This is a genomic window from Chitinolyticbacter meiyuanensis, assembly GCF_008033135.1.
GTDB lineage: Bacteria > Pseudomonadota > Gammaproteobacteria > Burkholderiales > Chitinibacteraceae > Chitinolyticbacter > Chitinolyticbacter meiyuanensis.
On record NZ_CP041335.1, the window covers coordinates 4,114,349 to 4,224,852 of the forward strand.

At 65.1% G+C, this 110,504-nt stretch carries 119 protein-coding genes, 1 tRNA gene and 1 riboswitch (2 of these 121 running past the window's edge); of the genes, 86 read left to right on the top strand and 34 right to left on the bottom strand.

Features of this window, described 5'->3' with window-relative positions; all coding sequences use genetic code 11:
* Positions 1–145: the 3' end of a Do family serine endopeptidase gene (locus FLM21_RS19625; protein ID WP_148717195.1), read on the top strand. 1,013 nt of this gene lie to the left of the window's left edge; only the last 145 of its 1,158 coding nucleotides appear in the window; the start codon falls outside the window, past its left edge; its stop codon occupies positions 143–145.
* Between the two features lie 76 nt (positions 146–221).
* Here FLM21_RS19625 and FLM21_RS19630 read toward each other — a convergent pair whose 3' ends face one another.
* Positions 222–2,192, bottom strand: coding sequence for a monovalent cation:proton antiporter family protein (locus tag FLM21_RS19630; protein WP_148717196.1), 1,971 nt, complete (start codon positions 2,190–2,192; stop codon positions 222–224).
* A 129-nt stretch (positions 2,193–2,321) separates the two neighbouring features.
* Here FLM21_RS19630 and FLM21_RS19635 point away from each other — a divergent pair, with 129 nt between their 5' ends.
* The 13 genes from FLM21_RS19635 to FLM21_RS19695 all read left to right on the top strand — a co-directional run bounded on the left by FLM21_RS19635 (position 2,322) and on the right by FLM21_RS19695 (position 11,323).
* Positions 2,322–3,308, top strand: coding sequence for a KpsF/GutQ family sugar-phosphate isomerase (locus FLM21_RS19635; protein ID WP_148717197.1), 987 nt, complete (start codon positions 2,322–2,324; stop codon positions 3,306–3,308).
* A 14-nt stretch (positions 3,309–3,322) separates the two neighbouring features.
* A complete protein-coding gene (locus FLM21_RS19640) occupies positions 3,323–3,838 on the top strand; it encodes a KdsC family phosphatase (protein WP_148717198.1) in 516 nt (171 codons plus the stop codon).
* Positions 3,838–4,413 carry an LPS export ABC transporter periplasmic protein LptC gene (lptC, locus tag FLM21_RS19645; RefSeq protein ID WP_148717199.1) on the top strand — a complete coding sequence of 192 codons (576 nt, stop codon included), beginning with the start codon at positions 3,838–3,840 and terminating at the stop codon, positions 4,411–4,413. Before FLM21_RS19640 ends, lptC begins: the two co-directional genes overlap by 1 nt.
* Complete coding sequence (gene lptA / locus FLM21_RS19650; protein ID WP_148717200.1) at positions 4,394–4,906, top strand: lipopolysaccharide transport periplasmic protein LptA; 513 nt, start codon at positions 4,394–4,396, stop codon at positions 4,904–4,906. Before lptC ends, lptA begins: the two co-directional genes overlap by 20 nt.
* Positions 4,903–5,631, top strand: coding sequence for an LPS export ABC transporter ATP-binding protein (gene lptB / locus FLM21_RS19655; protein ID WP_148717201.1), 729 nt, complete (start codon positions 4,903–4,905; stop codon positions 5,629–5,631). The genes lptA and lptB overlap by 4 nt, the downstream gene beginning before the upstream one ends.
* A 6-nt stretch (positions 5,632–5,637) precedes the next feature.
* Positions 5,638–7,032 (top strand): RNA polymerase factor sigma-54, encoded by a 1,395-nt coding sequence (locus tag FLM21_RS19660; protein ID WP_148717202.1) that lies wholly within the window; start codon positions 5,638–5,640, stop codon positions 7,030–7,032.
* A 59-nt stretch (positions 7,033–7,091) separates the two neighbouring features.
* On the top strand, positions 7,092–7,418 hold the full coding sequence (hpf, locus tag FLM21_RS19665) for a ribosome hibernation-promoting factor, HPF/YfiA family (protein ID WP_148717203.1): 327 nt from the start codon (positions 7,092–7,094) through the stop codon (positions 7,416–7,418).
* Positions 7,419–7,577: 159 nt separating this feature from the next.
* On the top strand, positions 7,578–8,042 hold the full coding sequence (gene ptsN / locus FLM21_RS19670) for a PTS IIA-like nitrogen regulatory protein PtsN (RefSeq protein WP_148717204.1): 465 nt from the start codon (positions 7,578–7,580) through the stop codon (positions 8,040–8,042).
* Positions 8,043–8,047: 5 nt separating this feature from the next.
* The gene (hprK, locus tag FLM21_RS19675; RefSeq protein WP_148717205.1) at positions 8,048–8,992 is read left to right on the top strand and encodes an HPr(Ser) kinase/phosphatase; all 945 of its coding nucleotides are present in this window, start codon (positions 8,048–8,050) and stop codon (positions 8,990–8,992) included.
* Between the two features lie 19 nt (positions 8,993–9,011).
* The gene (gene rapZ, locus FLM21_RS19680) at positions 9,012–9,878 is read left to right on the top strand and encodes an RNase adapter RapZ (RefSeq protein ID WP_148717206.1); all 867 of its coding nucleotides are present in this window, start codon (positions 9,012–9,014) and stop codon (positions 9,876–9,878) included.
* A gap of 47 nt (positions 9,879–9,925) precedes the next feature.
* Positions 9,926–10,234 carry a NusG domain II-containing protein gene (locus FLM21_RS19685; protein WP_246120764.1) on the top strand — a complete coding sequence of 103 codons (309 nt, stop codon included), beginning with the start codon at positions 9,926–9,928 and terminating at the stop codon, positions 10,232–10,234.
* Positions 10,215–10,724: a Gx transporter family protein gene (locus FLM21_RS19690; protein ID WP_148717208.1), complete on the top strand. Its 510-nt coding sequence runs from the start codon at positions 10,215–10,217 to the stop codon at positions 10,722–10,724. Before FLM21_RS19685 ends, FLM21_RS19690 begins: the two co-directional genes overlap by 20 nt.
* Positions 10,721–11,323 (top strand): flavin prenyltransferase UbiX, encoded by a 603-nt coding sequence (locus tag FLM21_RS19695; protein ID WP_148717209.1) that lies wholly within the window; start codon positions 10,721–10,723, stop codon positions 11,321–11,323. The genes FLM21_RS19690 and FLM21_RS19695 overlap by 4 nt, the downstream gene beginning before the upstream one ends.
* Before the next feature lie 6 nt (positions 11,324–11,329).
* Here FLM21_RS19695 and FLM21_RS19700 read toward each other — a convergent pair whose 3' ends face one another.
* From FLM21_RS19700 to FLM21_RS19710, 4 genes are all read right to left on the bottom strand, one after another.
* Positions 11,330–12,688: an MATE family efflux transporter gene (locus FLM21_RS19700; protein ID WP_187360005.1), complete on the bottom strand. Its 1,359-nt coding sequence runs from the start codon at positions 12,686–12,688 to the stop codon at positions 11,330–11,332.
* Entirely contained in the window at positions 12,655–12,957 is a 303-nt protein-coding gene (locus tag FLM21_RS20990; protein WP_187360006.1) for a hypothetical protein, read from the bottom strand. Before FLM21_RS20990 ends, FLM21_RS19700 begins: the two co-directional genes overlap by 34 nt.
* Positions 12,958–13,236: 279 nt before the next feature.
* Positions 13,237–13,689 (bottom strand): D-aminoacyl-tRNA deacylase, encoded by a 453-nt coding sequence (dtd, locus tag FLM21_RS19705; protein WP_148717211.1) that lies wholly within the window; start codon positions 13,687–13,689, stop codon positions 13,237–13,239.
* A gap of 58 nt (positions 13,690–13,747) precedes the next feature.
* Positions 13,748–14,185, bottom strand: a complete 438-nt coding sequence (locus FLM21_RS19710; RefSeq protein ID WP_148717212.1) for a hypothetical protein — start codon at positions 14,183–14,185, stop codon at positions 13,748–13,750.
* 144 nt (positions 14,186–14,329) lie between these two features.
* Between FLM21_RS19710 and asd the strand changes: the two genes are divergently transcribed.
* Together asd and FLM21_RS19720 are read left to right on the top strand one after the other, a co-directional pair.
* Positions 14,330–15,436 carry an aspartate-semialdehyde dehydrogenase gene (gene asd, locus FLM21_RS19715; protein WP_187360201.1) on the top strand — a complete coding sequence of 369 codons (1,107 nt, stop codon included), beginning with the start codon at positions 14,330–14,332 and terminating at the stop codon, positions 15,434–15,436.
* 58 nt (positions 15,437–15,494) lie between these two features.
* Positions 15,495–15,890, top strand: coding sequence for a hypothetical protein (locus tag FLM21_RS19720; protein ID WP_148717214.1), 396 nt, complete (start codon positions 15,495–15,497; stop codon positions 15,888–15,890).
* On the opposite strand, the gene FLM21_RS19725 is transcribed toward FLM21_RS19720, so the two are convergent.
* A complete protein-coding gene (locus FLM21_RS19725; RefSeq protein ID WP_148717215.1) occupies positions 15,887–16,408 on the bottom strand; it encodes a hemerythrin domain-containing protein in 522 nt (173 codons plus the stop codon). The genes FLM21_RS19720 and FLM21_RS19725 overlap by 4 nt on opposite strands.
* A 179-nt stretch (positions 16,409–16,587) precedes the next feature.
* Here FLM21_RS19725 and gshA point away from each other — a divergent pair, with 179 nt between their 5' ends.
* The 8 genes from gshA (at position 16,588) to FLM21_RS19765 (ending at position 25,321) form a co-directional block, all read left to right on the top strand.
* Positions 16,588–17,886 carry a glutamate--cysteine ligase gene (gene gshA / locus FLM21_RS19730; RefSeq protein WP_148717216.1) on the top strand — a complete coding sequence of 433 codons (1,299 nt, stop codon included), beginning with the start codon at positions 16,588–16,590 and terminating at the stop codon, positions 17,884–17,886.
* Positions 17,887–17,931: 45 nt separating this feature from the next.
* Positions 17,932–18,906: a glutathione synthase gene (gene gshB, locus FLM21_RS19735; RefSeq protein ID WP_148717217.1), complete on the top strand. Its 975-nt coding sequence runs from the start codon at positions 17,932–17,934 to the stop codon at positions 18,904–18,906.
* Positions 18,907–18,923: 17 nt separating this feature from the next.
* Positions 18,924–19,970 (top strand): FAD:protein FMN transferase, encoded by a 1,047-nt coding sequence (locus FLM21_RS19740; RefSeq protein WP_148717218.1) that lies wholly within the window; start codon positions 18,924–18,926, stop codon positions 19,968–19,970.
* 86 nt (positions 19,971–20,056) lie between these two features.
* A complete protein-coding gene (locus tag FLM21_RS19745) occupies positions 20,057–20,452 on the top strand; it encodes a PTS sugar transporter subunit IIA (protein ID WP_148717219.1) in 396 nt (131 codons plus the stop codon).
* A gap of 37 nt (positions 20,453–20,489) precedes the next feature.
* On the top strand, positions 20,490–20,762 hold the full coding sequence (locus FLM21_RS19750) for an HPr family phosphocarrier protein (protein WP_148717220.1): 273 nt from the start codon (positions 20,490–20,492) through the stop codon (positions 20,760–20,762).
* A 36-nt stretch (positions 20,763–20,798) separates the two neighbouring features.
* Positions 20,799–22,523 (top strand): phosphoenolpyruvate--protein phosphotransferase, encoded by a 1,725-nt coding sequence (gene ptsP, locus FLM21_RS19755; protein WP_148717221.1) that lies wholly within the window; start codon positions 20,799–20,801, stop codon positions 22,521–22,523.
* 10 nt (positions 22,524–22,533) lie between these two features.
* Positions 22,534–24,168 (top strand): diguanylate cyclase, encoded by a 1,635-nt coding sequence (locus FLM21_RS19760; protein ID WP_148717222.1) that lies wholly within the window; start codon positions 22,534–22,536, stop codon positions 24,166–24,168.
* Positions 24,161–25,321, top strand: a complete 1,161-nt coding sequence (locus FLM21_RS19765) for a tetratricopeptide repeat protein (protein ID WP_148717223.1) — start codon at positions 24,161–24,163, stop codon at positions 25,319–25,321. Before FLM21_RS19760 ends, FLM21_RS19765 begins: the two co-directional genes overlap by 8 nt.
* On the opposite strand, the gene FLM21_RS19770 is transcribed toward FLM21_RS19765, so the two are convergent.
* The 3 genes from FLM21_RS19770 to FLM21_RS19780 form a co-directional block, all read right to left on the bottom strand.
* A complete protein-coding gene (locus FLM21_RS19770; RefSeq protein ID WP_148717224.1) occupies positions 25,246–26,370 on the bottom strand; it encodes a patatin-like phospholipase family protein in 1,125 nt (374 codons plus the stop codon). The genes FLM21_RS19765 and FLM21_RS19770 overlap by 76 nt on opposite strands.
* A gap of 87 nt (positions 26,371–26,457) precedes the next feature.
* Entirely contained in the window at positions 26,458–27,354 is an 897-nt protein-coding gene (locus FLM21_RS19775) for an LpxL/LpxP family acyltransferase (protein WP_148717225.1), read from the bottom strand.
* Entirely contained in the window at positions 27,351–28,217 is an 867-nt protein-coding gene (locus FLM21_RS19780; RefSeq protein WP_148717226.1) for a lysophospholipid acyltransferase family protein, read from the bottom strand. The genes FLM21_RS19775 and FLM21_RS19780 overlap by 4 nt, the downstream gene beginning before the upstream one ends.
* A 79-nt stretch (positions 28,218–28,296) precedes the next feature.
* On the opposite strand from FLM21_RS19780, the gene metK reads away from it, so the two are divergent.
* From metK to FLM21_RS19795, 3 genes are all read left to right on the top strand, one after another.
* The gene (gene metK / locus FLM21_RS19785; protein ID WP_148717227.1) at positions 28,297–29,463 is read left to right on the top strand and encodes a methionine adenosyltransferase; all 1,167 of its coding nucleotides are present in this window, start codon (positions 28,297–28,299) and stop codon (positions 29,461–29,463) included.
* Positions 29,464–29,528: 65 nt separating this feature from the next.
* A complete protein-coding gene (locus FLM21_RS19790) occupies positions 29,529–29,852 on the top strand; it encodes a rhodanese-like domain-containing protein (RefSeq protein ID WP_148717228.1) in 324 nt (107 codons plus the stop codon).
* Between the two features lie 143 nt (positions 29,853–29,995).
* Positions 29,996–30,496 (top strand): GNAT family N-acetyltransferase, encoded by a 501-nt coding sequence (locus FLM21_RS19795; protein ID WP_148717229.1) that lies wholly within the window; start codon positions 29,996–29,998, stop codon positions 30,494–30,496.
* A gap of 7 nt (positions 30,497–30,503) precedes the next feature.
* Here FLM21_RS19795 and FLM21_RS19800 read toward each other — a convergent pair whose 3' ends face one another.
* From FLM21_RS19800 to FLM21_RS19810, 3 genes are all read right to left on the bottom strand, one after another.
* Positions 30,504–30,908 (bottom strand): hypothetical protein, encoded by a 405-nt coding sequence (locus FLM21_RS19800; RefSeq protein WP_148717230.1) that lies wholly within the window; start codon positions 30,906–30,908, stop codon positions 30,504–30,506.
* Between the two features lie 221 nt (positions 30,909–31,129).
* On the bottom strand, positions 31,130–31,438 hold the full coding sequence (locus FLM21_RS19805) for a DUF6916 family protein (protein WP_148717231.1): 309 nt from the start codon (positions 31,436–31,438) through the stop codon (positions 31,130–31,132).
* A gap of 110 nt (positions 31,439–31,548) precedes the next feature.
* Positions 31,549–32,202 (bottom strand): phage tail protein, encoded by a 654-nt coding sequence (locus tag FLM21_RS19810; RefSeq protein WP_246120766.1) that lies wholly within the window; start codon positions 32,200–32,202, stop codon positions 31,549–31,551.
* A 154-nt stretch (positions 32,203–32,356) separates the two neighbouring features.
* On the opposite strand from FLM21_RS19810, the gene FLM21_RS19815 reads away from it, so the two are divergent.
* The 6 genes from FLM21_RS19815 (at position 32,357) to FLM21_RS19840 (ending at position 46,559) form a co-directional block, all read left to right on the top strand.
* A complete protein-coding gene (locus tag FLM21_RS19815; protein ID WP_148717232.1) occupies positions 32,357–33,202 on the top strand; it encodes a sulfotransferase family protein in 846 nt (281 codons plus the stop codon).
* 384 nt (positions 33,203–33,586) lie between these two features.
* Positions 33,587–40,861: a DUF4347 domain-containing protein gene (locus FLM21_RS19820; RefSeq protein WP_246120767.1), complete on the top strand. Its 7,275-nt coding sequence runs from the start codon at positions 33,587–33,589 to the stop codon at positions 40,859–40,861.
* 37 nt (positions 40,862–40,898) lie between these two features.
* On the top strand, positions 40,899–42,395 hold the full coding sequence (locus FLM21_RS19825; RefSeq protein WP_148717234.1) for a TolC family protein: 1,497 nt from the start codon (positions 40,899–40,901) through the stop codon (positions 42,393–42,395).
* Positions 42,395–43,141 (top strand): efflux RND transporter periplasmic adaptor subunit, encoded by a 747-nt coding sequence (locus FLM21_RS19830; RefSeq protein WP_148717235.1) that lies wholly within the window; start codon positions 42,395–42,397, stop codon positions 43,139–43,141. The genes FLM21_RS19825 and FLM21_RS19830 overlap by 1 nt, the downstream gene beginning before the upstream one ends.
* Positions 43,138–44,463, top strand: coding sequence for an efflux RND transporter periplasmic adaptor subunit (locus tag FLM21_RS19835; protein ID WP_148717236.1), 1,326 nt, complete (start codon positions 43,138–43,140; stop codon positions 44,461–44,463). The genes FLM21_RS19830 and FLM21_RS19835 overlap by 4 nt, the downstream gene beginning before the upstream one ends.
* On the top strand, positions 44,463–46,559 hold the full coding sequence (locus FLM21_RS19840; protein ID WP_148717616.1) for a site-2 protease family protein: 2,097 nt from the start codon (positions 44,463–44,465) through the stop codon (positions 46,557–46,559). The genes FLM21_RS19835 and FLM21_RS19840 overlap by 1 nt, the downstream gene beginning before the upstream one ends.
* A 50-nt stretch (positions 46,560–46,609) precedes the next feature.
* Here the strand turns inward: FLM21_RS19840 and FLM21_RS19845 are convergent, their stop codons facing one another.
* Positions 46,610–47,236: a YSC84-related protein gene (locus FLM21_RS19845; RefSeq protein ID WP_148717237.1), complete on the bottom strand. Its 627-nt coding sequence runs from the start codon at positions 47,234–47,236 to the stop codon at positions 46,610–46,612.
* A gap of 166 nt (positions 47,237–47,402) precedes the next feature.
* Here FLM21_RS19845 and paeA point away from each other — a divergent pair, with 166 nt between their 5' ends.
* From paeA to metF, 3 genes are all read left to right on the top strand, one after another.
* Positions 47,403–48,719, top strand: a complete 1,317-nt coding sequence (gene paeA / locus FLM21_RS19850) for a polyamine export protein PaeA (protein ID WP_148717238.1) — start codon at positions 47,403–47,405, stop codon at positions 48,717–48,719.
* A 16-nt stretch (positions 48,720–48,735) separates the two neighbouring features.
* A riboswitch (S-adenosyl-L-homocysteine riboswitch) is annotated at positions 48,736–48,807 on the top strand.
* A gap of 65 nt (positions 48,808–48,872) precedes the next feature.
* Positions 48,873–50,273 (top strand): adenosylhomocysteinase, encoded by a 1,401-nt coding sequence (ahcY, locus tag FLM21_RS19855; protein WP_148717239.1) that lies wholly within the window; start codon positions 48,873–48,875, stop codon positions 50,271–50,273.
* A 52-nt stretch (positions 50,274–50,325) separates the two neighbouring features.
* Positions 50,326–51,162 carry a methylenetetrahydrofolate reductase [NAD(P)H] gene (gene metF, locus FLM21_RS19860; RefSeq protein WP_148717240.1) on the top strand — a complete coding sequence of 279 codons (837 nt, stop codon included), beginning with the start codon at positions 50,326–50,328 and terminating at the stop codon, positions 51,160–51,162.
* 223 nt (positions 51,163–51,385) lie between these two features.
* Here the strand turns inward: metF and yihA are convergent, their stop codons facing one another.
* Positions 51,386–52,000: a ribosome biogenesis GTP-binding protein YihA/YsxC gene (yihA, locus tag FLM21_RS19865; protein ID WP_148717241.1), complete on the bottom strand. Its 615-nt coding sequence runs from the start codon at positions 51,998–52,000 to the stop codon at positions 51,386–51,388.
* Positions 52,001–52,153: 153 nt separating this feature from the next.
* Here yihA and FLM21_RS19870 point away from each other — a divergent pair, with 153 nt between their 5' ends.
* The 4 genes from FLM21_RS19870 to FLM21_RS19885 all read left to right on the top strand — a co-directional run bounded on the left by FLM21_RS19870 (position 52,154) and on the right by FLM21_RS19885 (position 56,761).
* Positions 52,154–52,720, top strand: a complete 567-nt coding sequence (locus FLM21_RS19870; RefSeq protein WP_246120768.1) for a c-type cytochrome — start codon at positions 52,154–52,156, stop codon at positions 52,718–52,720.
* A 72-nt stretch (positions 52,721–52,792) separates the two neighbouring features.
* Complete coding sequence (locus tag FLM21_RS19875; protein ID WP_148717243.1) at positions 52,793–54,829, top strand: cytochrome c biogenesis protein ResB; 2,037 nt, start codon at positions 52,793–52,795, stop codon at positions 54,827–54,829.
* Positions 54,826–56,133 carry a c-type cytochrome biogenesis protein CcsB gene (gene ccsB / locus FLM21_RS19880; RefSeq protein WP_148717244.1) on the top strand — a complete coding sequence of 436 codons (1,308 nt, stop codon included), beginning with the start codon at positions 54,826–54,828 and terminating at the stop codon, positions 56,131–56,133. The genes FLM21_RS19875 and ccsB overlap by 4 nt, the downstream gene beginning before the upstream one ends.
* Before the next feature lie 151 nt (positions 56,134–56,284).
* Positions 56,285–56,761, top strand: a complete 477-nt coding sequence (locus tag FLM21_RS19885; RefSeq protein WP_148717245.1) for a hypothetical protein — start codon at positions 56,285–56,287, stop codon at positions 56,759–56,761.
* A 72-nt stretch (positions 56,762–56,833) separates the two neighbouring features.
* On the opposite strand, the gene FLM21_RS19890 is transcribed toward FLM21_RS19885, so the two are convergent.
* The 6 genes from FLM21_RS19890 to FLM21_RS19915 all read right to left on the bottom strand — a co-directional run bounded on the left by FLM21_RS19890 (position 56,834) and on the right by FLM21_RS19915 (position 61,770).
* Positions 56,834–57,415: a 50S ribosomal protein L25/general stress protein Ctc gene (locus FLM21_RS19890; RefSeq protein ID WP_148717246.1), complete on the bottom strand. Its 582-nt coding sequence runs from the start codon at positions 57,413–57,415 to the stop codon at positions 56,834–56,836.
* A 114-nt stretch (positions 57,416–57,529) separates the two neighbouring features.
* Positions 57,530–58,480 carry a ribose-phosphate pyrophosphokinase gene (locus FLM21_RS19895; protein ID WP_148717247.1) on the bottom strand — a complete coding sequence of 317 codons (951 nt, stop codon included), beginning with the start codon at positions 58,478–58,480 and terminating at the stop codon, positions 57,530–57,532.
* A 62-nt stretch (positions 58,481–58,542) separates the two neighbouring features.
* Positions 58,543–58,619 (bottom strand) — tRNA-Gln (locus tag FLM21_RS19900).
* A gap of 18 nt (positions 58,620–58,637) precedes the next feature.
* Positions 58,638–59,486, bottom strand: coding sequence for a 4-(cytidine 5'-diphospho)-2-C-methyl-D-erythritol kinase (gene ispE / locus FLM21_RS19905; protein WP_148717248.1), 849 nt, complete (start codon positions 59,484–59,486; stop codon positions 58,638–58,640).
* A complete protein-coding gene (lolB, locus tag FLM21_RS19910) occupies positions 59,483–60,025 on the bottom strand; it encodes a lipoprotein insertase outer membrane protein LolB (RefSeq protein WP_148717249.1) in 543 nt (180 codons plus the stop codon). The genes ispE and lolB overlap by 4 nt, the downstream gene beginning before the upstream one ends.
* Entirely contained in the window at positions 60,022–61,770 is a 1,749-nt protein-coding gene (locus FLM21_RS19915) for a tetratricopeptide repeat protein (RefSeq protein WP_187360007.1), read from the bottom strand. The genes lolB and FLM21_RS19915 overlap by 4 nt, the downstream gene beginning before the upstream one ends.
* An 82-nt stretch (positions 61,771–61,852) precedes the next feature.
* Here FLM21_RS19915 and mutM point away from each other — a divergent pair, with 82 nt between their 5' ends.
* The gene (mutM, locus tag FLM21_RS19920; protein WP_148717251.1) at positions 61,853–62,668 is read left to right on the top strand and encodes a bifunctional DNA-formamidopyrimidine glycosylase/DNA-(apurinic or apyrimidinic site) lyase; all 816 of its coding nucleotides are present in this window, start codon (positions 61,853–61,855) and stop codon (positions 62,666–62,668) included.
* A 44-nt stretch (positions 62,669–62,712) separates the two neighbouring features.
* Positions 62,713–64,713: a dynamin family protein gene (locus FLM21_RS19925; RefSeq protein WP_187360008.1), complete on the top strand. Its 2,001-nt coding sequence runs from the start codon at positions 62,713–62,715 to the stop codon at positions 64,711–64,713.
* Positions 64,714–64,758: 45 nt separating this feature from the next.
* On the opposite strand, the gene FLM21_RS19930 is transcribed toward FLM21_RS19925, so the two are convergent.
* The gene (locus tag FLM21_RS19930; RefSeq protein ID WP_246120769.1) at positions 64,759–65,988 is read right to left on the bottom strand and encodes a class I SAM-dependent methyltransferase; all 1,230 of its coding nucleotides are present in this window, start codon (positions 65,986–65,988) and stop codon (positions 64,759–64,761) included.
* Between the two features lie 184 nt (positions 65,989–66,172).
* Here FLM21_RS19930 and ada point away from each other — a divergent pair, with 184 nt between their 5' ends.
* From ada to FLM21_RS19955, 6 genes are all read left to right on the top strand, one after another.
* Entirely contained in the window at positions 66,173–67,264 is a 1,092-nt protein-coding gene (gene ada, locus FLM21_RS19935) for a bifunctional DNA-binding transcriptional regulator/O6-methylguanine-DNA methyltransferase Ada (RefSeq protein ID WP_246120770.1), read from the top strand.
* Positions 67,261–67,908 carry a DNA oxidative demethylase AlkB gene (alkB, locus tag FLM21_RS19940; RefSeq protein WP_148717252.1) on the top strand — a complete coding sequence of 216 codons (648 nt, stop codon included), beginning with the start codon at positions 67,261–67,263 and terminating at the stop codon, positions 67,906–67,908. Before ada ends, alkB begins: the two co-directional genes overlap by 4 nt.
* Before the next feature lie 128 nt (positions 67,909–68,036).
* Complete coding sequence (locus FLM21_RS20995; protein ID WP_187360009.1) at positions 68,037–68,210, top strand: hypothetical protein; 174 nt, start codon at positions 68,037–68,039, stop codon at positions 68,208–68,210.
* Positions 68,211–68,297: 87 nt separating this feature from the next.
* Positions 68,298–68,489: a hypothetical protein gene (locus FLM21_RS19945; protein WP_148717253.1), complete on the top strand. Its 192-nt coding sequence runs from the start codon at positions 68,298–68,300 to the stop codon at positions 68,487–68,489.
* Positions 68,490–68,714: 225 nt separating this feature from the next.
* Positions 68,715–69,395 (top strand): response regulator transcription factor, encoded by a 681-nt coding sequence (locus FLM21_RS19950; RefSeq protein ID WP_148717254.1) that lies wholly within the window; start codon positions 68,715–68,717, stop codon positions 69,393–69,395.
* Positions 69,392–70,774, top strand: a complete 1,383-nt coding sequence (locus FLM21_RS19955; RefSeq protein WP_148717255.1) for a sensor histidine kinase — start codon at positions 69,392–69,394, stop codon at positions 70,772–70,774. The genes FLM21_RS19950 and FLM21_RS19955 overlap by 4 nt, the downstream gene beginning before the upstream one ends.
* Positions 70,775–70,892: 118 nt before the next feature.
* Here FLM21_RS19955 and FLM21_RS19960 read toward each other — a convergent pair whose 3' ends face one another.
* Positions 70,893–71,603 carry a riboflavin synthase subunit alpha gene (locus FLM21_RS19960; RefSeq protein ID WP_148717256.1) on the bottom strand — a complete coding sequence of 237 codons (711 nt, stop codon included), beginning with the start codon at positions 71,601–71,603 and terminating at the stop codon, positions 70,893–70,895.
* A 274-nt stretch (positions 71,604–71,877) separates the two neighbouring features.
* Here FLM21_RS19960 and FLM21_RS19965 point away from each other — a divergent pair, with 274 nt between their 5' ends.
* The 8 genes from FLM21_RS19965 to nudC are packed head-to-tail and all read left to right on the top strand — an operon-like array spanning position 71,878 to position 76,248.
* The gene (locus FLM21_RS19965; protein ID WP_148717257.1) at positions 71,878–72,294 is read left to right on the top strand and encodes a VOC family protein; all 417 of its coding nucleotides are present in this window, start codon (positions 71,878–71,880) and stop codon (positions 72,292–72,294) included.
* Positions 72,291–72,821: a GNAT family N-acetyltransferase gene (locus FLM21_RS19970; RefSeq protein ID WP_148717258.1), complete on the top strand. Its 531-nt coding sequence runs from the start codon at positions 72,291–72,293 to the stop codon at positions 72,819–72,821. Before FLM21_RS19965 ends, FLM21_RS19970 begins: the two co-directional genes overlap by 4 nt.
* The gene (locus FLM21_RS19975; RefSeq protein WP_148717259.1) at positions 72,818–73,204 is read left to right on the top strand and encodes a hypothetical protein; all 387 of its coding nucleotides are present in this window, start codon (positions 72,818–72,820) and stop codon (positions 73,202–73,204) included. Before FLM21_RS19970 ends, FLM21_RS19975 begins: the two co-directional genes overlap by 4 nt.
* Before the next feature lie 4 nt (positions 73,205–73,208).
* A complete protein-coding gene (locus FLM21_RS19980; protein WP_148717260.1) occupies positions 73,209–73,658 on the top strand; it encodes a GNAT family N-acetyltransferase in 450 nt (149 codons plus the stop codon).
* On the top strand, positions 73,655–74,020 hold the full coding sequence (locus FLM21_RS19985; RefSeq protein WP_148717261.1) for a VOC family protein: 366 nt from the start codon (positions 73,655–73,657) through the stop codon (positions 74,018–74,020). Before FLM21_RS19980 ends, FLM21_RS19985 begins: the two co-directional genes overlap by 4 nt.
* A complete protein-coding gene (locus FLM21_RS19990; RefSeq protein WP_148717262.1) occupies positions 74,017–74,631 on the top strand; it encodes a glutathione S-transferase in 615 nt (204 codons plus the stop codon). The genes FLM21_RS19985 and FLM21_RS19990 overlap by 4 nt, the downstream gene beginning before the upstream one ends.
* Positions 74,632–74,689: 58 nt before the next feature.
* Positions 74,690–75,448: a sulfite exporter TauE/SafE family protein gene (locus tag FLM21_RS19995; RefSeq protein ID WP_148717263.1), complete on the top strand. Its 759-nt coding sequence runs from the start codon at positions 74,690–74,692 to the stop codon at positions 75,446–75,448.
* A complete protein-coding gene (gene nudC / locus FLM21_RS20000; protein WP_148717264.1) occupies positions 75,448–76,248 on the top strand; it encodes an NAD(+) diphosphatase in 801 nt (266 codons plus the stop codon). Before FLM21_RS19995 ends, nudC begins: the two co-directional genes overlap by 1 nt.
* Positions 76,249–76,260: 12 nt before the next feature.
* On the opposite strand, the gene FLM21_RS20005 is transcribed toward nudC, so the two are convergent.
* Positions 76,261–76,620, bottom strand: coding sequence for a hypothetical protein (locus tag FLM21_RS20005; protein WP_148717265.1), 360 nt, complete (start codon positions 76,618–76,620; stop codon positions 76,261–76,263).
* Positions 76,621–76,805: 185 nt separating this feature from the next.
* Between FLM21_RS20005 and FLM21_RS20010 the strand changes: the two genes are divergently transcribed.
* The 5 genes from FLM21_RS20010 to FLM21_RS20030 all read left to right on the top strand — a co-directional run bounded on the left by FLM21_RS20010 (position 76,806) and on the right by FLM21_RS20030 (position 81,700).
* Positions 76,806–78,218: an MltF family protein gene (locus tag FLM21_RS20010; protein ID WP_148717266.1), complete on the top strand. Its 1,413-nt coding sequence runs from the start codon at positions 76,806–76,808 to the stop codon at positions 78,216–78,218.
* A gap of 59 nt (positions 78,219–78,277) precedes the next feature.
* Positions 78,278–79,069 (top strand): sulfite exporter TauE/SafE family protein, encoded by a 792-nt coding sequence (locus tag FLM21_RS20015; protein ID WP_148717267.1) that lies wholly within the window; start codon positions 78,278–78,280, stop codon positions 79,067–79,069.
* A 318-nt stretch (positions 79,070–79,387) separates the two neighbouring features.
* Positions 79,388–79,840: an EVE domain-containing protein gene (locus FLM21_RS20020; protein ID WP_148717268.1), complete on the top strand. Its 453-nt coding sequence runs from the start codon at positions 79,388–79,390 to the stop codon at positions 79,838–79,840.
* A gap of 70 nt (positions 79,841–79,910) precedes the next feature.
* The gene (locus tag FLM21_RS20025; protein ID WP_148717269.1) at positions 79,911–80,888 is read left to right on the top strand and encodes a bile acid:sodium symporter family protein; all 978 of its coding nucleotides are present in this window, start codon (positions 79,911–79,913) and stop codon (positions 80,886–80,888) included.
* Positions 80,885–81,700, top strand: coding sequence for a sulfite exporter TauE/SafE family protein (locus FLM21_RS20030; protein WP_148717270.1), 816 nt, complete (start codon positions 80,885–80,887; stop codon positions 81,698–81,700). Before FLM21_RS20025 ends, FLM21_RS20030 begins: the two co-directional genes overlap by 4 nt.
* A 61-nt stretch (positions 81,701–81,761) precedes the next feature.
* Here FLM21_RS20030 and FLM21_RS20035 read toward each other — a convergent pair whose 3' ends face one another.
* Both FLM21_RS20035 and FLM21_RS20040 read right to left on the bottom strand, forming a co-directional pair.
* On the bottom strand, positions 81,762–82,235 hold the full coding sequence (locus FLM21_RS20035; protein ID WP_148717271.1) for a DUF5063 domain-containing protein: 474 nt from the start codon (positions 82,233–82,235) through the stop codon (positions 81,762–81,764).
* Positions 82,232–83,098 (bottom strand): YicC/YloC family endoribonuclease, encoded by an 867-nt coding sequence (locus tag FLM21_RS20040; protein ID WP_148717272.1) that lies wholly within the window; start codon positions 83,096–83,098, stop codon positions 82,232–82,234. The genes FLM21_RS20035 and FLM21_RS20040 overlap by 4 nt, the downstream gene beginning before the upstream one ends.
* Positions 83,099–83,214: 116 nt before the next feature.
* Here FLM21_RS20040 and FLM21_RS20045 point away from each other — a divergent pair, with 116 nt between their 5' ends.
* The 20 genes from FLM21_RS20045 (at position 83,215) to FLM21_RS20135 (ending at position 101,613) form a co-directional block, all read left to right on the top strand.
* Positions 83,215–84,183: a serine/threonine protein kinase gene (locus FLM21_RS20045; protein ID WP_148717273.1), complete on the top strand. Its 969-nt coding sequence runs from the start codon at positions 83,215–83,217 to the stop codon at positions 84,181–84,183.
* Entirely contained in the window at positions 84,180–85,088 is a 909-nt protein-coding gene (locus FLM21_RS20050; protein WP_148717274.1) for a PP2C family protein-serine/threonine phosphatase, read from the top strand. Before FLM21_RS20045 ends, FLM21_RS20050 begins: the two co-directional genes overlap by 4 nt.
* 80 nt (positions 85,089–85,168) lie before the next feature.
* The gene (locus FLM21_RS20055; protein ID WP_148717275.1) at positions 85,169–85,831 is read left to right on the top strand and encodes a hypothetical protein; all 663 of its coding nucleotides are present in this window, start codon (positions 85,169–85,171) and stop codon (positions 85,829–85,831) included.
* A 101-nt stretch (positions 85,832–85,932) separates the two neighbouring features.
* On the top strand, positions 85,933–86,649 hold the full coding sequence (gene rph / locus FLM21_RS20060; RefSeq protein WP_148717276.1) for a ribonuclease PH: 717 nt from the start codon (positions 85,933–85,935) through the stop codon (positions 86,647–86,649).
* Between the two features lie 93 nt (positions 86,650–86,742).
* Positions 86,743–88,269, top strand: a complete 1,527-nt coding sequence (locus FLM21_RS20065; protein ID WP_148717277.1) for an aryl-sulfate sulfotransferase — start codon at positions 86,743–86,745, stop codon at positions 88,267–88,269.
* A 112-nt stretch (positions 88,270–88,381) separates the two neighbouring features.
* On the top strand, positions 88,382–89,377 hold the full coding sequence (gene dusA, locus FLM21_RS20070) for a tRNA dihydrouridine(20/20a) synthase DusA (protein ID WP_281284957.1): 996 nt from the start codon (positions 88,382–88,384) through the stop codon (positions 89,375–89,377).
* Entirely contained in the window at positions 89,374–90,015 is a 642-nt protein-coding gene (locus tag FLM21_RS20075) for a retropepsin-like aspartic protease family protein (protein WP_148717278.1), read from the top strand. Before dusA ends, FLM21_RS20075 begins: the two co-directional genes overlap by 4 nt.
* A 4-nt stretch (positions 90,016–90,019) precedes the next feature.
* Positions 90,020–90,616 carry an RdgB/HAM1 family non-canonical purine NTP pyrophosphatase gene (gene rdgB, locus FLM21_RS20080; protein WP_148717279.1) on the top strand — a complete coding sequence of 199 codons (597 nt, stop codon included), beginning with the start codon at positions 90,020–90,022 and terminating at the stop codon, positions 90,614–90,616.
* Complete coding sequence (locus tag FLM21_RS20085) at positions 90,613–90,840, top strand: hypothetical protein (protein WP_148717280.1); 228 nt, start codon at positions 90,613–90,615, stop codon at positions 90,838–90,840. The genes rdgB and FLM21_RS20085 overlap by 4 nt, the downstream gene beginning before the upstream one ends.
* Before the next feature lie 40 nt (positions 90,841–90,880).
* Positions 90,881–92,074, top strand: a complete 1,194-nt coding sequence (gene hemW / locus FLM21_RS20090) for a radical SAM family heme chaperone HemW (protein ID WP_148717281.1) — start codon at positions 90,881–90,883, stop codon at positions 92,072–92,074.
* An 85-nt stretch (positions 92,075–92,159) separates the two neighbouring features.
* Positions 92,160–92,507, top strand: coding sequence for a response regulator (locus tag FLM21_RS20095; RefSeq protein ID WP_148717282.1), 348 nt, complete (start codon positions 92,160–92,162; stop codon positions 92,505–92,507).
* Between the two features lie 99 nt (positions 92,508–92,606).
* Positions 92,607–92,960 carry a response regulator gene (locus FLM21_RS20100; protein WP_148717283.1) on the top strand — a complete coding sequence of 118 codons (354 nt, stop codon included), beginning with the start codon at positions 92,607–92,609 and terminating at the stop codon, positions 92,958–92,960.
* Complete coding sequence (locus FLM21_RS21150) at positions 92,957–93,961, top strand: CHASE3 domain-containing protein (protein WP_222846731.1); 1,005 nt, start codon at positions 92,957–92,959, stop codon at positions 93,959–93,961. Before FLM21_RS20100 ends, FLM21_RS21150 begins: the two co-directional genes overlap by 4 nt.
* Positions 93,904–96,420, top strand: a complete 2,517-nt coding sequence (locus FLM21_RS20105; RefSeq protein ID WP_373281834.1) for a response regulator — start codon at positions 93,904–93,906, stop codon at positions 96,418–96,420. Before FLM21_RS21150 ends, FLM21_RS20105 begins: the two co-directional genes overlap by 58 nt.
* Complete coding sequence (locus tag FLM21_RS20110) at positions 96,417–97,256, top strand: CheR family methyltransferase (protein WP_148717284.1); 840 nt, start codon at positions 96,417–96,419, stop codon at positions 97,254–97,256. The genes FLM21_RS20105 and FLM21_RS20110 overlap by 4 nt, the downstream gene beginning before the upstream one ends.
* Positions 97,253–97,843, top strand: a complete 591-nt coding sequence (locus FLM21_RS20115; protein ID WP_148717285.1) for a chemotaxis protein CheB — start codon at positions 97,253–97,255, stop codon at positions 97,841–97,843. Before FLM21_RS20110 ends, FLM21_RS20115 begins: the two co-directional genes overlap by 4 nt.
* Positions 97,840–99,021, top strand: a complete 1,182-nt coding sequence (locus FLM21_RS20120; protein WP_148717286.1) for a hybrid sensor histidine kinase/response regulator — start codon at positions 97,840–97,842, stop codon at positions 99,019–99,021. The genes FLM21_RS20115 and FLM21_RS20120 overlap by 4 nt, the downstream gene beginning before the upstream one ends.
* Positions 99,022–99,122: 101 nt before the next feature.
* Entirely contained in the window at positions 99,123–99,413 is a 291-nt protein-coding gene (locus tag FLM21_RS20125; RefSeq protein ID WP_148717287.1) for a hypothetical protein, read from the top strand.
* A 27-nt stretch (positions 99,414–99,440) separates the two neighbouring features.
* Positions 99,441–99,599, top strand: a complete 159-nt coding sequence (locus tag FLM21_RS20130) for a DUF3309 family protein (protein WP_148717288.1) — start codon at positions 99,441–99,443, stop codon at positions 99,597–99,599.
* 7 nt (positions 99,600–99,606) lie between these two features.
* A complete protein-coding gene (locus tag FLM21_RS20135; RefSeq protein ID WP_148717289.1) occupies positions 99,607–101,613 on the top strand; it encodes an AsmA family protein in 2,007 nt (668 codons plus the stop codon).
* On the opposite strand, the gene FLM21_RS20140 is transcribed toward FLM21_RS20135, so the two are convergent.
* Positions 101,614–102,525, bottom strand: a complete 912-nt coding sequence (locus FLM21_RS20140; RefSeq protein WP_148717290.1) for a YihY/virulence factor BrkB family protein — start codon at positions 102,523–102,525, stop codon at positions 101,614–101,616.
* A 158-nt stretch (positions 102,526–102,683) separates the two neighbouring features.
* Between FLM21_RS20140 and FLM21_RS21000 the strand changes: the two genes are divergently transcribed.
* The 3 genes from FLM21_RS21000 to FLM21_RS20150 are packed head-to-tail and all read left to right on the top strand — an operon-like array spanning position 102,684 to position 103,499.
* Positions 102,684–102,857: a hypothetical protein gene (locus FLM21_RS21000; RefSeq protein WP_187360011.1), complete on the top strand. Its 174-nt coding sequence runs from the start codon at positions 102,684–102,686 to the stop codon at positions 102,855–102,857.
* A gap of 24 nt (positions 102,858–102,881) precedes the next feature.
* Positions 102,882–103,304: a BON domain-containing protein gene (locus tag FLM21_RS20145; protein WP_148717291.1), complete on the top strand. Its 423-nt coding sequence runs from the start codon at positions 102,882–102,884 to the stop codon at positions 103,302–103,304.
* 12 nt (positions 103,305–103,316) lie between these two features.
* Entirely contained in the window at positions 103,317–103,499 is a 183-nt protein-coding gene (locus tag FLM21_RS20150) for a hypothetical protein (protein ID WP_148717292.1), read from the top strand.
* A gap of 4 nt (positions 103,500–103,503) precedes the next feature.
* Here the strand turns inward: FLM21_RS20150 and FLM21_RS20155 are convergent, their stop codons facing one another.
* The 4 genes from FLM21_RS20155 to FLM21_RS20170 all read right to left on the bottom strand — a co-directional run bounded on the left by FLM21_RS20155 (position 103,504) and on the right by FLM21_RS20170 (position 106,858).
* Positions 103,504–105,132, bottom strand: coding sequence for a PAS domain-containing sensor histidine kinase (locus tag FLM21_RS20155; protein WP_148717293.1), 1,629 nt, complete (start codon positions 105,130–105,132; stop codon positions 103,504–103,506).
* A gap of 3 nt (positions 105,133–105,135) precedes the next feature.
* A complete protein-coding gene (locus FLM21_RS20160) occupies positions 105,136–105,564 on the bottom strand; it encodes a response regulator (protein WP_148717294.1) in 429 nt (142 codons plus the stop codon).
* Positions 105,565–105,654: 90 nt separating this feature from the next.
* A complete protein-coding gene (locus tag FLM21_RS20165) occupies positions 105,655–106,293 on the bottom strand; it encodes a response regulator (RefSeq protein WP_187360012.1) in 639 nt (212 codons plus the stop codon).
* Positions 106,294–106,327: 34 nt separating this feature from the next.
* A complete protein-coding gene (locus tag FLM21_RS20170; protein ID WP_148717295.1) occupies positions 106,328–106,858 on the bottom strand; it encodes a ferritin-like domain-containing protein in 531 nt (176 codons plus the stop codon).
* A gap of 160 nt (positions 106,859–107,018) precedes the next feature.
* On the opposite strand from FLM21_RS20170, the gene FLM21_RS20175 reads away from it, so the two are divergent.
* On the top strand, positions 107,019–108,455 hold the full coding sequence (locus tag FLM21_RS20175; RefSeq protein ID WP_148717296.1) for a CHASE3 domain-containing protein: 1,437 nt from the start codon (positions 107,019–107,021) through the stop codon (positions 108,453–108,455).
* Between the two features lie 6 nt (positions 108,456–108,461).
* On the opposite strand, the gene FLM21_RS20180 is transcribed toward FLM21_RS20175, so the two are convergent.
* From FLM21_RS20180 to FLM21_RS20195, 4 genes are all read right to left on the bottom strand, one after another.
* Positions 108,462–108,986: a hypothetical protein gene (locus tag FLM21_RS20180; RefSeq protein ID WP_148717297.1), complete on the bottom strand. Its 525-nt coding sequence runs from the start codon at positions 108,984–108,986 to the stop codon at positions 108,462–108,464.
* A 54-nt stretch (positions 108,987–109,040) separates the two neighbouring features.
* Positions 109,041–109,175 carry an entericidin A/B family lipoprotein gene (locus FLM21_RS20185; RefSeq protein WP_148717298.1) on the bottom strand — a complete coding sequence of 45 codons (135 nt, stop codon included), beginning with the start codon at positions 109,173–109,175 and terminating at the stop codon, positions 109,041–109,043.
* Positions 109,176–109,373: 198 nt separating this feature from the next.
* A complete protein-coding gene (locus tag FLM21_RS20190; protein WP_148717299.1) occupies positions 109,374–109,907 on the bottom strand; it encodes an invasion associated locus B family protein in 534 nt (177 codons plus the stop codon).
* A 67-nt stretch (positions 109,908–109,974) separates the two neighbouring features.
* Positions 109,975–110,187 carry a CsbD family protein gene (locus tag FLM21_RS20195; protein WP_148717300.1) on the bottom strand — a complete coding sequence of 71 codons (213 nt, stop codon included), beginning with the start codon at positions 110,185–110,187 and terminating at the stop codon, positions 109,975–109,977.
* Positions 110,188–110,385: 198 nt separating this feature from the next.
* Between FLM21_RS20195 and FLM21_RS20200 the strand changes: the two genes are divergently transcribed.
* Positions 110,386–110,504: the beginning of a Rid family detoxifying hydrolase gene (locus FLM21_RS20200; protein WP_148717301.1), read on the top strand. The gene runs 262 nt beyond the window's last position; 119 of the gene's 381 nt are visible here — the first part of the coding sequence; the start codon lies at positions 110,386–110,388; its stop codon lies beyond the right edge, outside the window.

Below are 110,504 nucleotides of genomic sequence, written 5' to 3' on the forward strand. Positions count from 1 at the left end.
GGTCACCAACACCGAGGCGCTGCTCAATCTGATCGCCGCACTCAAGCCCGAGCAACAGATCGAGCTGCAGCTATACCGCAATGGCAAACCACTGTCGCTGCCGGTGAAGATCGGCAAACGCCCGGCGTTCCAGCCCAAGCAGTAATATGGCGGGCAATGGAAAACGAAAAGGCACCTTCGGGTGCCTTTTCTGTCGCTTCGTCCCAGGTCAGTTCACCCGGTCAATGCCCCTGCAGCAGCAGCATCTCGGCAGCGGCCAGGTTCTCCGGTTCGCCCAACAGCACCAGCACGTCCCCCTCCGACAGCACGAGCTCGGCATCGGGCGTAACTGCCGCCTGGCTCTTGCGACGCAGGCTCTTCACCTCGACATGCAGGCCGACCAGATCGAGCGTACCAAGCGCCCGGCCGATGGCGCTGGCACCCGCCACCAACAATACCGTGTGCAGCCGCGGCATCGGTCGCTCGCCCTCCTCCAGGTCTTCCACCGTGCCGCGGAAGAAGCCGCGGAACATCTGGTAGCGGTCTTCCCGCACCGCGCGGATGCGCTTGAGCACGCGATTGAGCGGCACACCCAGCATCATCAGCGTATGCGAGGCCAGCATCAGGCTGCCTTCCATGATCTCGGCCACCACCTCGACCGCGCCGGCAGCGCGTAGCCGATCAATATCGCTGTCGTCGTAGGTGCGCACGATCACTGGCAGCTCGGGCCGCAGTTGCTGCACCAGCTCCAGAATGCGCAATGCCGAATGGGTATCGGCATAGGTGACAATCAGTGCACGGGCACGCATCAGGCCGGCGGCCATCAGCACTTCCCGCTTGGCCGCATCGCCGAACACCACCGACTCTCCTGCAGCAGCCGCTTCGCGCACCTTTTCCGGATCGAGGTCGAGCGCGAAGAACGGGATCTCCTCATGCGCCAGCAGCCGGGCCAGGCTCTGGCCACTGCGGCCATAGCCGCAGATCACCACATGCCCCTGGCTTTGCATGGTACGCACGGCGATCTGGTGCAGATTGGCCGCCATGCTCATCCATTCGGATGCGGCCAGTCGCAGCACCAGCTTGTCCGAATGCTGCAGCACGAACGGCGTAGCCAGCATCGAGAGCACCACGCTGGCGACAGTCACCTGCGCCAGTTCCGGCGGCATCAGGCCGGCGCTCATCGCCAGCGCCAGCAGCACGAAGGCGAACTCGCCTCCCTGCCCCAGCGCGAAGCCGGTGCGCCAGCTTGCACCCGGCGCATGGCCCAGCCCCCGGGCAATGCCCGCGATCAGCAGGATCTTGCCCGGCAGCAGGAAGGCCAGCATCAGCAGCACCAGCCACCATTGGCTTGCCAGCGTGCCGAAGTTGAGGTTCATGCCGACGGTGACAAAGAACAGGCCCAGCAACAGGTCGCGGAACGGCCGGATATCGTCCTCCACCTGGTAGCGATACTCGGTTTCCGCGATCAGCATGCCGGCGAGGAACGCCCCCAAGGCCAGCGACAACCCGGCGAGCTCGGTCAGCCAGGCAATGCCCAGCGTCACCAGCAACATATTGAGCATGAACAGCTCGCTCGAATGCTGCTTAGCCACGAGGTTGAACCAGGGCCGCATCAGCCGCTGCCCGACGTTGAGCAGCAACACCAGCACGCAGACGATCTTGATCGCCGCCAGCCCCAGCGCCAGCAGCAGCTCCTCGCCCGGCTTGCCGAGCACCGGCAGCATGATCAGCAGCGGCACCACCGCCAGATCCTGGAACAGCAGGATACCGATGGCGTTCTGCCCGTGCGGCGCATTGAGCTCGTTGCGCTCGGACAGCAGCTTCGACACCATCGCGGTCGACGACATGGCCAGCGCGCCGCCGAGCGCCAGGCCGATCTTCCAGTCGTAGCCACCGAGCACGGCAGCCCCGCCTGCCAGCATTGCAGTCGCCACCACCTGCGCCGCCCCCAACCCAAACACCAGCCGGCGCATTGCATTGAGCTTGGCCAGGCTGAATTCCAGGCCCAGCGTAAACATCAGGAACACCACGCCGAACTCGGCGAGATGGGTGGCTTCGTCACTGGACGCGATCAGACCCAGCGCATGGGGGCCGATCAGCATGCCAACGAGCAGGTAGCCCAGCATGGCGGGCAGTTTGACGCTGCGGCACAACACCACGGTGAGCACTGCCGCAGCAAGCAACAACAGCAGGGAAGACAGGTGAACAGGCATGTTGGCGGAATGGAAACAGGGCGAGCCGATTATAAGAGGAGTCTGACACGAACGTCTGCCCGGTATTTCTGCAGGCAGGACCGATTCTTGCTAGCGGCCGCATGCGGCGCTCTTTTATACTGGCGGCCTATGCAACCGCTATCCGATCCGCCGGCAAGCCCGGCCCAGCAGCGTGCCCGCCGGGTTCTCGAGATCGAGGCCCGCACACTGGCTCGGCTGGCCGAGCGCGTCGACGCCGCCTTCGATACAGCAGTGGCACTGGTAATGGCCGCACGCGGCCGCATCGTTGTCACGGGCATGGGCAAGTCCGGCCATATCGCGCGCAAGATCGCCGCGACGCTGGCCTCGACCGGCACGCCGGCATTGTTCGTCCACCCGGGTGAAGCAGCGCATGGCGATCTGGGCATGATCACCGGCGACGACGTGGTGCTGGCGCTGTCCTACTCCGGCGAGAGCGACGAGATCATCGCGCTGCTGCCCAGCCTGAAGCGACTGGGTACCCCCATCATCGCCGTCACCGGCAACCCGGCCTCGACATTGGCGCGCGAGGCCGACGTGGGGCTCGACGGCAGCGTCGAGCAGGAAGCCTGCCCGCACAATCTCGCCCCCACCGCCAGCACCACTGCCGCGCTGGCCGTTGGCGACGCACTCGCAGTTGCCGTACTCGAGGAACGCGGCTTCAAGGCCGAGGATTTCGCGCTGTCGCATCCGGGTGGCACGTTGGGGCGGCGGCTGCTGATCCGCGTGCGTGACCTGATGCACACCGGCGAGGCGGTGCCCGTCGTAGACTCGGGGGTCTCGCTGCGCGATGCCCTGCTGGAAATCAGCCGCAAGGGCCTCGGCATGACTGCGGTGGTCGATGCCGACGGCCAGCTTTCCGGCATCTTCACCGACGGCGACCTGCGCCGCGCGTTGGATCGCGGTATCGATGTGCACGCCACGGCGGTGGCCGACGTGATGACCCGCAACCCAGTCACCATCGGCGCAGACCAGTTGGCGAGCGAAGCGGTCGCCATCATGGAAAAACGCCGCTGCAACGGCTTGCTGGTAACCGAAAAAAGCCGTGTCGCCGGCGCGATCAACATGCATGACCTGCTGCGCGCCCGCGTGCTCTGAACCTGGAATCGACCATGATTGAACAAGCCCGCGCCCTGCGCATGATGATCTTCGATGTCGATGGCATCATGACCGATGGCAGCCTCTACTACACCGATGCCGGCGAGGAGCTGAAGGCCTTCAACTCGCTGGACGGCCACGGTTTGCGCATGCTTGCCAGCACCGGCGTCAAGCTCGCCATCATCACCGGCCGCCAGTCCCGCCTGGTCGAGCACCGCGCCCGCAACCTGCAGATCGATTATCTCTACCAGGGCGCGCACGACAAGCTGGCCACTTTCCAGGAATTGCTGGCTGCGGCCAGCCTCACTGCCGAACAATGCGGCTATATGGGCGACGACGTGATCGATCTGCCGGTGATGCGCCGCGTCGCCTTCTCCGTCACAGTGCCCGAGGCCCCCGCCTTCGTACGGGAGCACGCCCACCATGTCACCCAGGCCGGCGGCGGGCGCGGCGCCGTGCGTGAAGTCTGCGAGCTGGTGATGCGCGCGCAGGGCACGCTCGACGGCGTGCTGGCCCAATACCTGCGCTGATGCCGATGCAGCATACGGGCAAACTGCTTCCGCTGATCCTGCTGGGTGTCCTCGGCCTGCTGGTCTGGGTGCTGAACGAGGCCGCACGCATGCCGGAGCTACCCAAGCCGCAACGCAAGGGCGAGCCTGATCTCGTGATCGAGCACATCGACGCGGTGCGCTTCGGCGAAGACGGCCAACCGCTGATCAAGGTCACTGCGGTGCGCACCCGTCACTACCCGGAAGACAACAGCACTTGGTTCGATACCGCCCGCCTCGACTACACCGCGCCCGATGCGCCTGCCATGCACGCGGTGACCAGCACTGCGCAAGGCCTGCAGGACAGCAAGCGCTTCTGGTTCCCCGAAGCCGTCACCGTGGTGCGCGACGCTGACGCCGAGCATCCGCAATTGGTCATCAACGGCCGCGAGATCTGGATGACCACCGATACCCGGCGCGCCAGCTCCGAAGCCCCGGTCACCGCCGTGAGCGGCCCCTACAACGCCGCGGCAGTCGGCTTTGACGCCGACATGATCGCCGGTACCCTGATCCTGAAATCCAAAGTGAGCACCGTCTATGAACCGCCGCGCCGCTAACTGGCTGCTGGCTTGCGCCTGCATCGCCACGCTGACCGCCCACGCCGAGACAGCCGACCGCGAAAAACCGATGAAGATCGAGGCGGACCGCGCCAACTTCGACCAGAAGCAGATGCTCGGCGTCTACACCGGCAACGTGGTGGTCACCCAGGGCACCATGGTGATGAAATCAGCCGTGCTCAACGTACGCCAGGATGAGGCGGGCAACCAGTACATCACCGGCAACGGTAAGCCCGTCACCTTCCGCCAGCGCCTCGACAGCGGCGAATGGGTCGACGCACAATCGCTGAGCTTCGATTACGACGGCAAGACAGGCCTACTCAAGCTGATCGACAAGGCTTGGGTGCGGCGCGATACCGGCGACGAGGTGATCGGCCAGGTGATCACCTACAACATGAACACCGAGGTCTACGAGGCACAGGGCGGCAAGGACGGTGGCAGCAGCGGTCGCGTCAACATCACTATCCAGCCCAAGAAAAAGGCCGAGCAATGAGCACCAGCCAACTGACGGCTACCGGCCTGATGAAGCGCTACAAGAAGCGCACGGTGGTCAGCGACGTCTCGCTCGAGGTCGCCGCCGGCGAGGTGGTCGGCCTGCTCGGCCCCAATGGCGCCGGCAAAACCACCAGCTTCTACATGATCGTCGGCCTCGTCGCCAAGGACGGCGGCGACATCCGCCTTGATGAGCGCGACATCGGCCACCTGCCGATGCACGAGCGCGCCCGGATGGGGCTTGGCTATCTGCCGCAGGAAGCCTCGATCTTCCGCAAGATGACGGTGGCACAGAACATCCTCGCAGTACTGGAACTGCACGAAAAGGACGAAAGCACGCGCCTTGCGCGGCTGGACGAGCTGCTGCATGAGCTGCATATCTCGCACCTGAAGGAGAGCAACGCGATGGCGCTGTCCGGTGGCGAGCGCCGCCGTGCCGAGATCGCCCGCGCGCTGGCGGCCAATCCGCGCTTCATCCTGCTCGACGAGCCATTCGCTGGCGTCGACCCGATCGCGGTGATGGATATCCAGCGCATCATCGCCTTCCTCAAGTCGCGCGGCATCGGCGTGCTGATCACCGATCACAACGTGCGTGAAACGCTGGGCATCTGCGATCGCGCCTACATCATTTCCGAAGGCCGGGTGATGGCCTCGGGGCACCCGTCCGACATCGTCGAGAACGAGGACGTGCGCAAGGTCTATCTCGGCGAACACTTCCGCATGTAGCCGCCGATGAAGCAATCGCTCCAACTGAAGCTATCGCAGCAGCTCAATCTCACCCCCCAGCTGCAGCAGTCGATCAAGCTGCTGCAACTCTCCACCCTCGATTTCCGCCAGGAGATCGAGCGCTACCTGATCGAGAACCCGCTGCTCGAACCCGGCGAGGATCGCGGCGAAGGCAGCGAGGCCGGCGAGGGCGAGGTTGGCGACCATCCGCTCGAGAGCAGCAACGACTTCGGCGACGACGACTGGAGCTGGGGTAGCGGCGGAGGCGGCAGCGGGGACGACGACGAGGATTTCGATCCGGCCAGCAACACCGCCCGCGAGCTCACGCTGCGCGAACACCTGTTGGAACAGGCCGGGCTGCTGCCGCTGACCGCGCTCGACCGGGCCGTGCTGGCGCTGCTGATCGACGCGCTCGACGACGATGGCTTCCTCACCCAGAGCCTCGACGAGATCTTTGCGCAACTGCCTGAGGAACTCGTCGCCGAAACCGGGCTCGAACTGGATGACCTCGCAGTGGCGCTGGCCCGGCTCAAGCAGCTTGAGCCAGTCGGTGTCGGCGCGAAAGATATGGGTGAGGCGCTGGCATTGCAACTGAAGACACTACCCGTTTCTGAGCCAAATCAACTTGCCCTCGCACTCGTTGAGCGGCATCTCGATTTATTGGCGGCCCGTGACTACACTAGGATCAAGAAGGCGCTGAAATGCGACGACGCGCAGCTCAAGGCCGCCAATGAGCTGATCGTGGGATTGAATCCCCGACCAGCCGCACGGTGGGCGCAGTTGACCCCGCGTTACGTGATTCCGGATGTCATCGTCTACAAGGCGCGCGGCCGCTGGCGGGTGCGACTGAACGAAGCGGCAAGGCCGAAGTTCAGGGTGAACCAGATGTACGCCAACATCCTGCAGCGCAGCGAGGGCGGGGTGATGGCGCGGGAATTGCAAGAGGCGCGCTGGCTGGTGAAAAGTGTGCAACAACGTTTCGACACCATCCTGCGGGTATCCGAGGCCATCGTCGCCCGGCAGCATGCCTTCTTCGAACACGGCGAAGTCGCCATGCGGCCGATGGTGCTGCGCGATATCGCTGAAGAGCTCGACCTGCACGAATCCACGATTTCGCGCGTCACGAGCCAGAAATACATGCACAGTCCAAGGGGGCTCTTCGAGTTCAAATACTTCTTCGGCAGCCACGTCGAAACCGAGGCCGGTGGTGAATGCTCGGCGACGGCGATCAAGGCCCTGCTCAAACAGCTGATCCAGAACGAGGACAAGACCAAACCACTCTCAGACAGTGCGCTTGCCGAGGCGCTGTCGCAGCAAGGGATCGTGGTTGCGCGGCGAACCGTTGCGAAGTACCGGGAAGCGATGCAGATCGCCCCCGTCAATCAGCGCAAAAGCCTGTAGGCCCACGCGGCGCTCCCGTTGCGTGACGCCCACAGTTCAAACGCAGAAGGAGCAGACATATGAACCTCAATATCAGCGGCCATCATCTGGAAGTGACTCCGGCTATCCGTGAGTACGTCACAACCAAGCTGGATCGGATCATCCGCCACTTCGATTCCGTGATCGACGTCGGCGTCATCCTATCCGTACAGAAGCTGCAGCATCACATTGAGGCCACCGTGCACGTGCGCGGTCGTGACATCCATGTCGAAGCAACTGATGAGGATATGTATGCGGCGATCGACCTGCTCGCCGACAAACTCGACCGACAGGTCATCAAGCACAAGGAAAAGCTGATGGACCATCGCGGCGAGAGCATCAAGTACCAGTCGGCCGCCACCGAATAACACCTCCTTTCTGCCACGAACACGGGAACCTGCGGGTTCCCGTTTTTGTTGCCCGCCAGCCCGGCATTGTCGGTTCCGCGCCGGTCGCCGCCCGCTGCGTTTTTGGTTTGACCGGCACAGCGCTACAATGGGCAGGTTTTTCCCCTCGGCCCCCGACGCATGAGCCTGATTTCCAAGATACTGCCGGCCGGCAACGTCTTCCTCGACATGGACGTCGGCAGCAAGAAGCGCGTATTCGAGCAGGTCGGCATCCTGTTCGAAAACAGCCACGGCATCGCCCGTAGCGTGATCTTCGACAGCCTGTTCGCACGCGAGAAACTCGGCTCCACCGGGCTCGGTCAGGGCGTTGCCATCCCGCACGGCCGCATCAAGGGCCTCAAGGAAGCCACCGGCGCCTTCGTCCGCCTGAAGGCTCCCATCCCGTTCGATGCGCCCGACGGCAAGCCGGTCTCGCTGATCTTCGTGCTGCTGGTGCCGGCCAACGCCACCGACCTGCACTTGCAGATCCTCTCGGAGCTCGCCCAACTGTTCTCCGACAAGGCCGTGCGCGACGAACTGGCACAGGCGCCCGACGTCGACGCCGCGTTCAAGCTGATCGCTCACTGGGAACCCTACGCCGGGTAAGCGGAATGCCACAGATCACCGTCCGCCAGCTGTTCATCGACAACGCCGAGAAGCTACGCCTCACCTGGGTGGCCGGGCAGTCCGGTGCCAACAGCCTGCTGACCAATGATGCGAGCGAGCAAAAACCCAAGCTCGCCCTCGTCGGTCACCTGAATTTCATCCACCCCAACCGGGTGCAGGTGCTCGGCATCGCCGAGGTCAGCTATTTCCAGGGCCTGTCGGCCGACGCACAGAAGGAGTCGGTGGAGCGGCTGTTCGCCAACGAGATGGCGGCGATGATCGTCGCCAACAGCCAGCCGGTGCCCGACGCGCTGAAGGAAGCGGCCGAGCGCTATCACGTGCCGCTGCTCACCAGTCCCGAGCAGTCGCCCTACCTGATGGACGTGCTGCGCTATTACCTTGCCAAGGCGCTGGCGGTCTCCACCCATCTGCATGGCGTGTTCCTCGACGTGCTCGAAGTCGGCGTGCTGCTGACCGGCGAATCATCGATGGGCAAGTCCGAGCTCGCGCTGGAGTTGATCTCGCGCGGCCACGGCCTCGTCGCCGACGATGTGGTCGAGGTCTACCGCACCAATCCGGAAACGCTGGAAGGCCGCTGCCCACCCATGTTGCGCGACTTCCTCGAGGTGCGCGGCATCGGCGTGTTGAACATCCGCACCATCTTCGGCGAGACCGCGGTCCGGCCGAAGAAGACGCTCAAGCTCATCATCCATCTGGCCAAGGCCAGCGGCGAGACGCTGGCGCCGATCGACCGGCTGCAGATGCAGGCGGCGACGCAGGAAATCCTCGGCGTGCCAATCCGCAAGCTGGTGATCCCCGTGGCCGCTGGCCGCAACCTCGCCGTGCTGGTCGAGGCGGCAGTGCGCAACTACATCCTGCAGCTGCGCGGCATCGACTCGACGCGCGAATTCATCGAGCGCCACCAGCGCTTCATGGAGATGGGCGAATGATCGTCTTGGGGGCGAGCGCGTGAGTCGTCGGCAGCAGGTCATCCTGCTGTCGGGCGTATCCGGCGCGGGCAAGAGCGTGGCGTTGCGCGCGCTCGAGGATCTCGGCTACTTCTGCATCGACAATCTGCCGGCGCCCTTGCTGCCGCAATCGGTGGCACTGCTCGACGAGGACGGCTATCCCAAGGTCGCCATCGCCATCGATGTGCGCAGTGCGCACAGCATCTCCTCGCTACCCGAACACCTCGATGCGCTGTTCGAGCTCAACCTCGACGTGCGGCTGCTGTTCCTTGAGGCCAAGACCGAGATGCTGGTCAAGCGCTTCTCCGAAACCCGGCGCAGCCACCCGCTGGCCAGCGGCGAGCTCACGGTGTTCGAGGCAATCGCGCTGGAGCGCGAGATGCTGGCGTATTTTTCGGAGCAGGCGCATCGCATCGACACCAGCGAGCTATCGGCCTCGCAATTGCGCAGCTGGATCCGCGAGTTCGTCGCGCTCGATCGCTCGCGGCTCACGCTGATCTTCGAATCATTCGGCTTCAAGCAGGGCATTCCACTCGACGCCGATTTCGTGTTCGATGCACGCTGCCTGCCCAACCCGCATTACGACCCACAGCTGCGCCCGCTCACCGGCCGCGACCAACCAGTGATCGACTTCCTTGAGCGCGAGTCCATGGTCGGCAAATATCTGACTCACGTGCTCGGCTTCATGGAGCGCTGGCTGCCGGAGTTCGAGCGCGACAACCGCAGCTACGTCACCGTCGCCATCGGCTGTACCGGCGGCCAGCACCGCTCGGTCTACCTTGCCGAGCAACTGGGCAAGCATTTCGGCAAGACCCGCCAGACACTGGTGCGCCACCGCGAGCGGCCGGAGCTGGCGCCATTGCGCTGATCCGCGCCGGCGACGGCCTCGTCATCGCGCTTGGCGTTCTCGCCACCGTGATCGTAGCCTGCACCGCTTGGCAACAACAGGAAGCGGCACGAGTCCGGCTCTATCAGGATGGCCGGCTCTATGCCGAAGTCGATCTCGCCGCACACCGCACACTGGCCATTCCCGGCCCGCTCGGGACCACCACGGTCGAGATCGACGGCGGCCGGGCTCGCATCGCCGCCGACCCCAGCCCACGCCAGTATTGCGTGCGCACCGGCTGGTTGCAGCGCGCCGGCGATAGCGCCGTCTGCCTACCCAATCGCACCGCCATCGCCCTCGTCGGCCAACGCCCGGACTATGACAGCCTCGGCTACTGAGCCCAGTGCAAATGATTGGCGCGTCGCGCGCTATGCGGCGCTCGCCATCGCGCTGTCGGTGCTGGAAGCGGCCGTGCCCAGCCCGATCCCCGGCGTGAAGCCCGGCCTCGCCAATATCGTGACCTTGCTGGTGCTATGGCGCCATGGCTGGCAGGATGCAGCCTGGGTCACCGGCTTGCGCGTGTTCGGCGCGGCGCTGGCGCTCGGTGGCTTGCTGTCACCAGGGTTCGCCCTCAGCTGTGCCGGCAGCGTGGCCAGCCTTGCCACGCTGGCACTGGTTCGGCACCTCCCCCGCCACTATTTCGGGCCGGTCAGTCTGTCGGTGCTGGCGGCCTACGCCCATATCGCCGGCCAGCTCGCGTTGGCGCGGGCCTGGCTGATTCCGCACGACGGCATCGTCAAGCTGCTGCCGATCTTCATGCTGACCGCGCTGATCTTCGGTATCGTCAATGGCGTGATCGCCGCTCGCATTCTCGGAAAACCCGCATGAAAACCATCACCCTCGGCTTCACCGGCGCCTCCGGCCTGCCCTACGGCCTGCGCACGCTGGAATGCCTGCTCGCCGCCGGCTGCACCGTTCACGTGCTCTACACCCAGGCAGCGCAGATCGTCGCCAAGCAGGAACTGGGCGAGACCTGGCCGGGGCGCGCCGAGGAACTGGCCAAGTTGTTTCACGCGCGCTTTGGCGTCGATGCGTCCCGGCTCAAGGTCTGGGGGCAGCAGGAATGGTTTGCGCCGATGGCCTCGGGCTCCAACCCGGGCGACGGCATGGTGGTGGTACCCTGCACCATGGGCGCGTTGGCGGCGATTGCCGGTGGCAACAGCGACAACCTGCTCGAACGCGCTGCCGACGTGATGCTCAAGGAGCGCAAGACGCTGGTGCTGGTGCCTCGCGAGGCACCGTTCTCGGCGCTGCACCTGGAAAACATGCTCAAGCTGGCCCGCCTCGGCGTGGTCATCCTGCCGCCCAACCCGGGCTTCTACCATCACCCGCAGTCGATCGCCGATCTGGTCGACTTCGTCGTCGCGCGCATCCTCGATCAGCTGGGCGTACCTCACCAGCTGATGCAGCGCTGGGGCGAAAACTGAAGCGGCTCAGGCCCGCAGTGCCTGTCGTGCCACCCGTCTGAACAGCCATAGCAGCGCAAAGGCCGCAAAGGTCAGCGCCAGCACCAGGGCCAGCCAGTAGCCGGCTGCGCCCATGCCCGGCCAGTCACCGGCGCCAAAGGTCAGCAGGTAGCCGAGCGGCAAGCCCAGTAACCAGAACGCCGACAGGTGAATCCACATCGGCTGGCGGGTCACCTTGTAGCCACGCAGCACGCCGGCAGCGACGACCTGGGTCGCATCGGCCAGCTGGAACACGCCGGCATAGATCAGCAAAGTAGCTGCCAACGCCCGCACCGTCGGCTCGAAGGTGTACCAGCTGGCGATCCAGTGATTGCCCAGCAACATGAATAGCGCCAGCGCCACCGCGATCACGAGGCCCGCCTGCAGCCCCAGCCGACCAAGGAAATGCGCCCTTGCCGTGTCACCCGCGCCCAGCGCCTGCCCCACCCGCACCGTCATCGCGGTGCCGAGCGCCGAGGGAATCATGAAGGTTAGCGAGGCCATGTTGAGCGCGATCTGGTGCGCTCCCACCGTCACTGTCCCGAGCCGCGCCAGCAGCAGCGCGATACCGGAAAACGCACTGACCTCGACGAAGAACATCGCCCCCATCGGCAGGCCCAGCCGGAACAGCTGGCGCTGCATCGCCCAATCGACCCGGCCCCAATCCCGCAGCGGATAGGTATCGCGATAGTGCGGTGAATAGCGCACCCAGCCCAGCATCAGGATCAGCGTGATCCAGATCGAAAACGCCGTCGCCCAGCCACAGCCGACCGCACCCAGCGCCGGCAGACCGAACTTGCCGTAGATCAGCACCCAGTTGGCCGGCACGTTGAGCGCAAGTCCGATCAGCGCGAATACCATCATCGGCTTGGTCGAATTCAGGCTGGCGCTATACGCGTAGAGCACGCGATACAGCGCGAACGCCGGCAGCGCCCAGCTCACGGCGGCGAGAAAGCCCTTGGCCTTGGCAGCGACCAGCGGTGCGAGCCCGACGTGATCGAGCAAGGGCAGCGCCAGCCGCGCCACGCACCAGGCCATCGCGCCCCAGAACACGCCCTGGTACAGCGCCTGCTGGACGATGGCCGGAATGCCGCTGCGTTGGTTTGCACCCACCGCGTGCGCCACCAGCGGACTGGCGGCGAGGTTGAGGCCGATCAGCGTCACCAGCAGCATCACCCAGACCGAAGCCCCGGATGCTACAGCAGCCAGATCGGCAGCCGACACATGGCCGGACATCACATAATCGACAAAAGCCGTGCCGGTGCTGGCCAACTGGCCAACCATCACCGGCCAGCTCAGTTGCCAGATCGATTTCAGCTCGGTGCGAACGGCGTGGTGCTGCGACATGGAGTCTCGTAATGGCCAACCAGCGTGGGCCAGCGTTGTTGCAAATCGAGGGCGGTGAACACGGAGAGGTCGAACACCAACAGGCTGCCGTCGGCCAGCCGCTCCAGCGCGAAGCCGTGCGCGGCAAGCGTCGCCTCGGCCTGGGCCAACGTGGCATAGCCAGCAAGATCGCTCGCGGCAAGGCGCAGCGAGCGGCGGTGGCGCGGCCGCGCGGCCAGCGTGCGCAGTCTGGCGGCGGTCTTGAATTCGGGGGATAGACAATCGTACATGGCAGCCTCCTGGGTCAACGACGGGACGGCCGCCCATGCGGCCGACGCTTTAGCGGTATTTCCGACCGTGGCCGCTGCGCCCCGCAAGTTGTCGATTAAACAGGCGCGTCAAAACAGGTGATGCAAAACGAAAAACCCGCGTGGCCGCGGGTTTCGGGCACGCTTTAGCCGCATTTGTAGAGCGCCCGCAAGCTGGCAAATCAAATCGGCGCTTGACGTCTTTTTACGCCGCAGCATTCAAGAACGTCAAGCCATGATGGCCCGGCTCGGCAAGCCGGGCTATTCGGGATTCCTCGTATCGAGCAGCAGCGTAACCGGCCCGTCGTTGACGAGTTCGACCTGCATGTCGGCGCCGAACATCCCCGTCGGCACCGGCTTGCCGAGCGCCACCGACAACTGGGCCACGAAGCGCTCGAACAAGGGTTGCGACAGCGGGCCAGGAGCGGCACGCCCCCAGGAGGGGCGGTTGCCCTTGCTGTAGCTGGCATATAGCGTGAACTGCGAGACAGCGAGGATTTCACCGCCGACATCGCGTACCGAGCGATTCATCACGCCGGCATCGTCGGCAAATACCCTCAGCTTAGTGAGCTTGGCCACCATCCAGTCGAGATCACGCTCGCCGTCCTCGGCCTCGATCCCCACCAAGGCCAGCAGGCCGGGGCCGATCCGGCCTACTTCCTGCCCGGCCACCTTAACCGCCGCCGCCGTCACCCGCTGGATCAATACCCGCATGCCCGCTCCTTCGCAAAAGGCACCATGCTAGGCACCGGCGTTCTTGCGGGCAAATGCATCAGCGCAACGACACGCCATCCGTCGAAAGGTGCACACGTGCCTGGCGCGCTGCCTCGGCCAAGCGCTGATAAGTCGCCGTCGCGTCAATTTTGTAAGAATTGTAGAGACGATCCCGGAGTGTTTGCGCAGCTTTCTCGGAAACCTTCCGCATACGCTCGATATCCGCCAGCACGCCGGCCAGCAGGGGCGGATACACTTGACCTGCGTCGCCACGCATGGCGCGCGTCATCATGCCACTCATCACCACCATCTCCACACGGAAAGCGAGTTCCTTGTAAACCCTGCGGCTGACGCGCCTTTCCGGGCAGCAGGCCAAGCCAACGGTGGGCGCGTAGCTCTCGTTGGCAGCGCGGGTGCGAAAACGCGTCAACACGCTCGCCACATCGCGGATTCTTGCAAGCATCCACACAACCTGTTTTGTAATTTTACGTTGCAAACCTTAATAAAAAATTAAGCATAGCGCAACATGCAGTCGTGCTCTCCCTGGCACACCGCCTACCGGGGCCGGGCTGGCGAGAGTGGGGGTTTTTCGGCTAACATCAGGGGCTTACGTGTAATCCCTGATGACAAGGAAACGATGATGAAGAAAGTAGGCCTCGTCGGCTGGCGCGGCATGGTCGGCTCGGTGCTGATGCAGCGCATGCAGGAAGAAAAGGACTTCGACCTGATCGAGCCGGTGTTCTTCACTACCTCGCAGGCTGGCAGTGCGGCGCCGAACTTCGGCAAGGCAGCCGGCACGCTGAAGGATGCGAAATCCATTGCCGAGCTGTCGGCCATGGATGTCATCATTTCCTGCCAAGGCGGCGACTACACCACCGAAATCTTCCCGCAGCTGCGCGCTGCCGGCTGGAACGGCTACTGGATCGACGCTGCCTCCACGCTGCGCATGGAAGACGACGCAGTCATCATCCTCGACCCGGTCAATCGCCAGGTGATCGACGACGCGCTCGGCCGTGGCGTGAAGAACTACATCGGCGGCAACTGCACCAACTCCATCATGCTGATGGGCGTGGGCGGCCTGTTCCGGGAAGGCTTGGTCGACTGGGTGTCGTCGATGACCTACCAAGCTGCATCGGGTGGCGGCGCCAACCACATGCGCGAACTGCTGAAGGGTATGGGCGTGGTGTACGGCTCAGTGGCCGATGAGCTCGCCACGCCGGCCTCAGCCATCCTCGACATTGATCGCAAGGTGGCCCAGACCATCCGCAGCGACGTGCCGACCGAATATTTCGGCGCTCCGCTCGCCGGCGGCCTGATCCCCTGGATCGACAAGCAGCTCGACAACGGCCAATCCAAGGAAGAATGGAAAGGCCAAGCCGAGGTGAACAAGATCCTCGGCAACAGCAGCCCGACCCCGGTCGACGGCCTGTGCGTGCGGATCGGTGCGATGCGCTGCCACAGCCTCGCGCTGACCATCAAGCTGAAGAAGGACCTGCCGCTGTCCGAGATCGAGGCCATCATCAAGTCGGGCAACGACTGGGTGAAATGGGTGCCGAACGATCGCGAAGTCACTGTGAAGGAGCTCACACCGGCTTCGATCACCGGCGGGCTTAAGATCGGCGTCGGCCGCGTGCGCAAGCTCAACATGGGCCCGGAGTACGTCAGCGCCTTTGTGATCGGCGATCAGCTGCTGTGGGGCGCCGCCGAGCCGCTGCGCCGCATGCTGCGGATTCTGCTCGAGAAGTAAGCCCATCGGGTCGAACGACAACGGGACGCAAGGCGTCCCGTTGTTTTTGGAGGGATGCATGCTGTTCAAGCTGTTCAAACACCTGACCGGCCGCCCGGCCGCCCCCGCCGCCAACGACAGCGCGCTGAACGAGCCCACCCGCATGCTGCCAGCCACGCGCGAACGCATCGAGGCGCGCAGCAACCCGTTGTCGCAATCGCTGATCTATCGCATCAAGCGCGATGCCCTCGCCATCGTCGCCGACATGAACCGCGGCGTGGCCATGACCGACTGCACGCTGCTGTCACGTCAGCTTGCCTTCGTGCAGAAGGAGCTGATCCAGGCCGCCTTCCACGACGACACTCTTCCCAAGGAAGCCCGCCAGACGCTGGCGCGCTACCACGCACTCAACATCCGCCAGGGCATCGGCGAGCGCCGCGATCAGCCGCTGCGTGGCATCCAGGTGAACCGCTAGCCGACGCGTCGCCGCGCCGCCATGCGTGTGCCCAGCACGGCCAGCTCGTCAGCGGTGAGCAGCCGTTCTGCCCAGGGATAGACTTCCGCCTCTTCGCGGCCGGCATGTGCCGCATAGCGCGCAGCGAATGCTTCCGCCTCCTGCTGCGACAGTGCAATCGCTTCATGCGCCAGCATCGCACGCAAGCGATCCCGCCAACGCAGCCAGTCCTGCTCCAATCCGGCGTGCTCTGCCGTCAGCGCGGCCATCACCGCCAGCAACTCGGGCGCCGCACGCGCCTGCAATGCCGGGAACAGGTCATCGTCCTCGTCCGCATGGTGCAGTGGCGCAGCCACCTCGAAATAGCGCAGCACCGCCTGAGCCGCCTGACGCACCTGCTCGTCGGCGCCATGTACCTGGTAATGGGCGACCAGCCGTGCCAGCAGGCCGGCGTAATGGCGCACCCGGTCGTGACAGGCATGCAACATGGCGATCGGCTCGTCGAAAGTGGCGGTGTCCGTAGCAAAGGGATCGCGCATGCCTGCTCCTTCGTCCGAGCCGCCGACACGTCGGCTTGTCTCGACATATATTCACAAAAGCCAGTGCACACTGTGAATGGCTTGGCTTGTCCGGCACCGCGGTCAACTTGATTCCGGCGCGCTCAGCCCCATATGTATTAGCCATCGTCACACCGGCAGCGTCAAACCCGAGGTTATCCATGAGCGTACCGCATCTCGTCACGGCTCTCACCGGCCCCCTGCTCGATCTCGAGCACAAGATCCTCGCCGCGCAGCCGGATATCGAGCACTGGTTCCGCAACCAGTGGCAGGAACACACGCCGCCGTTCTACGGTTCGGTGGACCTGCGCAATGCCGGATACAAGCTCGCCCCGGTCGACATGAACCTGTTCCCAGGTGGCTTCAATAACCTCAATCCCGATTTCCATCCGCTGGCCGTGCAGGCCGCGATGAGCGCCCTGGAAGACCTTTGTCCCAGCGCGCGCCGCCTGTTGTTGATCCCGGAAAACCATACCCGCAACCAGTTCTATCTGCAGAACGTCGCCGCGCTCGCCAAGATCCTGCGCCAGGCCGGCCTCAACGTGCGCATCGGCAGCCTCAACCCCGAGATCACCGGCCCCACCACGCTGGAGCTGCCCGATGGTCAGGCACTGACGCTGGAGCCGGTGAAACGCCATGGCAGCCGTATCGGGCTCGATGGCTTCGATCCCTGTGCGGTGCTATTGAACAATGATCTGTCGGGCGGCGTACCGCCGCTGCTGCAGCATGTCGACCAGCAGGTGCTGCCGCCGCTGCGTGCCGGCTGGTACGCGCGGCGCAAGACCGAGCACTTCGCCGCCTACAACCAGGTTGCTGGCGATTTCGCCAAGTTGATCGGCATCGATCCGTGGGTGATCAATCCTTATTTCGATCACGTCGACGCGCTCGACTTCCACAGCCGCGAAGGCGAAGACCGACTGGCTGCTTCGGTCACGGCAATGCTGGAGCGCACCCGCCGCAAGTACGCCGAGCACGGTATCGACGAGGCGCCCTACGTCATCGTCAAGGCCAATGCCGGCACCTACGGCATGGGCGTGATGAGCGTGAAGTCGGCGGACGAGGTGATCGGGCTCAACCGCAAGCAGCGCAACAAGATGTCAGTGGTGAAGGAAGGCCTGGAAGTGCATGACGTGATCGTGCAGGAAGGCGTGCCCACCTTCGAGACCGTCGATGCCGCAGTGGCCGAGCCGGTGATCTACATGCTGGACCGCTTCGTGGTCGGCGGCTTCTACCGCGTGCATACCGGTCGCGGCAGCGACGAGAACCTCAATGCACCGGGCATGCACTTCGTGCCGCTGGCGTTTGCCTCGCCGTGCTCGACCCCTGACTGCGACGGTGCACCTGACAGCGAGCCCAACCGCTTCTACAGCTACGGTGTGGTCGCGCGCCTGGCACTGCTCGCCGCCTCGCTGGAACTGGAAACCGCGCAGGCGCCCGAAGCCGTCGCCCTCGCCGTCTGATCCCCTGGCCGGCGCAAGCCGGCCCCTTCCCTGCCTGGACCTACCATGCAACTGCTCGTCGTTGCCGATCCGCTCGCCAAGTTCAAGATCCACAAGGACAGCACCTACGTGATGCTGCAGGAGGCCGCGCGGCGCGGCTGGACCATCTGGACCTGCGAGGCAGCCGACTTGTCGGTGCAGCACGGCATCGTCACCGCCAGCGCCACGCCGTTTGCCTTCAGCGACACCCAGGCCTACGGCAGCTGGTTCACGCAGGGCGCCGCCCAGCCGCTGGCACTGAAGGCGGTCGATGCCGTGCTGATGCGCACCGACCCACCATTCGATCAACAATACCTGTACGCCACCCACCTGTTCACACTGGCCGAGCGCCAGGGCGCACGGGTGTTCAACCCCGGCCAGGCGCTGCGCGACTACAACGAGAAGCTCGCCATCCTGCGCTTTCCCGAATTCATCGCGCCGACCATGGTCACCCAGCGCGCCGACGACATCCGTGCCTTCCTCGCCGAACACCGCGACATCATCCTCAAGCCGCTCGACGGCATGGGCGGCATGGGCATCTTCCGCGTACGCGAGGACGATCCCAACATCGGCGCCATCATCGAGACGCTGACCGCCAACGAGGCGCAGACCATCATGGCGCAGCGCTACCTGCCCGCGATCAAGGACGGCGACAAGCGCGTGCTGTTTATCAACGGCAAGCCGGTGGATTGGTGCTTGGCGCGCATCCCCAAGGCCGGTGAGACGCGCGGCAACCTCGCCGCCGGCGGCACCGGCGTCGCCCGGCCGCTGACGGCACGAGACCGCGAGATCGCCGAGGCGCTGGGCCCGAAGCTGGTGGCTGACGGCCTGCTGCTGGTGGGCCTCGACGTGATCGGCGAGCACGTTACCGAGATCAACGTGACGAGCCCTACCTGCTTCCAGGAAATCACCGACCAATCCGGCATCAACGTCGCCGCGCTGTTCATCGACGCGCTGGAAGCACGGCTGCACCAGCCACACGACGCACAGCGCCCCGGGTAAAACCGGTGCGAGCATGGATGCCGGCGTGGCCGGCACGGCTGCATATCGGTCTCTGTTGCCTGCTGCTCCTGCTTGCCGGCTGCAGCAAGCCGCCGTTGTACCAGCGCACTGGCTATGTCTTCGGCACCAAGGTCGAGATCAGTTTCTGGGGCCTGCCCGAAGCAAGTGCCGAGCGCCATGCCCATGCGCTACTGGCCGAGCTCGATCGTCTGCACGCCCGGCTCCATGCGTGGCAACCGTCCCCGGTCACCCGCCTCAATGCGGCCTTCAAGGCCGGTGAATCGGTCTCCATCGACGCTGAACTGATCGAGCTGGTCCGCCAGTCCCGGCGCTATGAAGTGCGTTCGGACGGGCTGTTCAATCCGGCGATCGGCGAGCTCGTTGCGCTATGGGGCTTTCACGACGATAGCTTCACCCCGCACCGACCCGACCCGGCCAAGCTGGCAGCACTGACCGCCGCAGCGCCGACGCTGGCCGACCTCACGATCGAGCAGGCGACCATCCGCAGCGGCAATCCGTCTGTCAACCTCGACTTCGGTGGCATGGCCAAGGGCTGGGCACTGGATCGGGCAGCGGCCTATCTGCGACACCAGCGCATCAGCCATGCGTTGATCAATATCGGCGGCAACGTACTGGCGCTCGGCCGCAAGGGTGAGGAACCGTGGGTGGTCGGGCTGCAGCATCCACGCCAGCCGCGCGCCATGGCCATGTTGGCGCTGCAGGATGGCGAAGCGATCGGGACCTCCGGTGACTACCAGCGCTATTTCGAGCTCGACGGCGTGCGTTACAACCACCTGATCGACCCGCGCAGCGGCGAGCCGGCGCACGAGTTGCAGGCAGCCACGGTGATCGCACCGCCGTCGCGCGAGGCCGGCGCGATCTCGGATGTGGCGACCAAGCCGCTGTTCATCGGCGGCAGTGACAGCGCACTGGCTTACGCTCACCGCTTCGGCCTGCGCGACGTACTGCTGATCGCGCCCGACGGCAGCGCCTACCTGACAGCCTCGATGCAGGCGCGGCTGCGCTGGCTGGTACAGCCGCCGCACGTTTACCGGCTGCGATGACGGCGTTGCGCATGGGTTTGCCCCTGCTATCGGAGCGCCGCAGTTTTCGGTTATAACGTCAGAAAACCCAGCTTCTCAGGACAACGATGGTAGGCATCATCCTCGTCACGCATGTCACGCTCGGCGAAGCGCTGATCTCGTGTGCGCACCACATCATGGGCAGGCCGCTCGATAACCTGGCCCAGCTCGCCGTCAGCAAGGCCGACGACCCGGACGAAATCCTGGGCCGCGCGCGCGCGATGATCGCCGAACTGGACGACGGCAGCGGCGTGCTGCTGCTGACCGATATCTACGGCGGCACGCCTTCCAACGTGGCCAACCGGCTGATCGAACCGGGCAAGGTCGAGGCGGTGGCCGGCGTGAACCTGCCGATGCTGGTGCGCGCGCTCACCTACAGCCATCAGTCGCTGGAAGTCGTCGTCAGCAAGGCCATCACCGGCGGCCTGGAAGGGGTGCTCTACATCCTGCCGCCGATCGAATAACCCTGCTCCGCTCCATCACGCCGTACACAGGACCACCATGCCGCAACAGGAAGTAGAAATCGTCAACAAGCTCGGCCTGCATGCCCGCGCATCGAGCAAGTTCACCCAGCTCGCCAGCCAGTTCCAGAGCGAAGTGTGGATCAGCCGCAACCAGAAGCGGGTGAACGCCAAATCCATCATGGGCGTGATGATGCTGGCAGCGGGCAAGGGCAGCACCATCATGATCGAGACCAGCAACGGGCCCGACGCGGATGCCGCGCTCTCGGCGCTGGTGGCACTGGTCGCCGACCGGTTCGGCGAAGGCGAGTAAGAACGGGCCACTTGCGCCCCTGAACGAGGAACACATATGGCGATCACGTTGCACGGCATCGGTATCGGCGGGGGCGTCGCCATCGGGCATGCCCACGTGCTCTCGCACGACGAGATCGAGATCGCGCACTACACGATCGCCGAAGCCGACGTCGCCCGCGAGCTCGCCCGCTTCGAGGCTGCCGTGCGCCATGCCTGCCAGGAGCTGGAGGCGCTGTGGGGCAACATCCCGGAGAACGCGCCCGCCGAGCTCGGCGCCTTCCTCAGCCTGCATATCATGCTGCTGAACGATCATGCACTGACGGCCGAGCCGCAGCTCATCATCGAAACCCAGCGCTGCAACGCCGAATGGGCGCTGAAGCAGCATCTGGATACGCTGCTCGCACAATTCGACGACATCGAAGAGGAATACCTGCGCGAGCGTCGCGCCGACGTGATCCAGGTGACCGAGCGCATCTTCAAGGCGCTGGCCGGCCACGAGGCGCGCGTGCCAGTACCAACCCGGCCCGATTGCATCCTGGTGGCGCACGATCTGTCGCCGGCCGACATGGTGCTGTTCAAGGACACCGAGTACGCCGCGTTCATCACCGATGTCGGCGGACCGACATCGCACACCGCCATCCTGGCCCGCAGCCTGGACCTGCCGGCAGTGCTGGCACTGCGCCATGCCCAGTCGCTGATCCGCGAGGATGAATTGCTGATCGTCGATGGCGAAGCCGGCGTCGTCATCGTCGATCCGGACGAGAAGGTGCTCGCCGAGTACCGGGCGCGGCAGAACGATTGGCTGGTCGGCCAGCGTGCGCTGCAGGACATCCGCGGCGCTGCGGCGATCACCCGTGACGGCAGCGAGATCGAGCTGTTTGCCAACATCGAACTGCCGGACGATACCGAGCTCGCACTCACCAACGGTGCCACCGGCATCGGCCTGTTCCGCTCGGAATTCCTGTTCCTGCGCGACGAGGACGACCTGCCGACCGAGCACGAGCAGTTCGACGCCTATCGCGCGGTGGCCGAGGCGATGCAGGGCAAGCCGGTGATCATCCGTACCATGGATCTGGGCAAGGACAAGATCCCAAAGTGGCAGGAGGAGAGCGACGCGCCCAACCCTGCGCTCGGCCTCACCGGCATCCGGCTGTGCATGGCCGAGACCCAGGTGTTCCGTACCCAGCTGCGCGCGCTGCTGCGGGCATCCGCGTACGGCAAGATCAAGCTCCTGGTACCGATGCTGTCCAATGTCGCCGAGGTCCGGCAGACCCGGCGCCATGTCGAGGAAATCAAGGCGCAATTGCGCGCCGAGGGCGTGCCGTTCGACGAGGACATCGAGATCGGCGGCATGATCGAAGTACCGGCTGCGGCCGTGGCGGTCGCCGGCTTCCTCAAGCACCTCGATTTCATCTCGATCGGCACCAACGACCTGATCCAGTACACGCTGGCAGTCGATCGCAATGACGACACCGTTTCCTACCTGTATGACCCGCTGCATCCGGCCGTGGTCCAGCTGCTGCATCATGTGATCAGCACCGCCAACCGCCTCGGCAAGCCGGTGTCGATGTGCGGCGAAATGGCCGGTGATCCGCAGCTGACATTGCTGCTGCTGGGCCTGGGACTCAAGCGCTTCTCGATGCTGCCAGCGCAGCTGCTGAAGGTGAAGCAGCGCATCCTCGCCGCGGAACTGCCGCGGCTGGAAGCGGCGATCGACGACCTCCTGCTGGCCGACGACGCGGAAGCGATCCGCGCCCGACTCGCCCGCCTCGCCGGCTAGCGGAGCCACCATGAACGCCGCCGGCCCCGCCGATCCTCGCCAGCCACTGGAGCAGGCGCTCGGCGACGCCAAGGCGATGTTCGCCCCCAAATGCGAGGTCTGCCTGACGCTGGCGATCCAGGTAGCCCAGCGCGCCGCACAGGCAGGCTATCCCGATCTCGAGGCCGCTGCCCGCCTGCTGTGGGGCCGCGCGCTGCTGGTGCTGTCCGGGGCCGACGCGGCCCTGCCAGCGCTGCGGCGAGCTCGCCGCACATTACCCGCCGATGCCACGCCCCGCCTGCGTGCCGAGCTGGCGCTCACGCTGGCGCAAGCGCACGCCGCCGCTGGACGCAACAGCCAGGCACTGCTGCACTGGGTGCAGGGACTGGAGCAGGCGCTGGAGGCTGGCGCCCCGGCACTCTACGCCGAGGCTTACCTGGCACTCGGCAACCTCTATGTGGCACACAACGATCTCGAGTACGCCTTCCATTACCACGTGCAGGCCGCCGAATTCGCAGCGGCACAGCCGGACACCGACCTGCGCGCCAAGGCCGCCATCCACCTCGCAGCCGACCTGATCGGGCTTGCCCGCTACGACCTGGCCGAACCGCTGCTGCACGGCGCCGAGCGCGATCTGCAACTGCCACTGCGCCGCGACTGGCAGGCGGAAATCTACAACTACCTCGGCACCATCCACGCCCGACAGGGGCATACGCTGAGGGCGCAGGACTTCCTGGAGCGCGCCTACGCGATCAACCTCGAAGCCGGCTTTCTCTGGGGCCAGACCGTCAACCAGCTGGGCCTTGGCCGGCTGGTACGCACACTGGGACAGGACCAGCAGGCCGAAGCACACCTGACCCGTGCGCTGGAGACCGTGGCCAAGTTCGGTGCGCCGCACCTGTCGCAGCAGATCCACGAGGAGCTCTCGCAGCTCTACGAGCAGCGCGGCGATTTCGCCGCGGCCTTGCACCATCACATCGCGTTCCACGAACACCACCAGGCCATCGCGCAGAAGGCGATGTCCAGCAGTGCCAACAAGCTGGCGGCACGCCGGCTCGCCGCCGCCGAGATCAAGCTCAAGCTGCTGTCCTCCGAGATCGAGCTGACCCAGCTACGCCAGCAGACCAGCGAGCGCGCAACCCGGCTGCAGCAACTGGAGGACGCCGCCTATCGCGACGGACTCACCGCGGTCTTCAACCGCCGTGCGCTGGATGAGCGCCTGTCGGGCATCGTGGCACAGGCCCACCAGCATGGCCGGCCACTGTCGCTGCTCATCCTCGACTTCGACCACTTCAAGGCGATCAACGACGGCTACAGCCACCAGGTCGGCGATCAGGTACTGCAAGAGGGCGCGCGGCTGATCCAGTCCACCCTGCGCGACGGCGATGCACTGTTCCGCTACGGTGGCGAGGAATTCACGCTGGTGCTGGGCGACACTGCGCTGCCAGGGGCACTCCGGCTGGCCGAGCGCATCCGTGTGCAGATCGAGGGCTGGCATTGGTCAGACATCGCGCCAGGGCTGGGCGTGACGATCAGCATCGGCTGCAGCACGCTCGCGGCAGGCGATGCGCCCGCCGCGCTGCTGCGCGCCGCGGATCTCGCGCTATACGAAGCCAAGCGTGCCGGCCGCAACCGGGTGATGACGAGTGGAGCACGCCATGGATGATGCCCGCCCGACGCTGCAGCAGCGGCTCGATGCGCTGACAGCGCTCGACTACGAACTGCTGGAGCGCGATGAATACGCCCGTATTCTGGCGCAGGCCGATACCCTGCTGGCCGAATGCCGGACGCTGAGCGATGCCACGCTGATCGCCCACGCAATGATCGAACGCGGCCGGGCACTGTTCTTTGCCGGGCAACGCGAGGCTGCCGCCGACAGCATGCGCGACGCGGTGCGGCATGCCAGCCAAGCCAATCTCAAGACCGTGGTCATCCACGCCTGCGACGAACTGGCACTGGTGCTGTACGACCTCGCGGACTATTTGCGCGCGCTCGATGCCTGGCTCAAATGCCTGGAACTGGCCAGTGCGCTACAGGACATGCGCTGGTGCACCAAGGCCTATATCGGTGTCGGCAAGGTCTACGACGCGCTGCGCGACTACGACTCGGCCAGCTATTTCCACCAGATGGCATTGCAACTGGCCGAGATGCGGGATGATCACCGCCTGCGCTGCCAGATCCATATCAACCTCGCCAGCGTGGCCTACAGCCAGCGCAACTACGATGCCGCGCTGGCGGCGCTCGATGCGGCGGCCGCGCTACTGGCGAACGGCGTCGACAACCCGGTGTGGCAGGCCGAAGTGGTTTCCTACTATGGCCTGGTGCACTTCGAACGCCGCGAATACGAAACCGCGCAGCGCTATCTGCAGGAAGCGCAGCAGCTGTACCGCTCGCACAAGAATGCCTGGGGCCAGGTGCAGGTGTTGCTGAGCCTGGGCAAGACGCATCGCCAGTTGGGGCGCAACGAGGAGGCACTGGAATACCTGCTGTCCGCCAGCCTGCTGGCCAGGCAGACGCAGATCGCCAGCCTGCGGGTGCCGACCGAAGCATTGCTGGCCCAGGTCTACCAGGATCTCGGTCGCCATCGCGAAGCGCTGGCTCACCACCGGCAGATGCATGCGCTGCTCGCGGCGCAGGCCACCCATCACACCGGCGGCATCCGGCTCTCCACCCAGATCGCCCGCCAGCTCGCCGCACTGGAGCAGCGGCTGGACATGGAACGACTGCGGTTGCGACTGGCCGCTCAGGCCGGCACGGTTTCGCCAACGGCGTCGGCCACCGTCCAATCCTCGGGCAGCGACGTCACCGCCTCGTCGTAGCGGATGCCGAGCGTGGCCGCATGGTCGCGACAGAACATCAGCCCTGCCTCGAACCCGAGGCGGAACAACGTGCGCATGTTGGAGTAGCTCCAGTCGAACATCGCATCCCAGCGCTCGGCCGGCAGTTCGGGCGCCAGCAGCGGCACCTTCAGCAGATTGCGTTTCTCACTGCCGTCCGGATTGCGGTTATAGACGAGGTCGAACAGTTTGAGGTCGTCCTTGGCGATCTCCACCAGTGGCGTGATGATGGACATCACCCACGCGTCGTAGAGATCGCGCGGCGGCCGCAATAGACGGTCAGCGCCAAGCACGTCGAACACCACGATGGTGCGGATCTCCGGATGCACGCCATCCGGGCCTACCAGCGCGCGGAAATTCAGCGTATCGAGCGCCGCGCCCTCGATATAGTGCTCCGGCTCGCCCGCGGCATTCGGCAACACCGTCGGCGGGTAGAGGAAGGGAAAGGACAGCGCCGCGCGAAAGCGCTCCACGGTGATCTCCTCGCCTTCCCACTGCACCATGTCGCGCCGGTCCAGGTTGTAGGCATTGAGGTAGATCGGCACGCTGGCCGTGGCAATGCGCGAAAAATCGACCACGTCCTCGATAAAGGGCACGTGGGCACACAAGCCAAGGCTGCGGCCGGACAGATCGGACGGCGTGGCGATCGCCCACATCAGCCGCACCCAGTCCGCCCAGGCTCGCCAGGCATCGCTCTGGCCTGACAGCTGATCAACGAGCTGCGACATCGGCGAGCGCGCCAGCTCGCGACGGAACAGGTCCGCCAGCTGCCCTGGCTTGTTGAAGACCTTGTAATTGACCGGCAGCACGCGATAGACAGGGTCGGCAATCCCCATCTGCACCATGTGCGCCAGCGCCTCAATCGCGTTGCCGTTTTTGGGTGCGGCGTAGAGCAGGCCCACCAGCGCCCCGGCGCCGGAAGTAGAGATCAGGTCGAATCGCACTCGCTGGCGGATCATCGCCGACAGCGCGCCCGCCATCAACGGCATATTGGGCGCGCCGCCCCCGATCACCAATGCGGTCTTGGCCATGGCATTCTCCTTGCTGCGATCTGAACCCAGCATAGCGGCTGAATCGGTCGTGCAGAAGAAAATTGCTGCGACGCAGCAAGTTGGGCGTCAATACAGCTTGGCTTCGCCTTCGGGCCGGGTCTTGAAGCGGCGGTGCAGCCAGTAGTACTGCGCTGGATGCTCACGCGTACGCGCCTCGATGAATTCATTCATCCGCAAGGTATCGGCGGCCAGATCGTCGCTGGGGAAGTGGTCCCATGCCGGATAGAACCGCGTGACAAAGCGGCCACCTTCGAGCGTGGTCACCATTGGCACGACCTTGGCGTTGCCAAGCCCGGCCAGCCGCGACAGCGCCGGCACGGTGGCGGTCTGAATGCCAAAGAACGGCACGAAGATTGATTCCCGTGCGCCGAAATCTTGGTCCGGCAAGTAGTAGAGCGACGCACCGTCGCGTACAGCACGCACCACGCCCCGAATGCCCTCGGTGCGCCGGAACATCAAGGGCGGGCCGAATCGGGCGCGGCCATAGGATAGCAACTGGTCGAAGGCCTTTTCGTGCGTGGAGGTGTAGACGATGGCGCCCCAATGATCGATCGAGTGCCGTATCCCACCCCAATCGAGCCCCAGGAAGTGCGGCGCCAGCACGATGATGGGTTGATCCTTGATCGCCAGATAGTGCTCGTAACCTTCACGCGCCACCAGTCGTGCCACGCGTTGTGCGCTGCCGAACCACAGTATGCCGTAGGCCAGCACGCAGGTGGCATAAGTCCGGAAGTGCGCACGCAGACAGCGACGGCGCTGGGCTGCCGACCACTCCGGGAAGCAGAGTTCGAGATTGACGGTGCCGACCCGGCGACGGCGCGGCATTGCGAGAAACAGCAGCTCGCCCAAGACAGCCCCCGGCACATGCAACCAGGACAGTGGCAGCCAATGCAGCAGCCAGAATGGGACAGCCAGCAGGCGAGCGGCCCAGGACAGATCAGCCCAGCGGGTCGGTGCGTTCATGGCGCCTCCGGCGCACCGGACGGGCGCTTGTAGCGGTTGTAACTCCACAGGTATTGGGTAGGGCACAGCGCCACCAACGCTTCGATATTGGCATTCAGCAATGCGGCATCCGCTGCCGCTTCACCGCTGAAGGCACCTTGCATCGGCCGCACATGCATGCGGTAGCCGCGACCACAGCCCAGGCGCTCGGCAAAGCAGAACAGCACCGTCGCCTTGCTCGATACCGCCAGCCGCGCCAGCAGCGTCATCGTGTAGGCCTGCCGGCCAAAGAACGGGGCCCACGCCCCCTCCCCCGCACCCGGCGCCTGGTCCGGCAGCATATAGGCAGTCTGACCCTGCTTCAGCGCCTTCAGCAGGATGCGTACCCCCTGGGCATTGGCCGGCGCGGCCAAGCCGTTTTCGCGATTGCGCGACACCAGCATCAACGGCTCCAGCCAGGCGATCTTGGGCGGGCGATACAGCGCAGCAAGCTGGCGCGGAATGCTCATCGCAAGATGTACGCCGCAGACCTCGATCCCGCCAAGGTGCGGCGTGACAAAGATGATGGGTTCCGGCTTGGCCAGCGCCGCTTCCAAGTGCTCCCAGCCGTCGCGTTCCTTCACCCAGTCCGCCACGTGCTGGGCCGGGCGCAACCATGCCGGGATCAGCTCCAGCCCGCCACGGCCGTGCGCTGCAATACTCGCGTGCAGCATTCGGCTATAATCGCTGTCGTTTTTCGCAAGCCCCGACCCGCGCAGGTTCTCGGCCAGCCGGCGCCGATAGCTCGGCGACAGCGCCCAGGCCAGCCAGCCCAACGCGGCGCCCAGCGCGTGGAACACGCACAACGGCAGCCAGGCAACGGGTCTCATCAACGCAACGAGCATCGGTATAGTGCGAGCAGGAAAGCCCCGATTCTAGCGGCTTTCCGGCGGGGCCGACACGAGCTGAACCAGGATCACGCAAATGAAAGAATTCCTCTTTACCTCCGAATCGGTCTCGGAAGGCCATCCGGACAAGGTCGCTGACCAGATCTCCGACTCCATCCTCGACGCCATCCTCACCCAGGACAAAAACGCACGCGTCGCGGCGGAAACGCTGGTGAACACCGGCCTCGTGGTGCTCGCCGGCGAGATCACCACCACCGCCAACATCGATTACATCCAGATCGCCCGCGACACCATCAAACGCATCGGCTACGACCACAGCGACATCGGCTTCGACTACAAGACCTGCGCCGTGCTAGTCGCCTATGACAAGCAAAGCCCCGACATCGCCCAAGGCGTGGACGAAGGCGCTGGCCTCGACCTCGACCAGGGTGCCGGCGACCAGGGCCTGATGTTCGGCTATGCCTGCGACGAAACCCCGCAGCTGATGCCGGCCCCGATCTACTACGCGCACCGGCTGGTGCAGCGCCAGGCCGAACTACGCAAGGACGGCCGCCTGCCGTGGCTGCGCCCGGATGCCAAGAGCCAGGTCACGCTGCGCTATGACGCCGAATCGGGCCGCGTGCTCGAAGTCGACACCATCGTGCTCTCCACCCAACACCACCCGGACGTCAGCCACGCACAGCTTTCCGAAGCGGTGATCGAGGAAGTGATCAAGCCGGTACTGCCCAAGGAATGGCTGAAGGATCCGAAGTACCTGGTCAACCCGACCGGCCGCTTCGTCATCGGCGGCCCGATGGGCGATTGCGGCCTGACCGGCCGCAAGATCATCGTCGACACCTACGGCGGCGCAGCGCCGCACGGCGGTGGCGCATTCTCCGGCAAGGATCCGTCCAAGGTCGACCGCTCGGCCGCCTACGCCGGCCGCTATGTGGCCAAGAACATCGTCGCCGCCGGCATCGCCCGCCAGTGCCTGGTGCAGGTGAGCTACGCCATCGGCATCTCCAAGCCGGTCTCGATCATGGTCGACACCTGGGGCACCTCCAAGCTCAGCAATGAAGAGATCGTCAAGCTGATCGAGCGCCACTTCGATCTGCGCCCCAAGGGCATCGTGCAGATGCTGGACCTGCTGCGCCCGGTCTACACCCGCACCGCCGCCTACGGCCACTTCGGCCGCGAAGAGCCGGATTTCAGCTGGGAGCGCACCGACAAGGCCGAGGCGCTGCGCGCCGACGCCGGGCTGTAAGCACAAGGCTTCGTTATACCCAGCCGGGGTGGTCACCACCCCGGTTTGTTTTTTGGAGTCCCTACATGCAACACCTGCAACCGCAAGAACTGGCCAGCTGGCTGACCGATGCCGACCGCCCGCAGCCGGTGCTGCTCGATGTGCGCGAAGCGAATGAAGTCGCCTACTGTGCGCTACCCGGTATCGTGCATATCCCCATGCAGGAGATTCCGGCGCGCCAGCAGGAGCTGGACCCGGATCGGCCGACCGTGGTGATCTGCCACCACGGCATGCGCAGCTATCAGGTGGCGATGTTCCTCGAGCGCAACGGCTTCGAGCAGATGATCAACCTCACCGGCGGGGTCGCCGGCTGGGCCGACCAGGTTGACCCGGCTTTCCCGCGGTACTGAAAAACGAATTGAACAGTGGATGCCCGGGCTCGCCACGTGGCCATCCACCGGCATTGATCTGGGGAAGGTCAACCTCGCTTCGCCAGCGGTTCGCTCAGACGGACAGAGACGTACCCCACCTTCAGATGAGAGCTACATCCATCATGCTTGATAGCGCCAACGCATTGGCCGACGGCCTTACCATCCGCCCCGCTCGCCACAGCGACGAGCCTTTCCTGGCTACGCTCTATCAGAGTGCCCGGCCTGACCTGCAGTTGATCGACGCAGACCCGGAATTGGTCGAGAGCGTGATCGCTCAGCAATACCAAGCCCTGCAGACCGGTGCTGGCACGGCCTACCCCAACGCCATGCATTACCTGATCGAAAAAACCGCAACTGCCATCGGCGCACTGGTGGTCGATTTCGGCCCCAACGAGGTGCGCGTGATCTATCTGGCCTTCATTCCCAGCGCACGCGGCCTCGGGTTTGGGCGCACCGTACTGCAAGGCGTGCAGCAGGCGGCGCGCCAGGTACGCAGCCCGGTGGCCGCGGTGGTCTGGCGCAGCAATCCGCGCGCGCGACAGCATTACCTCGCGCTGGGCTTCCAGGTCGAAGAAGCGAGCGATACGGCCGAGCGCCTGGTGTGGTATCCGACGGCCGCCTGAGCCGCAATCAGCCCGCTATCGCCAACGCCTTGCGGTTCGCAAGGCACCCCCAGCGGGCGCCGGTCAGAAAGGCGGCGTAGGACAACAAAAGCAGTCCCAGCGACACCGCCATGCTGAATTGATCCCAAATGAGCCAGGTCATCAGTCCACTGCTCAGCGTCACAGCGATCACGGCGCAGCGATACTCATGCCGCTTGGCGCTACGGGCACACAGGAAGCCCGCTAGCACCGAAATCGAGGTGCCAAGCAAGATGGTCAGCAGCATGAACGGCGAATGCCACGTCAACGCCGCCATGTGCGCCTGCACCTCGTCCAGCGGCATGCCACGCAGCGTCAGCACCATGCCATAGGCAATACCCAGCACAAAACCGAGCAAATTGGAGCCCAGGAAATCGATCAGGAAGGCATACAACACTGCCTTCCCCGGCGAACCGGGCGCAGGACTTCGGACTGGGTGAGATCGGCACTTGAGGCCGCGTAGGGGTTGTCGTTTTTCATACCATCGCCGGTTTGATCACCCGGCCCATCGATGGGCCGGTTTCGGACAGGCGAACCTTTGCGCTATGCCCAAGCTCAATCTGCTGAGCCGGCAGTGTTCACCGGTAGCTGCTGTCACGCAAGCAATCCAGCCGTTCAGTTGAACACCACCTGGAAATAAGCCGCGTGTTCGTCGCGGCCCAGCGCTGGCACACGCGATACGAACAGGCCCTCCACGCGCCCTGGACCCGGTAAATCGAGTGCGCACGGACCGTGTACGAAATCGCTGCCCCCCGGTGCGGTCATTGCCACGGCGAACGGCATACGGCTGCCCGGCATTTGCGACAGCGGCTTGAGGTCCACCCGCTCGACCAGCACGGTCAACTCACGGCCGTCCGGCAAGGCAAGTGCGCAGGTGGCGCCCACCAGGGGCTGGAAATGGCTGGCTTCGATCTGGTGCAGCATCGGCACTCTCAGGAAATGAGCAGGCCGGATATTCCGGCCCGCGGTACGAACAATGAAGGAGAGGCACCAAGGCTTGGCGCCTCTCATTCCGCGCAGCTTGCGCGAGCGGATCAGTTCCGCGACGGGAAGATGCCGTTCAGCGCGATGCTGAAGTTCACAGCCAGGAACGGATTCATCAGCTCGAAGGGCTGGCTGCCACCCGCTGCGGCCGCGCTCACGGTTCCGCCCAGGTTGCTGCTCACGCCTTGCAGCGTGATCGGCGCAGCGCCCAGCGCGTCAGAGTAGATGGTGGCACTGCCCGGGCCGGTGCCAGAAGCGCCGATGAAGGAGTTGGTCGCCGTCGGCGCGTTCACCGGGTTGCTCGCGGCAGCGGCCAGCTGCACATTGGTGGCGACAGTCAGTGCACTGGTGATCGCATGGGTATGCATCGGCATGTTGTTGGAGGTCAGCGTCATGTTCTCGACCCCCCCCACCTGGCCAATCGGACGATTGCTCAAGCCGCCACCGGTCCCCTGACCAATCGGCATCCGGCCCTGCAAGTTGGGCAGGCCAAAGGTGACCGTGCCATTACCGCCATAGGTGGTACCCACCAGCGCGAACAGGGCGTTGAACTGCGAAATTGCCAGCAATTGCCCATTACAGAATGCCCAGCCAGCTGGCGCGTAAGGGAATGCAAACGGCTGAATGGTACCGATGAAAACTTCCATCTCTTCAATCTCCAGTTGTTTTTCTGAGGGGTCGCGCCACTTTGCCGCCGCCCCCATGGCGGTGGAAACACAGCGTCCTGCGAGATATAAAGCATTTTCCGTAGAAAGACAGGCGCATTTTCGCGACTGATCCCTAGCTGATCCGCCACGCCGGTGTTCCAAGCCAGGGACATAGAATAGTATTCACTTATTAACTCAGTGAACCGTAAGCGTGACCACAGCACAGTATCACTTCATCTCCGGCTTGCCGCGCTCCGGGTCGACGCTGCTGTCAGCCTTGCTGCTGCAGAACCCGCGTTTCCAAGCTGGGATGACCAGCCCTGTCGGCACGCTGTTCGGCGCGATGCTGGCGCAGTGCAGCGCCGGCAGCGAATTCGGCCCGGTCATCGAACTGGCACAGCGACGCCGGCTGCTGCGAGGGTTGTTCGACAACTACTACGCCGATGTTGAACGGCCCGTCGTGTTCGACACCAATCGCCAGTGGTGTGCCCGTCTGCCAGCGATACGCGATCTGTTTCCGCAGGCCAAGGTGATCGCCTGCGTGCGCAACGTGGCCTGGATCATGGACAGCATCGAGCGGCTGTACCGTGCCAATCCGTACGAGAACACCAAGCTGTTCGTGGACGACAACGAGCGCAACACCGTCTACAGCCGGGTCGAGACGCTGGCACAACGCAACCGCTTGGTGGGCTTCGCCTGGGCCGCGCTGAAAGAAGCGTATTACGGCGAACATGCCGATTCATTGCTGCTGGTGGACTACGAACTGCTGACCCGTGCTCCTGAGCAGGTGCTAAGACTGGTCTACGACTTTATCGGCGAGCCCTGGTTCGAGCACGATTTCGACAACGTGCACTACGATGCACCAGAATTCGACCAGTCGCTGGGGGTCGGTGGCCTGCACCGGGTAAGGCCCCGCGTTGCGCCTCAATCACGGCGCACCGTGTTGCCACCAGACCTGTTCGACCAGTACGCGCAACTGTCGTTTTGGGAAAATGGCGTCGCCAGTACTGCTGGCGTGATCCGGCTGCGACCGGAAATGACGCCAGCGCCGGTGTAGCGCCTTTGCAGTATTTGGTAGTGATCGGGAAGTACAAGAACCTGCCGTGCCACCGGGTGGAACCGGCGCCGGCACTGTGAGATCGGTTCACGCGCAGCTGTCGACAGCCCTCCGTCAAACAGTGACGGCATCGACGGTATCGCGAACCCAGGCAGCAATCCGGCCCAGACCGGAGGCGGAAGATGGAGCAACGGCTGCACCAAGCAAGCCGAGCTGCATGCCCGCCCCGCCAGGTGCATACGAACCGGCGAACGCCATGGCGGCGTTCGTACGCGAGGAGATACGAGCATGTGGTGGAACAAAAGCAAAACGATGCAAGACGCGAGCAGCCAACGTCCAGCCAGGACCGGATCACCCCTGATCCTGGCGCTGGAGCAGCGCATCATGTTCGACGGTGCGGCCGTGGTCACCGCCGTCGACGCGGCGCACGATGCAGCCCCCGCTCGCGATACGCATGCCGACGCCGCCTCGGCCAGCAATAGCGCCGATCACGCGCCTGTTGCCCCCGCCGCGATCCTGCCGAGCCAGGCCGAGCCGGCCGGGCGCAACGTGCTGTTCGTCGATGCTCGGATCAGGGACGCGGACAAGCTGCTGGCCGATCTCAAGCCGAATACCGAGGTGGTCTACCTGCGCGCCGACCAGGATGGCCTGACGCAGATGAACACCTACCTCGCCGGCCATCCCGGCGCGCAGTCGGTGCAGATCCTGGCCCACGGCTACAGCGGCGACCTGTGGCTGGGCAGCAGCTACCTCTCTGCCGAGAACCTCAATACCTATTCCGACAGCCTGGCACGCCTCGGCAACAACATGGCGCAGGGCGGCGACATCCTGATCTACGCCTGCAATACCGCAGATGGCGAGCGGGGGCTGACTTTCGTCGATGCGCTGGCCGCTGGCACCGGGCGCGATATCGCCGCGTCCAGCAACCGCACCGGCGCCGGGAGTGACTGGGTGCTGGAAGTCACCCGCGGCAGCATCGAAAGCACTTCGGTGCTATCGGCCCAGGCCGAGCACGGCTACCAGTACAACCTGGCCACCATCACCGTGACCAGCAACGCCGACACCGGCGCCGGCACCCTGCGCAACCAGATCGCCGCTGCCACCACCGGCGACACCATCACCTTCAGCGGCGCCATGACGGTGGGCCTGACCAGCCAGCTGGTCATCAACAAGAACCTGACCATCGATGGCGACCTCAACAACGACGGCGTCGCCGACGTGACCCTGGACGCCATTTACCGCAGTCGCGTGCTCCAGGTGCAGGCCGGCAGCAACGTGATGCTCGACGGCCTGGTGATCACCCGTGGCCTGGTGTCCGGCGACGGCGGCGATGCCGGCAGCGGCCTGGCCGCCGCCAACGCCTTCGGCGGCGGCATCTGGAACGCCGGCACGCTCACCCTGCTCAACACCTCGGTCACCGCCAACGCGGCGGCCGGCGGCGGCGGCGGCGGCGGCAACTTCGCTTACGACGGCGGCGGCGGCGGCGGCGGCGGCGCGCTGGGCGGCGGCATCGGCGGCCGCGGCGGCGAATCGGGCGTCTCAGACAATCTGGGCGGCAGCGGCAGCGCCAACCAGGGCGGCCATGGCGGCGCCGATAGCGCCTTCCCCGGCATGGGCGGCCAGGGCGGTACCGGCGTCGGCGGCGCCGGCGGCAGCTACCTGGGCTATTCCACCGGCGGCACGGGCGGCACCGCCACCAACGGCAGCATCAGCATCGGCGGCGGCGGCGGCGGCCTGGGCACCGACGCCACCGGCGGCGCCGGCGGCTCGGCGGCGGGCGGCATCTACAACGCGGTTGGCGGCACCATCAACGTCATCGGCAACTCGATCATCAGCAACAACCTCGGCGCCGGCGGCGGCGGCGGGGGGGGCGGCGCTGGCGGCTCGCTGGGCAACCAGAACGGCGGCGCCGGCGGGCGCGGTGTCGGCGCGGTGTGGAACAAGGGCACCTTCAACATCACCACGGCCAACAACGCGGCCATGACCAACAACGGCGCCGGCAGCGGTGCCGGCGGCCAGGAACTGGGCACCGGCTCGCCCGGCCCCAGCCCCGCCGCGGTCACCGGCATCTACAACGACGGCGGTGCGCTCAACACCAGCTACGTGCCCAATGCGCCCCCCGTGCTGGGCGGCCTGCAAGGCGACAGCGTCACCTTCACCGAGGGCGACAGCGCCCGGCTGATCGACCTGGGCAGCAATGCCACGGTGTCGGACGGCGATTCGGCCGACTACAACGGCGGCAGCGTGCGGGTGTCGATCACCACCAACCGCGTCACCGCCGAAGACCTGCTGTCGATCCGCAACCAGGGCATCGGCGCTGGGCAGATCGGCGTCAGCGGCAGCACCATCACCTACGGTGGTGTCACCATCGGCACCTTCACCGGCGGCAGCGGCAGCAACGATCTGGTGATCACCTTCAACTCGGCCTCGGCCACGCCGGCCGCGGTCGAAGCGCTGCTGCACAACCTGGTGTACAACAACAGCAACGTCGACAACCCCACCGCGTCGGCGCGCACCCTGAGCGTCACCGTCTACGACGGCGACAGCTACACCACCACCACCAATACCGTCACCGTCACCGTAGTGGCGGTGAACGACGCGCCCACGCTCAGCCCGGCCAACAGCAACACCAGCTATACCGAGGGCGGCAGCGCCGCCGTGCTCAGCGGCAGCCTGACGCTCGCCGACGTGGACAGCACCACCTTCCAGGGTGCCACCGTCACCGTCAGCGACTTCCGTGCCGGCGACGTGCTGTCCGTCGGTGCGCCCAACGGCTTCACCGTCAGCTACGACAGCGGCACCGGCGTGCTGACGCTGAGCGGTGGCGGCTCGCTGGCCTCGTTGCAGGCCGCGCTGCGCTCGATCACCTATTCCTCGACCTCGGACGACCCCACCGCGGGCGGCACCGACGCCACCCGCCAGATCAACTTCACCGTCACCGACAGTGGCGGCGCCACCTCCACCGCGGTCACCGCGCAAGTGGCCCTCACCGGCGTCAACGACGCGCCCACGCTGTCCGGCGGTCCCTACACCTGGGCCGGCACCAGCGAAGACGCCACCTCGTCCGCCGTCACCGTCTCCACCCTGCTGGGCAGCACCACCCACGCCGACCCGGACGGCCCCGCTAGCGGCATCGCCATCACTGGCAGCAGCGGCGGCGGCACCTGGGAATACTCCACCGATGGCGTCACCTGGGCCGGTGTCGGTGCGGTCTCCAACAGCGCCGCGCTGCTGCTGTCCAGTACCACCCAGTTGCGCTTTGTGCCGGATGGCGCCAACGGCAGCGCGGCCGGCCTCACCTTCCGCGCGTGGGACCAGAGCGCCGGCACCGCATCCACCAACGGCACGCGCAATACCGCCGACACCAGCACCAACGGCGGTAGCGCCGCGTATTCCAGCGGCACCGCGCAGGCCACGCTCACCGTCAGCAGCGTCAACGACGCCCCGGTGCTGACTCCGGCCGGCCCGACACTGACCGGCCTGACCGATTCCGACACCAACAACCCCGGCGTGGCGGTGTCCAGCTTCCTGACCGGCCATGTCACCGATGCGGACACCGGCGCGGTGCAGGGCATCGCCCTCACCGGCCTGACCTCCGGCACCGGCACCTGGCAATACAGCACCAACGGCGGCGCCAGCTGGCAGAACGTCGGCGCGGTCTCCGACGCCTCCGCGCTGCTGCTGCGCAGCGGCGACCGGGTACGCTTCGTGCCCGATGGCATCAACGGCGGCAACGTCAGCCTGACCTACCACGCCTGGGATCAGAGCGGCACCACCGCCGGCCAGCAGGGCACCAAGGTCGACGCCAGCGCCACCGGCGGCGCCAATCCGTTCTCGGCCGCCAGCGATACCGCCACCCTGACCGTCACCGCCATCGATGACGCGCCGGTGGTCACCGCCAGCGGCGGCAGCGCCGCCTTCGTCGAAGGCAACAACGTGACCTCGACCCCGGTGGTGATCGATAGCGGCCTCACCGTGTCCGACAGCGATTCGCCGCAGCTCTCCAGCGCCACGGTGGCGATCAGCGGCAACTTCCTCGGCAGTCAGGACGTGCTGGCCTTCACCAACAATCCGGCCACCATGGGCGACATCGTCGCCAGCTACGACAGCGGCACCGGCATCCTGACGCTGACCTCGGCCGCCGGTGCTTCCGCCGCGCAATGGCAGGCCGCGCTGCGCAGCGTCACCTACAGCAACAGCTCGGATACCCCATCCAGCCTCGACCGCACCATCACCTTCAAGGTCAACGACGGCAACAGCGACAGCAGCGGCGCCGACCGCACCGTCACCGTCGTCGCCACCAACGACGCGCCGACCGTGTCGATGCCAGCCAGCCTGACCGCAGCCGAGGACACCGCCACCGCCATCACCGGCATCAGCTTTGCCGACGCGGACGCCGGCAGCGCCAGTGTCACCGTCACCCTGTCGGTCGGCAGTGGCACGCTGTCCGCCACCAGCGGCGGCGGCGTCACCATCGGCGGCACCGCCAGCGCCCTGACGCTGTCGGGCTCGATCGCCAACATCAATGCCTTCATCACCGGCGGCGCCGTGCAGTTCCTGGGTGCGGCCAACAGCACCGCCAGCGTCACCCTCACCGCCGGCATCAACGACGGCGGCCAATCCGGCGGCGCAGCGCAGACCGGCAGCGGCACGGTCACCATCGCCATCACTCCGGTCAACGATGCGCCGCACGTCAGCGCGCCTCCGTCCATCGCTGTCACCGAGGACGTGACCACCGCGCTGATCGGCATCAGCTTCAGCGACGTCGATGCCGGCTCGGGCACGGTGAGCGTGCAGTTCAGCGTCGCGCCGGGCAGCGGCACCCTCAGCGCCACCGGCGCGTCCGGCGTCACCGTGCTCGGCTCGGGCACCGGCACGCTCAGCCTCAGCGGCACGTTGTCCGACATCAATGCCTTCGTCACCGGTGGCGCGGTCAGCTACACCACCGCGGCCAACGCCACCGGCAACGTGGTGCTCGACGTGACCATCGACGACGGCGGCAACACCGGCAGCGGCGGCAGCCAGACCGACCACACCACCGTCACCCTTACCGTCACCACCGTCAACGACGCCCCGGTCAACAGCGTGCCAGGCACCCAGAGCGTGTTGCAGGACGGCACCCTGGTGTTCAGCACCGGCAACGGCAACGCGCTGTCGATCGCCGACGTGGACGTCGGCGGCGGCACGATACGCGTCACCCTCACCGCCAGCAACGGCCTGCTCACCCTGGGCAGCCTCAGCGGGGTGAGCTTCCTGGTCGGCAACGGTACCGGCGACGGCACCATGGTGTTCGAAGGCAACCTCAGCGCCATCAACAACGCCCTGGCCGGCCTGTCGTTCGCCCCCACCGGCGGCTACTACGGCCCCGCCTCGGTGCAGATCACCACCGACGACCTCGGCCAATCGGGCAGCGGTGGTGGTCAGACCGATACCGACACCATCCTGATCAACGTGGCCCAACCGAACCCAGGGATCATCAGCGTGGCCAGCAGCAGCGCCAACGGCAGCTACAAGGTCGGCGACACCGTCAACATCACCGTCACCTTCGACCAGGCCGTCAACGTCAGCGGCGGCACGCCAACCTTGCTGCTGGAAACCGGCGCCATCGACCGCAATGCCGTCTACGTGGGCGGCAGCGGCAGCAGCACGCTCACCTTCGCCTATGTGGTGCAGGCTGGCGACCACAGCGCCGACCTCGACTACATCGGCACCAACGCGCTGTCGCTCAATGGCGCCACCATCGACAGCGTCAGCCTTGGCAACCCGGCCTTCAACACCCTGCCCTTGCCCGGTGCGGCAGATAGTCTGGGCGCCAATGCCGCGCTGGTGATCGATGGCGTCGCACCCATCGTCAGCTCGGTCAGCGTGCCCGCCAACGGCACCTATGTGGCCGGCCAGAACCTCGACTTCACCGTCAACTTCAGCGAGAGCGTCACCGTCGACACCAGCGGCGGCACGCCGCGCCTTGCCGTGACGCTCGATACCGGCGGCACCGTCTATGCCAGCTATGTGTCGGGCTCCGGCACCGGCGCGCTGCTGTTCCGCCTCACCGTTGCCACAGGCCAGCTCGACAACAATGGCATCACGCTCGGCAGCAGCCTCGATGTGAACGGCGGCACGATACGCGACGCGGTCGGCAATGATGCGATTGCTACGCTCAATTCAGCCGGCCCCACCAATAACGTGCAGATCGATGCCATAGCGCCCGTGGCAAGCGCGATCAGCCGCGTGGATGCCACACCCACCGGCGCCGACAGCGTGCGCTTTACCGTCACCTTCAGTGAAGCCGTCAGCGGCGTCGATGCTGGCGACTTTGTGCTCGCCGTCTCCGGTACTGCATCAGGCACCATCACGGGTGTGATCCAGATCGATGCCCGCACCTATACCGTGACCGTAGGCAGCGTCACCGGTGACGGCACACTCGGCATCAACCTGAGCGGCAGCGGCACCGGCATCACGGATACGATCGGCAATGCCATGACGGGCGGCTTGACCGGCGCTCGCTATGCCATCGACAACAGCGGGCCCGTCATACTCGACGTCATAGCACCGACAGATGGTAGTTATCGTGCCGGAAATACGCTCACCTTCACGTTGAATACATCGGAGACCACTGTCGTCGACACCACCGCAGGCACGCCGCGGCTGAAGCTCGATATTGGCGGAGAGGTCGTTTACGCGAACTATGTGGCGGGTTCCGGCAGCAGTGCCTTGGTGTTCCAGTACACGGTGCTTTCCGGACAAAGCGACACCGATGGCATTGCGGTCACCGCTTTCGAAGCGAACGGTGCAGTACTGCGCGACACCGCAGGCAACATTGCGGATACCAGCCTGCCCGCCGTCGACACCGACGGTGTCCTGGTCAATGCTGGATCGCCATTCGTTCCGCCACCGGCGCCGGTTCCTGCACCGCCGACGCCTGCCCCAGTTCCTCCGGTGGTGGTGATCTCCACACCACCGATCGCCACCATCCCGCTCGATCCAGGTGTGCCGATCGAAGTACCGAACACGCTCAATCCCACTGGCGGCAGCATGGGCGGCGTTAGCGTCCTCGGCAATCCGTTCAGTCCCGATCCGCTCTCCAGCAACGGCAGCACCTTCCAGCCGGTCGAATCACGCACCGCCTTCATCGAGCTCGGCAGTGCCTCCGGCACCGGCCTGCAGGCCATGCCCGAAATCGGCAACTTCTCGGTGCAAGCCGGCCAGCCGCTCAACATCGCCCTGCCAATGTCGACCTTCAGCCACAGCGACAGGAATGCCGAGGTGACCGTGGAAGTCCGGCTGGCTGATGGCCGACCGCTGCCGAACTGGCTGAAATTCGACCCGGTGACGGGCACGCTGTCCGGCCAGCCGCCCAAGGGCCTGAACCAGAAGCTGGTGATCGAGGTGATCGCCCGTGATGCCAAGGGCAATCGCGCCAGCAGCCACCTCGACCTGAATGTGAGGGCAGCGGCGGCGGCCGATACCCGCTCCGATGCGGCCGACATCGTGCAGTCGCACGGGCTCGCTGCGGCGGATGCGCCCCATAGCGCGGCGCTGCTGGCCGGCAAGCCATCGCTGGCTGCGCAATTCGACCAGTTCGGCCGCACGGCGCGCCACGCCGAGGCAGCAAATCTGCTACACCATCTGCAAAAGCAAGGCGAGCCGCAGCGCGCCTGACGTACAACCGCGAAACCTCAGTAGAAAGGACAACCATTTGAACGCTCATCACCTGCCCCTGCGCCCGTTGGCCGCGCTCGTCGCGGGCGCCCTGCTCGCCGGCTGCGCCATTCAGCCTACCCCGTTGACCCAGGATGAACGCCAAGCCGAGATCGCCAAGCAGCGCAGCATCATGTTCGCTGACCAGGAAGCGATCAGCGGGCCGATCACGCTGGACGAGGCAATGGCACGCGCGCTCAAGTACAACCTCGATCACCGGCTCAAGATCATGGAAGAGGCACTGTCGCAACGGCAGCTCGACCTTGCCAAGTTCGACCTGCTGCCCAAGCTGACCGCCGACGCCGGCTACTTCTGGCGCAACAACGACGCGGCATCCTCATCCAAGGATTACTACACCGGCGAGCAATCGTTGGTGCCATCCACCTCGTCCGACCGCGAGCACAACACCGGCGATCTCACCATGTCGTGGAACGTGCTCGACTTCGGCGTCAGCTACTACACGGCCAAGCAGCAATCGGACCGCGTGCTGGTGATGCGCGAGCGCCGCCGCAAGGTGGTGCACCTGATGATGCAGCAGGTACGCCAGGCCTACTGGCAGGCAGTCGGAGCCCAGCAGCTTGAGGGCAAGATCATGCCACTGCTGGAACTCACCCGCCGCGCACTGGCCGATTCGCGCAAGATCGAGAAGGAGAAGCTGCAGGCCCCACTCGATACGCTCAACTATCAGCGCCAGCTGCTCGACATCCTGCGCCAGCTCGAAGGCGTGCGCGATGAACTGGCCCAAGCCAAGCCACGGCTCGCTTCGATCATGAACGTGGCGCCGGGCGACCCCTACCAGCTCGCCGTACCGAGCGGCTTCTCCACGCCTCGGTTGCCGATCACGCCCGATGCGATGGAGGAAACCGCAATGATGAACCGCCCCGAGTTGATCGAGGCGGGCTACAACGAGCGCATCGGCCTGTTTGAAACCAAGAAGGCACTGGCCAAGGTGCTGCCTGGCATCAACATCGAGTTCGGCGCCAACTACGACAGCGACAGCTACCTGGTGAACAACAACTGGCGTGACCTGGGCCTGCGTGTGAGCTGGAACCTGATGAACCTAGTCAATTACGCGAACATCCGCGACACCGCCCAGGCACAGTACGACGTTGCCAAGCAGCAGCATCTGGCGCTCAACATGGCCGTGCTCACCCAGGTGCACGTGGCCTATCGCGACTACGTGGGCCGTCAGCGCCAGTACGAGCTGTCCGACGAATTGAACGAGGTCGACCAGCGCATCCTTACTCACACCCGCAACGCCGCCAAGGCCGATGCCCAGGGCAAGTTGTCCGAGATCCGCGCGCAGGCCAGCGCCATGATGTCGGAGCTGCGGCTGTACCAGAGCTACGGCGCACTGCAGAATGCCTACGGCCAGATGTTGGCAACGCTGGGTCTCGATCCGGTGCCGGAAACGGTGCAGGCGCATGACCTTGCCACGCTGCGCACGGCGATCGCCACACGCGAGCAGGAACTGGTGGAACCGGAGAAGAAGTAATGCGAAGTATCGTGCTCGCCAGCCTAGTGCTGGCGGCAGGCGTGGGCGCCGCACCGGCGCCCACGGCCTTTACGGGGGCCGACAAGGATGGCCGCATCCGCACCCAGCTGATGGCGCGCGAATCGGTGGTGATCTCGAGCGAGCTCAACGCCAAGATCGCCCGGCTGCCGCTCAAGGAGGGCGACAGCTTCAAGGCCGGCCAGACGCTGGTGTCGTTCGATTGCACGCTGTTCCAGGCACAGTTGCGCAAGGCCGAGGCGACCAACGAGGCCGCGCGCAAGCTGCTGGGTGTGAACCAGCGGCTGGCCGAGCTCAATTCGGTCGGCAGGCTGGAGGTGGAACAGGCCGAAGCCAAGGTCAAGGAATCGGCCGCCGAAGCGGCCTACATGCGCACCACGGTGAGCAAATGCGCCATCGGTGCCCCGTTCTCCGGCCGCGTGGCCAAGCGCATGGCCTCCAGCGCCGAGTTCGTCACGCCGGGCAAGCCGCTGCTAGAGATCGTCGACGTCAGCCAGCTGGAACTGCAGATGATCGTGCCGTCCAAGTGGCTGGCGCGGCTCAAGCCGGGCAGCACGTTCACCGTCAGCGTCGATGAGCTCGGCCAGAGCTATCCGGCCAAGGTCATCCGCATCGGCGCCAGGATTGATCCGGTCAGCCAGTCGATCGCCATCACCGGCCAGATCACCGGCAACCATCCGGACCTGCTGCCCGGCATGAGCGGCTGGGCCAGTTTCCCGGCCAAATGAGCGATCCCGCCGTCCAGGCGCTGCTGAGCCTCATCCAGCTCACCCATCGTGCCCGCGAAGCCAGCAGCGTCGAGGCGCTCGGCTTCGTGATGGTCAACGAAACGCTGAATCTGGTGCCCTATCGCCAGGCCGCGCTCTGGACCGAAGCCGGCCTTGGCCGCGTGGCGGCAGTATCGGGCCTGCCGCAGGCCGATCCCAATGCGCCCTATTTGCAATGGCTGACACTGCTGTGCCGCGCGCTGTCGCGCCAGCACGAGACCGTCACCGCACTCGACGCCGCCCAGGCCCCCGGCAACGCCGGTGAAGACTGGGCGGACTGGCTGCCCACCCACGCACTGTGGCTGCCATTGAAAAGCCCCGCTGGCCAGAACGAGGGCGGCTTGCTGCTGGCGCGCGATGTGGCCTATTCCGAGCACGAGCGCGCGGCCTTGACCGAGCTGGTCCACGCCTATGGCCATGCGCTGGCTGCGTTCCAGCCGCGCGAGCGGCTCGGCGTCCGGCTCAAGACCGCACTGCGTCCTGGCAAGCTGCAGCGCCGCATCCTCGCCGGCCTCGCGCTGGCCTGCCTGATTCCCGTGAAGCTCACGGTGCTGGCGCCGGCCGAAGTCACACCGCGCCAGCCCTTCCTGGTGCGCGCCCCGCTCGACGGGGTAATCGATCGCTTCTACGTCGAGCCCAACCAGCGCGTGGCCGTCGGCACGCCCCTGTTCAACCTCGACACCGCCGCGCTGCAGACGCGCCGTGCCGTGGCCCAGCGCGCCTACGACACAGCGCTTGAGGAATACCGACAGTCGGCCCAGCTCGCCGTCACCGACGACGAAAGCCGGCTGAAGATGGCATTGGCGCAGGGCGAGCTTGAGCAGAAGGCGCTGGAACTGCAGTACATGACCGAGCAGTTGCAACGGGTGCAGGTGAAGGCCGAGCGCGCCGGCGTGGCGGTATTCGGCGATGTGAACGACTGGCAGGGCAAGACGGTGAGCATCGGCGAGAAAGTGCTGCTGTTGGCCGACCCAGGCAAGGTGGAACTGGTCGCGCGCATGCCTGCTGCCGAGCAGATCGGCCTTGATGTCGGCGACACCATCACGCTCTACCCCAATGCCAGCCCGACCGAATCGTTCAACGCGCGCATCGTTGGCGTCTCGTACAGCGCCGAAGAGACCGAGCAGGGCGTGCTGGCCTATCGGGTGCGCGCCACCTTCCTGCACGACACGCCGCGGCTGGGGTTGCGCGGTACAGCCAGGTTGTCCGGCCAATGGGTGCCGTTCATCTACTACGCGCTGCGCCGTCCAATCGCGACCGTGCGCCAGTGGCTGGGCTGGTGATGCTGCCTCCCCTGCGCCAGGAGCTGACATTGCATCCCGGCCCACCGGGCTTCCACGGCGCGCCAACCTGGACGCTGCATGATCCAGCGGCCAACCGTTTCTACGAGTTGTCCTGGCCGGCCTTCGAGTTGCTGTCACGCTGGTCGCTGGGCAACGCGGACGCGTTGCTCGCGGCAATCGCAGGCGAAACCACGTTGCAGCTGGATCACGGCGATCTCGAAGCGGTGTTGCAGTTCCTGAACCAGCACAGCCTGCTGCTGTCGTGGCGTGCAGAGGACAGTGCACGGCTGTCGCGGATCGCAACCGGGCAGCGCATGAGCCACGCGATGTGGCTACTCAAGCACTACCTGTTCTTCCGCATACCGCTGTTGCGCCCCATGCCGGTGCTCAAGCGGCTGGCACCGCGTACCCGCTGGGTTTTCCATCCAGCGTTCTGGTGGACGATCGCCGGCTTCGCGCTGACCGGGTTGTTCCTGGTGTCGCGGCGCTGGGACGAGTTCACCCACACCTTTTCCGCCTATGCCGGCTTGTCCGGCCTGCTGGGCATCGGCATCGCGCTGTCGTTCGCCAAGGTGCTGCACGAGTTCGGTCACGCGCTCACCGCGTATCGCTATGGCTGCCGCGTTCCGACCATGGGCATGGCCTTTCTCGTGCTCTGGCCAGTGCTTTACACCGATACCAACGAAGCGTGGAAGCTGACCCGCCGCGAGGACAGGCTGAAGATCGGCGCAGCCGGCATGCTGGCCGAGCTAGCGCTGGCCGCCTGCGCCACCTTGCTGTGGAGCTTCCTGCCAGACGGCCCCGTTCGAGCCGGCGTATTCCTGCTCGCCACCAGCACCTGGCTGATCACGCTGGCGATCAACGCCAGCCCCTTCATGCGTTTCGACGGTTATTTCCTGCTGTCGGATGCGCTCAACATACCCAATCTGCACGAACGTGCCTTTGCCTTCGGCCGCTGGTGGCTGCGCGAGCGCCTGTTCGGTTTCAATGATCCGGTGCCCGAACACGTCACCCCGGAGCGCCAGCGTTTCCTGATCGGCTTCGCCTTCGCTACCTGGCTGTACCGGCTGGTGCTGTTCTTCGGCATTGCGCTGATGGTCTATCACCTGTTCTTCAAGGCCCTGGGTCTTGCCATGCTGGCCGTGGAACTGGGCTGGTTCATCGTTCTGCCGATCTGGCGCGAATTGAAGCAGTGGTGGCAACGGCGGCGCGAGCTGGGCTGGAATCGTGCCACCCGGCGCACCTTGGTGCTCGCGGTGGTGGCATTGCTGGTGGTGGTATTGCCTTGGCGTGGCGGCGTGCGTGCTCCGGCCGTGCTGAGCGCCAGCGAAAGCCAGGCGCTCTATGCCGCCGAAACCGCCAAGCTGCGCGGTGCAGCCGCCACGGAAGGCAGCCGTGTCACCGCCGGCCAGCTGCTGGCGCAGCTCGATTCACCGGAGCTCGACTTTCGCTTGGAGGCTGCCCGCCAGCGCGAAGCGCAATTGCGTTGGCAGGTGGAGCAGCAGCCATTCGCCGACAAGCTGCAGGAAGCCGGCGATGTGCTGCGCCGCCGCTGGATCGCCGCCCGCGAGGAAGTATCGGGCCTCGCACTGCAACGCCAGCAGTTGCAGGTGCGCGCGCCGTTTGCCGGCCGGATCGTCGACGCCAACCCCATGCTCGCCGACGGCGCCTGGCTGGCACGCGGCGAGAAGCTGTTCCAGCTTGTCGGGGAGCGGAATACGCTGAAAGTCGAAGCCTATGTCGGCGAGGGCGATCACGATGCATTGCGCCCCGATGGCGGCGGCGTATTCATCGCCAACCTGCCGGAATTTGGCCGGATACGCTGCCGCGGCGCGCATGCCGAAAGCGTGAACATCCACGCACTGCCGCAGCCCTATCTCGCCAGCGTGCATGGCGGGCCCATCAGCACGGTGCAGCAACAGCAGGCACTGGTCCCGCTGGAGGCGACCTACCGGGTGCGGCTCGGTGATTGCGACCACCGCGCGCTGCCGGCCGAACTGGCCGGGCAAGTGACGCTGGAACGCACCCACCGCAGCCTGGCCGGCCAAGGCTGGACCTGGCTGGCCGCGCTGTGGCAGCGCGAGCGCGGCCTGTAGCGCACGCAAAAAAGCCCCGCCGTGGCGGGGCTGGCTGAAGCGGCGGCGATCTACTTACCGCGGTTCAGCTCCTTGTCGACCGAATACTTGCCGCCTGCCACCGTCACTTCGGCGGTCAGGCCGTTCTCGGTGAACTGGTAGGCATAGACACCCTTGGCAATCGGTGCAGCGCCCGTGACATCGCCACCAGCGTCGCCAGCCTTGGCGGCAGCCGTGCCCTGGCCTTCCAGCGTCCAACCCTTGGTGATGAACTTCTTGTAAGCCGCAGCATCGGTGAACACCAGCACCAGGCGCGAATTCTTGGCGCCCAGACCCAGGCCAGCCTTAGCCTGCACCACATTCATGAAGGTTTCTTTGCCGCCGCTGACGGCCACACCTTCGCCACCACCGGCGCCGAGGAACACCACCTGCACGCTGCCGGTATTGAACACCGCATAACCGGCGGCCTTGGCGATGTCATCCTTGGCCTTCGGATGCTTGGCATAGATCTCGTTCAACGACTCCTGCGCCATCTTGCGAATGCCAGCGCGGCGTTCGGAAGGGCTTTTCTTGCTCTGTTCAGTGTGCTGCTCCTTGTTGGCACCCGTAGCAGTTTCCGGCGCCACGTTGTCCGCTTGGACGTGCACCCCCGCCAGCAGCAGGGCACCCGCAAGGGCAGAGAGAGTATGTTTCAGCATGGGAGTACTCCTTTCGCAGAAGAGGCCTTTTCACCTTACTCGTCGCTTTTGATTCACCGCACTGAAAAATTAACACTCCGCATAGCTGGTGGCTGATGCACGCGCAGCCCAAGGCAGGAAGAAGCGTGCTTTGCGCTATGCTCCACAGGCATCCCGGAATCCTGCCATGACGTTGACCAACGGCCTTTTCATCCTGCTGGTACTGCTGCTTGCCAGCGCCTTCTTCTCCATTGCCGAGATCTCGCTCGCAGCGGCGCGACGCTTTCGCCTGCAGGCACTGGCCGATGAAGGGCAGCTCGCGGCGCAGCGGGTGCTGGAGCTGCAGCAACGCCCCGGTGATTTCTTCACCGTGGTGCAGATCGGGGTCAACGCGGTCGCCATCCTCGGCGGCCTGGTCGGCGATGCCGTGTTCTCCGAGCGTGCCCGCGACTGGTTCTTGCAATGGCAGGGCAACCCCGAGCATGCCGCGCGCTTCAGCTTCCTGGTTACTTTTGCGCTGACCACCGGCCTCTTCATCCAGTTCGCCGACCTCATTCCCAAGCGGCTGGCCATGCTCGCACCCGAGCGACTGGCGATGGCGGTGGTACAGCCGATGCAGACGCTGGTATGGTTGTTGCGCCCGCTGGTGCTGGTGTTCGACGGCATCGCCAGTGCCATCCTGCGCGCGTTCAAGCTGCCGGCCCGCCGCGACGAATCGGTGACGGCCGACGAGATCGTCGCGGTGATCGAGGCTGGCGCCGCTGCGGGCACGGTGGCGCGCACCGAGCATTCGGTGATCGAGAATGTGTTCGAGCTCGCCGAGCGCTTCGTCACCTCGGCAATGACGCCGCGCGAGCAGTTGGTCTACTTCGACGATGGCGATGACGACGCCGCGCTGCGCGCCAAGATCACCGCCGCACCGCACGCCAAGTATCCGCTGTGCCGCGACGGCATTGATACCGCCTATGCCTGCGTCGATGCCAAGCACCTGCTGGCGCGGGTACTGGCCAGCGGCAGCGCGCAACTGGCCGGCGGGCTCAACCCCGATAAGTTGCTGGCAGTGCCCGACACGCTGTCGCTGGCCGACATGCTGGAGCGCTTTCGCGAGGCGCACGATGATTTCGCTGTGGTCGTGAACGAATACGCGCTCGTCGTCGGCGTGATCACCCTGAATGATGTGACCAGCCACCTGATCGGCAGCGACCTCGACCCGGACGACGAGCAGATCGTGCAACGCGATGCCAATTCCTGGCTGGTCGACGGCGCCACCCCGGTCGACGACCTGAAGAAGGCGCTCGCCATCGATACGCTGCCGCACGAGGAAAACTACGAGACGGTGGCCGGCCTGTTGATGTGGTCGCTGAAGAAGCTGCCGCGCAAGGCCGAGGCAGTGGACATCGCCGGTTACCGCTTCGAGGTGGTCGACGTCGACCGCATGCGCATCGACCAGGTAATGGTGACGCGGCAGCCGCAAGTCGCGACGGGCTCGGCAAGCGACAGCTGATTCGATATCATGCCGGCATTCCGAGGAGCGCTGCGATCCGCACCCTAGCGGGCCAGGCTCGGATTCATCACAACGGCGCTCACCCCTTCCAACCCTCGCCGGGCTTGGGATGACGGGTGGGCCGCATCCCCCCGGCCACACAGGAGTACCACCGTGGCCGAATTCACCGATTACCACGTTGCCGACATCAGCCTTGCCGCCTGGGGCCGCAAGGAACTGAACATTGCCGAAACCGAAATGCCGGGCCTGATGGCCGTGCGCGAACAGTACGGCGCCCAGCAGCCGCTGAAGGGTGCGCGCATCGCAGGCAGCCTGCACATGACCATCCAGACCGGCGTGCTGATCGAGGCACTGCAGGCACTGGGCGCCGACGTGCGCTGGGTATCGTGCAACATCTTTTCGACACAGGACCACGCCGCCGCTGCCATCGCCGCCGCCGGCACGCCGGTGTTCGCCTACAAGGGCGAATCGCTCGAAGAGTACTGGGATTTCACCCACCGCATCTTCGATTTCGGCAACGGCCAGTACGCCAACATGATCCTCGATGACGGCGGCGATGCCACGCTGCTGCTGCATCTGGGCGCGCGCGCGGAATCGGATCTGTCACTGGTCGCCAACCCGACCAACGAAGAAGAAACCGTGCTCTACGCCGCGATCAAAGCGCAGATCGCCAAGGACTCGAAGTGGTATTCCACCCGCTTGGCCGCCATCAAGGGTGTAACCGAGGAAACCACCACCGGCGTGCACCGCCTCTATCAAATGCACGAGCAAGGCAAGCTCGCGTTCCCGGCGATCAACGTCAACGATTCGGTCACCAAGTCCAAGTTCGACAACCTGTACGGCTGCCGCGAATCGCTGGTCGACGGCATCAAACGCGCCACCGATGTGATGATCGCCGGCAAGGTCGCCGTGGTGCTGGGCTACGGTGACGTAGGCAAGGGCTGCGCCCAATCGCTGCGCGGCCTCGGCGCCACCGTGTGGGTCACCGAGATCGACCCGATCTGCGCCCTGCAGGCCGCCATGGAAGGCTATCGCGTGGTGCTGATGGATGAGATCGCCGGCGAAGCCGACATCTTCGTTACCACCACCGGCAACGTCGGCGTGATCACGCACGATCACATGAAGCGCATGCGCCACAACGCCATCGTCTGCAACATCGGCCACTTCGACAGCGAAATCGAGGTTGCCAGTCTGCGCCAGTACGACTGGGACAACATCAAGCCGCAGGTCGACCACATCGTCTTCCCGGACGGAAAACGCATCATCCTGTTGGCCGAAGGTCGCTTGGTGAACCTGGGCTGCGCCACCGGCCACCCCAGCTTCGTGATGTCCAACTCGTTTGCCAACCAAGTGCTGGCGCAAATCGAGCTCTTTACCAAGCTCGATCAGTACCCGGTCGGCGTGTACGTGCTGCCCAAGCATCTGGACGAGATGGTCGCCCGCCTGCACCTGAAGAAGATCGGCGCCAAGCTCACCACGCTGTCGGATGAGCAGGCCGCCTACATCGGCGTGCCCAAGGAAGGCCCGTTCAAGCCGGCCCACTACCGCTATTGATGCGAGACCGGCACCGGGCCAAACCGGTGCTGTCGCTTCCCCGGACGCTGCGATGACTACAAGCAAATCCCACATCAGCTTCGAATTCTTCCCGCCCAAGACCCAGGAAGGCGTGGAAAAACTGCGCGCCACCCGTCAGGCACTGGCACAGTTCAAACCCGAGTTCTTCTCGGTGACCTTCGGTGCCGGCGGCACCACGCAGGAAGGCACGCGCAATGCCGTGCTGGAAATCCAGCGCGAAGGCTTCAGCGCCGCGCCACACCTGTCGTGCATCGGCTCCACCCGCGAGGCCATCGCGGCCTTGCTCGCCGACTACCGCGAACACGGCATCCGCCGCATCGTCGCGCTACGCGGCGACATTCCGTCCGGCATGGTCGACGTCGGTGAATTCCGCTACGCCAACGAACTGGTCGCCTTCATCCGCGAGCAGCATGGCGACTGGTTCCGCATCGAAGTCGCGGCCTACCCGGAATACCATCCGCAATCGGCCAACGCCGAGGCCGACATCCGCAATTTCGTCGCCAAGGTCAACGCCGGCGCCGATGCCGCGATCACACAGTACTTCTTCAACGCCGATGCTTACTTCCGCTTCGTCGACGAAGTACGCGCCCGCGGCGTGAACGTGCCGATTTACCCCGGCATCATGCCGATCCAGAACTTCAGCCAACTCTCGCGCTTCTCCGACATGTGCGGCGCCGAGATCCCGCGCTGGCTGCGTTTGCGGCTGGCCTCGTTCGGCGATGACTCGGCGGCCATCCGCGCCTACGGGCTCGACGTGGTCACCGAGCTGTGCGACAAGCTGGTGGCGGGCGGTGCGCCCGGCCTGCATTTCTACACGCTCAATGCCTCGGGCGCGGTCAGTACTGTCTGCCAGCGGCTTGGCTTGTAACCCAGGTTTGAACCAAAAGAAAAACGCGCCTGACGGCGCGTTTTTCTTTTACTCGGCAGCTGCGTGGCGACATACAAAAAGAAACCCCGGTCCAAGGGGAGAGTGACCGGGGCATAACGGCCCTGGCATGTAGCCAGGGCACCCGCTCAGGGAGGAAAAGCGGGAGGTGCAGGGGCGCACCTGACTCATAAGATAGGAATCCGTTAAGAAAGTTCAAGCCAGACTAAGCACCGTCTGTCATGTCGCCGGCGGCCGCAGCAAACCAAGCCCCCACCACTTCCTCGACTTTCTCCATGCCCTGCTTCTTCAGGCTGGAAAACAGCTGCACCGTGAGCTGCGGCTGACCGTCGAATTCCTTTTCCACTTCCCGCAGGATCTTGGTCTGCTCCTGGCGCGACAGCTTGTCCGCCTTGGTCAACAGGCAGTGCACCGGCTTGCCGGTGGGCAGGAACCAGTCGAGCATGCGCCGATCAAGTTCAGTGAGCGGCCGGCGCGCATCCATGATCAGCACAAGGCCGATCAGGTTGCTCCGTCCCACCAGATACTGCCCGAGCAACTTTTCCCAATGCGCACGCACGGCCGCCGGCACTTCCGCGTAGCCGTAGCCTGGCAGATCGACCAGCCGACGTTCTGCACCAAAATCGAAGTAGTTGATATGCTGCGTGCGTCCCGGCGTCTTGGAGACGAAAGCGAGGCGCGTGTGATTGGCCAGCGTATTGATCGCGCTGGACTTGCCCGCGTTGGAACGCCCGGCGAAAGCCACTTCAACGCCTTCTTGCGGCAAGGTACGCAAGTCGTTGACGGTGGTAAGAAATTGCAGGCCGCGGAACAGGGACATGGTGTGTGGTGGGGTGAAAAGTCTTCGTATAGAATAACAGGATTTGATCGCATGCCGGCCGGAAGGCCGCGACAACAATAGATTTGAGGGAGCAGGGTTATGCGCAGTGCGCCTAAGGCCGCAGTATTCGTCGCAACGCTTGCAGCAGTGCTGATGAGCCCTTCCGTATTCGCAGCCGGCAAGGGTGATCCGGCCAAGGGCAAGCAGATCGTCGATACCGTCTGTGCTGCCTGTCATGGCGCCGACGGCAACAGCGTGGCCGCGGCCAACCCCAATCTCGCCGGTCAGCACCCCGAATATATCGTCAAGCAACTGACCGAGTTCAAGAAGCAGGTTCGCAAGAACCCGGTGATGCTCGGCATGGCCAGCCCGCTGTCCGACGCCGATATGAAGAATGTCGCCGCCTACTTCGCCGCTCAGCAACCGAAGGCCAAGGGCGCTTCGGACAAGGCGCTGATCGAAGCCGGCAAGAAAATCTATCGCGGCGGCATCGCAGCCAAGGGCGTACCGGCCTGTATGGCCTGCCACAGCCCGAACGGCGCCGGCATCCCGGCCCAATTCCCGCGCGTGGCCGGTCAGCACAACAGCTATACCGAAGCCCAGCTCAAGGCCTTCCGCTCGGGCGAGCGCGCCAACAACACCGTGATGACCCAGGTCGCCGCCAAGCTGTCGGATGCCGAGATCAAGGCTGTCTCGGAATACATCCAGGCCCTGAACTAATCCGGCCTTACCGGCCCTAAGCCGGGGACCGTACCAATCACAAGGGGCGTTTGCACGCCCCTTGTCGCTTTTATGACCGATAAACGCCTCAAACATCTCTCTTTTGGCCGCGCCTTGTTCGACCTGCTGTCGTCGATGCGCTTCGCCATCGGCCTACTCGTGGTGCTGGCCATCGCCGCCGTCATCGGCACGGTGCTCAAGCAGAACGAACCGTATGTGAACTACCGCATCGAGTTCGGTGATTTCTGGTTCCGCTTCTTCGAGCCGCTCGGCCTGTTCGATGTCTACCACGCCAGCTGGTTCCTGCTGCTGCTGCTGTTCCTGGTCATCTCGATCTCGCTGTGCATCTGGCGCCACCTGCCCGGCATGCTGCGCGATATCAAGAGCTTCCGGGAGAACGCCAGCCACAATTCGCTGCGATTGATGGCCCATCATGCCGAAGCCGATCGCGAACTCGATGCGGTGCAGGCCCGGCAGTATCTCGCCGCACAGGGTTTCCGCTTTCGCGAGCGTGAGGCCGAGGGCGTACGCGTCATCGCCGCCAAGAAGGGCGCCGGCCAGCGCCTTGGCTATTTCTTCGCCCATGCCGCCATCGTGGTGATCTGCATCGGCGGCCTGCTTGATGGCAACCTGCCGCTCAAGCTGCGCGAGCTCACCGGCAGCAAGGTGGCGGAAACCCGCGATCTGCCACAAAGCCAGGTACCGCCGCAAAGCCGGCTGCCGATGGACAACCTCGCGTTCCGCGGCAACGTGACCTTGCCGGAAGGCGGCACCGGCGACGTCATCTTCCTCAATTCCGGCCAGGGCTATTTCGTCCAGGACCTGCCGTTCGCGCTGCGGCTCAAGCGCTTCCATGTCGAGCACTACAGCACCGGCCAGCCCAAGCGCTTCGCCTCCGACGTCGACGTGCTCGACCGCAAGAGTGGACAGGTACTCAAGAGCGCCACCATCGAGGTGAACAAGCCACTGGTATACGACGGTGTGGCCATTTACCAGGCCAGCTTCGGTGATGGCGGCTCGCCGCTTACGCTGCAGCTATGGCCGCTCGGCGGCAAGCCCGCGCCGCAGCCGCTGGCAGCCCAATCGCAAAGCGCACAGGCGCTGTCCATCGACGGGCGCAGCTACAAGCTCGAGTTCGGCGACCTGCGCGTGTTCAATATCGAGAACCTCGGGCGCACGCAAAAGGAAACATCGACCGTTGCGGTCAGCCGCTTCGAGCAGGCGCTGACCGAGGCGCAATCGGTGAAGGGCGAACACAATCTGCGCAATCTGGGGCCATCGATCCAGTTCAAGCTGCGCGACGATGCCGGCCAGGCAGTCGAATATCTGAACTACCTCGCCCCCTTCGCCGAGAACGACGCGTTGTACCAGCTCACCGGCCTGCGCCGCGAGGTGGCCGAGCAGTTCGCCTTTGTGCGCATTCCGCTCGATGCCGAGGCCAGCCCCGCCACCTTCCTGCGGCTGCGCGCCGCGCTGCTCGATCCAACGCAGTTCCCCGAAATCGCCCGCCGCACCGCGGAGAAGGCCTTCCAGGGTGGTGGCTTCTCCGCCACCAACCGCGAACAGTTCGAACAGGTGACGCAGAATGTGCTGGCGCAGTTCGGCCGTGGCGGCTTCCCGTCACTCGATGCCTTCCTCAAGGCCAAGGTGCCGGCCGCCCAGCGCGATACGGTGGCGCAGACCTATCTGAAGATCCTGCAGGGGGCCGCCATCGATGCGATGGATCTGGCACAACAGCAGGCTGGGCTCGCCCCCATCGCGGTCGACACCAAGCAATATCGCTTCCTGATGGACAGCCTGGTTGCCGCGAGCGGCATGTTTGAGTACGGCGGCCCCGTCTACCTGCAGTTCACCGGCTTCGAACAGGTGCAGGCCAGCGGCTTCCAGCTGGCGCGCGCGCCCGGCCAGGCCATCGTCTACCTGGGCTGCCTGTTGCTGGTGATCGGTATCTACTGCATGTTCTACCTGCGCGAGGAGCGGCTGTGGCTGCGCGCGTCAAATGGCCGCACGCTGGTCGCGATGACTGCCAACCGCCACGATGGCGAACTCGATCGCAGCTTTGCCCGTCACGTGGCCGCGTTGCTGCCCGAAGACAAGGAATCTCCATGAACGCCCCCATCCCTCTGTTGCGGCGCAGCCCGCTCGATTTCGCCTTTGCCCTCCTGGTGATTGCGGCCGGCTTTATCGCGTTCAGCCGCTATCGCGAGTTCATGGACTACTACGAGCAGGGCATTCTGGCGGCATCGGTCGGCGGCATCATCTGGTTCGGCTGGTTCTGGCGACCAATGCGCGTATTCCTGCCTGTCTGTACCGTCATCGCACTCGGCGCCATCGCGCTGTACCAGGGCGAGCTGGCTCGGGGCCAGACGGTGTTCGGCCTCAAGTTCATGCTGTCGAGCCAATCGGCCGTGATGTGGATGTGCGTGCTGTTCTTCCTCGCCACCGCGCTGTACTGGCTGGGGCTGCTGCGCCGCTCCGCCACCGCGCTCTCCATCGCCTCCGGCCTTACCTGGGCCGCCGCTGCCGCCGCACTCGTTTCCAAGCTGGTGCGCTGGTACGAGAGCTATCTGATCGGCGCCGATGTCGGCCACATCCCGGTTTCCAACCTGTACGAAGTATTCGTGCTGTTCTGCCTGATCACGGCGCTGATGTACCTCTACTACGAAGCCAAGTTCCAGGCACGCGCCATGGGCGCCTTCGTACTGCTGGTGATCTCCGCCGCCGTCTGCTTCATCCTGTGGTACAGCCTCGATCGCCAGGCCCATGAGATCCAGCCGCTGATCCCGGCCCTGCAATCGTGGTGGATGAAGATCCACGTCCCGGCCAACTTCGTCGGCTACGGCGCATTCGGCCTTGCGGCCATGCTGGGCATGGCGTGGCTGCTGGCCGTACCGGGCGAGGCGCTGCCCGCCAGCCGGAAACTGCCGCTCTACGGCCTTGCTGGGTTGCTGGCAACGGCGGGCATCGCATTCCAGATCCAGGGCAGCACCTGGTTCCCCGCGCTGGGCGCCGGCACCGGCTTTGTCGCGCTGTTCATCCTGGCTGCAGCCGGCATGGTGCTGCTGGCCTTGAATCGTGGCGTGCTGGCAAGCTTCCTGCCCAGGCCGGAAACGCTGGACGAGGTGTCGTATAAGGCCATTGCCGTCGGCTTCCTGTTCTTTACCATCGCCACCATCCTCGGTGCGCTGTGGGCGGCAGAGGCCTGGGGCGGCTACTGGAGCTGGGATCCGAAAGAGACCTGGGCACTGATCGTCTGGCTGAACTATGCCGCCTGGCTGCATGTGCGGCTGGTCAAGGGCTGGCGGGGTACCGTGCTGGCCTGGTGGTCGGTCGTCGGTCTGCTGGTCACCACCTTTGCCTTCATCGGCGTCAACATGTTCTTGTCCGGCCTACACTCTTACGGCGCATTGTAGAGAAACGTATATTCGAGACAGCATGGCGCCAAGAATAAACCGTTTGTCGGCAAAGGCCGAGATTTTTGGCTTAAAAATGTAAGCAAATGCTGTGCAGCGCGGTACTCTTCCCCTAAATTAGAAAACAGCGATACTGTTGGGGGAAGGCGAAATGGCAACTGTCTACCAGAAAACCGAACTGGGCCAACGCGAATTGACCGAACGCAGCGGCCAAGTACCGCTCAAGGCACGGCAACTGTTGATCATGGTCGACGGCCGTCGCAACTTCGACGATCTGGCCTCGCTGATGCCGGGTGCGAGCGACGTGATCCGGCTGCTGCAGCAGCTCAATCTGATCATGCCGATTTCGGGCGACGCTGCCTCGCACGCCCCGGTGGTCCACACGCCTTATGACAAGCTGCCCCCCGACGCACGACTGAGCCAAGTGCAGCACGTGGTGATCCGCATCACCCGTGAATTCCTTGGCGAGAGCTGGGAATCCAAGCTCGCCGAGCGCTTCGCCACGCTGAAGGACGGTGAAGCGCTCGAAGCACTGGTCGAGGAATGGCTGACCGCACTGCGCCGCTCCGGCCATCGCGGTGCCGCCGACACTGGCCAGCGCGAAGTGGCGAATATCCTGCGTCACTGAGCTGTTCACCCCGGTTTGCCACCCAACAAAAAAGCCGGCTTGCGCCGGCTTTTTTGTACTTCAGGTCTGCGATTACTCGCCGGCCTTGGCACCGTTGAGGTTGGCCACGCCGAGGTTTTCGCCGCGAACCAGCGATACCAGTTCCACGCCTTCCGGCAGCTTGAGGTCCGACAGGTGGACCGAGCCGTGGGCAGCGTCGAGGTTGCCGAGATCCACTTCGACGAAGTCGGGGATCTTGGTCGCCACACAACGCACCAACACTTCGTTCAGGATGTGGCTGATGGTACCACCTTGCAGCTTCACGCCCGGCGAGGTATCGCCGTTCTTGAAGTGCAGCGGAACCTTCAGTTCAACCTTGGTGCTGTCGTCGACGCGTTGGAAGTCAACGTGCAGCACCAGCTGGCGGAACGGGTGGTATTGCACGTTGCGCACCAGCACCTGCTCGGTTTCGCCGCCAACGGTCAGCTTCACGAGGTTGGTGTGGAACGCTTCTTCCTGCAACTTGTAGTACATGCTGTTGTGATCGAGCGAAATCGCCTTCGGCTCTTTGTTGCCACCGAAAACGATGCCGGGCAGTTGGCCGGCCTTGCGCAGGCGGCGGCTCGCACCCGTACCCTGCAGATCGCGCGATTCAGCGCTGATTTCGTAGGTCATGGTCTTGCTCCAGTCAAAAACAGACGCCATCCCGCGACCAGGTGGCGCCCGATCCGGGGGACGATTCCCCCAAATAAGGCCGGCCCCGCCATCGGCGAGGCCGTTTTCATTCAATTAATCCACAAACAGCGAGGACACCGATTCCTCGTTGTTGATGCGGCGCATCGTCTCGGCCAGCAGGCCGGCGATCGAAACGACACGAATCCGGTCCGACACCTGCCCCGCTTCGGACAGCGGAATGGTATCGGTCACCACCACTTCGTCGAGGTCCGACTGCAGGATACGCTCGACTGCAGCGCCCGAGAACACCGGGTGGGTGGCATAAGCCAGCACGCGCTTGGCACCATGCGCCTTCAGCGCGGCAGCAGCCTTGCACAGCGTGTTGGCGGTATCGATCATGTCGTCGATGATCACACAGGTGCGATCGGCCACATCGCCGATGATGTGCATCACCTCGGCCACGTTAGCTTTGGGGCGACGCTTGTCAATGATGGCCATGTCGACATTCAACTGCTTGGCCATGGCGCGGGCACGCAGCACACCGCCGACGTCCGGGCTTACCACCATCAGGTTGTCGTGGTTCTGCGCACGGATATCCGCCAGCAGCACCGGGGTCGAGTAGATGTTGTCGACCGGGATATCGAAGAAACCCTGAATCTGGTCGGCATGCACATCGACGGTCAACACACGGTCAACACCAGCGACCTGCAGCATGTTGGCAATGATCTTGGCCGAAATCGGCACGCGGGCCGAACGCGGGCGGCGATCCTGGCGGGCATAGCCGAAATACGGGATGGCAGCGGTGATGCGGCCAGCCGACGCGCGCTTCAGCGCATCGACCATCAGCATCACTTCCATGATGTTGTCGTTGGTCGGCACACAGGTGGACTGCAACACGAACACGTCACGACCGCGCACGTTTTCCAGCAGTTCCACCGTCACTTCGCCATCGGAGAAACGGCCGACCGAAGCGCGGCCCAGCGAGATGTCGAGGTGATTGACGACACTTTCGGCAAGCTTGGGATTAGCATTGCCGGTGAACACCATGAGGCTGTCGTAAGCCATTTGCTAGCCTTGAAAAACGAAAAGCGTGTAATCGGGATTACACGCTTTTCTGTTCTTGAAACTGGCAGGGGAGGAAGGATTCGAACCCTCGAATGTCGGAATCAAAATCCGATGCCTTAACCAACTTGGCGACTCCCCTAATGAATTCGTCGATCTTTCAATCAGCGTATTCATATAACGGGTGCTGATCGAGTGTCTTAGCGTTGAAGCCGGTCAACTCGTCAGGAGACCGAGATAATACATAGCTACTTTCGGTTTGTGAAGCGAAAAATGCAAAAACACATGCGCCGGAGCCGGTCATGCGTGCCGGCGCATATTGGCCAAGCCAATCCCGCGCCGCCGCCACTTGCGGGAACAGCGAGCAAGCCACTGATTCCATGACATTTTCCGTTTTGGCATAGTCGATACCGTGCACGGAGACGGTCGGGCAATCGCGGCGCAAGGCCGTCGATTTGAAGATCGCAGGCGTCGGCACATGTATGCCGGGATGCAGCACGACGTACCAACCACGTGGCGTCTCCACCGGCGTCATCACCTCGCCGATACCCTCAACGAAGGCATTGCGGCCGAAGATAAAGAACGGCACATCGGCCCCCAGCTGCACACCCAGCTGCATCAGCCGGCTGCGGTCGAGGTTCAGCGCCCAGAGCCGGTTCAACGCCAACAGCACAGTGGCCGCATCGGAGCTGCCGCCGCCGATGCCCCCGCCCATGGGCAGGCGCTTGTCGACGCGGATGTCGGCACCAAGGCGGCAGCCAGTTTCCTGCTGCAGCAAGCGGGCCGCCCGCACGGTGAGGTCGGTGTCCGCAGGCACGCCTGGGATCGGATTGTGGTGGTGTATCTCGCCGTCATCCCGCACGCGCAGATGGATGGTGTCGGCGATATCGATCAGCTGGAACACCGACTGCAGCAGATGGTATCCGTCGTCACGACGGCCAACGATATGCAGGAACAGGTTGAGCTTGGCCGGGGCCGGATAGGCCTGCCACGGGAAAGAGATGGTCATTGCCAGGAGGAGACAGCGATGCGGACTTCGAAGCCTTCACGGTTCAGTGTCAGGCGTTTGGGATAGGGTGTGGCATCGAACAGCGCCACCTGCCAGCCTGCCTGGGCAAAGCGGCGGGTGGCACCGTCGGCAGCCAGCTCGTCGAGCGCCAGCTCCGGTGCCGGCTCACCTTCCAGCCACCAACGCAAATAGGAGACGGGCAAGGCGAGACCGGTGAGCTGCGTCAGCAGGGCATCGGCATCGGGCGCAGAGGCGCTGCGGCCGTCGGCCAGCGTCAGCGTCGCCTCGCCGGGTGTCACCGCCAACCGCGCCTGGGTGTCGCCGAGCGGGCTACCCAGCTCGACATCGATCCGCTCGCCGCTACGACGCCAGCGAAAATTGGCGCTCTCGTTGACCGGCCGGCCCGCCACCTCGCCGCGCGCGGCCAGCCGGCCGTCCGCCGCGAAGTCGCTCGGTACATCCGGCGTGCTCGGCACGCTGGCACAACCCGCGAGCAGGGCGACCGCGCCGACGGCCAGTGCAGAACGCCAAGCGCTCAAGGCTGCATGCCCAGCCGTTGCACCGTCTCGCGCAGCACGTCGTTGCGCGGATCGAGCTGTTGCGCCGCAGTGGAGACCTTGCGCGCTTCATCCTTGCGGCCAAGTTGCCACAGCACCTCGGCCAGATGGGCAGCGATTTCCGGATCGGGTAGCTTGGCGTGTGCCTTCTGCAGCAACTCGCGCGCCTCGGCAAGACGGCCCTGCCGATAGCGCAACCAGCCCAGGCTATCGATGATCACCGGGTTCTCCGGCTCCAGCGTAATCGCCTGCTCCAGATAGCCTTGGGCTTCGTCGAGCCGGGTCGAACGGTTGGCCAGCGTATAGCCGAGTGCATTCAGGCCCATCGCATTGCCGGGCTTGAGCTCGATATAGCGACGCAGATCGGCCTCGGCACGGCCAAGATCATTCATCAGATCGGCGATCAGTGAGCGGTCATACAACAGCTCCGGCGTATCAGGGCTTGCCTTGAGCGCATCGGTGAGCACCGAATAGGCGCGTGCATAATCCTTGGCCTCGCGCCATAGCTGGGCCTCGGTCTGCGCCTTCTCGGCACGGGCGTCCGCGCTGTCGACCGGCATCTTGGCAATCAGCGCCTGGGCATCCGCCACGCGGCCGAGCTTGGCGTAGACGCGCACCAGATGGCGATCAGCCATGGACTTGAGCTCGCCTTCCGCTCCTTCGTACCAGCGCACGGCATCCGGCCAGCGCTGTTGTTCCTCGGCAACCACGCCCAGGTAGTAATGCAGATTGCGCGTCTGGCGTGGCGCCTTGGCGACGGCAGCCGACAACAGCGCATTGGCCTTGTCAAACTGCCGCTGTTCGATGGCGATAAGGCCAGCGCCGACCAGCGATTCGAGATCACCCGGTGCCAGCTCCTGTGCTTTGTCGTAGGCCGCAGCTGCTTCCGGGTAACGCTTGGCCTCGGCATAGCTGCGCGCCAATGCATTCTGCAGTTCGGCCGACTTGGGCGCGGCACGCACGGCTTTTTCCAGGAATGCACGTTGCGCGTCAGGCTGGTCTTCCAGCAACTGTGCGCGATAGAGCAGCGACGGCTCCCATGCCGGACGCAGCACATCCACCCGGTCAAGTTCGGTCAACGACGACGCTTTGAGATCGGCATTGGCATAGGCGACTGCCAGCGCGAAATGCGCTTCGGGCAGGCCGTCATAGCCGGCGGCCAGCTCCTGGGTCAACTTCAGTGCCGCCTTGCGATCGGTCTGCTTGTCCCACAACCGATGCAATTGCAGCAGGAACGGCGCCACCTCCTTGGGCTGCATCGACAGCAAGGCCTGAAGGTGCGGGCGAGCGTCGTCCAGGCGATTGGCGCGGATCAGCAGGCTGACCATGATCTGCCGGGCTTCGGGCGATTGCGGCGCGGCATCGATCCAGCGTGCGCAGGCATCCAGCGCCTGGTTCAACTGGCCGGCGGCGATCGCCACCTCGGTGGCACGCTTGGCCACACGCGCATCGCTGCTCTTTTGCGCGAGCTCCGCCCAGGCCTGCGACGCGAGCTGGGTATTGCCACGCTGCAGCGCGATATCGCCGACCAGGAAACGCAGCAGCATATCCTCGGACAGCGATTGCGATGGATAGCTCGGCTCGACTTCGGGTGCTTCGGGCGTATCCGCCTCGGCGACCTCGCTGGCTGCCTGCTGCGCCGGCTGCGGCGTGGCGCACGCGCTCAGGCCCAAGGCAAGCAGCAGGGACAACAGGGCTGGTCGGCACGCGCGTTCAGTGAAGGCCATGGCACAATCCGGAGTAAGGTTGGCTGTGATTGGACACGGCCAGTTTAAGTGAATTCCCGCCACCCCGTCCAAAGCGCTGCCAATGCCCGAACTGCCTGAAGTGGAAACCACCCGACGCGGCATCGCCCCGCATGTCGATGCCGCCCGAGTCACCGAGCTCATCGTGCGCGAGCACAGACTGCGCTGGCCGATCCCGCCCGAGCTCGCCGAGCACGTCACCGACCAGCCGCTGCTGGCGCTCGAACGGCGCGCCAAATACCTGCTGTTCCGCTTTCCTGCTGGCACGCTGATCGTGCATCTGGGCATGAGCGGCACGCTGCGCGCGCTCACCGAGGCCTTTCCACCGGAAAAGCACGACCATGTCGACATCGTGTTCGACAACGGTCGCCGGCTACGCTTTCGCGATCCGCGACGCTTCGGCGCGGTGCTCTGGCAGAACGGCAATCCGCTTACACACCCACTGCTCGCGGCGCTCGGGCCGGAGCCACTGTCAGACGACTTTAGCGCCGACCATCTCGCGGCGCAGCTCGCCCGTCGGCAATCGGCCGTGAAACAGGTCATCATGGATAACCATATCGTCGTGGGAGTGGGTAATATCTACGCGTCGGAATCGTTGTTTCGCGCGCGCGTGGATCCAAGGCGCGCCGCCGCCAGCCTTAGTCGCATCGAGATCGAAAACCTGACGAAATCCGTCAAGGAAACGCTCGCAGATGCGATCGCCCAGGGTGGCAGCACGTTGCGCGATTTCGTCGACAGCGATGGTCGCGAAGGCTACTTTCTGCTGCAGTGCTATGCCTACGGTCGGGAAGGGGAGCCCTGCCGCGTGTGTGGCACTACGATCCAGCAGATCCGGCAAGGCCAGCGCGCCACCTATTTCTGCCCGTCCTGCCAGCATTGAGCAGCGGGTTTGCAAGATACAAGAAGGCCCTCGGGGAGCTGAGCATGGACTACCTGCACATGAACGATCTGGCGGTGAACGACCCCAGTGATCGCCTCGTTGGCGACTTCCAGGCCTACAGCGCCTGGCGCGGCCAGCTGTCACAGTCGGTGTCGCAACTGGCGCGCTGGCTGACCGAGCAGGACCTGGACGACGCCCAGACCCAGTTACGCGTGCAGACGCTGCTCGACAAGCTGAAGGACGACAAGCTCAACATCGCCTTCGTCGCCGAGTTCTCGCGCGGCAAGTCCGAGCTCATCAACGCCATCTTCTTCGCGCACTACGGGCAGCGCGTGCTGCCCTCGTCGGCCGGCCGCACCACCATGTGCCCGACCGAGCTGCTGTACGACGAGAAGCGCCCGCCGGCGATCCAGCTGCTGCCGATCGAGACGCGTGCACAGAACGTCACCACCAGCGAATACCGCCGCTACCCCGAGGAATGGCAGACCATCCTCCTCGACCTCGACAACGCCGAAGCGATGCTTGCCGCGTTCCGCCAGGTGGGCCAGACCAAGCGCGTGCCGATCGAGGAGGCGCAGAGCTACGGCCTCTACAATGAGGAAGATCCGGATCAGAAGATGACCGTCGGTGCCGACGGCATGATCGAGATCCCGGCCTGGCGCCATGCGGTGATCAACTTCCCGCACCCGCTCCTGGAGCAGGGCCTCGTCATTCTCGACACCCCTGGGCTCAACGCCATCGGTACCGAGCCGGAACTGACACTCAACCTGCTGCCCAACGCCCACGCCATCCTGTTCATTCTGGCCGCCGACACCGGCGTGACCAAGAGCGATATCGACGTGTGGCGCAACCACATTGGCAAGGTGCAGGGTGGCACCAGCGGCCGCCTCGTCGTGCTCAACAAGATCGACGGGCTGTGGGATGACCTCAAGACCCAGGGCGAAATCGATGCCGAGATCACCAAGCAGGTGACCACCACGGCCCAGTTGCTGGGCGTGCCCGAACGCCAGGTCTACCCGGTGTCGGCGCAGAAGGCGCTGATCGCCAAGGTACAGAACAACGACGAGCTACTCGAACGCGCGCAGCTGATGAAGCTGGAGACCGCGCTCTCCAGCGAGCTGCTGCCCGCCAAGCAGGATATCGTGCGCGACAGCACGGTGACCGAGGTCGAGGACATCGTCGGTTCCACCCGCAGCATCCTCGGCACCCGCCGCTCCGGCCTGACCGAGCAGCTCGATGAACTGACCAAGCTGCGCGGCAAGAACCAGGACGTGGTCGCGCAGATGATGGGCAAGGTGCAGACCGACAAGAAGCATTTCGAACAAGGCTTGGTGCGCTTCCAGGCGCTGCGCAGCGTGTTCAGCCAGCAGACCAACCAGCTGCTGACCCTGCTCGGCATGGATGCGCTCAAGGCCGAAATCGCCCGCATTCGCGCCGACATGGAACGCAGTCTGTTCTCGTTCGGCGAGGGGGGCCTGCGCGCCATCATGGATCGCTTCTTCAAGGACGTGAACGGCAACATCAGCAAATCCGCCGAACAGGTCGCCGAAATCCAGGCGATGATGGCCGCGATGTACAAGAAGTTCAGCGAGGAACACGGCCTGGGCCAGGTCACGCCGCCGCCGTTCTCCACGCTGAAGTACCACAAGGAACTGGCGCGGCTGGAAAAATCGTTCCGCGAGCACTTCAACACCATCAGCAACCTGTTGACCACCAGCCAGGGCCGGTTGACCGCCAAGTTCTTCGAAACGGTGGCAAGCCGCGTGGTCTACGTGTTCGAAGTGGCCAACCGCGACGTCGACAACTGGCTGAAAGCGGTGATGGCGCCGATGGAAACGCAGGTGCGCGAGCACCAGCTGCAGCTGCGCCGCCGCCTGGAAAGCATCAAGCGCATCCACAAGGCGACCGACACGCTGGAAGACCGCATCGAGGAGCTGGAAGACATGGACCGCCAGCTCGGCCAGCAGCTGGAAGAGCTGGAATCGCGACTGCGCCAGGTGTATGCCTCGCTCAACGCCCAGATCGGTCAGCGCGCCGCCGCCTGACGACCGCACCTTGGACAAGAACGCCGCCCACCGGGGCGGCGTTTTTCATGGCGGGTACATATAGTCGCGCGTCAGCGGCAGCGGGTACTGGTCCAGCCGGCCCGGTTTGCACACCAGGATCTGGTGCAGGGCCACCCAGTTGTGCTCGAAGGCATAAGCGCAACCGGCCAGGTAGGCGCGCCAGATACGGAAGCGCCGCTCGCCGGCGATCGTGAGCAGGCGCTGCGCTTGGTGCTCGAAGCGCCCGCTCCATTCGCGTAGCGTCAGCGCGTAGTGCAGGCGCAGGTTTTCGATGTCGGTGGCTTCGAGCCCCGCATTGGAAATGGCCTCGAGCACGAAACCAATGTGCGGCAGCTCGCCATTGGGGAATACGTAGTGGTCGATGAAATCCCCGCCACCGAAGGGCGTGGCGCCAGGGTCGGGATCGGTACTGGTGATCCCGTGGTTCATCGCCACACCGTCATCCGCCAATAGCTCGCCGATCCGCACGAAATAGTCTGGCAGGTTGGCTAGACCCACGTGCTCGAACATGCCGACGCTGGTCACGCGATCGTAGCGTTCGGCCACATCGCGATAATCCTGCAGGCGGATCTCGATACGATCGGACAAACCGGCTGCGCGCACCCGCTCGCTGGCAAGCTCGAACTGCCGATGCGACAGCGTGACACCGACACAGCGCGCCCCAAAAGCACTGGCGGCACGCAGCACCAGCGCTCCCCAGCCGCAGCCCACATCGAGCAGGCGCTGGCCGGGCTGTAGCCGGATCTTGCGCAGGATGTGGTCGATCTTCTGCTGCTGCGCCTGCGCCAAACTGTCCTGCGCTGAGCGGAAATAAGCGCAGGAATAGACCATGTCCTCGTCCAGCCACAACCGGTAGAACTCGTTGGACACGTCGTAATGCTGCTGGATCGATGCCGCATCGAGCTGCCGGCTATGCGCACGTCGCTGCGTGCGGGAGGGAAGCGACTGCCCGTCGTGGGCAGCCAATCGCGCCACCTGCTGGATCACCTCGAGGATGGGACCCTCGATATCCAGCAGCCCTTCCACATAGGCAGCTCCCAGCGTGCTGAGCGACGGCTGCAGCAAGTGCGGCAACGCACGCGGCGAGGTCAGCCTCAGCACAACACGGGGCGCAGCACCGAGCGCGAAGCGGCGGCCGTTCCACAGCACCAGCGCGATGGCAAGGTCGTCCATCCCAGCCCAGCGCGCCAGCCAGCGTTCAATGCGATGCTCGACCATGCGCGCGGGCAGGATGGCGGCGAACTGGCTCAGCATGCGCACTCCTCCGGCGGATCGCAGCCATTCTAGGCCGCCGCACCCAAGCCTTGCCGCAAGCGCCTGCCATCGCCGGTCCGGATGATCCGACCGAAGGCAGGCCGGCACGCTGCAGACATTGCGGCCTGCATTGCCGCGCAAGGAACGGGAAGCCGCCGGTTGCCGCGCGGCGCATCATGCGCTCATGATGTTTGCCATGGACGATGCCATGAACGCGCCAGCCCAACCCTTCTCCCCCGCCACCGAAACCGATCCACGCTGGCAGGCCGTCATCACGCGTGATGGCAGCAGCGACGGCCAGTTCGTCTATGCGGTGCGCAGCACCGGCGTTTACTGCCGACCCTCGTGCAAGGCCCGCACACCACGACCTGAGAACGTGCGCTTCTTCGCCGATGCCACTGCGGCCGAAGCGGCCGGATTTCGCGCCTGCAAGCGTTGCCGGCCGAGTGATGCCCAGCCGCGCCACGCCGAAGCGGTAACCGCGGCCTGCCGGCTGATCGAAACCGCCGAGACGCCACCGTCGCTCGCCGAACTGGCCCGGACCGTCGGCCTGAGCCCGCATCACCTGCACCGCGTGTTCAAGGCGGTGACCGGCGTCACCCCGCGCGACTACGCCGCCGCGCTGCGTGCCGAGCGGGTACGGGCACGGCTGGCCGCCGGTGCTGCAGTGACCGACGCGGTATTCGATGCCGGCTACAACGCGGGCAGCCGCTTCTACGAGGAAGCGGGCGCCGTGCTCGGCATGCAGCCGGCCGCGTACCGGCGCGGCGGCGCCGGCGTCACCATCCGTTTCGCGGTGGCGCAATGTTCGCTCGGTGCGCTACTGGTGGCACAGAGCGCGCGCGGCCTGTGCGCGATCTCGCTGGGCGACGACGCGGCCGCCCTGGTGCGCGAATTGCAGGATCGCTTCCCGCAAGCGGAACTGGTCGGCGGCGATGCGGCTTTCGAACAGGTGGTGGCCCGCGTGGTCGGCTTCGTCGAGGCCCCGCAGCTGGGTCTGGCGCTGCCGCTGGACATCCGCGGCACCGCGTTCCAGCAGCGCGTCTGGCAGGCTCTGCGCGAGATCCCGCCGGGCGAGACCGCCAGCTACCGCGAGATTGCCGAGCGCATCGGTGCCCCGCGCGCAGTGCGCGCGGTCGCTGGCGCCTGCGCCGCAAACACGCTGGCGGTGGCCATCCCTTGCCATCGCGTGGTCCGGCTCAACGGCGATCTTTCCGGCTATCGCTGGGGGGTGGCGCGCAAGCGCGCACTGCTCGAGCGTGAAGGCGCGGCATGACCGGCGATCTGTTCGCTGATTCCCCACCCGACTGGCGCGAGCCATTGGCGCCCGGCGCAGTGGTGTTGCGCGGCTACGCGCTCGCCGCCGCGCCCGTCTTGCTCGCCACCATCGCCGCCGTGCAGCGCCAGGCACCGGCGCGGCGTATGGAAACGCCAGGGGGCTACACCATGTCGGTTGCCACCAGCAGCTGCGGCGCGCTGGGCTGGGTGACCGATCGCAGCGGCTATCGCTACAGCGCCATCGATCCGGACAGCGGTACCCCGTGGCCACCGTTGCCTGCGACCATCCTCGACTTGGGCATCGCCGCCGCGCGCGAGGCCGGCTATCCCGGTTTCGCGCCCGATGCGTGCCTGATCAACCAGTACGAGCCGGGCGCCCGCATGGGCCTGCACCAGGATCGCAACGAGCGCGACTTCACCGCCCCCATTGTCTCGATCTCGCTGGGCCTGCCCGCCACCTTCCTGTTCGGCGGCCCGCGCCGCGCCGATCCCGCACGCCGGCTTCCGTTGGCCCATGGCGATGTCGTGGTGTGGGGCGGCCCCTCCCGCCTGTTCTTCCACGGCATCGCGCCACTGCGGCCCGGCCTGCACCCGGCCACCGGCGCCCTGCGTTACAACATCACGCTGCGCCGCGCCGGCTAATCACACCGGCCCTTGCGGCTAAATTTTTGTTCATCCGGCGTTGAGCTCGCTGCAAGGCGGGCAGGCACAGAATGCCTCTCACCGACACACACGAAGTCGGCACCCCAACACCGCAAAGGATGACCAAGATGAACCTCGCAACCAAGCTCGCTGCCGCCACCGTGATCGCCACCCTGGGCCTGACCGCCTTCGCCGCCGATCCAACCCCGGCTCCGACACCTGCCAAGCAAGCGCCGGCCAAGCACAAGGCCGACAAGGCCAAGGCCGAGAAGACAGACGCCAAGGCCGAAGCCAAGAAGTAAGCCCGGAACCGGCGCAGCGCCCCTTCCCCTGTTCCGGGCGAGGCGCCGATCCACCGCCTCCTCGCTCCACTTCCCAAGGACATTGCCATGCACATCGCTTCCAAGTTCGCCGCCGCCGCCGTGATCGCCACCCTGGGCCTCTCCGCCTTCGCCGCCGACCCGGCCCCCGCTGCCGCGCCTGCTCAGCCCAAGCACGCCGAGAAGCACCACGCCAAGCACAAGTCCACCCACAACAAGGCCCAGGCAGAAAAGACCGAAGCCAAGACCGAGGCCAAGTAAACCGGCTTCAACCGGGCCCGGGGTGGCGACGCTTCCCCCCTGTGTGCGTTGCGTGCCGGTCCCTCCATCCCAGGCACTGCACCCCGGCCCGGCCATATCGCGGCACGCAGTGCGCGGCTTCCCCTGGGTCGCGCCCTGCCTGCCGTTTTTTTTTTAGTGCCATCGCACGTTGTCAGCCGGCCAAGCGCGGGCAACAATTGCATCATCACCACCGCGAGGCCCCCCGTGCGCATACTCGTCGTCGAAGACCAAGCAGCCCAGGCCGAATACACGCAGAAGGCGCTGCGCGAGGGCGGCCACGCCGTGGATCTGGCGCGCGATGGCAAGGAAGGCCTGTTCCTCGCCACTACCGAGCAATACGACGCCATCGTGCTCGATCGCATGCTGCCCGCGGTCGACGGGCTCACGCTGCTGCGCACGCTGCGCGCATCGCAGATCACCACGCCGGTGCTGTTGCTGTCGGCGCTCGCCGAATCAGACGACCGCGTCGAAGGGCTACGTGCCGGCAGCGACGATTACCTGACCAAGCCGTTTTCCACCGCCGAGCTGCTGGCGCGGCTCGACGCAATCACCCGCCGTGCCCAACCCGGCCCTGCGGCGCAGACGCAATGGCTGCAGGTGGGTGACCTGCAGCTCGACCGGCTGGCCCGGCGCGCACGGCGCGGCAGCGTCGGCATCGAGCTGCAGCCGCGCGAGTACCAGCTGCTGGAATTCCTGATGCGCCACGCCGGCCAGGTGGTCACCCGCACCATGCTGCTCGAAGGCGTGTGGGACTATCACTTCGATCCGGGCACCAATGTGATCGACGTGCACATCAGCAAGCTGCGCGCCAAGATCGACGGACCGGACCTGCCGCCGCTGCTGCACACGGTGCGCGGCGCCGGCTACCGCCTGGGTGAGGCGTGAAGCCGCTGACGCCGTTGTGGCGCCGCTGGCGCCGTTTTGCCAGCAGCCCGTTCAACCGCTTCGTCCTGATCCTGCCGCTGTTCATGCTGGCCGCCACCGGCGGCTTCGTGCTGCTCACCTACCACGAATCGCAGCGCGCGCTGCTCGGCGAATTCCGCGCCGCGCTGCGGGAGGAAGTCGGCAACCTCGAACTGGTGTACCGCCAGGAGGGCCTTGAACCGCTGCGCGAGGAGATCGCCCAGCGTTCGGGGCGCAGCGATGCGCTCTACCTGCTGACCGAGCCCGACGGCAAGCCGCTGGCCGGCAACCTGAAGCGCTGGCCCGAGGGCGTGCCGCTGGTGGACGCACACGGCGTCGCCTTCCTCGATCCGCAGGACGGCAGCACCGTCGCCGCCGAAGTGTTCCTGCTCTATGGCGACTATCGCTTGCTGGTAGGGCGCCGGGCGATCTACGAACAGGTCGGCGCCCACCTGCTGCGCAACTATCTGGCGCTGTCGGTCATCGTGCTGCTGGCCTCGCTGGTATGCGGCTGGATCTTCACCACGCTGCTGCGGCGGCGGCTCGGCGCCATCACCCACACCGCGCGCGCGATCCGCGGCGAAGCGCGCCACACCCGCATCCCCATGGGCAAGAGCGGCGACGAGATCGACGCGCTGATTGCCGAGCTCAACGCCATGCTGGACCAGCAGGACAAGCTGCTCGACTACGCCCGCCAATCGTCGTTCGCCATCGCCCACGACCTGCGTCACCCGCTGTCCAACCTGCGCAACGGCCTGTCCGAGCTCGGTTCCGCGCTCAAGGGCAGTGAGCTGGTCGAGCAGGTCGATACCCTGACCGGCGACGTCGATCGCATCCTGGCGGTGTTTTCGGCGCTGCTGCGGCTGGGCCGGCTGGAATCGGGCGCACGCCAGCTGCAGCGCCAGCCCTGGCCGCTCGACGAGCTGGCCGACGACGTCGCCTCGCTCTATCAACCCGTGGCCGAGGATGCGGGGCGCACGCTGCGCCTCGTCACCACGCCTTGCGTGGTCGAGGTGGATCGCGAACTGCTGGGGCAGGCGCTGGCCAATCTGGTGGAGAACGCCTTGCGCTATGGCGAGGGCGCAGTCGAGGTCGGGGTGCGCGCCGACGCCCAGCACGCCGAGCTGACGGTGCGCGACCATGGCCCCGGCCTCAGCGTGGTGGAGCAGGCCCGCGTCACCGAGCCCTTCGTGCGGCTGGAATCGAGCCGCCACACGCCCGGCAGCGGCCTAGGCCTGACGCTGGTGAAGGCAATCGCCGAAGCACATGGCGGCGAGCTGCTGCTGACGGCCGCCCGGCCCGGCCTGGCGGTCACCATCCGCTTGCCACGTACTGCTGCCGGTTCGGAGCGGATCGACTAACGGCGAAGGTATGCGGAGTCCGGCCGCCGAGCCGCGCATCTGCGGGAATCTGACTGTTTAGTCGCGCACTCGCGCGGACGCGATTGGTTAGCAGCGTACCCGCGCGGAAGCCGATTGCTTAGCCGCGCACCCGCGCGGCAATGGCAGCGGTCAGCGTATCGAGCGAGCTGCCCTGCGCTTCGACAATGGCTTCGAGCAACGGCTGCAGCGGGCCCAGCGTCTCGGCTACCGCGCCGCGCACGCTGTCGACCAGTACCTGGGTCTCGCGTTCGATCTCGATATTGAGCCTGGCGCCTACTGCCTTGTCGCCGAAGGTGGTGGCGCGCAGCGTTTCCGGGATCAGCCACAGCTCGATCCAGCCGGCGACGCGGTCGACGTCGGCCACGGTAAGGCTGGCGCCGTTGATCGCGATATAGCCCTTGGCGAACACGTAGCGCAGCCATTCGGGCGCGATGGCGATGCGCAACACGTGGTTGTTCTCGGGCTGGCGCACCGCAACGAGTTCGGCAGTGAAATCGACATGACCGGACAGCGGATGGCCGCCGATTTCGGCGCCTTCCTTGGCCGCACGCTCCACGTTGACCGTGCTGCCGACACCGAAATTGCCCAGCGTGGAAAGCCTCAGCGTCTGCTGCATCACGTCGAATTCGGCCGCGTCGCCGCCGAGCAGCCGGGTCACGGTCAGGCAGACCCCATCGACCGCCACGCTGGCGCCGATAGCCAGATCGACCGCGAAGCCCGGCGGAAAGGCCAGGGTGAGCGTGCGCAAACCGGGGCGGTCTTCGATGGCGGTCAGCGTGGCGATGGCCTGGACGATGCCGGTGAACATGGGATTTCCTCGTGGCGCGCCGCCGGGATTGGCGGACGCTGGCTTGCTGTATGGGGCCGGGACGGGCCGGCTTCAACCCTGCGCGAGGATAACGCCGCGCAGCGCGCGCGGCGAGCAGATTGGTGCAAGGCGACTCGGACTCGGCCTTGCTCGGGTCATCCGCTGGGGATGGCGGCACGATAGCGCCTGCAGTTTTCACCCACATGACAAGCCACTCGACGCTGGCTGTCGCCGGTTGCTAGCATGCCGGCGTATCGCTTCCGGGAGAGTCGTTATGCAGGCCCGCATTACGCTGATCACGCTGGGCGTCGACGATCTGGACGCCGCCATCCGGTTCTACCGCGACGGCCTCGGCTGGCCAACCGAGGGCATCGTCGGCTCCGAATTCGAACATGGTGCGGTCGCCTTTTTCGAGCTGGGCAATGGCCTCGGTTTTGCGCTGTGGCCGCGCGCCAGCCTCGCGCACGATACCGGCCTGCCGCAGGGTCCGCGCAGCAGCACCGAATTCACGCTGGCGCACAATGTGGCGAGCCGGAATGAAGTCGATGCGGTGTTGGGCCAAGCGCTGGCGGCCGGCGCCGGCTTGGTAAAACCAGCAGCCGACACCTTCTGGGGCGGCTACGCCGGCTATTTCGCCGACCCGGACGGGCATGTCTGGGAAATCGCTTGGAATCCGGACCGCCTGCCATGAGCCCGCTGCCCGCCATGCTGGAAACCAATCGACTGACGCTGCGCCGCTTCATACACGACGATTGGCTCGCGATGCACGCGCACTATGGCGATGCCGAGTGCACGCGACATACCTTCCGCCGCGTGCTGACAGAGGGCGAGAGCTGGCGTGCGATGGCCAGCATAGAAGGACACTGGGCGCTACGCGGCTACGGCCCGTATGCCGTCGTCGAAACCACCAGCCAATCTGTGATCGGCACGGTGGGGCCCTGGTATCCCAACGACTGGCCCGAGCCCGAGATCAAGTGGGCGCTGGTGCGCTCGGCCTGGGGCCGTGGCTACGCCAGCGAGGCGGTGTGCGCCATCCAGCACGTACTCTCCGCTGCCGGCTGGTCGCCACCGATCAGCTTCATCCACCACGACAATGCGCCGTCGATCCGCGTCGCACTCGCGGTCGGCGCCCTGCTCGAGCAAGTCGTGACATTCCGCGATGCGCCGTGGCATATCTACCGCCATCCCACCCAACCCGCCAACCCGACCTCGCCATGAAATCGCTCTTCACCCTGCCCCTCTGTGCCCTGCTGCTCGCCGCCTGCTCGGGCAAGCCGCCATCCATGCTCGGCAACTGGACCATCGACCTGGAGCCGATGCTGGCCGAGGCCCGCTCGCTCAAGGCCACGCCCAAGGAGCTCGACGCCATCCGCGCGACCTACGACGGCGGGCAGCTTGCGGTCACCAACGAGGAGATGGTGCTCAGCATGGCGAACAGGAGCCAGACCACCTGGCGCTACCAGGTGGTGGCGCAAAGCGGCGATTGCTATGACATCAAGTTCAGCCACGCTCCTGCCATCTACACGCATTGCATCGACGGCGACCAGATGCGGGTGGCCGATCCGGATACCCGACTGACCACCATCTTCCGCCGGGGCTGACACAATGGCCCCGATCTTGCGTGCCGCACGGGAGCAGGACTGGCCCGCCATCCGTGCGCTCTACGCAGCGGGCGATTACGCCGGCACCATCGCTTCGAGTGATGCGGCGTTCGTCGCCTGCCAGGGCGACGAGATCGTCGGCGTGGTGCGGCTCGCCACCGAGCACGACACCGCAGTGCTGCGCGGCATGCAGATCCATGCCGACCATCGCGGTCGGGGCATCGGCCGCGCGCTGCTCGGTTATTTCGTGGCCAGCGTGGCCGAGCGCGATTGCTACTGCATTCCATATCCACATCTGCTGGCCTTCTACGGCGCCGCGGGCTTCGTTGAGCTCGACGAAGCTGCGGCACCGGATTTCCTGGTCCAGCGCCTGGCCGGCTATCGGGCGCTGAACAATGGCAAACACTATGCGCTGATGGTCCGCCCGGCCGATCACCACAAGGAACCCCGATGACCCAAGCCACCGCCATCGAGATCAAGGCCTTCGTGCCGGCGCGCGATTTCGCGCTGTCGCGCCGCTTCTACAGCGCGCTCGGCTTCCAAGAATGCTGGGCCTCGGACGATCTGGCCTACTTCACCTACGGCACATGCAGCTTTTTGCTGCAGCGTTTCTATGTGGCCGAGCATGCAGACAACTTCATGATGCATCTGCTGGTCGACAACGCCGATGCCTGGTGGCAACAGGTGGAACCGATCGCGGCCGAATTCGGCCTGCGCACCGTGCCACCACAGGACCAGCCCTGGGGCATGCGCGACTTCGTGGTGATTGATCCCACCGGCGTGCTGTGGCGGATCGGGCAGAACCTCCCCGCATGACGCTGCCGCTGTTGTACACCTTCCGCCGCTGCCCCTATGCGATTCGCGCCCGGCTTGCCATCGCGGCAAGCGGCGTTGCCGTGCGCGAGCATGAGGTGGTGCTGCGCGACAAGCCGGCCGCCATGCTGGCGATCTCGCCCAAGGGCACGGTGCCGGTGCTGCAACTGCCCGATGGCACGGTGCTGGAACAGAGCCTGGTCATCATGCGCTGGGCATTGGCCAGTGCCGACCCGCTCGACTGGCTGCCCGGGCCGGCAATCATGGACGACACCGAGGCGCTGATCGCGCGCAACGACAGCGAGTTCAAGCACTGGCTTGACCGCTACAAATACCCGGAACGCCATCCGGAACGCCCGCAGGCCGCCTACCGCGACGAGACCGGGATCATCCTTGCCGACCTCGATGCCCGCATTGCCCGGCACGGCCAGCTCGTCGCCGACCGCGCCACGCTGGCCGATGCCGCCATCGTGCCTTTCGTGCGCCAGTTCGCCGCGGTGGACGCCGAATGGTTTGCACAGTCATCCTATCCGGCGCTGCAGAGCTGGCTCGCGGGCTGGCTGGCGTCGCCGCTGCTCCAGGCAGTGATGGCCAAGCCTGTGCCAGCCGCCTGAGCGGCTTGCCCGGCCGATCCGGCTGCGGCACCATCGCCGGTCTCACCCCGGTTCCGCCATGCTCGATCTCGCCCTGCTGTTCGTCGTTTCGCTGGTCGCCAACACGCTGTCCTCGCTCGCCGGAGGTGGTGCCGGCCTGCTGCAGCTGCCCATCCTGCTGTTCCTCGGGCTCGCCTTCCCGGTGGCGCTGGCCACCCACAAGCTCGCCTCGGTGGCGCTGGGGGTCGGCGCCACGCTCAAGCATCTGCGCTCACGCACGCTGGACTGGCGCTTTGCCGGCGTGGTACTGGGCTTTGGCCTGCCCGGTGTCTGGCTCGGGGCCACGCTGATCCTGTCGGTACCGGAGCATGCGGCGCTGATTGCGCTGGCAGTGCTGACCACCGGCCTCGGCGTGCATTCGCTGCTGTCGCCGCAGCTTGGCCAGCACGACGTGCCGCGTGCACGCAGTGGCTGGCGGCTGTGGCTGGGTGGTGCGGCGCTGTTCGGCATCGGCGTGCTCAACGGCTCGCTCACCTCCGGCACCGGCCTATTCGTGACGCTGTGGCTGATCTGGTGGTTCGGCATGGACTACAAGCAGGCGGTGGCCTACACGCTGGTGCTGGTCGGGCTGTTCTGGAACGGTGCGGGCGCCCTGGCACTGGCGCTGCAGGCCGGCGTCTACTGGCCGTGGGTGCCGGTGCTGCTGGCCGCGTCGGTGCTTGGCGGCTACCTCGGTGCACACTGGGGCCTGGCGCGCGGCAACCACACCATCAAGCGCGCCTTCGAGGTGGTGACCATCGCCACCGGGCTGTCGCTGTTCTGGAAGGCGCTGCTCTGATGCTGCCGGGTGACTTCATCAGCGGTTATCGGCAACTCGATGCGGCGTTGCCCAATGCGCTGACGCTGGCGTTCGATGGCGATGCCCTGCTGCTGGCAGGCGACCAACCGGCCCAACTCGCCCAGTTGCCGGCCCCTGCCGCGCTCTACCTGATCGGCGAATACCGGGGTTGGGCGGTCCAGCTGGCGCTGCTGCCGCGCGACGCCGAACTCGCGCCCGGCCTGACCGCCACGCCACTGCGCGCGGCCTGGGGCGTGCTCGACGAAGCGCTGTGGCTGATCGCCGGCCGCGCCATCCAGCTCGCGACCTTCCATCGCACGCATGCCCATTGCGGCGTCTGCGGCAGCGCCACCGTAGCGGTGGTCGACGAGGCGGCATGCGCCTGCCCGGCCTGCGGCCATCGCGTCTGGCCGCGCGTATCGCCCGCAGTGATGGTGCTGATCCAGCGCGGCAACGGCGCCTTGCTGCTGGCGCGCTCGCCGCATTTCCGGCCAGGCATGTACAGCGCGCTGGCCGGTTTCGTCGAACCGGGAGAAAGCCTGGAGGCCTGCGCGCATCGCGAGGTGCTGGAGGAAGTGGGCGTCACCATCACCAATCTGCGCTGGTTCGGCAGCCAGAGCTGGCCATTCCCACACTCGCTGATGCTGGCCTTCGTCGCCGACTACATGGCCGGCGACATCGTGCCGCAACCCGGCGAGATCGAGGATGCACGCTGGTTCAACCGCGATGCCATGCCGGTGCTGCCCGGCGCCGGCAGCATCGCCTACCGGTTGATCCGGTCGGTGCTGGACGCCGGTTGACGCTGCGGCGCTTTAGAACAGCGGCAGCGTGGGATCGTTCTTGGGCTTGGCAACCTCGCACAGGTTCTTGGCCAGCGCTTCGGCTACCGGCGACGGGCTGCGACCGTCGGTGATGTCCTTGCCGTCGGCGTTCAGCAGGCCGGTCTTCTTGGTTTCGCAATTGGCGATCAGCGACAGGCCAGCAGGTTGGGCTGCCTTGGCCTCGTCGAGCGCATACAGTACCGCGGCACGGGTATTGGCGCTGACGCGCGCTTCATGGCGATCGATACAGTAGGTCCGCTTGTTGGCGGAGGATTCGAAGCAGGCCAGATCGGCCTCGGCCTGCGCAAACGTGGCAATGCCCAGGGCGGCCAGGGCTAGGATTTTGTACATCTCGACTCCAATGGAAGGCGCCGGCTGCGGCGCGTGAGGCGCATGGTAAGAAGCCGGCCCGCGCGCTGCAAGCGTGGTATCGCTGCTGCTGCTGCCGTCGGTCGCGCCGAAGCAGCCTCGATGCACGTGGCATAGTGGGCGCTCCTGAGCTAGCTTACAAATCGACCTGTCTCCGGAGCCGTGCCATGAGTGCGTCCACGCTTGCCCGCTTGCTGTTCGCCGGACTGCTGTTCATCGTCAGCGGCGCCGTGACCGCCAACATGCCGATCCATCGCAACAGCTACAGCGGCGACCTGCCGGAGCTGGCGAAACGCCGGATGATCCGGGTGCTGGTGGTACCCAACAAGACCAACTACTTCGTCGACCAAGGCACGCAGCGCGGCGTGACCTACGAAACCTTCAAGGCCTTCGAGGATGATTACAACAAGCGGGCCAAGACCGGCCATTTGCGCGTACACGTGGTATTCGTGCCGGTCTCGCGTGATCGGCTGATTCCCGATCTCGTCGCCGGGCGCGGCGATGTCGCAGCGGCCGGGCTTACTGTGACCGCGTTGCGTGCCAAGGATGTGGATTTTGCCCAGCCGGTGTACGACGCGGTCAAGGAGATCGTCGTCACCGGGCCGGGCGCGCCGGCACTGGCCAATGCCCAAGCGCTGTCGGGCCAGGAAGTATTCGTGCGCCGCTCGTCGAGCTACTGGGAAAGCCTCACGGCACTCAACGCGCAGCTTGCCAAGGCCAAGAAGCCGCCGGTCAAGCTCAAGCCGGCCCCCGAAACACTGGAGGACGAGGATCTGCTGGAAATGGCCAACGCCGGTCTCGTGAAGATCGTGGTGGTCGACGACTACAAGGCAGCCTTCTGGGCCAAGGTCTTCCCCAAGCTCTCACTGCACCCCGATCTGGCGCTGCGCGAGGGCGGCAAGATCGCCTGGGCCATCCGCAAGGGCTCACCTAAGCTGAAAGCCGAGCTCGATGCCTTCGTCGCCACGCACAAGGTCGGCACCGGCTTCGGCAATACCCTGGTCAATCGCTACCTGAAGAACCTCAAGTACGTGAAGGATGCCACTGCGGATGCCGAGCGCGCCAAGTTCGACCAGACCGTCGCGCTGTTCCGCAAATACGGCGCGCAATACAAACTCGACTGGCTGCTGATCGCCGCCCAGGGCTACCAGGAATCGCGGCTCGACCAGAATGCCAAGAGCCACGTCGGCGCGGTCGGCGTGATGCAGGTGATGCCTGCCACCGGCAAGGAGCTGAAGGTGGGCGATATCCGCCAGCTGGAACCCAACATCCACGCCGGCACCAAGTACATCCGCTTCATGGTCGACCAGTACTACGAGAAGGAGCCGATGTCGCAGCTCGACAAGCACCTGTTCGCCTTCGCCTCGTACAACGCCGGGCCCGCGCGGATCCGCAAGCTGCGCGCGGAAGCGAAGACACGTGGGCTCGACCCGAACCGCTGGTTCAACAACGTGGAAGCCATCGCCGCCGAGCGCATCGGCCGCGAAACGGTGCAATACGTGAGCAACATCTACAAGTACTACATCGCCTATACGCTGCTGATGGAGCAGCTGCAGCAGAAGCAGGCCGCCAAGCGCTGAAGCGGCGCATCAGGGAAACAAGCGCTGGCGGCGCCGGCTATGGCGCGCCATGATGCCGCATGCTCGACGCCCTGCTGCACTACGAGCTGCTGCCGCAGCTTGCCATCCTGATCCCGCTCGCCTTCACCGCCGGCCTCGTCGATGCCGCCGTCGGCGGTGGCGGGCTGATCCTGGTTCCCGGCCTGTTCGCCACACTGCCGCGCGAACTACCGGCCATGCTGATGGGCACCAACAAGTTCGCCGCAATGATGGGCACGGCCTCCGCCACCTGGCGCTACACGCGACGGGTGAAGCTCGACTGGCACATCCTGCTGCCCAGCGCCGCCGCCGCTTTCGCCGGCGCCTATCTGGGCGCGCGCGCCATCCACTGGCTACCGGCGGATCTGATCCGCCCGCTGGTGATCGTGCTGCTCGCCGCGATGCTGGCCTACACCTGGTTCAAGCCGGAGTTCGGTACCGTCGACGCCGGTCGGCCGCTCACCCGCCGCGACCTTTACACCGGCCTTGCCATCGGTGCGGCCATCGGCTTCTACGACGGCTTCTTCGGCCCCGGCACCGGCTCCTTCCTGATCTTCCTGTTCGTGCGCTGCTTCCACTTCGATTTCCTGCGCGCGTCCGCCTCGGCCAAGATCGTCAACCTCGCCACCAACGCTGCCTCGCTGGTGTTCTTCATTCCGGCAGGCATGGTGCTGTTCGCGCTGGCGATCCCGATGGCCATCGCCAATATCGCGGGCGCCCAGGTCGGCAGCCGGCTGGCACTGGCCGGCGGCAGCGCGCGGGTGCGCCAGCTGTTCCTGGTGCTGGCCTGCGTACTGCTGGCCAAGCTGTGCTGGGACACCTTCCTCAAGTAGCTCGCCGCGCCAGCCGCCTCGACCAGGTGGTAGCCAGCGCTGTGGAGACTTGATTGATTTTTACGCGATGGGCTATTTTGCCCCAGTGCGCGGCATGCCACGCCGCAGTACGGGTACTGTCAGCGGCAAATAACGCTGCAATGGGGCAAAACAGCCCGTGGCCCGGATGGCTGCGCCGCCATCCTCGCCAAGGTTTGATCGCCAATGCTCACCAATATCCAGCATGTTTGCGCTTGGCTTTGCGCCCGACCAGCTGGCACGGCTGCGTAAAAGCCAATCAAGCCTCAACAAAGCCCAACCACCGATCCGGAGCTGCACATGGCCTACTGGCTGATGAAATCCGAACCCGACGATGTCAGCATCGACGACTTGGCCCGCATGGGCAGCGTCGGCTGGTATGGCGTGCGCAACTACCAGGCACGCAATTTCATGCGCGACGAGATGCAGCTGGGCGACGGCGTGCTGTTCTACCACTCCAGTTGCCCCGAGCCCGGCATCGCCGGCTTGGCCGAGGTCAGCCGGCTCGCCTATCCCGACCCCACTCAGTTTGATCCCGAATCCAAGTACTTCGATGCGAAGTCGACAGCCGAAGCCCCGCGCTGGCAACAGGTGGATGTACGTTTCATCGCCAAGACGCCCTTGCTGTCGCTCGACGCAATGCGGCAACACCCGCAGCTTGCCGGCATGCGCGTGCTGCAGCGGGGCAATCGGTTGTCGATCACGCCAGTGACATCGACCGAGTGGGATTTCCTGCAGCAGCTGCTGCGCTGACCCCGGTTTCGCAGCGCATGCGGCAAATGCCGCTTGGCGGCGCCAGTCGGCGCCGTTATTCTGGCTGGCTATGAAAAAGCCACCTTTCAGTCTCGATGGCTTCCTGCTGGCGATGCTCGCCGCCGTGGCATTGGCGCTGGTGTGGCCCGGCATCGGCACCAGCAACGGCCCGCTGCACCTGGGCGTCATCACCACCTGGGGGGTGGCGCTGGTGTTTTTCCTGCACGGCGCGGCACTGTCACCACAGAGCCTGAAGGCCGGCGTGACCAACTGGCGGCTGCATCTGTTCGTGCAGACGAGCACCTATCTGCTGTTCCCGCTGCTCGGCGGACTGCTGGTCTGGGCCGGGCATGGCCACATCCCGGCCGACGTGTTGCTCGGCGTGTTCTTCCTGTGCGCGCTGCCATCGACCATTTCGTCGTCGGTCGCGATGACAACCATGGGCAAGGGCAACGTCGCTGGCGCCGTGTTCAATGCGTCGCTCTCCAGCCTGATCGGCATGGTGGCAACACCGCTGCTGATCGGGCTGATGATCAGCACCAGCGGCCACGCCATGCCACTCGGCGAGGCCATTCGCGATATCGCCCTGCAGCTGTTGCTGCCGTTCACGCTGGGCCAGGCACTGCGGCCGTGGCTAGGCGGCTGGCTGGCGCGGCACAAGCCGGTGGTCAACAAGGTGGACCGAGCCGTCATCGTGCTGATCGTCTACACCTCGTTCTGCGACTCGACCGCTGCCGGGCTGTGGCACGACTACGCCTGGTGGATGCTCGCCAGCATCCTCGGTGTGGCCGCGCTGCTGCTTGCCAGTGTGCTTGGCATCACCATTGCAGCCAGCCGGGCGCTGGGCTTTTCGCGTGCCGACGAGGTAGCTGCCGTATTCTGCGGCTCGAAGAAGAGCCTGGCGGCCGGTATCCCGATGGCGCGGCTGCTGTTCGCCGGCCACCCCGCGCTGGGTCTGATCGTGCTGCCGGTGATGTGCTACCACCAGTTGCAGCTGCTGGTCTGCACCGTGCTGGCGCGGCGCTACGCGGCGAGGGCAGAACCATGAGCGCCAGCTGGCTGCCGGCGCTGCTGGCCTGCCTCGGCGTTGGTGTGGTCGCCGGCTTTCTAGCGGGCCTGCTGGGCGTGGGGGGCGGGCTGGTCATCGTACCGGCGCTGTTGGCGGTGTTCCACTTGCTCGACATGCCGGGCGCCCACGCGCAGCACCTGGCACTCGGCACCTCGCTCGCCACCATCGTGGTCACGTCGATTTCCAGCCTGCGTGCCCACCATGCACGCGGCGCGGTGCGCTGGCCACTGTGGCGCGCCATCGCGCCGGGCATCGTGATCGGCACCTTTGCCGGTGCGCAGCTCGCCGGCCTCGTTAGCGGCCGTTTGCTGCAATGGGTGTTCGTGGGCTTTGCCTACGCCGTGGCAGCGCAGATGCTGGCCGGCCGCCAGCCTGCGCCACACCGCCAGTTGCCCGGCAAGGCGGCCATCAGTGGCTGGGGCATCTTCATCGGTGCGGTATCGAGCTGGGTGGGCATCGGCGGCGGCTCGCTGTCGGTGCCATTCATGACCTGGCACAACGTGCCAGTGAAGGAGGCGATCGGCACCTCCGCCGCCATCGGCCTGCCGATCGCACTGGCCGGCGCAATCGGTTTCATCGTCAGCGGCTGGCCGGTAGCCGGCCTGCCGGCCGGCAGCGTCGGTTTCGTCTACCTGCCGGCGCTCGCTGGCATCGCATTGGCGAGCTTTCCGCTCGCCAAGCTCGGTGCCGCGGCGGCGCACCGGCTACCGGTCGCGGTGCTCAAGCAGGTGTTCGCCGGCCTGCTGATCGTGCTGGCCACGCGCATGGCGTGTCAGCTGATACAGGGATGACAGAAACGCTAGCTCGCGGGCGCACTCACCCCCAGCACCAAACAAGCCGCCTCTCCCAGGGTTAAGACCGCGAGCAATGAAGCGCATGCAACACACTGGTCGCATGCTGCCCCCAGTGCGTGCGGAACGCGTTCCGCCATTCCCACGCGGCGGCGGCCCGGTTTCCCTTGCGATACAGCGCCAACCCGCCCTTCATATCCCGCCAGATATCCGCCAAGTCGTCAGCCACATCCCCGAGGCCCAACGTCAAATCCGTGAGGTCGGCCGGATCAAGGCAAACGCCGTAATAGTCGAGCGGGAGCATGCCGAAGCGCTGGTGGATCGCAGCCCAATGCTCATGGGGAATATCCGCAGCGCACTCCTCATCGAAGAGATCTGGAAGATCCAGCGCAAGGCGATACAGCTGCGAAACCAGCCTGAGCGCAGTGTCGACCTCTTCGTCCAATGGCCCCGGAGGTGCCTCGGCCCAGGCACAGAAGGCTGCCGCCTCGCGTGCGAAGTCATCGAGTTGCGGTATTCCCGCCACCAATGTCACTCAATGTTCTGGATCTGCTCGCGCATCTGCTCGATCAGCACCTTGAGCTCGATCGACGCGCGGCTGGTCTCGACCGATACCGACTTGGAACCCAGCGTATTGGCCTCGCGATTGAGCTCCTGCATCAGGAAGTCGAGCTTCTTGCCGACATTGCCACCCTTCTCGAGGATGCGGCGGATTTCCGAGAAGTGCGCGCCCAGCCGCGACAATTCCTCGTCCACATCGATCTTCTGCGCGAACACCACGATCTCCTGGCGCACGCGGTCATCGTCGCCGCTGCCGAGCGCCTCGAGGAAGCGCGCCTTCAACTTAGCCTCGTACTCGATGACCAGTTGCGGCACTCGCGGCTTCACATCGGCCACGATGGCCTCCATGCCGGCGATGCGCTCCAGCAGATGCGCCTTGAGCTTCTCGCCTTCGCGGTTGCGGCTGGCAGCCAGTTCGGCCAGTGCCTCGTCGAGTAGCGCCTGTAGGGCCTCGCCCAGCGCCTCGCTGCTGGCGGTGGCTTGTGTCAGCACACCCGGCCAGCGCAGCAGCTCACCCAGCCGCAGCTCACCGCCAGCCGGCACCAGCGCGCTCGCCTCGCGGGACACTTCCACCAGTTGCTGCAGCAGCGCACGGTTGAGTACCAGCGCAGCGGCACCGGCAGCCTGGGCATTGAAGCCGATGCGGCATTCGATCTTGCCGCGTGCCATCTTGGCGGCGATGCGTTCACGCACCACCCCCTCGAAGCTGCGCAACTCTTCGGGTGCGCGCACCGTCAGGTCTAGATACCGGTGGTTGACGGCACGCAACTCCAGGCTGAGCGTGCCTTCGGCCAGTTCGCGTTGTACGGCGGCAAAGCCGGTCATGCTGAATATCATGTTTTCTCCTCGCTACCTGCGCCTTGAATCCGCGACACCTGGTCAGGCACCCGCTTTACATTTGTACGGCGCTGTACCCACAATGGGCTTCAAAGCGGTCCAGTATAACAACCCCGATGGCCTCCCCCAGCAACCAGCCTCTCGCACGCGGCTATCAGCTGCAGAACTACACGATCGCCAAGCTGCTGTCTGCCGGCGGCTTTTCCATTGTCTATCTCGCCCACGACGAGAACGACTACCCGGTCGCGATCAAGGAATACCTGCCCAACTCGCTGGTACTACGCCAGGAAGGCTCGCAGGTGATGGCCAGCAGCGACGAGAATCTCGCGCTGTTCCGTCACGGCCTCAAGTGCTTCTTCGAGGAAGGCAAGACGCTGGCACACATCCAGCACCCGAACATCGTGCGCGTGATCAATTTTTTCCGCGCCAACGATACCGTCTACATGGTGATGGAGTACGAACGCGGCCGCACGCTGCAAAAGGAAATCCAGCTCAAGCATGCACGTGAAGGCGTGGATGAGAAGCTGATCCGCCACGTGTTCTACCACCTGTTGAATGGCCTGCGCGAAGTGCACCTGAACAAGCTGCTGCACCTCGACATCAAGCCCGCCAACATCTACATCCGTCGCGATGGCTCGCCAGTGCTGCTCGATTTCGGCTCGGCCCGCCAGACATTGACCAGCGAACACTCGCGACTCACCCCGATGTATACGCCCGGCTTTGCTGCGCCCGAGCAGTACCAGAAGAAGGATCCGCACGGCCCGTGGACCGACATCTACGGTGTCGGCGCCTCGATGTACGCCTGCCTGGCCGGCACCGCGCCGCCACCGGCGGACCAGCGGCAGAAGGAAGACAAGCTGCCCGATGTGGCCGAGCGCTGGGGCGATCGCTATTCGCCCGAGCTCCTTGCGCTGATCCAGCAATGCCTCGCACTCGATCCCGAGCAACGGCCGCAAAGCGTGCACCAATTGCAGAAGCAGTTGCTGGAGCCTGCCTCCGCGCCGCGCCGCCGCGGCGGGCTGATCCGCACGCTGCGCCGCTCCTGGCTCAACTTCACCGCCAAACCGTCGCGAGTGAGCGAATGAAATTCACCATCTACCAGGAGACCCGCCAGGGCGGGCGCAAGTACAACCAGGACCGCATGGGCTACTCGTACAGCCGCGATGCGTTACTCCTGGTCATTGCCGACGGCATGGGCGGCCACCTGCATGGCGAGGTCGCCGCGCAGATCGCGGTCGAACTCTTGACCGACCAGTTCCAGAAGAAGGCCGATCCGGCGCTTGCCAACCCCTCGCAATTTCTTGCCGATGCGCTGCAGCGCTGCCACGAGGCGATCTACCACTACGCAGCCAATCACCAGATGATCGAAGTGCCACGCACCACCTGCGTGGCTTGCGTGGTGCAGGACGGCATTGCCTACTGGGCGCATGTCGGCGACTCGCGGCTCTACCTGCTGCGTGACCGTCGGGTCTTCGCCCAGACGCGTGATCATTCCAAGGTGCGCAAGCTCGTCGAATCGGGCGCCATCACCGAGGAAGAAGCGCGCACCCACGCCGAGAAGAACAAGATCTACTCCTGCCTGGGCGGTTCCTATCCGCCCGAGATCGAGCTTGGCGGCAAGATCGCGCTGGCCGACGGCGATTCGCTGTTGCTGTGCACCGACGGTTTCTGGGGATCGCTGCCCGATGACGAGCTCACCCATTTCATGGGTGCCTTCCCGGTACTGTTCGCCATCCCACAGCTGATGGACCGCGCCGAGCTGCGTGGGGGCAAGTTCAGCGACAACCTCACCGCACTCGCCATCAACTGGCATGAGGAAGACGACGGCCCGAACGAGGATGCCTTCGTCTCCACGCAGAAGCTCGACCAGAACACCATCGCCACCCGGGTGGACCCGATCGATGCCAAGCGCGGCGGCGAGGTCACCGAGGACGACATCGAGCGCGCCATCGCCGAGATCCAGGCCGCCATCGCCAAGTACTCCAAGTAGCGCCGGCCATACCGGCGGGCTTGCCTTCGCCGGATATCGCTCCCTATACCTCAGCAGGACTTTCCAACGGAGGGAACAGGATGCGCAGATTCGGTATCGCGGCACTCATCGCCATCGCAGGCAACCCAGTGTGGGCCAACGACAACGCCATCGGCGGCTCGATCAGCACGCTAGGCGCTGGCGTCGAATACACCCGGCGGCTCGATGAACAGTTCAACCTGCGTGTCAACGCCAACGGCCTGAACTACAACCGCAGCGATACCATCGACGATATCCACTACGATGCGAAACTGCGCCTGCGCAATGCCGGCGTCCTCGCTGACTGGGTGGTGAACCGCTGGCTTCGGCTGTCTGCCGGCCTCTACTACAACGGCAACAAGGCCGATTTGAGCGGCAACCCCACCGATGGCAATTACACCTTCAACGGTGCCAGCTACCCTGCCGCCGCCGTCGGTGATCTCAGCGGCAAGGTCGACTTCAACACTTTCTCTCCCTATCTGGGCATCGGCTTCGGCAACCCGGTCGGCAGCGACAGCAACTGGACCTTCACCTTCGATGTCGGCGTACTGTTCCAGGGCTCACCCAAGGTCAGCCTGAACGCGCAATGCTCGCCACTGCTGTCCGCCGCCGACTGCCAGGTGCTGCAGGACAACGTCACCGCGGAAGAGGACGAAGTGCGCAAGGCCGCCGAGGACTACGAGTTCTGGCCAGTAGTGAAACTGGGCCTTCACTACGCGTTCTGACCGTCGCACCGGCATCGGCAGCGGCCATCCAGGCCGTCGCCGCGCTTTGCCAGGGGCAGGCCATGCGCTACAATTCTTTGATTTTTCTCGAAAAGAATCTCATGCGCCCTTCGCAACGTCTGCCCCATCAGCTCCGTCCTGTCCGCATCACTCGCCGCTTCACCCGCCACGCCGAAGGTTCGGTGCTGATCGAGTTCGGCGAGACCCGCGTGATCTGCACCGCCAGCGTCGAGGAATCGGTGCCGCCGTTTCTCAAGGGCAAGGGCCAGGGCTGGGTAACCGCGGAGTACGGCATGCTGCCGCGCTCGACCGGCTCGCGGATGAAGCGCGAGGCGGCGCAGGGCAAGCAGAGCGGTCGCACCCAGGAAATCCAGCGACTGATCGGCCGCTCGCTGCGCGCCGTGGTCGATCTTGCCAAGCTCGGCGAGCGGCAGATTGTGATCGACTGCGACGTGATCCAGGCCGATGGCGGCACCCGTACCGCCAGCATCACCGGCGCCTTCGTGGCGCTCACCGATGCGATCAATGGTCTGATCGCCACCGGCAAGCTCGCCGAGAACCCCATCCGCGAAGCTGTTGCTGCTGTCTCGGTCGGCATCTATGGCGAAACCCCGGTGCTCGATCTCGATTACCTTGAAGATTCCGTCTGCGAGACCGATATGAACGTGGTGATGACCGCCGGCGGCACCTTTATCGAGGTGCAGGGCACGGCCGAGGGCGTGCCGTTCTCCCGCCATGAGATGAACGCGCTGCTCGATCTCGCTGATGCCGGTATCCGCGAACTGATCACAATGCAAAAAATGGCGCTCGACAGCTGAACTCTCTCAGGCAGATGGTGGCCGCGCCAGTAGCGCCGTCAGTCAACGATAGCTATACATGGAAGCATCATCTATCCCACGCGGATGTAAACCATGTGGAAATTGCTCGTCAGCTCTGCTTCGCTTGCATTGCTTCTCTTTGGTTGCGGTGGCGGTTCGCCCAACCAAGCCGAATCAACCTCTGTGAGGTTTACCAGTAGCAGTGACGGCGTAACGCCATTCATTAAACGCATAGGCGCGCAATTAGACGGAACGGGCGAACTTGCTAGCGTTTCATTTGAAATAGGCGCTCAGCCTGGAACCATCTCTCGCCCTGTACATGTCACACTTCTGCGCAGCTTCCTAGTTCGACGCGGCTTCTTCGAACCGACGACCGGCCAGCTGACGATTCCGGTATTTGGCCTCTATGCTGGTGCCAGCAACTCCGTAAAGCTGACGTTCGCCTACGTCGACGGTAGCAGCTCAACCAGCGACATCGTGGTAGATACCGCCCCCTATCGAGATGCAAACGGCGTGTACGATCGGCCGCGCGTTTTAACCGCTCGTATCGCCACTACGCCGCTGGGCTTCGATTTCATGGTGCTCAAAAGTGGGCTGACCACACCTGTCATTGTTGATACCGACGGCCAAACACGCTGGATCGGAGCAATGCCTAGCGACCCATTCTCATCATCGTCGTCCGTTTTTCTTGGCAATCGATTTCTCGTCGGCAGTGGCAAACAGATATACGCTCTACACCTCGATGGTGGCATTGACCAAGTCAACCTGAAAGATCCCGTGGCACAAAACTTCCACCACGACGTCTCCCCGGGAAAGCACGGCCTCTTGTTTGAAATAGACGGCGAACGAAATGGGACTCGTATCGTTGAATCGCTGCTATATGAGGCAGACGAACAGGGCAACGTATTGAAGACATGGGATATGGGGCAGATCTTCACCGACGCGATCGTCGCCAGCGGCGGCGATCCCAGCAATTTTGTCCGAGATGGCGTCGACTGGTTCCATATGAACTCGGCAGTCTACGACCCACGTGATGACACGTTGCTGGTGTCGAGCCGTGAAAACTTCGTCGTGAAGCTGGACTACGAAACTGGGCAGCTCAAGTGGCTGTTGGGGGATCCAACCAAGCACTGGTTTGTCGACTACCCCGCACTGCAAGCGCTCGCATTGACGATCAATGGGCACCCGCCAATTGGCCAGCATGCACTGTCGATTTCCAACGACGGCCAACTGCTGATGTTCGACAACGGCCTTGCTAGCCAGAACCACCCTGCGGGTACCGCCGCCGGGGCGAACCGGAACACAAGTGCGCCAGCGATGTACCGGATTGACGAGCAGACTCGAACTGCCACAGAAACATGGCGGTTCGAGTTTCCTGGAGGAATATCTTCACCGGTTTGTTCCAGCGTCTACCAGTTGCCCAACGACTCAAAGCTGGTAACCTACTCGTCCGTCGGGTTCTCAGCTACCGACCCGACATCTTCATTTACTACCCGCTTGGTTGGTTTGACCATAAACGGCACGGTCGCCTTTGATTTTGAGTACTCAAATCCTAGGCGTAGCTGTCTGGCTGCTTGGAACGCTACACCTATCGCATTTGATGCACTGACATTAGACTGATTTTCATCCACTAATACCAAGCCTGTCAGTTTGACCCAATCGCAAGCGCGAGAGGACAATCGCTTTTTATGCCATATGGTGCGCCGCCGCGGACAGCGCAATCTTCGCCAAAGTGAATACGCCTTCTCTCTCGCGCCGCTATTGCGTCGCCCCGATGCTCGATTGGACTGATCGCCACTACCGGCGCTTCGCTCGCACGCTGTCCCGCCACGCCTGGCTCTACACCGAGATGATCAATACCGGCGCCATCCTGCATGGCGAGCCGATGCGCCACCTGCGTTTCGACGAAATCGAGAACCCGCTGGCGCTACAGCTGGGCGGCTCCGAACCTGCCGATCTCGCGCGTTGCGCCAAGATCGCCGAGAACTGGGGCTATGACGAGGTCAACCTCAACGTCGGTTGCCCATCCGAGCGCGTGCAATCCGGCTCCTTCGGCGCCTGCCTGATGCTGGAACCGCAACTGGTGGCCGATTGCGTGAAGGCCATGCGCGATGCTGCCAGCGTGCCGGTCACCGTCAAGCACCGCATCGGCATCGATCAGGAGGAGCGCTATGACTTCGTGCGCGACTTCGTCGGGCAGGTGGCTGATGCCGGCTGCGGCAGTTTCATCGTCCACGCGCGCAATGCCATTCTCAAGGGGTTGTCGCCCAAGGAAAACCGCGAAATCCCGCCGCTGAAGTACGATTATGCCTACCGGCTCAAGCACGACTTCCCACAGCTGGAAATCATCGTCAACGGCGGCATCACCAGCCACGCCACAGCACAGGCGCATCTGGAACACGTCGATGGCGTGATGGTGGGGCGCGATGCCTACCACAACCCCTATGTGCTGGCCGAAGTCGATGCGCTCTACTACGGCAGCAACGACGCGATCCCAAGCCGCGAGGAGGCCATCCGCGCCCTGCGCCCCTTCGTGGAGGCGGAGCTCGCCGCAGGTACGCCGCTGCGCTTCATTGCCCGGCATATCCTAGGCCTGTTTCAGGGGCAGCGCGGTGCCCGCAACTGGCGCAGAATGCTGTCGGACGCCAAACTGCTGAAGGGTGCCGACTGGCGCCTGATCGAACAGGCGCTGGCCGAGATCCAGCCGACCGGGGAGGAGACTCTATGATGAAAGCATTGCTGATGACCGCCGCGCTATTCCTGGCCGGCACGGTGCAGGCCGACCAGATCACCTTGTTGGCCACCATGGGCAACAAGGCCGTCGTCGATATCGACGGCAAGCGCCATACCGTGGCCATCGGCCAGAAAGCTGGCGTCGCCAAGCTGGTGAAGCTCGACGGCGAAAGCGCTGTGTTTGAGGTGGATAGCAAGCAACGCCGACTATTGCTGGGCGAAGGTTATGTGGCTGGCAACAGCACAGTCAGCCAAGAAGGTGCCAGCGTTGTGCTCAGCCCGGACGCCAAGGGCCACTACTTCGCACAGCTTTCCATCAACGGCAATAGCGTGAATGGCGTGGTCGATACAGGTGCCACCCATCTTTCAATGAACGTGGAACAGGCCAAACGCCTCGGTATCGCCTATGCGAACGGACAACCCGCCCAAGCCCAGACTGCCAACGGTACTATCAAGGCTTGGATTATCCAACTGCAGCAAGTGAAGATCGGCGGTATCACCATCTACAACACGCCAGCCACCGTGCGCGAGGGCGGCGACGATACCCCCGTGCTGATCGGCACCAGCTTCCTCAACCGCTTCCAGATGAAGCGCGACCAGGAACTGATGATCCTGACCAAGAAGGCGTACTGATCCCATGACCAAGCGCATCGTGCTGGCCAGTAACAATGCCGGCAAGCTTCGGGAGTTCGCCAAGCTGTTCGCCACCCTCGACATCGAGATCGTGCCGCAGGCCGAGCTCGGCGTGAGCGAGGCCGAGGAGCCGCATCACACCTTCGTCGAGAACGCGCTCGCCAAGGCGCGTCACGCCGCGCGCGCCACCGGCCTGCCGGCCCTTGCCGACGACTCGGGCATCTGCGTTGCCGCGCTCGGCGGCGCGCCGGGCGTGTATTCGGCACGCTACGCCGGCGAGCCCAAGTCCGATGCGCGCAACAACGAGAAGCTGCTGGCCGAACTTACCAGCCAGACTGATCGCCGCGCCTGGTATTACGCCGCGCTGGTGCTGGTGCGCCACGCCGACGATCCGCAGCCCTTGATCGCCGACGGCGTCTGCCTGGGCGAAGTGCTGACCGCGCCGCAGGGCGACGGTGGCTTCGGCTACGACCCGCTGTTCTGGCTGCCGCAGTTCGGCAAGACCGTCGCCGAGATCAGCGCTGACGAGAAGGCGCAGATCTCGCACCGTGGCAAGGCGCTGCGCGTGCTGATCGCCAAGCTCGCGGAAACCGGGCTATGAGCGCCTGCGCCAACGAAGCGCGCTACGCCATCTGGCGGCGTGACGACGCCAGCGTGGTCTCCTGCACCGAGAAGGTGAAGGTGATGAACGAGAACCTCGACGAGCTGGTCCAGGCGATGCAGGACGCCTTCGAGGACGGCCTGTTGATGGAAGTCTCCGAAGGCCAGATGCGCGATGTGCTGCACCAGCTGGTCGACCGGCTGAACAACCCCTACCACCGCTGATTCCTCCGGCGGCGCCACGGCGCACGCCGGGCGCGCCACCATGCAGACCATCTCCCTCGCCAGCCTCAAGCGCACGCTCTCGCCCACCGCAGTGGAGCTCGCGGCGCTGCCGCCGCTGGCGCTCTACATCCATTTTCCCTGGTGCGTGCAGAAGTGCCCGTACTGCGATTTCAACTCGCATACGCAAAAGGGGGGCCTGCCGGAGGACGAGTACATCGCCGCGCTGCTGGCGGACCTCGAATCCTGTCTGCCGTCAGTGTGGGGCCGGCCAGTGTCGACCATCTTCATGGGCGGTGGCACCCCCAGCCTGTTCTCGGCCGGCGCGATCGACACGCTGCTCGCTGGCATCCGCGCCCGCATCAAACTGCTGCCCGATGCCGAGATCACGCTGGAAGCCAATCCCGGTACCTTCGAGGCGGAGAAGTTCGCCGGCTATCGCGCAGCTGGCGTGAACCGGCTGTCGATCGGTATCCAAAGCCTCGATGACGCCAAGCTCAAGGCACTGGGCCGCATCCATGGCCGCGACGAGGCGCTGGCGGCAGTCGAGATTGCGCACCGCCATTTCGACAACTTCAACCTCGACGTGATGTATGCGCTGCCGGAGCAAACACTCGCCGAAGCGCTCGCCGATATCGATGCCGCGATCGCGCTGGCCCCACCGCACCTGTCGGCCTATCACCTGACGCTGGAACCGAACACGCTGTTCCACCGCTATCCGCCCGCACTGCCGGACGATGACCTCGCTGCCGACATGCAGGATGCGATCGAGGCCCGGCTCGCCGCGGCCGGCTACCAGCATTACGAGACCAGCGCCTTTGCCAAGCCCGGCCATCGCGCGCGGCACAATGTGAACTACTGGCAGTTCGGCGACTACCTCGGCATCGGTGCCGGTGCGCACGCCAAGATCAGCTTTCCCGACCGCATCACCCGCCAGGCCCGCTACAAGCAGCCGGGTGACTACCTCGCCCGCATGGCCGCAGGCTCGGCGGTCCAGACCGAGGAGACGCTGACGCGCGCGCAACTGCCGTTCGAGTTCATGCTCAATCTGCTACGGCTTACCGACGGCTTTGCGCTCAGCCTCTATGCCGAGCGCACCGGCCTGCCGTTGCCCACGGTGCTGCCGCAGCTGGAACGCGCCTGTAGCGAGGGATTACTGGAACACGACGGCGACTGGGTACGCCCGACCGATCAGGGCCGGCGCTTTCTCAATACGCTGCTGGAACGCTTTCTTTGACCTGGCTGGGGTGAGGCGTACCGCGGTGATTGCATAAAACGTGTCCGCGTCATACGCTGCCCCGATCAATCTGCCCCTACACAGCATGCCTACGCTCAACCTTCTGTACGTCGAAGACAACGCGATCCTGCGCGCCACCATCTGCGAATACCTGGAAGACCTGGGGCATGCGGTCACCGCGCGAGGCAATGCCGAGGAGGCGCTGGCGGCGCTGGCCACTCAGCATTTCGACGTGCTGTTGAGCGATGTCAGCCTGCCAGGGCGCTCGGGCCTGGAGCTGGTGCGCGAGGCTGCCGCAATGCAGCCGGCGTTGCGGCTGGTGCTGGCCACCGGCCACACACTCGATCGCGAGCTCGACCAACTGGGCCTGCCGGTGCAACTGCTGGCCAAGCCGTTCGACCTCGACGCGCTGGAAGCCGTACTCGACGTGTAGGTGCTCTCCTACGCGCTGTCGGAATCGTCCGATGGCGCGTCCTCCTCCCGGCGGCGAAGATGTCAGCCTATCGCCCATAGCGTCCGTCCGGATTCAAAGATGGCCCAGACCATCCTTATCGTCGAAGACAATGAAGACCTGCTCGAATGCATTGCCGAGGAGGTGATCCATCTCGGCCATCTGCCGCTGTGCGCCCGCAGTGTTGCCGAGGCACGCGCGCTGCTCGCCGAGCGCGACGACATCGGTGCTTTGCTGGTGGATCTGGAGCTGGGTGGCGATCTGAACGGTGAACAACTGGCCCAATATGCCCAGGCACTGCGGCCCACGCTGCACGTGATCATTGCCACCGGCCACGATGCCGGGCAGCTGAGCGCCGAAGGGCGCGACCGCTATCCGCTGTTGCGCAAACCCTATTCCCTCGCCGAGCTGGCCCACGCCCTCGACCTGCCATGACCCTGCATACCGATACCCCCAAGCTCTCCGAAACCGAAGCCTTTCGCAAGGTACTGTCGCGCAATGTGATGCTCCCCTTGCTGTTGGGACTTGTCAGCGCCGGCGTCTTCGTCGCCTTGCTGATGTACCTGGTCTCGGTAATGCGGCTGGTCGACCATTCCAACCAAGTGATCAGTGCCGCCCACGAAAGCAGCAAACTGATCATCGATTCGGAAACCGGCCTGCGCGGCTACATGCTCACCGGCCGGCGCGGATTCCTTGCGCCATACAACAACGCCGTCGGCAATGTGCCGGCCGAACTCGATGGCCTTGCCCGGCTGGTCAACGACAACCCGCAGCAGGTCCGCCGGATCGACAAGGCGGGCACGCTTTTCAAGGAATGGCTGAGCTACAGCGAGCAGGCGATCTGGCTGAAGGACAACGGCGGCGATGTCAGCAGCCACGTCGGCTCCGAGCGTGGCAAGAACCTGATGGATGCGATGCGCAGCGAACTGGGCGCGCTAATTGCCGAAGAAGAGAGTCTGCGCAACGCGCGCAACCAGAGCAGCAGCAACACCGTCACCTGGCTGGTGTTCGGCATCATTACTCTGATGCTGCTGGTCGGCGCCGGCATCGCCTACAACGGCCGGCGCCAGCTGCTGGGGCTGTCGCAGATCTACAGCGAGGTGTTGGGGCAGGCACAGCAGCAGGCCAGTGCGCTGGCCGAACAGGCCTGGGTGAAGACCGGGCAGAACGAGCTTGCCGCCAAGCTCCTGGGTGAACAATCGGTGCAGGAGCTCGCGCGTGGCGCGCTGGAGCAGCTGGTGCGCTACCTCGGTGCCCGGGTGGGTGCGCTCTACGTAGGGCGCGACGACGGCCGCTTCCTTCTGGAGGCTGGCTACGCACTGCCGGCCGAGCACCCCGCCCCGCGCTGCGCGTTGGCGAAACACTGGCCGGACAGGCGCTGCGCGAGGGTCGGCCACAATGGGTGGAACTGCCGGAAGCCGGCTACCTGCCGGTAAGTTCCGCGCTCGGCGAGATCGGCCCGTGCCGCCTGCTGCTGATTCCGGTGCAGGATGCCGGCATCCCGATCGGCGTGGCCGAGCTCGGCTTCGTCGGCGATGTGCCGGTGCAGGCGCTGGAGCTCGCCACGCTGGCCGCAGAGGACTTGGCTGCAGCACTGAAGGCCGCCCGCTACCGCGAGCAGCTGCGCACCACGCTCGACGAGACACAGCAGCTGAACGAGGAGCTGCAGACCCAGCAGGAAGAATTGCGCACCGCCAACGAGGAGCTGGAAGAGCAATCACGCGCACTGCGCGAAACGCAGTCGCGGCTGGAGAACCAGCAGGCCGAACTTGAGCGCAACAACGAGCAACTCGCCGAGCAGTCGGAGCGGCTGCAGCAGCAGAAGGACTTCCTCAACGAGCGCAACGTGGCGCTGCGCGACACCCAGCGCCAGCTGGAGGATCGCGCCGGCGAGCTGCAGCGTGCCAGCCAGTACAAGAGCGAATTCCTCGCCAACATGTCGCACGAGCTGCGCACACCGCTCAACAGCGCGCTGATCTTCGCCAAGCTGCTGGCCGACAACCCGCAGGGCAACCTCAGCGAGGAGCAGGTGCGCTTCGCCGGCATGATCCACGGCGCCGGCAGCGACCTGCTCAACCTGATCAACGACATCCTCGATCTGTCCAAGGTCGAGGCCGGCATGCTCGATATCCATGTCGAGGACGTGATGCTCGCCCGCATCGAAGAGCACCTTGCCGCACTGTTCCAGCAGCAGGCGGAAAACAAGGCGCTGCGCTTTGCGATCCAGCGCGAATCCGGTGTGCCCGCCAGCCTGCAGACCGATCCACGCCGGCTCGAACAGATCCTGAAGAACCTGCTCGCCAACGCCATCAAGTTCACCGAGCAGGGCGAAGTCACGCTGACACTGGCCGCGGACAACGACGGCATCGCCTTCACCGTGGCCGATACCGGCATCGGCATCGCGCCCGAGCAACACGCCGTGATCTTCGAGGCCTTCCGCCAGGCCGATGGCACCACCAACCGCAAGTACGGCGGCACCGGGCTGGGGCTGTCGATCTCGCGCGACCTCGCTGGCCTTCTGGGCGGGCGCATCACCGTGGATAGCCAGCCGGGCAGCGGCAGCCGCTTCACGCTGTGGCTGCCTGTCGGCGCTGCGATCGGTGCGGCCGAAGCCCCCCCCGTACCGGAACCTGCGCCATTGCCGCCCGCCCCCGTGCCGGAATCCACCGGTGCGAGCTTTGCCGACGATCGCCACAACCTGCCCGAGCAGGGCCGGCTGATGCTGGTGATCGAGGACGACGAGCGCTTTGCCGGCATCCTTTACCAGTTGGCACGCGAGCGTGGCTTTTCCTGCCTGGTGGCGCTGACCGCACATGAAGGCGTGGCACTGGCACGGCAACACGCGCCACATGCCATCCTGCTCGACCTCAAGCTGCCGGACCAGAGCGGCATGACCGTGCTGGAGCAGTTGAAGGAAGACCCGCGCACCCGCCATATCCCGACCCATGTCGTCTCCAGCCTGGACCGGGGCGATGCCGCGCTCTACATGGGGGCCATCGGTTACCTCGCCAAGCCGGCCGCCCGCGCCGACCTGCTGGCGGTGTTCGAGCGGCTGGAGGACAAGCTCGCGCAGAAGATCAAGCACGTGCTGCTGGTCGAGGACGACGCGATGCAGCGCGAGAGCATCACCCGCCTGATCGCCGATCCCGAAGTGGAAATCACCGGCGTGGCCTACGCCGAGGAAGCGCTGCAACTGCTGCGCGAGCGCGTGTTCGACTGCATGGTGATCGACCTGACACTGCCGGACATGCCCGGCACCGAGCTGCTGCAGCGGATGGCGGGCGAGCTCTACTCGTTCCCGCCGGTGATCGTCTACACCGGCCGCTCGCTGTCGCGCGACGAGGAATCGGCGCTGCGCCGCTACTCGCACTCCATCATCATCAAGGGCGCGCGCTCGCCCGAGCGGCTGCTCGACGAGGTCACGCTGTTCCTGCACCAGGTGGAGACCGAGCTGCCGCCCGAGCGCCAGCGCATGCTGCAGGCCGCGCGCAACCGCGACCGGGCCTTCGATGGCGCCACGCTCCTGGTGGTCGACGACGACGTACGCAACATCTTCGCACTGACCAGTGCGCTGGAAATGAAGGGCGCCCAGGTGGTGGTGGCCCGCAACGGCCACGAGGCGCTGGACCAGCTCGACGCCCGGCCCGATATCGATCTGGTGCTGATGGACATCATGATGCCGGAGATGGATGGCTACCAGGCAATGCGCGAGATCCGCCAGCAACCGCGCTTTGCCGACCTGCCCATCATCGCCGTCACCGCCAAGGCGATGCGCGACGATCAGGAGCGCTGCATTGCCGCCGGTGCCAACGATTACCTCGCCAAGCCGATCGACCTGGATGCGCTAGTCTCGCTGGTGCGGGTGTGGATCTCGCGTCCGGGGCGCAGCCTGTGAGCACGCCGCCGCACGATTACGCCGAGCGCGATTTCGACATCGAGCTCAGGCTGCTGATCGAAGCGATCTACCTCAAGTACAGCTATGACTTCCGCAACTACTCGCCCGCTTCGCTGAAGCGGCGCGTGCAACATGCGCTGGTCCAATTCGAATGCCGCACGGTATCGGGCCTGCAGGAGCGCATCCTGCATTCGCAGCAGCAGTTCGCCGAGCTGCTGCAGTACCTCACGGTGCCGGTGAGCGAGATGTTCCGCGACCCGGCCTATTTCCTCGCGCTGCGCCGCGACGTGCTGCCGGTGCTCGCCACCTATCCGTCGCTCAAGATCTGGATCGCCGGCTGCAGTACCGGGGAGGAGGTCTATTCACTGGCCATCCTGCTGCACGAGGAAGGCCTGCTCGAACGCACCCTGATCTACGCCACCGACATCAACCCGCGCAGCCTGCAGCGTGCCGAGGACGGCATCTACCCGGTGGCCGACCTGCAGCGCTTCACCGCCAACTACCGCGCTGCCGGCGGCAAGCGCGCGTTCTCCGACTACTACACCGCCGCCTACGGCTCGGCCATTCTCGATCGCCAGCTCAAGCGCCAGGTGACCTTCGCCGACCACAGCCTCGCCACCGACAGCGTGTTCGCCGAGACCCACCTGGTGTCGTGCCGCAACGTGCTGATCTACTTCAACCGCGAACTGCAGGACCGCGCCTTCGGCCTGTTCTGCGATTCGCTGTGCCATCGCGGCTTCATGGGCCTCGGCAGCAAGGAGACCGTGCAGTTCTCCAGCCATGCCACGGCCTTCGAGACGGTGGCGCGCGACGAAAGGATCTACCGCAAGCGATGATCCACGTTCCCCTCCCCGCCCAGGCCGTGGTGATCGGCGCCTCCGCCGGTGGCATCGATGCGCTGCTGCGCGTGCTGCCAGCCTTGCCCGCCAGCTATCCGCTGCCGGTGATCGTGGTCATCCACCTGTCCGACCGCTATCCCAGCCTGCTGGCGCAGCTCTTCGCCGCACGCATGGCGCTGCCGGTGCACGAGGCCGAGGACAAGCAGCCGATCGAAGCCGGCCATGTCTATTTCGCACCGCCGGGCTACCACCTGCTGGTGGAGCGCAACCGCCATTTCGCACTCAGCATCGATGCCCCGGTGCACTACTCGCGCCCGGCGATCGACGTGCTGTTCGCCTCGGCCGCCGATGCCTACGGCGCCGGCCTCGTCGGTGTGCTGCTCACCGGCGCCAATGCCGACGGCGCTGCAGGCCTTGCCGCGATCGCCCGTTGCGGCGGCCGGGTGTGGGTGCAGTCGCCGGCCGAGGCCACGGTATCGGCGATGCCCGAAGCGGCACTCAAGGCCACCAAGCCGGATGCCATCGTCACGCTGGATCAACTGGCCACCCTACTGGTAGCCCTGCCTGGCAAGGAAAGCCCATGAACGACCTCGAACGGGCCAGCCTGCTGCTGGTGGATGACCTGCCGGGAAACCTCGCTGCGCTGGAAGCGCTGATCGGCCACGACGGCCTCGACATCCATCAGGCGCAATCGGGCGCTGCGGCGCTGGAGCTGCTGCTGCGCCACGAATTCGCGCTCGCCATCGTCGACGTGCAGATGCCGGGCATGAACGGCTTCGAGCTCGCCGAATACATGCGCGGCACCGAACGCACCAAGCATATTCCCATCGTCTTCGTCAGCGCCGGCGGGCGCGAGCTCAACTACGCGTTCAAGGGCTACGAGAGCGGCGCGGTCGATTTCCTGCAAAAGCCACTCGACGTGCACGCGGTGCGCAGCAAGGTGAAGGTGTTCGTCGACCTCCACCGGCAAAAGCGCGCGCTGTCGCGCCAGCTGCAGGCCTTGCAGGCGGCGCAGCACGAGCAGGAGATCCTGATGGCGCAGCTGAAGGCGACGCAGGCCGAGCTGGAGGTGGCGATCCGCAACCGCGACGATTTCCTCTCCGCCGCCGCGCACGAGCTGAAAACGCCGCTGAACGTGCTCAAGCTGCAGGCGCAGATGCGCGAGCGCCAGTTGAACGACGGTGAAGCACCCTGCGGCGAGAAGGCCGCACGCATGGTCAAGCGCGAAACACGGCTGATCGAAACGCTGGTGCGGCAGATCGACGATATGCTCGACATCTCGCGCATCCGCACCGGCAAGTTCTACCTGAACCCCGGCCGGGTCGATCTCGCCGAGCTGGTCGGCGACATGATCGAGCAGTTCGCCGAGCAGCTCGAATGTGCCCAGATGCCGGTGCACCTGCTGCTGCAACCGGGCATCGTTGGCCACTGGGACGGTTTCCGGCTGGAACAGGTGCTGGCCAACCTGATCACCAACGCCATGCGTTACGCCGCCGGCAGCCCGCTCACGCTGACGGTGAGCGGCAATGGCGAACAGGCGCAGCTGATCGTGCGCGACCAGGGGCCGGGCATCGCGCCCGAGCACCACTTCCGCATCTTCCAGCAGTTCGAGCAGGCCGGCAGCGGCAACGGCGGCCTGGGCCTGGGGCTCTACATCTGCCAGCAGATCATCGGGGCCCATGGCGGCCATATCGCCGTGCATAGCCTGCCGGGCGAAGGCACCGCCTTCATCATCGACCTGCCGGTGGCGCCGCCACTGTAGGACGATACCGACCGCATCTTCGTCCGGATCACGATGCCCACCGTTTTCAGCGGTGGGCATCATGGTTTCACACCCCACCCGGGGCCAACGACGGAGCTGCCATGCTGTACTGCACCTTCAATTTTCCCGATGAACCGGAAGCCTGCTATCTGAGCGCCTGGGGCGGCAAGCACCGCCAGCGCCATCATGTAGCGATCTACGACCAGCGCTCCGGCGATATCGTCGCGCGCTTCGCCCTCGACGGCATCGACGTGCCGCAGCAGGAACTGGAGCTGATCCACCGCCGTGCGATCGCGCAGTTCCGCCGCCACCGCGCCGCCACCTGCGCCGAGCACTACCAGGAACTCGATCGCCGCGGCCCCGCCTGGCGCGGCGACATCATCCATCTCTGACCCCTGCCTGCCGGCAAAGGAGCCATCATGTCGCTCAGTCTCATCCTACTGATCATCCTGATCCTGCTTCTGCTCGGAGCGATCCCGACCTGGCCGTACAGCAGCGGCTGGGGCTATGGGCCCAGCGGCATCATCGGTTTGTTGCTGGTGGTGCTGGTCGTGCTGATGCTGCTCGGCAGGATATGACGGGCCGATGATGCAGCGTCGCGGCGGGATCGCACTCGGCATCGTCCTTGCGTTGGTGGCGGTGGTCGCCGTCGCCATCGCATTGTTCGACTGGAACCTGCTGCGCGGCCCGATCGCCGAGCGCGTCACCCGTGCGACCGGGCGCAGCTTCGCCATCCGTGGTGATCTCACCGTCGATTGGTCGCGCCATCCCACCATCACTGCGCGCGACGTGGTGCTCGGCAATGCACGCTGGAGCACCGAGCCGACCATGGCGTCGGTGCGTGCCATCTCGGTGCGCATCGATCCATGGCCGCTGTTTTCCCGGCGTGTCGCGCTGCCTGTATTGACCGTCGATGCGCCGCAAGTCCATCTGGAACGCAATCCGCGTGGTCAGGATAACTGGCACGACCTGCTGCCCAAGAGCGATACGCCGAGCCGCTGGCGTTTCGACGTCGACACCATCCGCATCAACGAAGGCCGGCTGCGCTGGCTGGATCGCCCGGCGGGCAGCGACGTCAGCGTGACCGTACGCTCGCAGGGCAAGGACGTGCGCGACAGCACGCTGCAGTTTTCCGCCACCGGCCAGTACCAGCGGCAGGCGCTGCAGCTCGCAGGTCGCGTCGGTTCGCCGCAGCGGCTGCAACAGGCGCTGGCCGACCGCAATCGCAACTACCCGCTGCAGTTCGCCGGCACCGTCGGCACCACCCGCGTTGCCGCCAATGGTCAGGTGCGTGGCCTGCAGCGGCTGGAAGGGCTCGATGCACAGTTCGAGCTGTCCGGCCCCAGCCTTGCCGCGCTGTATCCGATACTGGGCGTGCCGCTGCCTGCCACGCCCCGCTATGCCGTCAGCGGCCGGCTGCGCCACGATGCCGCGGTGTGGGATCTGAGCAAGATCGCCGGGCGCATCGGCAACAGCGACATCGCCGGCGACTTCCGCGTCGACCGCGGCCGTACGCCGCAATTCATCTCTGCCAACCTGCACTCGCAACGGCTCGATCTTGCCGATCTCTCCGGCTTCCTCGGCGCGCGCGACAACCAGAGCGGCAAACCAAAGACGGTGCCCGGCCCACGCGTACTGCCGCAAGCGCGCTTCAGCGTGGAAAAGCTCAATGTCGCCAATGCCGACGTGAAGCTGCGCGGCCGCCGCATCCAGACTGCCGACCTGCCGCTCGACGATTTCAACGCGCACTTATTGCTGCAGGACGGCGTGCTGACGCTCGATCCGCTGGAATTCGGCGTGGCCGGCGGCAAGCTCGCCGGCAAGGTCAGGCTCAACAGCCGCGCCGCGCCGATCGAAACCCGCATCGCGCTGCAAGCCAGCCATATGTCGCTACGACGGCTAGTGCCCAAGCTCGACTTGGGCGAGAAGGCCAGCGCGGGCCTGGTTGGCGGCCGCGCCCAGCTCGCCATGCGCGGCGATTCGGTTGCACAGATGGCCGCATCCGCCGACGGTGAGCTGGCACTGCTGATGCAGGGTGGCCGGACCAGCAAGCTCCTGATGCGGCTGGCCAACCTCGATCTTGCCTACAGTGCCGCCATCCTGCTGTTCGGCGATGAACAGATCGACATCCGCTGCGCCGTGGCAGGCTTCGGCGCCAAGGACGGCCGGCTCACCGCCAACACGCTGCTGCTCGATACCGAGAAGCAGGTGGTGAACGGCCAGGGCTGGATCAACCTCAAGGACGAGACCTTGGCGCTGCAACTGCGCGCCAAACCCAAGGACATCAGCCTCGTCGCGCTGCGCGGCCCGATCCTGATCGACGGCACGCTGGGCAAGCCGCAGGTGCGCCCCAGCTTGGCGCAACCAGCCGGCCGCGCCGCAGTCGCCGCCGCATTAGCCACTGTCGCGCCACCCCTGGCGCTGTTGCCACTGATCGATCTGGGCGGCGCCAAGGATGCGCCGTGTGCCCAGTTGCTGGCCAAGCCGCAGACCAAGACGGCGCCCGCCGTCACGCCCAAGCCAGGCGCCAGGCCCGGTACGACGCCAACGCCGCAACCGCACGAGCGCCAGGGCACCTGGAACCGCCGCTGATCACGCCTGGTCGGCCCGCTCCAGCGCGGCGCGATGCTGGCGCTCCTCCTGCTGGCGCCGGCGATACAGCGTCACCTGATGCGCGAGCTCGGCGCCGTAGAGGAATATCTGCGCCGCGTAGAAGATCCACACCAGCACTAACACCAGCGCCCCTGCGGCACCATAGGCCGAGCCGACGGCAGTGGTGCCCAGGTAGAGCGTGAGCAGGGTCTTGCCGGCCATGTAGAGCGCGGCGGTGATCACCGCACTGAGCCAGACGTCGCGCCAGGGGATGATCTGGTCCGGCAGCAGCTTGTAGATGGCGGCGAACAGCAGCGTGACCACCGCGCTGGTCAGCAGCGTACCCGCCAGATCCATCAGCCACAGCATCTCGCCAAACCAGCCGGCGTAGCGGGCCTGCAGCAGCGTCAGTGCCGTGGACAGCAGCAACGACACCAGCAGGATGAAGCCGGTGCTGACCACGATGCCGAACGACAGCAGCCGCGCCTTGGCTTGCTGGAACACGGTGCCATGGCGATGACGGCGCGTCCCCCAGATCACGTCGAGGCTGCTCTTGAGCTCGTTGAACACCGTGGTGGCAGCGAACACGCTGGTGCCGATGGCGATCAGCGCCTGCCAGCTCACGGTCGGCGCGAATGCGCTGCTGTCGATCACCGCCGCCACCGCCGCTGTCGCGTTTGGCCCCATCAGCGCTCCTACTTCATTGAGCAGCTCGCTGCGCGCGACATTTTCGCCGTAGAACCAGCCGGCGATGCTGATGGCGATGATCAGCACCGGCCCCATCGAGAACAGCGTGTAGAAAGCGATCGCCGCGCCCATCGACGCACCGCGGTGCTCGCTCCAGCTCGACAGCGCCGCCCATAGCAAGCGTGCCACGGTCATCAGGTTGCGCCAGCTCCGTTGCACGTTCACGCAGCACTCTCCTTGTGTAGGCCAGCGCCGACACCACGCCCGCGCCGCGACCGACAGCGAGTCGGGAAGCCCGCTGCCTGCGCCTTCAGGCGCTTCTTTTTAAGCTGATTCCCAAGCTGCCCCACAACCGGGGCAGCACCCGCAACAGGAGCATCGCCATGCAACGCTACCCTTGGGCCGACGACGATCTCGAAGCACTGGAAGAAGAGCTGTCGATCGACGTGCACCGGCTGCGGCGCGAGCGCACCCCGCGCAACGAGCGCCGCGATGACGAGTACTCGGTGCCGCGCCGCCATGTCCGCCCCACCCCGCGCGATCTGCCGCGCCTCTGAATCCCCCCGACTGGAGTAATCACGATGAAACCCAGCCTTGCCCTGATCGCTACCCCACTGCTGCTGGCCGGCATGCTGACCGCCTGCGAGAAGAAGGATGAAACCGCAGCCAACGACGCTTCGATGGAAGCCAGCATGCCGACGACGATGGCCGAAGCATCGGCCGCCGTGCATGCAGGCTTCGATAACGCCGCCAGCGCCACCGCGAGCGCTGGCCACGCCATCGCCAATGCCACCGACAACGCGGCGCTGACCGCCAAGGTCAAGACCGTACTGGCCGCCGACGAGGGCCTGAAGACGCTGGCGCTCAACATCGACAGCGAGAACGGCGTCGTCACGCTCAGCGGCGAAGTGGACAGCGAAGCGCAGCGCAGCCGGGCCGAGCAGCAGACCAAGTCGGTGGAAGGCGTGCAGACCGTGAACAACCAGTTGACCGTGAAGCACTGAGGAGGGCGCGCCATGTGGAAGAAATGCACTCCATGGCTGGCCCTGGCGGGCCTCGGCCTGCTGGCCTGGCATTGCGCCTGCCAGCGCCGCAGTTGCGGCACCGCCTCGCCTGCCGACGGGCCGTTGCAACGTTGGGAAGGCGAAGGCGGCAACCTGCCGCCCTCCGCCGGCCAAACCCCGGCTGCACAGCCGTGAGCGTTCAGGCCGCCTCGGCATGCAACACCCGGTCCAGCGGCATGCGCGCCAACACCGTGCAGCCGCTGCCGAGCCGGCTGATCAGCCGCAGCTCGCCGCCAAAGGCGAGCAGCCGCTGCTCCATTCCAATCAGGCCGTGATGACCCACCGGCCGACTGCGCACGTCGTCCGGATCGCAGCCGTGGCCGTCATCGACCACCGCCATTTCCAGCCAGCCCGCATCGACCGCCAGCCGTACGGTAACGCTGACAGCGTGCGCGTATTTGGCGGCATTGTTCAGCGATTCCTGGGCGATGCGGTACAGCGCCAGCGCTGCATCATCGTTGAGCCGCGGCAATTCGGTCGCTGCCGCCAGCGTGAATTCGCAGTTGTTGTCGCGGCCACCGTGATCGTCCAGCAGCAGCTGCAGTGCATCGAGCAAGCCCAGGTGCAGCAGTGCGGACGGCCGCAGGTTCTCGATCAGGCGGCGCTTCAGTGAAATCCCGTCGTCGAGCAGCGCCATCGCGCGCGTCAGTTTTTCCTGCAGCGCTTCGGGCGCGGCTTCCGGCAGCTGGCGGCGTACCCACGACAGATCGAGCTTGATCGCAGTCAGCAGCGAGCCCAGCTCGTCGTGCAGCTCACGCGCCAGCCGGTGGCGCTCCTGCTCGCCGACCCGCTGCAGATAGCCGGCCAGCTCGGACAACTTGTAGGTGCGCTCCAGCACCAGCGCTTCCAGGTGTTCGCGGTAGCGAGCGAGTTCAGCCTCGGCACGATGCTGCACGGTGATGTCCTGCCCCAGCACGAAGATGCCGGAGACGTGACCATCGGCCTCGATCACCGGCTGGCACGTCAGATTGACCACGATATGAGTGGGCGGCGCTTCCGGGTGGCGCTGCAGCTGGCCGGTGAGGCCACGCCCGATATAGGGCTCGCCAGTGGCGAGCACCTGGGCCAGCACATCGGCGAAACCACGCTCGGCCAGCTCCGGCAGCGCGTCGGCAAACGGCCGCCCAAGCAGCATGCGATCGCCCACCAGCTCGACCATGGCCTCGTTCACCAGCTCCAGCGTCAGCGCCGGGCCGCGCAGCACAGCAAGAAAACCCGGCGCCTGGGCGAACAACCGGCGCAGATGCTGCGATTCGGCATCAAGCAGCGTATTGATCTGCTGCACCTGCTGCGCCCGGCGCAGCACGGTGCCGCCCAGGGCCTGCATCGCCTCGGGCTCGGCGGCGAGGATCACGCTTTCGGCCTTCTGCCGCAGCCGCTGCAGCGCGGTCACGTCCTCGGTCTGCTGCATCAGCCCGGTGAGCTCGCCGGCGGAGTTGTGCAATGGTACGTGGGTGCAGCTCCAGTACCGGTCGTCGAAACCGCACTGCTGCCCTTGGGCGTCGTAGCGCGGCACCGGGTAGTGCACCAGCGGCACCAGATCGGTCTGGCCGCTGTCGAGCGCACGATGGAATGACTGGGCAATCGCGTTGATCGCCTCATCGTCCTCCGGCGTGGGAAAGGCATCGAAGATATACCAGCCGATCAACGTGTCGCGGCTGCGACCAGTCGCAGCCAAATAGGCCGCGTTGACGTCGCGAATGACGAGCTCGGTATCCATCACCATCAACGGCGACGGCGTCAGCAGGAACAGCGCGTGGTAGTCCATGGCTTACTGAGGAGCGTGCAGCCGCTCGGCTTCGGCCTCGATGCTGGCGATGGCCTCGTCGAAATGCAGCGATTTATCGTAGAAGTAATCCACGCCAAGCGTGCGCGCGCGCTGCTCGTACACCGGGTAGGCGTGGTTGGTCAGCACCACGCGCACCGGCAACCGGCCTTCGCGCGCATGCTGGTGCAGGTGCTTCAGCACGTCAAAGCCGGTGCCCTCACGCAGCTCGAGATCGACCACCAACAGGTCGAACTCGTCGCTCTTAAGCCAGGTGATGGCTTCATCGGCGGTCGCGGCAGTGGCCGCGAAACGGATATAGCCGATGCCCGACAAGGCCTCGGTCAGCGCATCGCGGATCACCGGGGAATCCTCGATCAGCATGACCCGGACTTCTCGGCCATCGACATCGGTAACAGCTGCGGGTGTGCTCATGGTCTAGCGCTTGTCTTGCTGGCGCCCCGAGGGGTGCCGTGATCTGGTTGGCGCGGCGGCAGCCGCGCCCCGTAAGGCCAGACTGCTCCGTCAGCTGATCAGCTCGTTCTTGATCGCGTAATAGGTCAGATCGGCATTGGTCTTAAGGTTCATCTTCTCGAGCACGCGGGCGCGATAGGTGCTCACTGTCTTCACGCTGAGGAACAGCTCGTCGGCGATCTCGGTCGGCGATTTGCCGCTGGCGAGCTTGAAGAACACCTGGAACTCGCGCTCGGACAGCGTCTCGTGCAGGCGCTTGTCGCTGGGGTGGGTCAGCTCGGAGGCCAGCAGATCCGCCAGCTCCAGCGACAGATAGCGGCGACCGGCGAGGATCACCCGCAGCGCCTTGATGATCTCGTCCGGATCCGCATCCTTCGACAGATAGCCACGGCAACCCGAGCGGATCAGGTTGAGCGCGTACTGCTCTTGTGCGAAGCCGGACAGGATCAGCACCGGCAACTCCGGGCGGATGCGCTGCAGATCGCGCAGTGTGTCGACGCCGTTCTTGTCCGGCATGGAGATATCGAGCACGACCACGTCGTAGTCGTTCTTGCGCACCAGCTGGATCGCTTCCAGCCCCGAGGCCGCTTCACCGGCCACGGCCATGTCGTCCTCGAGCTCGATCAGCGTGCGCAAGCCGGAGCGCACGATCTTGTGATCGTCGACCAGCAGGACACGTTTCTTCATCATGGGCCAGCTCCTGTAGGGCCGCGGTGGCGGCCGCTCAATCGCGGCTCAGCCAGTCCGACAGCTCGTCTGCATGTTCCTCTTCGACCGCGAGGATATCCTCCAGCATGCGCCGTGTGGTCGGATCCTTGTCGCCAAGGTAGCGGATCAACTCGCGGTAGCTGTCGATCGCAATCCGTTCGGCGATCAGGTTCTCGCGGATCATCGTCTGCAGCCCGTCCGGCTGCACAAAATCGGCGTGACTGCGTTCAAGCAATGTGGCCGGCGACAGATCGGGCTTGCCACCCAGCTGGACGATGCGCTCGGCAATCCGGTCGGCATGTTCCAGCTCCTGGTCCGCATGCACGCCGAACTCGCTGGCAATCGGCTCACTGGCAAGGCCCGAGGCGCAGTGCGCATGGCTCTTGTAACGCAGCGCACAGACGAGTTCGGTCGCCAGCGCATCGTTCAGCAACCGCACCACTTCCGCCACATCCCCCTGGTAGCTGAAGGTGCGGGCACCGTCGCCAACCTGGCTGCGCGCACGCTGTCGGATCGCTTCGACATCGAGCTGGAATGTTTCAGACATGGGGTACCTCCTGGGTATACGGCGCTCGCCCGTGTCGCGGGCCTGTGATATACAAAGTTGACTTGGCGGCATCGCGCCCGTCTCGAATCACACTGTAGGCCCAGCCTTCGCGGCGCTGAATGGGCAATGGGCTGAAGCCCCTGTAGGAATACGCTGACACGTGCTTTCAATCCGCCGAATCCACCATGCTCTGAGCCGCTCGGCACGCGAGGCGGGCTGGTCGCTGGCGCTGGCCCTGGCGGCTTGCGTCGCCGCCGCGCTGGTGGCGCTTGCCATCAATGTGCTGTGGGTCAGTCGCAGCGAAGCGCAACTCGTTCACATCGTCGAAACCCGTGACCGCATCGACCAGCTCAGGCTGCTCGACCAGCTGTTGTCGCAAGCCGAGAGCGCCCAGCGCGGCTACCTGATCCTCGGCGACTCGCGCTATGCCACGCCTTACAACGACCGCGTCGACCTGTTGCGCCAGCAATTGTCCGAACTGCAGCAGGGTATCGCGCGCAATGCCGAGGTCGAGGCCCGGCTCGGCGAGCCGGTGCGGCGCTTGGCGATGACCATCAGCGAGAAGATCGCCGAGATGGACGTGACGCTGAAATTCGCCAACGCCGGCGACTTCGTCCAGGCACGCGAGGTATTCCGCACCAATGTCGGCCTGCAGAAGACGATGAAGATCAGCAGCATCGTCACCGGTCTTGTCCAGTTCGAGACGCAATATCTGGTCGAGCAGCGCAAGGGGCGGGACAAACTGCTGTTTGCGCTGCGCAGCTCGATGGCGGTGACCACGCTGCTGGTGCTGCTGTGCGTGGTGCTGATGCTCAAGCGCCTGCTGGGTGACGTGATGCGCGCCCAGACGGAACGTGAGGCGCTGCGGCAGCGTGAACGCGAGCTGGACGCACTGGTGCGCCAGCGCACCGATGAAATGGAACGGCTGGCGGTGCAGTACCAGCTCGATGTCGAGCGCGAGCGCCATCGGTTGGCCCGCGAGCTGCACGACGAGCTCGGCGCCATCCTCACCGCCACCAAGATCGATCTGCACTGGGTACTGCGCCAGCTTCACGACCAGTACCCGATGATCAGCGACAAGCTCGCCAAGACGCAGCGCAACCTGGATCAGGCCATCCAGTTCAAACGCCGGCTGGTGCAGGAGCTGCATCCGTCGCTGCTGTCCACCTTTGGCCTTCTGGCCGCGATCCGCACCTTGGCCGAGGAGGCCGCCGGCCGCGGCGAATGGCAACTTACGCTCAACCTGCCCGAGGACGGCGCGCAGATCAACGAGGTGCAGGGCCTGATCATCTACCGCATCGTGCAGGAGACGCTGCACAACGCGGTGAAGTACGCCGAGGCCAATTCGGTGTCGATCAGCCTGATCGTCGATGTCGAATTCCTGAAGCTGGAAGTAGCCGACGACGGCGTCGGCATGGACCCGAACCGGGTGACGCCGAATCACTACGGCATCACCGGCATGCGCCACCGGGTGACGGCCATCGGCGGCCGTATCAACATCGTTAGCGCGCCTGGTGAAGGCGTCATGGTCTGCGCGCTGATCCCGCGCCGGATCGAAGCAGCCCCTCCTGGCACGCCAGAGCGCCGCTACGATTGAGGCCGGTTACAGCTGGCCGACGTGCAGCCGCGTCATCACGCAGCGGTCGCGTTCTTCGGCTGCCATCGCAGCGCAGCGACGTTCCGCCTGCTTCACTTCACTGTCCTGCCAGCTGACGGCCGTGCCGCCGCGAAAGGCCTCGGCATTCGCCGCGATCTCCTGCCAGGACAGGTCACGCCGCTGGCGCGCGGTTTCGCGGCAGGTTTCGCCCACCGCAGCGGCATCGCAACGCCCCAGCGCCAGCTCATAGGCGGCGGCCACCTTGTTGCGCGCTGCGTTGATCCGCGCTTCGGCGGTGCCCGACACCTCGGCGGCCAGGTCCTCCAACGCGATGCGGCGATCGAGCGCCGCTTCCTCGGCGCAGGATTGCGCGCCGCGGCACTGGTCCAATTGGTTGCGATACTGCAGTTCTATCTGGCGACGGCCTTCGCGCAGCGCTTCGCCTGCACCGGCGGCGCCCGCCGGCTGCAGGCCGGCCAGCAGCGCGAAGTTCAGCAGCAGCGAACATTGCAACATGCGTATCCGGCTCATCGTATTCTCCTCGCCGGCGCCGCCCATGCGGCGACGCCGGCCCATGCATCGCGCTTACTTGGATTTGTCCGCGGCGTCCTGCACCTTTTCGCCGCCCTTCTCGATGTCCTTGCCCACGCCATGGACGGTGTTGCAGGCAGTCAACAGGGTGAAGACGGCAAGGCTCAGCAGTGCGATCAGGCGTTTCATGATGTTTTCTCCTTGGTGTTGCCCGGGGCATCCCCGCCACCGTGCATGCTGCCAATGTGCCAGCCCGGCACGGGATGCCACCATCGTATTGCGCCGCAATTTTTTGTCGGATTGCGCCGACAAAACAGGCACTTGGCTGCACCCTGGCAATGAAAACGCCGGCGCGAGGCCGGCGTTTTGGCGAGCAGCGGCGCAGGTTTACTGGCCGTAGCGATCCTTGGCCTGCTTCACGCACGCGTCCTTGTCGTCGCCCGACAATTCATCGCAACGAGCCTTGGCTACCTTGTAGTCGGCCTCGCGCTTTTCCTTGCTGGCTTCATCGACGGCACTCACGCCGTCCTTGCGTACTTCGAGGTCGGCCAGCGCCTTGTCACGGTCGGCCTTGGCCTTTTCCTGGCAGACATCCTTCTTGTTGCCGGCCAGGTCATCGCACTTCTCGTTGGCCACATTGAATTCGGACTTCACCCGCACGCGCTCGGCATCGAGCCGTGCTTCGGCGGTGTTCTTGCGCTGGGCATTGATCCGGGCGAGTTCGATGTCGCGATCCGCCTTGGCCTGCACTTCGCAGATGTCCTCGGCGTTGCCCGACAGGCCATCGCAGCGCTTATCGGCCGCGTCATAACGTTGCTTCACCGCGCGTTCCTGCGCATCGAAGCCATCGGCGGCCTGGGCGGCCCCGCCGAACGCCAGCAGCACGCCGGTACAGATCAGGGTCTTGAAGGCTTTGGTCATCGCGTATTCTCCTTTGCTGTTCTTGCTCCCCGCCCGGATGCGGGCGGGGCTGATCGATGGTCGGCGCTCAGTGCCACTTGCAGTCGACACGGCGCTCGAAATCCTTGATCTGCTTCTCGGTTTCTTCCTTGGTGATGCCATAGGCTTCCTGGATCTGGCCGGCGAGCTGTTCGCGGCGACCCTCGACGCGGTCGAGCTGGTCGTCGGTGAGCTTGCCCCACTGCTCGCGTACCTTGCCCTTGAACTGCTTCCAGTTACCTGCCACTTGATCGCGATTCATGACATTTCTCCTTGGTTGAAGGCCGGTGATCGACCCTGCAGCCCATGCTAGGCGTCTGGCCGCGCTCGATCCGTCGGCCTGCCGCGCCTCGGCACGCCGGACTGCCGCGTATTGCGGCGTCGGGCTTCTCCTACAGCAGCGCGCCAGCGCCAGTCGCTTTACAATCGCCGCCACACCCACCGTTCCGGAGCCAAGCCCATGAGCAAGTCCATCATCCACAGCGACCACGCCCCCGCCGCCGTCGGCACCTACTCGCAAGCGGTCAAGGTCGGCGATACCGTGTACCTGTCGGGCCAGATCGGCCTTGATCCTGTCAG

Excerpts from the sequence above, each read along its gene's own strand:
- FLM21_RS19630 (WP_148717196.1), bottom strand. The coding sequence starts at position 2,192 with ATGCCTGTTCACCTGTCTTCCCTGCTGTTGTTGCTTGCTGCGGCAGTG.
- FLM21_RS19635 (WP_148717197.1), top strand. The coding sequence starts at position 2,322 with ATGCAACCGCTATCCGATCCGCCGGCAAGCCCGGCCCAGCAGCGTGCC.
- FLM21_RS19640 (WP_148717198.1), top strand. The coding sequence starts at position 3,323 with ATGATTGAACAAGCCCGCGCCCTGCGCATGATGATCTTCGATGTCGAT.
- lptC (WP_148717199.1), top strand. The coding sequence starts at position 3,838 with ATGCCGATGCAGCATACGGGCAAACTGCTTCCGCTGATCCTGCTGGGT.
- lptA (WP_148717200.1), top strand. The coding sequence starts at position 4,394 with ATGAACCGCCGCGCCGCTAACTGGCTGCTGGCTTGCGCCTGCATCGCC.
- lptB (WP_148717201.1), top strand. The coding sequence starts at position 4,903 with ATGAGCACCAGCCAACTGACGGCTACCGGCCTGATGAAGCGCTACAAG.
- FLM21_RS19660 (WP_148717202.1), top strand. The coding sequence starts at position 5,638 with ATGAAGCAATCGCTCCAACTGAAGCTATCGCAGCAGCTCAATCTCACC.
- hpf (WP_148717203.1), top strand. The coding sequence starts at position 7,092 with ATGAACCTCAATATCAGCGGCCATCATCTGGAAGTGACTCCGGCTATC.
- ptsN (WP_148717204.1), top strand. The coding sequence starts at position 7,578 with ATGAGCCTGATTTCCAAGATACTGCCGGCCGGCAACGTCTTCCTCGAC.
- hprK (WP_148717205.1), top strand. The coding sequence starts at position 8,048 with ATGCCACAGATCACCGTCCGCCAGCTGTTCATCGACAACGCCGAGAAG.
- FLM21_RS19690 (WP_148717208.1), top strand. The coding sequence starts at position 10,215 with ATGACAGCCTCGGCTACTGAGCCCAGTGCAAATGATTGGCGCGTCGCG.
- FLM21_RS19695 (WP_148717209.1), top strand. The coding sequence starts at position 10,721 with ATGAAAACCATCACCCTCGGCTTCACCGGCGCCTCCGGCCTGCCCTAC.
- FLM21_RS19700 (WP_187360005.1), bottom strand. The coding sequence starts at position 12,688 with ATGTCGCAGCACCACGCCGTTCGCACCGAGCTGAAATCGATCTGGCAA.
- FLM21_RS20990 (WP_187360006.1), bottom strand. The coding sequence starts at position 12,957 with ATGTACGATTGTCTATCCCCCGAATTCAAGACCGCCGCCAGACTGCGC.
- dtd (WP_148717211.1), bottom strand. The coding sequence starts at position 13,689 with ATGCGGGTATTGATCCAGCGGGTGACGGCGGCGGCGGTTAAGGTGGCC.
- asd (WP_187360201.1), top strand. The coding sequence starts at position 14,330 with ATGAAGAAAGTAGGCCTCGTCGGCTGGCGCGGCATGGTCGGCTCGGTG.
- FLM21_RS19720 (WP_148717214.1), top strand. The coding sequence starts at position 15,495 with ATGCTGTTCAAGCTGTTCAAACACCTGACCGGCCGCCCGGCCGCCCCC.
- FLM21_RS19725 (WP_148717215.1), bottom strand. The coding sequence starts at position 16,408 with ATGCGCGATCCCTTTGCTACGGACACCGCCACTTTCGACGAGCCGATC.
- gshA (WP_148717216.1), top strand. The coding sequence starts at position 16,588 with ATGAGCGTACCGCATCTCGTCACGGCTCTCACCGGCCCCCTGCTCGAT.
- gshB (WP_148717217.1), top strand. The coding sequence starts at position 17,932 with ATGCAACTGCTCGTCGTTGCCGATCCGCTCGCCAAGTTCAAGATCCAC.
- FLM21_RS19740 (WP_148717218.1), top strand. The coding sequence starts at position 18,924 with ATGCCGGCGTGGCCGGCACGGCTGCATATCGGTCTCTGTTGCCTGCTG.
- FLM21_RS19745 (WP_148717219.1), top strand. The coding sequence starts at position 20,057 with ATGGTAGGCATCATCCTCGTCACGCATGTCACGCTCGGCGAAGCGCTG.
- FLM21_RS19750 (WP_148717220.1), top strand. The coding sequence starts at position 20,490 with ATGCCGCAACAGGAAGTAGAAATCGTCAACAAGCTCGGCCTGCATGCC.
- ptsP (WP_148717221.1), top strand. The coding sequence starts at position 20,799 with ATGGCGATCACGTTGCACGGCATCGGTATCGGCGGGGGCGTCGCCATC.
- FLM21_RS19760 (WP_148717222.1), top strand. The coding sequence starts at position 22,534 with ATGAACGCCGCCGGCCCCGCCGATCCTCGCCAGCCACTGGAGCAGGCG.
- FLM21_RS19765 (WP_148717223.1), top strand. The coding sequence starts at position 24,161 with ATGGATGATGCCCGCCCGACGCTGCAGCAGCGGCTCGATGCGCTGACA.
- FLM21_RS19770 (WP_148717224.1), bottom strand. The coding sequence starts at position 26,370 with ATGGCCAAGACCGCATTGGTGATCGGGGGCGGCGCGCCCAATATGCCG.
- FLM21_RS19775 (WP_148717225.1), bottom strand. The coding sequence starts at position 27,354 with ATGAACGCACCGACCCGCTGGGCTGATCTGTCCTGGGCCGCTCGCCTG.
- FLM21_RS19780 (WP_148717226.1), bottom strand. The coding sequence starts at position 28,217 with ATGCTCGTTGCGTTGATGAGACCCGTTGCCTGGCTGCCGTTGTGCGTG.
- metK (WP_148717227.1), top strand. The coding sequence starts at position 28,297 with ATGAAAGAATTCCTCTTTACCTCCGAATCGGTCTCGGAAGGCCATCCG.
- FLM21_RS19790 (WP_148717228.1), top strand. The coding sequence starts at position 29,529 with ATGCAACACCTGCAACCGCAAGAACTGGCCAGCTGGCTGACCGATGCC.
- FLM21_RS19795 (WP_148717229.1), top strand. The coding sequence starts at position 29,996 with ATGCTTGATAGCGCCAACGCATTGGCCGACGGCCTTACCATCCGCCCC.
- FLM21_RS19805 (WP_148717231.1), bottom strand. The coding sequence starts at position 31,438 with ATGCTGCACCAGATCGAAGCCAGCCATTTCCAGCCCCTGGTGGGCGCC.
- FLM21_RS19810 (WP_246120766.1), bottom strand. The coding sequence starts at position 32,202 with ATGGGGGCGGCGGCAAAGTGGCGCGACCCCTCAGAAAAACAACTGGAG.
- FLM21_RS19820 (WP_246120767.1), top strand. The coding sequence starts at position 33,587 with ATGTTCGACGGTGCGGCCGTGGTCACCGCCGTCGACGCGGCGCACGAT.
- FLM21_RS19830 (WP_148717235.1), top strand. The coding sequence starts at position 42,395 with ATGCGAAGTATCGTGCTCGCCAGCCTAGTGCTGGCGGCAGGCGTGGGC.
- FLM21_RS19835 (WP_148717236.1), top strand. The coding sequence starts at position 43,138 with ATGAGCGATCCCGCCGTCCAGGCGCTGCTGAGCCTCATCCAGCTCACC.
- FLM21_RS19840 (WP_148717616.1), top strand. The coding sequence starts at position 44,463 with ATGCTGCCTCCCCTGCGCCAGGAGCTGACATTGCATCCCGGCCCACCG.
- FLM21_RS19845 (WP_148717237.1), bottom strand. The coding sequence starts at position 47,236 with ATGCTGAAACATACTCTCTCTGCCCTTGCGGGTGCCCTGCTGCTGGCG.
- paeA (WP_148717238.1), top strand. The coding sequence starts at position 47,403 with ATGACGTTGACCAACGGCCTTTTCATCCTGCTGGTACTGCTGCTTGCC.
- metF (WP_148717240.1), top strand. The coding sequence starts at position 50,326 with ATGACTACAAGCAAATCCCACATCAGCTTCGAATTCTTCCCGCCCAAG.
- yihA (WP_148717241.1), bottom strand. The coding sequence starts at position 52,000 with ATGTCCCTGTTCCGCGGCCTGCAATTTCTTACCACCGTCAACGACTTG.
- FLM21_RS19870 (WP_246120768.1), top strand. The coding sequence starts at position 52,154 with ATGAGCCCTTCCGTATTCGCAGCCGGCAAGGGTGATCCGGCCAAGGGC.
- FLM21_RS19875 (WP_148717243.1), top strand. The coding sequence starts at position 52,793 with ATGACCGATAAACGCCTCAAACATCTCTCTTTTGGCCGCGCCTTGTTC.
- ccsB (WP_148717244.1), top strand. The coding sequence starts at position 54,826 with ATGAACGCCCCCATCCCTCTGTTGCGGCGCAGCCCGCTCGATTTCGCC.
- FLM21_RS19885 (WP_148717245.1), top strand. The coding sequence starts at position 56,285 with ATGGCAACTGTCTACCAGAAAACCGAACTGGGCCAACGCGAATTGACC.
- FLM21_RS19890 (WP_148717246.1), bottom strand. The coding sequence starts at position 57,415 with ATGACCTACGAAATCAGCGCTGAATCGCGCGATCTGCAGGGTACGGGT.
- FLM21_RS19895 (WP_148717247.1), bottom strand. The coding sequence starts at position 58,480 with ATGGCTTACGACAGCCTCATGGTGTTCACCGGCAATGCTAATCCCAAG.
- ispE (WP_148717248.1), bottom strand. The coding sequence starts at position 59,486 with ATGACCATCTCTTTCCCGTGGCAGGCCTATCCGGCCCCGGCCAAGCTC.
- FLM21_RS19915 (WP_187360007.1), bottom strand. The coding sequence starts at position 61,770 with ATGGCCTTCACTGAACGCGCGTGCCGACCAGCCCTGTTGTCCCTGCTG.
- mutM (WP_148717251.1), top strand. The coding sequence starts at position 61,853 with ATGCCCGAACTGCCTGAAGTGGAAACCACCCGACGCGGCATCGCCCCG.
- FLM21_RS19925 (WP_187360008.1), top strand. The coding sequence starts at position 62,713 with ATGGACTACCTGCACATGAACGATCTGGCGGTGAACGACCCCAGTGAT.
- FLM21_RS19930 (WP_246120769.1), bottom strand. The coding sequence starts at position 65,988 with ATGCTGAGCCAGTTCGCCGCCATCCTGCCCGCGCGCATGGTCGAGCAT.
- ada (WP_246120770.1), top strand. The coding sequence starts at position 66,173 with ATGATGTTTGCCATGGACGATGCCATGAACGCGCCAGCCCAACCCTTC.
- alkB (WP_148717252.1), top strand. The coding sequence starts at position 67,261 with ATGACCGGCGATCTGTTCGCTGATTCCCCACCCGACTGGCGCGAGCCA.
- FLM21_RS20995 (WP_187360009.1), top strand. The coding sequence starts at position 68,037 with ATGAACCTCGCAACCAAGCTCGCTGCCGCCACCGTGATCGCCACCCTG.
- FLM21_RS19945 (WP_148717253.1), top strand. The coding sequence starts at position 68,298 with ATGCACATCGCTTCCAAGTTCGCCGCCGCCGCCGTGATCGCCACCCTG.
- FLM21_RS19960 (WP_148717256.1), bottom strand. The coding sequence starts at position 71,603 with ATGTTCACCGGCATCGTCCAGGCCATCGCCACGCTGACCGCCATCGAA.
- FLM21_RS19965 (WP_148717257.1), top strand. The coding sequence starts at position 71,878 with ATGCAGGCCCGCATTACGCTGATCACGCTGGGCGTCGACGATCTGGAC.
- FLM21_RS19970 (WP_148717258.1), top strand. The coding sequence starts at position 72,291 with ATGAGCCCGCTGCCCGCCATGCTGGAAACCAATCGACTGACGCTGCGC.
- FLM21_RS19975 (WP_148717259.1), top strand. The coding sequence starts at position 72,818 with ATGAAATCGCTCTTCACCCTGCCCCTCTGTGCCCTGCTGCTCGCCGCC.
- FLM21_RS19980 (WP_148717260.1), top strand. The coding sequence starts at position 73,209 with ATGGCCCCGATCTTGCGTGCCGCACGGGAGCAGGACTGGCCCGCCATC.
- FLM21_RS19985 (WP_148717261.1), top strand. The coding sequence starts at position 73,655 with ATGACCCAAGCCACCGCCATCGAGATCAAGGCCTTCGTGCCGGCGCGC.
- FLM21_RS19990 (WP_148717262.1), top strand. The coding sequence starts at position 74,017 with ATGACGCTGCCGCTGTTGTACACCTTCCGCCGCTGCCCCTATGCGATT.
- FLM21_RS19995 (WP_148717263.1), top strand. The coding sequence starts at position 74,690 with ATGCTCGATCTCGCCCTGCTGTTCGTCGTTTCGCTGGTCGCCAACACG.
- nudC (WP_148717264.1), top strand. The coding sequence starts at position 75,448 with ATGCTGCCGGGTGACTTCATCAGCGGTTATCGGCAACTCGATGCGGCG.
- FLM21_RS20005 (WP_148717265.1), bottom strand. The coding sequence starts at position 76,620 with ATGTACAAAATCCTAGCCCTGGCCGCCCTGGGCATTGCCACGTTTGCG.
- FLM21_RS20010 (WP_148717266.1), top strand. The coding sequence starts at position 76,806 with ATGAGTGCGTCCACGCTTGCCCGCTTGCTGTTCGCCGGACTGCTGTTC.
- FLM21_RS20015 (WP_148717267.1), top strand. The coding sequence starts at position 78,278 with ATGCTCGACGCCCTGCTGCACTACGAGCTGCTGCCGCAGCTTGCCATC.
- FLM21_RS20020 (WP_148717268.1), top strand. The coding sequence starts at position 79,388 with ATGGCCTACTGGCTGATGAAATCCGAACCCGACGATGTCAGCATCGAC.
- FLM21_RS20025 (WP_148717269.1), top strand. The coding sequence starts at position 79,911 with ATGAAAAAGCCACCTTTCAGTCTCGATGGCTTCCTGCTGGCGATGCTC.
- FLM21_RS20030 (WP_148717270.1), top strand. The coding sequence starts at position 80,885 with ATGAGCGCCAGCTGGCTGCCGGCGCTGCTGGCCTGCCTCGGCGTTGGT.
- FLM21_RS20040 (WP_148717272.1), bottom strand. The coding sequence starts at position 83,098 with ATGATATTCAGCATGACCGGCTTTGCCGCCGTACAACGCGAACTGGCC.
- FLM21_RS20045 (WP_148717273.1), top strand. The coding sequence starts at position 83,215 with ATGGCCTCCCCCAGCAACCAGCCTCTCGCACGCGGCTATCAGCTGCAG.
- FLM21_RS20050 (WP_148717274.1), top strand. The coding sequence starts at position 84,180 with ATGAAATTCACCATCTACCAGGAGACCCGCCAGGGCGGGCGCAAGTAC.
- FLM21_RS20055 (WP_148717275.1), top strand. The coding sequence starts at position 85,169 with ATGCGCAGATTCGGTATCGCGGCACTCATCGCCATCGCAGGCAACCCA.
- rph (WP_148717276.1), top strand. The coding sequence starts at position 85,933 with ATGCGCCCTTCGCAACGTCTGCCCCATCAGCTCCGTCCTGTCCGCATC.
- FLM21_RS20065 (WP_148717277.1), top strand. The coding sequence starts at position 86,743 with ATGTGGAAATTGCTCGTCAGCTCTGCTTCGCTTGCATTGCTTCTCTTT.
- FLM21_RS20075 (WP_148717278.1), top strand. The coding sequence starts at position 89,374 with ATGATGAAAGCATTGCTGATGACCGCCGCGCTATTCCTGGCCGGCACG.
- rdgB (WP_148717279.1), top strand. The coding sequence starts at position 90,020 with ATGACCAAGCGCATCGTGCTGGCCAGTAACAATGCCGGCAAGCTTCGG.
- FLM21_RS20085 (WP_148717280.1), top strand. The coding sequence starts at position 90,613 with ATGAGCGCCTGCGCCAACGAAGCGCGCTACGCCATCTGGCGGCGTGAC.
- hemW (WP_148717281.1), top strand. The coding sequence starts at position 90,881 with ATGCAGACCATCTCCCTCGCCAGCCTCAAGCGCACGCTCTCGCCCACC.
- FLM21_RS20095 (WP_148717282.1), top strand. The coding sequence starts at position 92,160 with ATGCCTACGCTCAACCTTCTGTACGTCGAAGACAACGCGATCCTGCGC.
- FLM21_RS20100 (WP_148717283.1), top strand. The coding sequence starts at position 92,607 with ATGGCCCAGACCATCCTTATCGTCGAAGACAATGAAGACCTGCTCGAA.
- FLM21_RS21150 (WP_222846731.1), top strand. The coding sequence starts at position 92,957 with ATGACCCTGCATACCGATACCCCCAAGCTCTCCGAAACCGAAGCCTTT.
- FLM21_RS20115 (WP_148717285.1), top strand. The coding sequence starts at position 97,253 with ATGATCCACGTTCCCCTCCCCGCCCAGGCCGTGGTGATCGGCGCCTCC.
- FLM21_RS20120 (WP_148717286.1), top strand. The coding sequence starts at position 97,840 with ATGAACGACCTCGAACGGGCCAGCCTGCTGCTGGTGGATGACCTGCCG.
- FLM21_RS20125 (WP_148717287.1), top strand. The coding sequence starts at position 99,123 with ATGCTGTACTGCACCTTCAATTTTCCCGATGAACCGGAAGCCTGCTAT.
- FLM21_RS20130 (WP_148717288.1), top strand. The coding sequence starts at position 99,441 with ATGTCGCTCAGTCTCATCCTACTGATCATCCTGATCCTGCTTCTGCTC.
- FLM21_RS20135 (WP_148717289.1), top strand. The coding sequence starts at position 99,607 with ATGATGCAGCGTCGCGGCGGGATCGCACTCGGCATCGTCCTTGCGTTG.
- FLM21_RS21000 (WP_187360011.1), top strand. The coding sequence starts at position 102,684 with ATGCAACGCTACCCTTGGGCCGACGACGATCTCGAAGCACTGGAAGAA.
- FLM21_RS20145 (WP_148717291.1), top strand. The coding sequence starts at position 102,882 with ATGAAACCCAGCCTTGCCCTGATCGCTACCCCACTGCTGCTGGCCGGC.
- FLM21_RS20150 (WP_148717292.1), top strand. The coding sequence starts at position 103,317 with ATGTGGAAGAAATGCACTCCATGGCTGGCCCTGGCGGGCCTCGGCCTG.
- FLM21_RS20155 (WP_148717293.1), bottom strand. The coding sequence starts at position 105,132 with ATGGACTACCACGCGCTGTTCCTGCTGACGCCGTCGCCGTTGATGGTG.
- FLM21_RS20160 (WP_148717294.1), bottom strand. The coding sequence starts at position 105,564 with ATGAGCACACCCGCAGCTGTTACCGATGTCGATGGCCGAGAAGTCCGG.
- FLM21_RS20165 (WP_187360012.1), bottom strand. The coding sequence starts at position 106,293 with ATGATGAAGAAACGTGTCCTGCTGGTCGACGATCACAAGATCGTGCGC.
- FLM21_RS20170 (WP_148717295.1), bottom strand. The coding sequence starts at position 106,858 with ATGTCTGAAACATTCCAGCTCGATGTCGAAGCGATCCGACAGCGTGCG.
- FLM21_RS20180 (WP_148717297.1), bottom strand. The coding sequence starts at position 108,986 with ATGAGCCGGATACGCATGTTGCAATGTTCGCTGCTGCTGAACTTCGCG.
- FLM21_RS20185 (WP_148717298.1), bottom strand. The coding sequence starts at position 109,175 with ATGAAACGCCTGATCGCACTGCTGAGCCTTGCCGTCTTCACCCTGTTG.
- FLM21_RS20190 (WP_148717299.1), bottom strand. The coding sequence starts at position 109,907 with ATGACCAAAGCCTTCAAGACCCTGATCTGTACCGGCGTGCTGCTGGCG.
- FLM21_RS20195 (WP_148717300.1), bottom strand. The coding sequence starts at position 110,187 with ATGAATCGCGATCAAGTGGCAGGTAACTGGAAGCAGTTCAAGGGCAAG.